Annotated in this window: 94 protein-coding genes (2 of these 94 running past the window's edge); 50 read left to right on the forward strand and 44 right to left on the reverse strand. The window is 47.6% G+C overall.

All coding sequences use genetic code 11. The features are described from left to right. On the reverse strand, positions 1 to 6 hold the 5' portion of the coding sequence (locus KVT36_RS01920) for a TIGR00730 family Rossman fold protein (RefSeq protein WP_217601807.1). 693 nt of this gene lie to the left of the window's left edge; the window shows 6 of its 699 coding nt (coding positions 1–6); it begins with the start codon at positions 4 to 6; its stop codon lies off the left edge, out of view. A 198-nt stretch (positions 7 to 204) separates the two neighbouring features. Between KVT36_RS01920 and KVT36_RS01925 the strand changes: the two genes are divergently transcribed. Together KVT36_RS01925 and KVT36_RS01930 are read left to right on the forward strand one after the other, a co-directional pair. Beyond that, positions 205 to 741 carry a TIGR00730 family Rossman fold protein gene (locus tag KVT36_RS01925; protein WP_217601808.1) on the forward strand — a complete coding sequence of 179 codons (537 nt, stop codon included), beginning with the start codon at positions 205 to 207 and terminating at the stop codon, positions 739 to 741. Between the two features lie 92 nt (positions 742 to 833). Further along, the gene (locus KVT36_RS01930; protein WP_217601809.1) at positions 834 to 2,288 is read left to right on the forward strand and encodes a sodium:solute symporter; all 1,455 of its coding nucleotides are present in this window, start codon (positions 834 to 836) and stop codon (positions 2,286 to 2,288) included. 291 nt (positions 2,289 to 2,579) lie between these two features. Here the strand turns inward: KVT36_RS01930 and KVT36_RS01935 are convergent, their stop codons facing one another. The 12 genes from KVT36_RS01935 to tgt all read right to left on the reverse strand — a co-directional run bounded on the left by KVT36_RS01935 (position 2,580) and on the right by tgt (position 24,253). After that, a complete protein-coding gene (locus tag KVT36_RS01935) occupies positions 2,580 to 4,955 on the reverse strand; it encodes an alpha-L-rhamnosidase C-terminal domain-containing protein (RefSeq protein WP_217601810.1) in 2,376 nt (791 codons plus the stop codon). Between the two features lie 101 nt (positions 4,956 to 5,056). Next, positions 5,057 to 6,184: a TIGR03364 family FAD-dependent oxidoreductase gene (locus KVT36_RS01940; RefSeq protein ID WP_217601811.1), complete on the reverse strand. Its 1,128-nt coding sequence runs from the start codon at positions 6,182 to 6,184 to the stop codon at positions 5,057 to 5,059. Between the two features lie 24 nt (positions 6,185 to 6,208). Further along, a complete protein-coding gene (locus KVT36_RS01945; protein WP_217601812.1) occupies positions 6,209 to 6,892 on the reverse strand; it encodes an HAD hydrolase-like protein in 684 nt (227 codons plus the stop codon). Between the two features lie 220 nt (positions 6,893 to 7,112). Beyond that, positions 7,113 to 7,700, reverse strand: coding sequence for a hypothetical protein (locus tag KVT36_RS01950; protein WP_217601813.1), 588 nt, complete (start codon positions 7,698 to 7,700; stop codon positions 7,113 to 7,115). A gap of 80 nt (positions 7,701 to 7,780) precedes the next feature. Then, a complete protein-coding gene (locus KVT36_RS01955; RefSeq protein WP_254639791.1) occupies positions 7,781 to 9,187 on the reverse strand; it encodes an FAD-binding oxidoreductase in 1,407 nt (468 codons plus the stop codon). Positions 9,188 to 9,305: 118 nt separating this feature from the next. Continuing rightward, entirely contained in the window at positions 9,306 to 10,328 is a 1,023-nt protein-coding gene (locus tag KVT36_RS01960; protein WP_217601814.1) for a PorP/SprF family type IX secretion system membrane protein, read from the reverse strand. A 6-nt stretch (positions 10,329 to 10,334) separates the two neighbouring features. Next, the gene (locus KVT36_RS01965) at positions 10,335 to 13,997 is read right to left on the reverse strand and encodes a PKD domain-containing protein (RefSeq protein WP_217601815.1); all 3,663 of its coding nucleotides are present in this window, start codon (positions 13,995 to 13,997) and stop codon (positions 10,335 to 10,337) included. A 244-nt stretch (positions 13,998 to 14,241) separates the two neighbouring features. Then, positions 14,242 to 17,886, reverse strand: a complete 3,645-nt coding sequence (locus tag KVT36_RS01970; protein ID WP_217601816.1) for a PKD domain-containing protein — start codon at positions 17,884 to 17,886, stop codon at positions 14,242 to 14,244. A 141-nt stretch (positions 17,887 to 18,027) separates the two neighbouring features. Further along, the gene (recG, locus tag KVT36_RS01975) at positions 18,028 to 20,193 is read right to left on the reverse strand and encodes an ATP-dependent DNA helicase RecG (protein ID WP_254639792.1); all 2,166 of its coding nucleotides are present in this window, start codon (positions 20,191 to 20,193) and stop codon (positions 18,028 to 18,030) included. Positions 20,194 to 20,324: 131 nt separating this feature from the next. Beyond that, positions 20,325 to 21,650, reverse strand: coding sequence for a citrate (Si)-synthase, eukaryotic (locus KVT36_RS01980; RefSeq protein ID WP_217601817.1), 1,326 nt, complete (start codon positions 21,648 to 21,650; stop codon positions 20,325 to 20,327). A 221-nt stretch (positions 21,651 to 21,871) separates the two neighbouring features. Then, on the reverse strand, positions 21,872 to 22,951 hold the full coding sequence (locus tag KVT36_RS01985) for an LptF/LptG family permease (protein WP_217601818.1): 1,080 nt from the start codon (positions 22,949 to 22,951) through the stop codon (positions 21,872 to 21,874). Between the two features lie 171 nt (positions 22,952 to 23,122). Further along, complete coding sequence (tgt, locus tag KVT36_RS01990; RefSeq protein WP_217601819.1) at positions 23,123 to 24,253, reverse strand: tRNA guanosine(34) transglycosylase Tgt; 1,131 nt, start codon at positions 24,251 to 24,253, stop codon at positions 23,123 to 23,125. Between the two features lie 404 nt (positions 24,254 to 24,657). Between tgt and KVT36_RS01995 the strand changes: the two genes are divergently transcribed. Continuing rightward, positions 24,658 to 25,797, forward strand: coding sequence for a glycosyltransferase (locus KVT36_RS01995; RefSeq protein WP_217601820.1), 1,140 nt, complete (start codon positions 24,658 to 24,660; stop codon positions 25,795 to 25,797). A 61-nt stretch (positions 25,798 to 25,858) separates the two neighbouring features. Continuing rightward, a complete protein-coding gene (gene rsmG, locus KVT36_RS02000) occupies positions 25,859 to 26,506 on the forward strand; it encodes a 16S rRNA (guanine(527)-N(7))-methyltransferase RsmG (protein WP_217601821.1) in 648 nt (215 codons plus the stop codon). Here rsmG and KVT36_RS02005 read toward each other — a convergent pair. Next, entirely contained in the window at positions 26,472 to 27,389 is a 918-nt protein-coding gene (locus KVT36_RS02005) for a cation diffusion facilitator family transporter (RefSeq protein WP_217601822.1), read from the reverse strand. The genes rsmG and KVT36_RS02005 overlap by 35 nt on opposite strands. A 177-nt stretch (positions 27,390 to 27,566) precedes the next feature. On the opposite strand from KVT36_RS02005, the gene KVT36_RS02010 reads away from it, so the two are divergent. The 5 genes from KVT36_RS02010 to KVT36_RS02030 all read left to right on the forward strand — a co-directional run bounded on the left by KVT36_RS02010 (position 27,567) and on the right by KVT36_RS02030 (position 30,550). Further along, positions 27,567 to 28,154, forward strand: a complete 588-nt coding sequence (locus KVT36_RS02010; RefSeq protein WP_254639793.1) for an RNA polymerase sigma factor — start codon at positions 27,567 to 27,569, stop codon at positions 28,152 to 28,154. A 50-nt stretch (positions 28,155 to 28,204) separates the two neighbouring features. Continuing rightward, positions 28,205 to 28,585 carry a periplasmic heavy metal sensor gene (locus KVT36_RS02015; RefSeq protein WP_217601823.1) on the forward strand — a complete coding sequence of 127 codons (381 nt, stop codon included), beginning with the start codon at positions 28,205 to 28,207 and terminating at the stop codon, positions 28,583 to 28,585. A gap of 81 nt (positions 28,586 to 28,666) precedes the next feature. Then, complete coding sequence (locus KVT36_RS02020) at positions 28,667 to 28,912, forward strand: hypothetical protein (protein ID WP_238386652.1); 246 nt, start codon at positions 28,667 to 28,669, stop codon at positions 28,910 to 28,912. 39 nt (positions 28,913 to 28,951) lie between these two features. Next, positions 28,952 to 29,512 (forward strand): hypothetical protein, encoded by a 561-nt coding sequence (locus KVT36_RS02025; protein WP_217601824.1) that lies wholly within the window; start codon positions 28,952 to 28,954, stop codon positions 29,510 to 29,512. A gap of 36 nt (positions 29,513 to 29,548) precedes the next feature. Then, positions 29,549 to 30,550, forward strand: coding sequence for a patatin-like phospholipase family protein (locus tag KVT36_RS02030; RefSeq protein ID WP_217601825.1), 1,002 nt, complete (start codon positions 29,549 to 29,551; stop codon positions 30,548 to 30,550). 154 nt (positions 30,551 to 30,704) lie between these two features. Here the strand turns inward: KVT36_RS02030 and KVT36_RS02035 are convergent, their stop codons facing one another. The 5 genes from KVT36_RS02035 to KVT36_RS02055 form a co-directional block, all read right to left on the reverse strand. Further along, positions 30,705 to 32,570: a M1 family metallopeptidase gene (locus KVT36_RS02035; RefSeq protein ID WP_217601826.1), complete on the reverse strand. Its 1,866-nt coding sequence runs from the start codon at positions 32,568 to 32,570 to the stop codon at positions 30,705 to 30,707. Positions 32,571 to 32,613: 43 nt separating this feature from the next. Further along, entirely contained in the window at positions 32,614 to 33,279 is a 666-nt protein-coding gene (rsmI, locus tag KVT36_RS02040) for a 16S rRNA (cytidine(1402)-2'-O)-methyltransferase (protein ID WP_217601827.1), read from the reverse strand. Positions 33,280 to 33,370: 91 nt separating this feature from the next. Next, complete coding sequence (gene purS, locus KVT36_RS02045) at positions 33,371 to 33,616, reverse strand: phosphoribosylformylglycinamidine synthase subunit PurS (RefSeq protein ID WP_089917762.1); 246 nt, start codon at positions 33,614 to 33,616, stop codon at positions 33,371 to 33,373. 123 nt (positions 33,617 to 33,739) lie between these two features. Then, positions 33,740 to 34,516 (reverse strand): phosphatidylcholine/phosphatidylserine synthase, encoded by a 777-nt coding sequence (locus tag KVT36_RS02050; protein ID WP_217601828.1) that lies wholly within the window; start codon positions 34,514 to 34,516, stop codon positions 33,740 to 33,742. A 167-nt stretch (positions 34,517 to 34,683) separates the two neighbouring features. Beyond that, entirely contained in the window at positions 34,684 to 35,979 is a 1,296-nt protein-coding gene (locus tag KVT36_RS02055) for an aminopeptidase P N-terminal domain-containing protein (RefSeq protein WP_217601829.1), read from the reverse strand. Positions 35,980 to 36,266: 287 nt separating this feature from the next. On the opposite strand from KVT36_RS02055, the gene pckA reads away from it, so the two are divergent. The 4 genes from pckA to KVT36_RS02075 all read left to right on the forward strand — a co-directional run bounded on the left by pckA (position 36,267) and on the right by KVT36_RS02075 (position 42,072). Further along, positions 36,267 to 37,868, forward strand: coding sequence for a phosphoenolpyruvate carboxykinase (ATP) (gene pckA, locus KVT36_RS02060; RefSeq protein ID WP_217601830.1), 1,602 nt, complete (start codon positions 36,267 to 36,269; stop codon positions 37,866 to 37,868). 642 nt (positions 37,869 to 38,510) lie between these two features. After that, a complete protein-coding gene (gene folD / locus KVT36_RS02065) occupies positions 38,511 to 39,398 on the forward strand; it encodes a bifunctional methylenetetrahydrofolate dehydrogenase/methenyltetrahydrofolate cyclohydrolase FolD (RefSeq protein ID WP_217601831.1) in 888 nt (295 codons plus the stop codon). A gap of 23 nt (positions 39,399 to 39,421) precedes the next feature. Next, on the forward strand, positions 39,422 to 40,066 hold the full coding sequence (locus KVT36_RS02070; protein ID WP_254639794.1) for a 7-carboxy-7-deazaguanine synthase QueE: 645 nt from the start codon (positions 39,422 to 39,424) through the stop codon (positions 40,064 to 40,066). Between the two features lie 125 nt (positions 40,067 to 40,191). Continuing rightward, positions 40,192 to 42,072 (forward strand): OmpA family protein, encoded by a 1,881-nt coding sequence (locus KVT36_RS02075; RefSeq protein ID WP_217601832.1) that lies wholly within the window; start codon positions 40,192 to 40,194, stop codon positions 42,070 to 42,072. Positions 42,073 to 42,220: 148 nt separating this feature from the next. Here the strand turns inward: KVT36_RS02075 and KVT36_RS02080 are convergent, their stop codons facing one another. Further along, positions 42,221 to 43,027 carry a 5'-nucleotidase, lipoprotein e(P4) family gene (locus KVT36_RS02080; protein WP_217601833.1) on the reverse strand — a complete coding sequence of 269 codons (807 nt, stop codon included), beginning with the start codon at positions 43,025 to 43,027 and terminating at the stop codon, positions 42,221 to 42,223. 45 nt (positions 43,028 to 43,072) lie between these two features. On the opposite strand from KVT36_RS02080, the gene dprA reads away from it, so the two are divergent. From dprA to KVT36_RS02125, 9 genes are all read left to right on the forward strand, one after another. Then, entirely contained in the window at positions 43,073 to 44,188 is a 1,116-nt protein-coding gene (dprA, locus tag KVT36_RS02085; RefSeq protein WP_217601834.1) for a DNA-processing protein DprA, read from the forward strand. Positions 44,189 to 44,321: 133 nt separating this feature from the next. Further along, positions 44,322 to 45,794: an IMP dehydrogenase gene (gene guaB / locus KVT36_RS02090; RefSeq protein WP_217601835.1), complete on the forward strand. Its 1,473-nt coding sequence runs from the start codon at positions 44,322 to 44,324 to the stop codon at positions 45,792 to 45,794. Between the two features lie 182 nt (positions 45,795 to 45,976). Next, on the forward strand, positions 45,977 to 47,641 hold the full coding sequence (gene lnt, locus KVT36_RS02095) for an apolipoprotein N-acyltransferase (protein WP_217601836.1): 1,665 nt from the start codon (positions 45,977 to 45,979) through the stop codon (positions 47,639 to 47,641). Beyond that, complete coding sequence (locus KVT36_RS02100; RefSeq protein WP_217601837.1) at positions 47,625 to 48,419, forward strand: alpha/beta fold hydrolase; 795 nt, start codon at positions 47,625 to 47,627, stop codon at positions 48,417 to 48,419. The genes lnt and KVT36_RS02100 overlap by 17 nt, the downstream gene beginning before the upstream one ends. 42 nt (positions 48,420 to 48,461) lie before the next feature. Continuing rightward, entirely contained in the window at positions 48,462 to 51,107 is a 2,646-nt protein-coding gene (locus tag KVT36_RS33100; protein ID WP_217601838.1) for a PKD domain-containing protein, read from the forward strand. A gap of 129 nt (positions 51,108 to 51,236) precedes the next feature. After that, complete coding sequence (locus KVT36_RS02110) at positions 51,237 to 53,156, forward strand: PKD domain-containing protein (RefSeq protein WP_217601839.1); 1,920 nt, start codon at positions 51,237 to 51,239, stop codon at positions 53,154 to 53,156. Between the two features lie 118 nt (positions 53,157 to 53,274). After that, positions 53,275 to 54,030, forward strand: coding sequence for an SDR family NAD(P)-dependent oxidoreductase (locus KVT36_RS02115; RefSeq protein ID WP_217601840.1), 756 nt, complete (start codon positions 53,275 to 53,277; stop codon positions 54,028 to 54,030). Positions 54,031 to 54,165: 135 nt separating this feature from the next. Continuing rightward, positions 54,166 to 54,327, forward strand: coding sequence for a hypothetical protein (locus KVT36_RS02120; protein WP_156093025.1), 162 nt, complete (start codon positions 54,166 to 54,168; stop codon positions 54,325 to 54,327). A 121-nt stretch (positions 54,328 to 54,448) separates the two neighbouring features. Beyond that, positions 54,449 to 55,954, forward strand: coding sequence for a malate:quinone oxidoreductase (locus tag KVT36_RS02125; RefSeq protein ID WP_217601841.1), 1,506 nt, complete (start codon positions 54,449 to 54,451; stop codon positions 55,952 to 55,954). Between the two features lie 141 nt (positions 55,955 to 56,095). Here KVT36_RS02125 and sprA read toward each other — a convergent pair whose 3' ends face one another. Together sprA and ruvA are read right to left on the reverse strand one after the other, a co-directional pair. Beyond that, positions 56,096 to 63,358, reverse strand: a complete 7,263-nt coding sequence (sprA, locus tag KVT36_RS02130) for a cell surface protein SprA (protein ID WP_217601842.1) — start codon at positions 63,356 to 63,358, stop codon at positions 56,096 to 56,098. 36 nt (positions 63,359 to 63,394) lie between these two features. After that, positions 63,395 to 63,982, reverse strand: a complete 588-nt coding sequence (gene ruvA / locus KVT36_RS02135) for a Holliday junction branch migration protein RuvA (RefSeq protein WP_217601843.1) — start codon at positions 63,980 to 63,982, stop codon at positions 63,395 to 63,397. Between the two features lie 147 nt (positions 63,983 to 64,129). On the opposite strand from ruvA, the gene KVT36_RS02140 reads away from it, so the two are divergent. Beyond that, complete coding sequence (locus tag KVT36_RS02140; RefSeq protein WP_217601844.1) at positions 64,130 to 65,128, forward strand: beta-ketoacyl-ACP synthase III; 999 nt, start codon at positions 64,130 to 64,132, stop codon at positions 65,126 to 65,128. A 182-nt stretch (positions 65,129 to 65,310) separates the two neighbouring features. On the opposite strand, the gene KVT36_RS02145 is transcribed toward KVT36_RS02140, so the two are convergent. From KVT36_RS02145 to KVT36_RS02155, 3 genes are all read right to left on the reverse strand, one after another. Further along, positions 65,311 to 67,233, reverse strand: coding sequence for a tetratricopeptide repeat-containing sensor histidine kinase (locus KVT36_RS02145; RefSeq protein WP_217601845.1), 1,923 nt, complete (start codon positions 67,231 to 67,233; stop codon positions 65,311 to 65,313). A gap of 3 nt (positions 67,234 to 67,236) precedes the next feature. Continuing rightward, positions 67,237 to 69,165 (reverse strand): sensor histidine kinase KdpD, encoded by a 1,929-nt coding sequence (locus KVT36_RS02150; RefSeq protein WP_217601846.1) that lies wholly within the window; start codon positions 69,163 to 69,165, stop codon positions 67,237 to 67,239. Positions 69,166 to 69,287: 122 nt separating this feature from the next. After that, positions 69,288 to 69,983: an NUDIX domain-containing protein gene (locus KVT36_RS02155; protein WP_202909327.1), complete on the reverse strand. Its 696-nt coding sequence runs from the start codon at positions 69,981 to 69,983 to the stop codon at positions 69,288 to 69,290. Positions 69,984 to 70,081: 98 nt separating this feature from the next. On the opposite strand from KVT36_RS02155, the gene KVT36_RS02160 reads away from it, so the two are divergent. Next, positions 70,082 to 70,543, forward strand: a complete 462-nt coding sequence (locus tag KVT36_RS02160) for a GNAT family N-acetyltransferase (RefSeq protein ID WP_217601847.1) — start codon at positions 70,082 to 70,084, stop codon at positions 70,541 to 70,543. A 12-nt stretch (positions 70,544 to 70,555) separates the two neighbouring features. Beyond that, the gene (locus tag KVT36_RS02165; protein WP_217601848.1) at positions 70,556 to 71,401 is read left to right on the forward strand and encodes a GNAT family N-acetyltransferase; all 846 of its coding nucleotides are present in this window, start codon (positions 70,556 to 70,558) and stop codon (positions 71,399 to 71,401) included. Positions 71,402 to 71,500: 99 nt separating this feature from the next. On the opposite strand, the gene fabD is transcribed toward KVT36_RS02165, so the two are convergent. From fabD to KVT36_RS02180, 3 genes are all read right to left on the reverse strand, one after another. After that, the gene (gene fabD, locus KVT36_RS02170; RefSeq protein WP_217601849.1) at positions 71,501 to 72,391 is read right to left on the reverse strand and encodes an ACP S-malonyltransferase; all 891 of its coding nucleotides are present in this window, start codon (positions 72,389 to 72,391) and stop codon (positions 71,501 to 71,503) included. 138 nt (positions 72,392 to 72,529) lie between these two features. Next, entirely contained in the window at positions 72,530 to 73,066 is a 537-nt protein-coding gene (gene folE, locus KVT36_RS02175) for a GTP cyclohydrolase I FolE (RefSeq protein WP_254639815.1), read from the reverse strand. 106 nt (positions 73,067 to 73,172) lie between these two features. Then, positions 73,173 to 73,586 (reverse strand): 6-carboxytetrahydropterin synthase, encoded by a 414-nt coding sequence (locus KVT36_RS02180; RefSeq protein ID WP_089917804.1) that lies wholly within the window; start codon positions 73,584 to 73,586, stop codon positions 73,173 to 73,175. A gap of 61 nt (positions 73,587 to 73,647) precedes the next feature. Between KVT36_RS02180 and mqnB the strand changes: the two genes are divergently transcribed. Both mqnB and KVT36_RS02190 read left to right on the forward strand, forming a co-directional pair. Then, positions 73,648 to 74,322 carry a futalosine hydrolase gene (mqnB, locus tag KVT36_RS02185; protein WP_217601850.1) on the forward strand — a complete coding sequence of 225 codons (675 nt, stop codon included), beginning with the start codon at positions 73,648 to 73,650 and terminating at the stop codon, positions 74,320 to 74,322. 11 nt (positions 74,323 to 74,333) lie between these two features. After that, positions 74,334 to 75,125 (forward strand): 1,4-dihydroxy-6-naphthoate synthase, encoded by a 792-nt coding sequence (locus KVT36_RS02190; RefSeq protein ID WP_217601851.1) that lies wholly within the window; start codon positions 74,334 to 74,336, stop codon positions 75,123 to 75,125. On the opposite strand, the gene KVT36_RS02195 is transcribed toward KVT36_RS02190, so the two are convergent. The 8 genes from KVT36_RS02195 to KVT36_RS02230 all read right to left on the reverse strand — a co-directional run bounded on the left by KVT36_RS02195 (position 75,122) and on the right by KVT36_RS02230 (position 81,917). Further along, on the reverse strand, positions 75,122 to 75,961 hold the full coding sequence (locus KVT36_RS02195) for an aminotransferase class IV (protein WP_217601852.1): 840 nt from the start codon (positions 75,959 to 75,961) through the stop codon (positions 75,122 to 75,124). The genes KVT36_RS02190 and KVT36_RS02195 overlap by 4 nt on opposite strands. A gap of 331 nt (positions 75,962 to 76,292) precedes the next feature. Then, positions 76,293 to 76,949, reverse strand: a complete 657-nt coding sequence (locus KVT36_RS02200; RefSeq protein WP_217601853.1) for a 3-oxoacid CoA-transferase subunit B — start codon at positions 76,947 to 76,949, stop codon at positions 76,293 to 76,295. 39 nt (positions 76,950 to 76,988) lie between these two features. Further along, positions 76,989 to 77,681: a CoA transferase subunit A gene (locus tag KVT36_RS02205; protein WP_217601854.1), complete on the reverse strand. Its 693-nt coding sequence runs from the start codon at positions 77,679 to 77,681 to the stop codon at positions 76,989 to 76,991. A gap of 19 nt (positions 77,682 to 77,700) precedes the next feature. After that, positions 77,701 to 78,180 carry a DUF4296 domain-containing protein gene (locus tag KVT36_RS02210; RefSeq protein ID WP_217601855.1) on the reverse strand — a complete coding sequence of 160 codons (480 nt, stop codon included), beginning with the start codon at positions 78,178 to 78,180 and terminating at the stop codon, positions 77,701 to 77,703. Between the two features lie 23 nt (positions 78,181 to 78,203). Continuing rightward, positions 78,204 to 79,118: a DUF4835 family protein gene (locus KVT36_RS02215; protein WP_254639797.1), complete on the reverse strand. Its 915-nt coding sequence runs from the start codon at positions 79,116 to 79,118 to the stop codon at positions 78,204 to 78,206. 37 nt (positions 79,119 to 79,155) lie between these two features. Beyond that, on the reverse strand, positions 79,156 to 80,379 hold the full coding sequence (coaBC, locus tag KVT36_RS02220) for a bifunctional phosphopantothenoylcysteine decarboxylase/phosphopantothenate--cysteine ligase CoaBC (RefSeq protein WP_217601857.1): 1,224 nt from the start codon (positions 80,377 to 80,379) through the stop codon (positions 79,156 to 79,158). 256 nt (positions 80,380 to 80,635) lie between these two features. Further along, positions 80,636 to 80,977, reverse strand: a complete 342-nt coding sequence (locus KVT36_RS02225; protein WP_089917820.1) for a DNA-directed RNA polymerase subunit omega — start codon at positions 80,975 to 80,977, stop codon at positions 80,636 to 80,638. After that, on the reverse strand, positions 80,946 to 81,917 hold the full coding sequence (locus KVT36_RS02230; RefSeq protein WP_217601858.1) for an outer membrane protein assembly factor BamD: 972 nt from the start codon (positions 81,915 to 81,917) through the stop codon (positions 80,946 to 80,948). The genes KVT36_RS02225 and KVT36_RS02230 overlap by 32 nt, the downstream gene beginning before the upstream one ends. Before the next feature lie 151 nt (positions 81,918 to 82,068). On the opposite strand from KVT36_RS02230, the gene KVT36_RS02235 reads away from it, so the two are divergent. The 14 genes from KVT36_RS02235 (at position 82,069) to ftsZ (ending at position 99,210) form a co-directional block, all read left to right on the forward strand. Then, a complete protein-coding gene (locus tag KVT36_RS02235; RefSeq protein WP_217601859.1) occupies positions 82,069 to 82,275 on the forward strand; it encodes a hypothetical protein in 207 nt (68 codons plus the stop codon). A 353-nt stretch (positions 82,276 to 82,628) separates the two neighbouring features. After that, entirely contained in the window at positions 82,629 to 83,093 is a 465-nt protein-coding gene (gene mraZ / locus KVT36_RS02240) for a division/cell wall cluster transcriptional repressor MraZ (protein WP_217601860.1), read from the forward strand. A gap of 93 nt (positions 83,094 to 83,186) precedes the next feature. Beyond that, the gene (gene rsmH / locus KVT36_RS02245; RefSeq protein ID WP_217601861.1) at positions 83,187 to 84,098 is read left to right on the forward strand and encodes a 16S rRNA (cytosine(1402)-N(4))-methyltransferase RsmH; all 912 of its coding nucleotides are present in this window, start codon (positions 83,187 to 83,189) and stop codon (positions 84,096 to 84,098) included. A gap of 98 nt (positions 84,099 to 84,196) precedes the next feature. Next, positions 84,197 to 84,577, forward strand: coding sequence for an FtsL-like putative cell division protein (locus tag KVT36_RS02250; RefSeq protein WP_368669991.1), 381 nt, complete (start codon positions 84,197 to 84,199; stop codon positions 84,575 to 84,577). A gap of 29 nt (positions 84,578 to 84,606) precedes the next feature. After that, positions 84,607 to 86,715: a penicillin-binding protein gene (locus KVT36_RS02255; RefSeq protein ID WP_217601862.1), complete on the forward strand. Its 2,109-nt coding sequence runs from the start codon at positions 84,607 to 84,609 to the stop codon at positions 86,713 to 86,715. A 59-nt stretch (positions 86,716 to 86,774) separates the two neighbouring features. Beyond that, the gene (locus KVT36_RS02260) at positions 86,775 to 88,241 is read left to right on the forward strand and encodes a UDP-N-acetylmuramoyl-L-alanyl-D-glutamate--2,6-diaminopimelate ligase (RefSeq protein WP_217601863.1); all 1,467 of its coding nucleotides are present in this window, start codon (positions 86,775 to 86,777) and stop codon (positions 88,239 to 88,241) included. 23 nt (positions 88,242 to 88,264) lie between these two features. Further along, positions 88,265 to 89,515, forward strand: a complete 1,251-nt coding sequence (mraY, locus tag KVT36_RS02265; RefSeq protein ID WP_217601864.1) for a phospho-N-acetylmuramoyl-pentapeptide-transferase — start codon at positions 88,265 to 88,267, stop codon at positions 89,513 to 89,515. Between the two features lie 3 nt (positions 89,516 to 89,518). Beyond that, entirely contained in the window at positions 89,519 to 90,910 is a 1,392-nt protein-coding gene (murD, locus tag KVT36_RS02270; RefSeq protein WP_254639798.1) for a UDP-N-acetylmuramoyl-L-alanine--D-glutamate ligase, read from the forward strand. A 52-nt stretch (positions 90,911 to 90,962) separates the two neighbouring features. After that, positions 90,963 to 92,165 carry an FtsW/RodA/SpoVE family cell cycle protein gene (locus tag KVT36_RS02275; RefSeq protein ID WP_217601865.1) on the forward strand — a complete coding sequence of 401 codons (1,203 nt, stop codon included), beginning with the start codon at positions 90,963 to 90,965 and terminating at the stop codon, positions 92,163 to 92,165. A gap of 130 nt (positions 92,166 to 92,295) precedes the next feature. Next, positions 92,296 to 93,387, forward strand: a complete 1,092-nt coding sequence (gene murG / locus KVT36_RS02280; protein WP_217601866.1) for an undecaprenyldiphospho-muramoylpentapeptide beta-N-acetylglucosaminyltransferase — start codon at positions 92,296 to 92,298, stop codon at positions 93,385 to 93,387. 27 nt (positions 93,388 to 93,414) lie between these two features. Continuing rightward, the gene (gene murC, locus KVT36_RS02285) at positions 93,415 to 94,782 is read left to right on the forward strand and encodes a UDP-N-acetylmuramate--L-alanine ligase (protein WP_217601867.1); all 1,368 of its coding nucleotides are present in this window, start codon (positions 93,415 to 93,417) and stop codon (positions 94,780 to 94,782) included. Between the two features lie 90 nt (positions 94,783 to 94,872). Next, entirely contained in the window at positions 94,873 to 95,946 is a 1,074-nt protein-coding gene (locus KVT36_RS02290; RefSeq protein WP_217601868.1) for a cell division protein FtsQ/DivIB, read from the forward strand. Beyond that, entirely contained in the window at positions 95,943 to 97,355 is a 1,413-nt protein-coding gene (gene ftsA / locus KVT36_RS02295) for a cell division protein FtsA (protein WP_217601869.1), read from the forward strand. The genes KVT36_RS02290 and ftsA overlap by 4 nt, the downstream gene beginning before the upstream one ends. 118 nt (positions 97,356 to 97,473) lie before the next feature. Then, positions 97,474 to 99,210 carry a cell division protein FtsZ gene (gene ftsZ, locus KVT36_RS02300; protein WP_217601870.1) on the forward strand — a complete coding sequence of 579 codons (1,737 nt, stop codon included), beginning with the start codon at positions 97,474 to 97,476 and terminating at the stop codon, positions 99,208 to 99,210. Between the two features lie 112 nt (positions 99,211 to 99,322). Here ftsZ and KVT36_RS02305 read toward each other — a convergent pair whose 3' ends face one another. The 4 genes from KVT36_RS02305 to KVT36_RS02320 form a co-directional block, all read right to left on the reverse strand. Beyond that, the gene (locus tag KVT36_RS02305) at positions 99,323 to 99,868 is read right to left on the reverse strand and encodes a carboxymuconolactone decarboxylase family protein (protein WP_217601871.1); all 546 of its coding nucleotides are present in this window, start codon (positions 99,866 to 99,868) and stop codon (positions 99,323 to 99,325) included. A 55-nt stretch (positions 99,869 to 99,923) separates the two neighbouring features. Then, positions 99,924 to 100,784, reverse strand: a complete 861-nt coding sequence (locus KVT36_RS02310) for a sigma-70 family RNA polymerase sigma factor (RefSeq protein ID WP_217601872.1) — start codon at positions 100,782 to 100,784, stop codon at positions 99,924 to 99,926. Between the two features lie 70 nt (positions 100,785 to 100,854). Continuing rightward, positions 100,855 to 101,964 carry an acetolactate decarboxylase gene (locus KVT36_RS02315; protein WP_217601873.1) on the reverse strand — a complete coding sequence of 370 codons (1,110 nt, stop codon included), beginning with the start codon at positions 101,962 to 101,964 and terminating at the stop codon, positions 100,855 to 100,857. Between the two features lie 256 nt (positions 101,965 to 102,220). Further along, entirely contained in the window at positions 102,221 to 102,649 is a 429-nt protein-coding gene (locus KVT36_RS02320; protein WP_217601874.1) for a response regulator, read from the reverse strand. A gap of 127 nt (positions 102,650 to 102,776) precedes the next feature. Between KVT36_RS02320 and KVT36_RS02325 the strand changes: the two genes are divergently transcribed. The 8 genes from KVT36_RS02325 to KVT36_RS02360 all read left to right on the forward strand — a co-directional run bounded on the left by KVT36_RS02325 (position 102,777) and on the right by KVT36_RS02360 (position 109,383). Then, positions 102,777 to 104,831, forward strand: a complete 2,055-nt coding sequence (locus tag KVT36_RS02325; RefSeq protein WP_217601875.1) for a PAS domain S-box protein — start codon at positions 102,777 to 102,779, stop codon at positions 104,829 to 104,831. Positions 104,832 to 104,891: 60 nt separating this feature from the next. Continuing rightward, positions 104,892 to 105,242 carry an ATP-binding protein gene (locus KVT36_RS02330; RefSeq protein WP_217601876.1) on the forward strand — a complete coding sequence of 117 codons (351 nt, stop codon included), beginning with the start codon at positions 104,892 to 104,894 and terminating at the stop codon, positions 105,240 to 105,242. Positions 105,243 to 105,653: 411 nt separating this feature from the next. Then, positions 105,654 to 106,328, forward strand: coding sequence for a hypothetical protein (locus KVT36_RS02335; RefSeq protein WP_217601877.1), 675 nt, complete (start codon positions 105,654 to 105,656; stop codon positions 106,326 to 106,328). A 582-nt stretch (positions 106,329 to 106,910) separates the two neighbouring features. Next, positions 106,911 to 107,144 carry a helix-turn-helix domain-containing protein gene (locus KVT36_RS02340; protein WP_089921389.1) on the forward strand — a complete coding sequence of 78 codons (234 nt, stop codon included), beginning with the start codon at positions 106,911 to 106,913 and terminating at the stop codon, positions 107,142 to 107,144. A gap of 14 nt (positions 107,145 to 107,158) precedes the next feature. Further along, positions 107,159 to 107,389 carry a helix-turn-helix transcriptional regulator gene (locus KVT36_RS33105; RefSeq protein WP_217601878.1) on the forward strand — a complete coding sequence of 77 codons (231 nt, stop codon included), beginning with the start codon at positions 107,159 to 107,161 and terminating at the stop codon, positions 107,387 to 107,389. Positions 107,390 to 107,428: 39 nt separating this feature from the next. Beyond that, the gene (locus tag KVT36_RS02350; RefSeq protein WP_217601879.1) at positions 107,429 to 108,247 is read left to right on the forward strand and encodes a DUF6602 domain-containing protein; all 819 of its coding nucleotides are present in this window, start codon (positions 107,429 to 107,431) and stop codon (positions 108,245 to 108,247) included. Between the two features lie 116 nt (positions 108,248 to 108,363). Further along, complete coding sequence (locus KVT36_RS02355) at positions 108,364 to 108,774, forward strand: DUF6157 family protein (RefSeq protein ID WP_217601880.1); 411 nt, start codon at positions 108,364 to 108,366, stop codon at positions 108,772 to 108,774. A gap of 24 nt (positions 108,775 to 108,798) precedes the next feature. Then, entirely contained in the window at positions 108,799 to 109,383 is a 585-nt protein-coding gene (locus tag KVT36_RS02360) for a hypothetical protein (RefSeq protein WP_217601881.1), read from the forward strand. 9 nt (positions 109,384 to 109,392) lie between these two features. Here KVT36_RS02360 and KVT36_RS02365 read toward each other — a convergent pair whose 3' ends face one another. Beyond that, a complete protein-coding gene (locus tag KVT36_RS02365; protein ID WP_217601882.1) occupies positions 109,393 to 110,661 on the reverse strand; it encodes a serine hydrolase in 1,269 nt (422 codons plus the stop codon). A 186-nt stretch (positions 110,662 to 110,847) separates the two neighbouring features. Between KVT36_RS02365 and KVT36_RS02370 the strand changes: the two genes are divergently transcribed. Beyond that, positions 110,848 to 112,026 (forward strand): acyltransferase, encoded by a 1,179-nt coding sequence (locus KVT36_RS02370; protein ID WP_217601883.1) that lies wholly within the window; start codon positions 110,848 to 110,850, stop codon positions 112,024 to 112,026. On the opposite strand, the gene KVT36_RS02375 is transcribed toward KVT36_RS02370, so the two are convergent. The 3 genes from KVT36_RS02375 to KVT36_RS02385 form a co-directional block, all read right to left on the reverse strand. Then, positions 111,988 to 113,115 (reverse strand): NADH:flavin oxidoreductase, encoded by a 1,128-nt coding sequence (locus KVT36_RS02375; RefSeq protein WP_254639799.1) that lies wholly within the window; start codon positions 113,113 to 113,115, stop codon positions 111,988 to 111,990. The two genes, KVT36_RS02370 and KVT36_RS02375, sit on opposite strands and share 39 nt — an antisense overlap. 83 nt (positions 113,116 to 113,198) lie before the next feature. Continuing rightward, a complete protein-coding gene (locus KVT36_RS02380) occupies positions 113,199 to 113,789 on the reverse strand; it encodes a Crp/Fnr family transcriptional regulator (protein WP_217601885.1) in 591 nt (196 codons plus the stop codon). Between the two features lie 12 nt (positions 113,790 to 113,801). Continuing rightward, on the reverse strand, positions 113,802 to 115,343 hold the 3' portion of the coding sequence (locus KVT36_RS02385; RefSeq protein WP_217601886.1) for a T9SS type A sorting domain-containing protein. 1,275 nt of this gene lie beyond the right edge of the window; only the last 1,542 of its 2,817 coding nucleotides appear in the window; the start codon falls outside the window, past its right edge; the stop codon is at positions 113,802 to 113,804.

Raw genomic sequence — 115,343 nt, forward strand, 5'->3', positions numbered from 1 at the left:
GTTCATTGCTAGTGTAATATTGATTTAACAATATAGCAATTTAGGTATTATTTTTAGTCCATGGTCAATAGTTGATGATCCGTTGCCTATTGCGTGGGGTTGGTGGCATGGGAAATCAGATCAGGCTATCGGATGAAGGACCTGTAATTTATGTAAAAGGCCATGGACTATGGACCATCGGCCATGGACTAAAAAAATACACCTATGACTAAGAACATGGCAGTTTTTTGCGGATCCAGCCTGGGCACGCACCCGGCTTATGCACGGGAAGCTTCCCGGCTGGGATACCTGCTGGCATCCCGGGATATTAACCTCGTATATGGCGGCGGAAAGGCCGGACTAATGGGCGTTATAGCGGACAGTGTGCTGGAGAACGGCGGTAAGGTGATTGGCGTAATACCCGAATTCCTGAACACACGGGAGCGTAAACACGAAAACCTTACGCAGCAGATAGAGGTGCAAACCATGCACCAGCGTAAAACTATCATGTATGAAATGAGCGATGCCGCCATTATATTACCGGGCGGTTTTGGTACACTGGATGAGTTCTTCGAGATCATTACCTGGAACCAGCTAACGCTGCATAGCAAAATGGCAGGGCTGCTGAACGTTGAAAATTTTTATGGACACCTGTACCAGCACATGCTGCGCATACGCGATGAAGCCTTTGCCCCTACCGCGCAAATAGAACACCTGCGCATGGCAGATACCGCAGAGAAGCTGATGGAATTAATGGTATAACCGTTAAGATGTGCCACAAAGGTGTGGCTCGTGTAATCGTTTTTTAAGTTATTTTTAGCAGCATATAATTGGGGAACATTTAAACCATCAGCATGTCAGCCACCTTGTTATTCAGCTTAGTGATCGCTTATTTTTTAGTATTGCTGGCAGTTGCCTGGGTTACCAGCCGCAACTCCAACAACGATTCTTTTTCTATTGGGGACCGCAACAGTAACTGGATGTTGGTGGCCTTTGGAATGATCGGTACTTCACTGAGCGGTGTTACGTTTGTGAGTGTGCCCGGTACAGTAGGCGGTAGCGGCTTTGCTTATATGCAGGTGGTGATCGGTTACTTTATCGGTTATTTTATTGTGGCGTTCATACTCCTGCCGTTGTATTACCGGCTGCACCTGACCTCCATCTATCACTACCTGGAACAGCGTTTTGGGCTGGTGGCCTATAAAACAGGGGCCTTATTCTTTATTATTTCCCGTACGCTGGGCGCTACTGCCCGGTTGTACCTGGTAATAAATGTGCTGCAGCTGTTTATACTTGATAACCTGCATGTGCCTTTCTGGGTTACTACATTTGTGATATTGCTGATGATATTGTTGTACACCTTTGAAGGAGGTGTAAAAACCATTGTGTTTACAGATACCCTGCAAACTACCTTTATGCTTTTAGGGCTGGTAGTGTGTATTGTGTACATAACCCGCAGCCTGGGTTTTTCTTTTGGTGAAACCATGTCAGCATTAAACGCCAAAGGGTTTACACGCATCTTTAACCCGGATGTGAACAGCGGCGGCTTCTGGCTAAAACAAATACTGGGCGGGGCTTTCATCACTGTAGGTATGACGGGGCTTGACCAGGAACTGATGCAAAAGAACATCAGTGTAAAAAACCTGGGCGATTCACAGAAGAATATGGTAAGCTTTAGCATTGTGCTGGTGCTGGTGAACTTTTTGTGCCTGCTGCTGGGCGGCCTGCTGTACCTGTTTGCAGAAAGTAAGCAGATCGGTATTAAAGGGGATGACCTTTTCCCTACCGTTGCATTGAGCTATCTGCCGCCGGTGATCTCTTTTGTATTTATTATTGGGTTGATCTCTGCACTGTTTCCCAGTGCTGACGGGGCTTTAACGGCGCTCACCTCCTCTTTTTGTATTGACCTGCTGGGCCTGAAAAAACGGGAAGACCTGGATGAAAAAGGCAAAACAAAAACCCGGCGCAGCGTGCACCTTACCTTTACGGTTGTTTTCTTTTTATGTGTAATGATCTTTAAATGGATCGACAATAAATCCATTATTGATATTATCCTGAAAATTGCCGGTTATACCTATGGCCCTTTGCTGGGGCTGTTTGCATTTGGCATTTTTTCCAAACGGCCTGTAAAACAAGGTTATGCAGTGCTGATCGTTTGCCTGGCAGCGCCGGTGATCTGTTACATCCTCAGTGATAATGCAGCGCGCTGGTTCAATGGCTTCCAGATAGGGATTGAGCTGCTGATACTGAATGCGCTGATCACTATTGCAGGGCTTTGGATGATATCGAAGAAAAGCGAATTGAGTTAAAAAAAAGAGCAGGTAACTTGACAGAAACCTGCTGTACATTTAACACGTTATGAACGTGCAGCTCTTAACATGTAAGCGCTGCATTATCTTTCTTTATCTAAAGCCAGCAATTAGCTAATTATTTATGGGTCAGGGATCGGAAAATCCGGTGTATTATGCGACCACTGCCTGTCTTGCTCCTTCTTGTATAGATATTCAGATTATTATAATGGGATAGCGGCAATGCAATTGACCTGCCTGATGCATAATAACGTGGTTTTAACAAAAATTACCACTAATGTTGCTTAAAACCTAATTTTTTATTAAAAAGTTTTGTTTTCCTTCCTTCAGGGGAACGGTACTGTTATTCCACACAAAACGGCCTGAAAGGCCCGGCGGTAACGTAACCTCCGCTGCTACTCCACTGCTGCCTGTTCGTTTAAGAGTTACCGTTATATTGCCCTGCGGAAGCGGCATAGTACCGCTTACGGTTGTTAGCTCGCCCATGGCGGGTTGTATCTTCACTGCAGCAAATCCTGGCTTATCCGGCATAATGCCGCAAATGGTGGCCAGGAAGTCGTAGTTAGGGCTGGCGCTCCATGCATGACAGTCGGAACGGGTAGGCTCCGGGTTTTCTGCAAAAGTGGTAAGGCCCATGTCCAGCATATCCCGCCAGGGTTTCAGCTGTGCATAATAACGGTTGGCCATGCCTGCTTTTTTAAGGGCCAGGTTCAGATAAAAACGATAATAAAAAGTAGCCTGGCTCAGAGCAGCATCATCCAGCACCCGCTGCAACACGGCTTGCTGCCTGCTTTCAGGGATAGCACCTGCCAGTACGGCTATAATACCTGCATGCTGGCTGAATGTATTTTGCAGAGGCGTATTGGCCATTTCATTGCGGGAAGCATTGAAACAAAGCGCATAGGTACCTTTATTCAGTGTAGCGGCTAACTGGCTGTAGTGCTGCGCTTCAGCCTGTTTGCCGTAAGCAGTGAACAATGCAGCAGCCTGCTGTAAGGTATAGGCATACTGCATAGTAATGATAGCAGAATTACCATCTGTAGCGCCATCCGGCGTGCCACCCGGGAATGCATTGTTCCAGTCTGTAAATCCCCACCATTGCATAGGGCCTAACATGTTCTTTTGCTGATCAATATGTTTTTCATACCAGTCCAGCACCCCGCGTATGGCGGTGAAGTATTGCTGTATAAATGCATCGTCCTTACGGTGCATCCAGTAGTCATATACCATGGATACCCAGTACAGGGAAAAAGGCGGTATCACCTGCAGGCGGTTACTGGGATAACGGCCCTGGGTAAGGCCTTCCGGCACACGGGAGCAATAAAAATCATGAATGGCCTTACGCATTAAACGATCGTCGCCGGTAACGTACAACGATATGAGGGATTGTATGCGGGTATCTCCTTCATACTGCAGCTGCTCGTAGTACGGGCAGTCAAAATAAGTTTCGCCGGCACATAAACGGGCTGTGCGCCAGCCCACATCCCAAATAGCTTTCAGGGAAGTATCGTTACTGCTGAAACTTGCTTTTTGTACAAATGGATAACCGGTGTAGCTGCCCTTAAGATCGTTTATAACAAGCGGCTCATTGCCTGTAGTTATATCCAGCTGCAGATAACGGTAGGTGCGGAACCACAGGGGGCGGAAGCTGCGCAGCTCCCCGCCATCCGGCTCAAAAATATCAAAGTTACCCATGATCTCCCGGCCTTCTACTTCATTACGGTTGCCTTTTTTATAGTTGGAGAACAGGGCTTCGGCATACGTCATTTTTACAGTGCTGCCGGCGCCTTTGCTTACCGTAAGCTCAGGATAGGCAGCGGTGTTAAAAGACTGATCCAGCAGAATGCTTACGGTTTTATTTGCTGGTATGGTAAGCGGTGCGTTGCCGCTAAGGAAATCATCATTTGCTGTAATGCCCTGTGCACGCCTTACTTTTTGCAGGCGTTGCGGCGTTTCCTCCATCAGCGGAATGCTGCGCGGCACCAGGGTCCACAGGTTATCTGAACCATAACCCGCTGGCTCCGGGGTGGTGACAGATACGGCCGCCGGCCAGCTATTATCATCATACTTTAGCTGCTCCCAGTTCCAGGGATAATCTGCTGCCTTTACATGATCACCAGGGCCTACCACCATATAAGTACGCAGTCGCCTGCCATTATCTACAGAGCAGGGTGTATAGGCTTTATTAGTGTACACTTTCCAGGTGGTATTGGTATTCACTTCTTTTTCTGCTTCCGTATCGCCCTGTACCACCAGGCCGGTTTGGTTGGATACCTGCGCTACCGGCGCATATACACCCATATTCCAAACCAGCACAGCCAGTACATTGCGGCCGGCCTGCAGGTAAGGGGCAAGATCTACCGTTTCAAAGTTCCAGTTATACAGGTCACCGCGGGCAGGGCCGCTGCATATAGGCTGACCGTTCACCCACAGGCGGTAACGGTTATCTGCAGAAATATGAATTATGTAACGGGATGGTTTGGTGCTGAGGTTAAGCGTTTTACGGAAGTGATATACCCCGTAATCACGTTGGGCAATTCCGGGTGCGGAGATCCAGGAAGATGAATGCCAGGAGCCTTTGAGCAGCTGCGGGTTTACGGGCAGGTCCTGTGCAAATACCTGCACGGATAATAATGACCATAAGGACAGGAGTACGAATGAACGCATACGTGGATGTGGAATTTGACCAGCAAAATAAATAATGCTGATGAATAAAGTTAAGCGGCAGGATGGGTTTGTTATCCTATGGTGTCCTAGTTGAGGAATAATTATCGACTGCCAATGATTTCCTCTGCCAGGCCCAGGGCCAGCGTCATGCCGGCGCCGCCAAAACCGTTTACGATGGTGACATTCTTTTCCGCTTCCAGCACCAGGTTGGTTTGGCCATTGGTAAGCTTGGGATAAATGCCATGCCAGCGCTCCTGTATGGTAAAGTCAGGGGCTTTAAGGAAGGTGTGCATATAATCCAGGATCAGCTTATTAATGAACTCTTTATCAAAAGGTGCAAAGTCAGGGCCGTATTCGTGGGAATCGCCCAGGGTTAGCTCCCCGCCACCATTCTGGGATACCAGCACATGCACGCCCCATTGCAGGTATTCCGGTGTTTGCTCCTGCACCCGTTGCCGTAAGGCGGTTAAAGTTTTGCAGATATTAAAGGCGCTGTAATGCAGCAGCGTTAAACCAGCGCACAAAGCAGGCCCTAACTGCCAGCTGCCCGGCTGCGGCACAGTACGCATCATCTGCAGCTTGCACTTAATAAGTGCTGTTTGCGCAAAGGCTTGCGGGTACAGGGTTTCAAAATCGGCCCCACTGCATACGAATACACGGTCTACTTTCCACTGCTCATCCAGGGTTTGAATGTATGGCCAGCTAATGCTGTTCACGGCTGTGTTAAAACGCAGGGTAACATTGAACCGCTGCTGCAGGTGTGCTGCTATCATAGCGCTGGCTTCGCGCGGGTTTACCGTCATTTCGGTAGGGCTGTACATGGCGCCTAACAGGCCTTCCATTTTTACTGCCTGGCTGCGGGCAGCTACCTGCGTGGGGGTTAGCAGCTCACAGTCATAACCGTTGGCGGGTGCTGCCTGCACAAACTCTTCCAGCACCGCCAGCTCATCTTTTGCATATACTAAATGCAGGGAGCCGGTTTCGTTACATTCCAGTCCAGTAGCGGCTGACAGCTCTTTCCAGATGCGGCGGCTGGCCATGGCGCGGTGGTAATGCCCGCCCGTTTGCTGGCCAATGGGCCATACTAATCCAAAGTTGCGGATAGAAGCGCTTAACGCACGGCTGTTACGTTCAAACAACACTACTTTATTCCCTTGCTTAGCCAACTGATAAGCAACTGCCAAACCTGCTATGCCTGCGCCTATAACGGCTACATCTGCATGTTTCATAATGATTGAATATGCTGGTGTATGTTAGTTAATTATTTCGAGGATCTCTTCCAGCCCGGCAATAAGGTGGGTGTGCGGGCCTTTTTCCAATGCTTCTTTTGTATAGGCGCCGGTAGTAACGCCTATTACATATGGGCAACCGGCATTGGTACCTTCTTCCAGGTCGGAGATGGTATCGCCTATTTTAGCTACCTGCTGAATGCTTTGTGTGCCCAGCTGTTCCATGGCCCGGTAGATCATATACGGATATGGGCGGCCCTGGGCTACTTCATCGCTGGTAACTACGGTATCTATAATGCCGTTGTTTAGCCAGCCTACCCGTTCTAAAATAATATTGGTGATGGCGCGGTCAAAACCGGTATCCAGGGCAATCTTAATACCGCGTTGCTTCAAGGCCTGGAACACTTTGCCGGCGCCGCTTTTTTCCCGTACGCTGGCATCCTGCCGGTAGTGCGCGCTCATCTCCTGTACAAAAAGCGTGTGCAAGCCATTTACAAAACCGGCGTCCTGGTGGCGGGTGTCCTGCTTTTGCTGTAACAGGTAGCGGATGGCATAGGGTTTGGCGTAACCCATTACCTCATTTACTTCCGGCAGCGATACCGGTACCCCGGCCTGTTGTTGTATTACCTGCTGTAATACACGGCCTACATTGGATTCATCGTGCAGGGTAGTACCTGCTATATCAAATACGGCTAATTGTAAATTCATGAGCGTAATGGTCAAAGGTTACGGGTACAAAGGTATAAAAGCAGGTGATACACAGTTTAGTATTTATAAACAATTAACAATAGATTTAAAAACGAAGTGGAGGAATTTGAATTGAGGATTGGGGATTGAATTAAAATAGGCCGCTACTAAAAGATAAGGCGTGCAAAGCAAACGATCATACGTTCACTTTGCACGCCTCAGCTGTTGTGTATAAATAAATTTACAATCCTATATTAAAGCCCATACGAAACACGGGGCGGTTCTGGTAAGGGGACCATGTTTCCTGTATTACATCATACAACACCATAATGTAAAAAGAGGAACCACCACCTTCTCCTAAGGGCTGGGAATAACCACCACCCAGCAACAGGCTGGGTACTGTATGGCTTTCCTTTACAGTTGACTTAGGATCAACCGTGTTATCTGTTATTTTTACACTTACATAATTCAACTCTGGTTGTGCATGCAAAAAAAGCATTTCAAACGGATAGAACCGGCCCCAGAGGCCACCTCCATATACGTTATAGGAATTCTTAACTGTGCCATTCGTGTACTCCCATTTTTCAGATGCATATTGAAAGTTAATGGTCGCACCGGCAGCAAACATCTCTGAAAACCGATAACCCAAATCCGGGGATACATTGATGTTAGTATAACTGCCAAAGGTAAGCCCCAGCGTACCGCCGATCATCAGGCGGGAAGGGTCAAAACCTTTGCGTTCAGAGCTGGTAGTATCTGTTTTATAATACTGGGCCTGTGCAGCGTGCATACCTGCCAACAGCAGTATGCATAAGAGCAAACGTTTCATCGGTTACTTATTTAATGTTTTTTAAGCTATGGGTGTATTTCCTATTCCTGTACCACGCACGCTTTGCAAGCGCGGTATGTTTAGTCAAATATTTTCCCTCTGTTCAAGATATTGCTGGGATCAAATACCTGTTTGATCTGTTTCATGATCTGCAGGTGCTGATCATCAAAGATCACATCCATGTATGATTTCTGTACCAGGCCAATGCCATGCTCTCCGGAAATGGTACCGCCCAGCTGTTTTACCAGCTCAAATATTTCACGGATACCGGTTTTGAGCGTACCATTCCACTGCTCTTCCGACAGCTCTCCACGGATAATGTTCACATGAAGATTGCCATCGCCCGCATGTCCGTAACACACAGAATGGAAGCCATACTTTTTACCAATATCCTTTACCCCTTTCAGTAATGCGGGCAGCTCTGCACGCGGCACTACAGTATCTTCCTCCTTATACACAGAATTAGCTTTAACGGCTTCGGCTACACGCCTTCTTAATTTCCAGAGCTCTTCTTTCTGCTGATGATCTTCTGCAAAAAGAATATCCCCGCAATCAAATTCCGCTACCACGGCAGCAATGCCTTCCATTTCCTGCATCAGCACTTCTGTATAGTTGCCATCTACCTCTATCAGCAGGTGGGCCTGTATACCTTCTTCTATTTTTACTGTGCTGCTATCTACATAACGCGTTACCCATTCCAGCGCATCGCGCTCCATAAACTCCAGTGCAGAAGGAGTATACCCTGCACGGAAGATGGCGCTTACTGCGGCGCAGGCATTTTCAGCAGAGCGGAAAGGCACCAGCATCAGCAGGTCATATTTTGGAGATGGAATTAAGCGTAATACTATTTTAGTCACAATGCCCAGCGTACCTTCACTGCCTACTACCAGCTGGGTTAAGTTATAACCGGTGGAGTTCTTCAGCACATTGGCGCCCGTCCATATTACAGCGCCGGAAGGCAGCACTACTTCCAGGTTCAGCACATAATCCTTTACCACACCATATTTTACGGCTTTGGGACCGCCGGAATTTTCCGCAATATTGCCCCCTATTAAACAGGAGCCGCGGCTGCTGGGATCAGGCGGGTAGAAAAGCCCTTTTTCCCGGACTGCATTTTGCAGCACTTCTGTAATAACGCCCGGTTCTACTGTTACCTGCAGGTTCCGTTCGTCAATAGCTATGATCTTGTTAAAACGCTCCATAGATAGTACTACCCCACCCCACTGCGGCAAAGCGCCGCCGCTTAAACCGGTGCCCCCGCCACGGGGTGTTACCGGCAGGCTTTCCTGCTGGCACAGCTGCATAATACTGCTTACCTGCTCCGTGGTATTGGGTTTCAATACTACTTCCGGTAAATAGTGCAGGTCTTCTGTTTCGTCATGCGCATAGTGATGCAGCGCTTCCTCGTCTGTTAGCACATTGGCCGCTCCCACAATATCCCGGAAAAGGTCCAGGTGCCGGGCATCGAGCTTGGAGAAGTTCATCATGGGACAAAGATAGAGGAATTACGAATTATGCTGAAGGCAGAATGCTTAATGCCGAACGCTGATTATGTTTTGCTTTATGCATTCAGCGTTAGGCGGCATTCAGTCCATTCGTAATTAATTAAAAGCTGGGACATAATGTAGCTCTGCGGGCGCTGCTGAAGCTGCGGTTGGGATAAAGGCCGGTATAAACAATACCTATTTCGTAGGCGCCACGGCGGCCGTTGGATACAGCCAGGTTAGATGCCGTAACATCATAGCTGAACATCATGCGCACCTTGGAGATCTCATATCCTACCAGGAAAATAAAAGCATCGTTCAGGCGGTAATAAGCGCCGCCAAATACCTGCTTTGTACCATCGCCGGAAAGGTTATAGGCGGCATTGGTACCCATTACCAGCTCGCGGGAGCCGGCCTGCCGGGTATAATAGGCGGCAGGGTTCAGGATCACCTGGTCATTCAGCTTAAAAATACCATTCAGGAAACCGATATAACGGCGGTCTATCTGGTTATTGCCTTCGTAAAAGCTTTCATGCGGCTTGTTCACATGCTGCACGGAAAAACCGCCATTCACGTAAATATTATCGGTAGGAAAGTAAGCGTAGTTCATACCCACCTGCATGTCGAAATAATTCACTTTTGACTGCGTAATGGGTTCTGCAGTGGGCAGCTCAGAATCAAAGAACTTACCGTTCCACTGGTCGCCAAAAGTAAGCTTAGCCAGATCTACCCGCTTGCTGGCAGATCCTACATTAAACCCTAATGACAGCAGGCTGCTTTGCCCTAACAGCTGGTGGTAGGCTACAGAACCATATACCTTGGTAGAGGTAAGGTTACCGCTGCCGGCCTGGTCCCGCAGGATCACGCCGCCCAAACCTACCCAGCCATACTCCAACCGGTCGCGGAACAGCTGGAAATCGGCAAAGGCCGACATAGTCTTATATGGCACCGGGATACTGGCCCACTGGTTACGGTAGTTGATACCTACCCGGTAATTACCATCCGGGATAAAACCGGTATTGGCCGGGTTGGTAGTTAGCGGTGAGTTAAAGAACTGCGAAAAATGCAGGTCCTGTGCGGCTCCCTGCAGGGAAGCGAACAACAATACTAAACCGGCTACATAAAATTTTACTGGCTGCTTCATGGCTCGTCATCTTAACAAAGTAATGTTTCCTGTCTTATTCGTTTTCGTCCCGTCGCTGAATTCTACACTTACGGCGTATGCATATGCATCCATGGGTTGAATGGCGCCTTTGAACCGGCCGTCCCAACCAATGGTGGGATCATTGGATTCAAAGACCAGCTGGCCCCAACGATTGAATATCTTTAAATTGAATTTGGCTATTCCAAAGCCCCGCACCATCAGCACATCGTTCCGGCCATCATTATTGGGTGAGAAGGCATTAGGGACATCAAACAAGGGGATCACAATTGCCGCTACCTGCTTACAAACCGTATCTATACACCCTGCGGCATTGGTAGCCAGCAAACACACATCGTACGTTCCTGTTTTATTATACTGGTGTACGGGATTGGTTTCAGCAGAAACGGTCCCATCTCCAAACTCCCACAAATAGCTTGCCGCACCTATGCTCTGGTTCACGAAAGTCACCGGTGTATTTTCTTCCGGTTTGGTAGGTGTGAAGGAGAAGTCGGCACTGGGCGGACCAAATACCGTGATCGTTATGCTGGTATCGTCCTCCTTATTACAGGTATTGTTATCTACTGCATGCAGCGTAACCGTGTAAGTACCGGGGTTTGGATATGTATGCACGGGGTAAGCCTCTGTAGAGGTGCTGCCGCCGTCTCCAAAGTTCCACTCAAACGTTTCCCCACCCAGGGAGGTATTGTTAAACTCGATGGTAGAAGGTGCGCAGGAGCTGTCCGGCGCTATAAAGCTGGCTTCCACGTTAGCGGCCACACGCAAGGGCACGGTATCCGTATGCGGGGCGTTACAATAGTTAGTATCCACCAGGGTAAGCAGGGCATTATATACACCCGGCGACTGGTAAGCGTGCTGCCAGTTGCCCAGGCCTACGGTTGACTGTGGCGTACCATCCCCAAAATCCAGCGTAAAGGATAAATTGGTGAACGGTTTGCCCGGCGGCGCTACAGATGCATTTTGAAAATCATAGCTCAGGGCTTCGCAAGGCGGCAGCTTGGTTACCACCAGGTTTACGGAAGCACTGTCGGCCCGTATGCGTACCTGGGTGTAAGCGGTATCGCAACCGTTACAGCTGGCAGGGTCACATTTAATAAGGCGTATAGTATAATCGCCAATGGCGTTATAAGTATGGGAAACGGTATCCAGGTTACCACCTACGTCCGGTGAACCATCGCCAAAGTTCCAGGTACGGGTTTGGGCGGGAGAGCTGGTGGTATCTACAAACGTAATATCAGCAGGTACGCAATAGTTTTTCCTGCGGTCCAGGGTTTTAATGCCGGCTTTTACCCCATCCAGGTTAAAGGCGATCTTTAACGCGCCAAAGTTACAGAAGGGTGGTGCGGCTGTTGCATATGCGCCGGGCGTGGTTGGGTAACGCGGTTTTGCGCCATTGTTGGCCGATACGTTACACCAGGCGCACAGGCCCTGGTAAATAACCCCGTTACGGTCAAAACGGCTGGTACCGCCATCCACATGCTCATACAAACCATTGCCGCCAAAAAAGCTGGCAAACAATACACCCGTAGCATCACGCTGCAATACAAAAAAGTAAAAGTCCTGATCGTCTGTGGTGCGTTGCAGGGGATTTTTGGTGATCAGCCCAGTGGTGCCTGAATTAGGATAACGCAGTGATTTATTGATACCGCCACCCCAGCCGGAAACATATACATTCTCACACCGGTCTACCAGGAAGGCTGTGGGTGAAATGCTGGGGTCTGCAGCCTGCTTGCCAAAAGTAGTAGAGTATACAAAGGCCGACAGGTTAGGATCCAGCTTGGATATAAACTGCTTGGAATTATCGTTATAAAAAACCGTGGTGCCGGTGGGTTGCTTCACCGGCCAGCGCCCGTCTGTGGTACCCATTGCATACACATTTCCTTCTGCATCCAGCTGAATACCGTACACCTGGTCTGCCGATGCATTGTCTGCACCCAGGTAAGTGCTTTGCAGCACACTGGCGCCATCGCTGGAAATGTGGGCAATAAACCCATCGCACACGCCACCGCGGTAACCGGGATAAATAACACCACCGGTGGTACGGAAGTTAGTGCTGGCTGTGCCGCCGCCCACATACAAGGTATTACCGTTCAGCGCCAGCACATAACCTGCATCTTCCTTATCGCCGCCAAGATAGCTGGCCCATAACAGGTTGTTACAGTTAGGATCTATTTTCATTACCACTGCATCCTGCGCACCGCCAAAGCTGGTTTGGAAGGCGCCGGCTGTTACCGGAAAATCAGTGGAGCGGGTGCTGCTGGTTACATAAATGTTGGCTGCGCCATCCAGCACTACTTCACTACGGGCATCATCGCCATAGTTGCGTAACAGTACCCAGCTGCCGGCCTGCCGGTTCTCGCGCATATTCACCGCATCATCCGCACTGCCGGCTATACGCAGTGAACCAATGATGCCGGTACCGGCTGCGTTTAATTTCACAATGGCTATATCCCAGCCGCCACGGTTACCTACTTCATTTTTAAAGGGAAAGTTACCGGAGGTTGTTCTGCCGCTGATCACCAGGTTACCGGCTGCATCGGCAAATAAGCTATGCGGCTGCTCATCGCCATTGCCGCCTAAATAGGTGGCATATACCAGGTTGCGGCCATTGGGGGTGAACTTGCTGATACCAATATCAAACTGCCCGCCCTGGAAAGCATTCTGGATAACACCGGTTGTTACCGGGTAACCCTGCGCCCATACAATACCACCGCCGTAAAAATTACCCTGGTCGTCATAAGTAGCGGTAAAGCCCCAGTTATCGGCCCGGGAGCCGGATACGCTGGAAAATACATACGTTGGATCTATGACCAGCGGGTACTGCGGATCATACTTACCGGATATTTTAAAACCAACCTTATTACCATTTACACGGTAGCTAACCTTTACGGTTACACGCTGGTTATTGATGTATTGATATGCGTACGGCATCAGCTCTGTAGAGGTGCCTACAGAGGTAGTAATTTCCAGCTGGTCTTTCTTCAGCTCCAGCTTATCCACACCGTTATATTGTAATTGAATATTGGAAGGATCGGCGCCGGGATGCACGATCAGATCATACTTCAGCAAAGATGCTTCTGAATACACCTGCATATCAATGCCGGCATACAGGTCTTTGTAAAGCACCTGCTGGTAAGACTTTACACCCGACTTCCATTTGGAAGCATCGTTACCCAGGAAGTAGTTGCTATAACCATCCGTGGGTTTATCAGGTGTTACCTGTAAGGTGGATTTGGCATTCAGAAAAGTTACTTCGTAGGCATGCGCTCTTACAATGGGCTTCTCACGTTTAATATCGCCGGGTACATCCTGGTGCGGCGTGGTGCTGGCTGCGGGTGCGGCGGCAGTACCTTTTGCATTATAATCTACATAAGGCGGCGCCGGTGCATCTGCATGCCCGTGCATGTATTCTGTAAGCTTTGAGTAATCGGTTTTGTTGAGGAGAGAAAAAGTGAACCCATTCTTTTTAAGGAAGATGGCGCCCCCGCCCAGATCTGTTTTATACAAGAAATCTCCCTCCCACTGTCCTTTGTTCTCAATAAACTGCAAAGGGGTGAAATTACTGTTCTCCTGTGCTTGCGCCCTGGCCGGCAATGTTGCCATCAGCCAAAACGTAACACTCAAAAAACCGGCAAGGAAAGTAAATTTCAACGGAATAGATTTAGCGTTTTTTCCTGTAACTAATATACGAATAATAACGTGGAAAGGTTGGCTAATGTTACCGGCTTTGGGGCAACATTCATCCTATGTAATAAGTTATTTATACAGAAGATGCGGATAAACAAGTGGTATAATACATAAGCCCGCAAATTTATTTTTGTACCATTCTAAACTAAGACCTGTACAATAATAAAACGTTTAAGGCGTTGCAAAATTGTTGTATGGTCTTCCCCTTTTACCGTAATAAGGTAACGCTACCCTGTTTATTTGCCTTGCTGCCATCACTAAACTCCAGGTACACTGTAAAGGCATAAGCATCCATCGGTTGCAAAGCGCCTTTGAACCGGCCATCCCAGCCAATGGAAGGATCATTGGATTCAAATACCAGCTGCCCCCAGCGGTTAAAGATCTTGAAGCTGAACTTATTGATGCCAAAACCACGTACCAGCAGCACATCGTTCATACCATCCCCGTTGGGAGAGAAGGCATTAGGTACATCAAACAAAGGAACGACAATGGCGGTTACCTGCTGGCAGGCCGTATCCGTACAGCCGGCCTGGTTAGTGGCCGTCATGCATACCTCGTAAGTGCCGGTTTTGTTGTACTGGTGCACCGGGTTGGTTTGTGTTGATATCTCACCATCGCCAAACGCCCATAAATAACTTACGGCGCCAATGGACTGGTTTACAAAGGTAACCGGCGTATTGTCCTCCGGTTTGGTGGGCGTAAAGGAAAACTCCGCGGAAGGCGCGCCAAATACACGTATGGTTACGGTGGTATCGTCTGTTTTATTACAGGTATTGTTATCCACTGCATGCAGGGTTACCTGGTAGTCGCCTGGCGTGGGGTAGGTATGGGTGGGATAAGCTTCTGTGGAAGCAGCCCCGTCTCCAAAATCCCAGCTAAAGGATTCCCCGCCCAGGGTGGTATTGCCAAATTCAATAACTGCCGGTGCGCAGGAGCTGTCCGGCGCCGTAAAGCTGGCCACTACGTTGGCGGCTACCCGCAGGAGTATAGCTTCCGTATGCGGTGCATTACAGTAGTTGGTATCTACCAGGGTAAGGGTGGCATTATAAATACCGTCTGCCTGGTAAGGGTGCTGCCAGGAGCCTGTGCCCACGGACGATGCCGGGGTACCATCTCCAAAGTCCAGTAAAAATGACTGGCTGGTAAAGGGCTTGCCCGGCGGCGGGGTAGAACCATTGGTGAACTCATAGGCCAGTGATTCGCAGGGCGGCTGGCGAAGGGCTGAAAAATCCACCACCGCACTATCGGCCCGGATGCGTATTTCTGTAAAAGCCGTATCGCATCCATTACAGCTGGCGGGATCGCATTTAACCAGGCGTACCGTATAATCGCCAATAGCGGCATAGGTATGCGTAATGGTATCCAGGTTGCCGCCTACATCCGGCGTACCATCGCCAAAGTTCCAGGTACGGGTTTGGGCGGGGCTGCTGGTGGTATCCACAAACGTAATATCAGCAGGTACGCAATAGTTCTTTTTACGGTCCAGGGTTTTAATGCCGGCCTTTACCCCATCCAGGTTAAAGGCAATCTTTAATGCACCAAAATTACAATCCGGCGGCGCTACATTGGAGTAAGCGCCCGGCGTGGTAGGATAGCGCGGTTTGGTTGGACTGGTGGATATATTACACCAGGCGCATAAACCCTGGTAAATAACGCCGTTACGGTCAAAGCGGCTGGTACCGCCATCCACATGCTCATACAAACCATTGCCGCCAAAAAAGCTGGCAAACAGCACGCCTGTAGCATCGCGCTGCAGCACAAAAAAGTAAAAGTCCTGATCGTCGGTAGTGCGCTGCAAAGCATTTTTCACCGGCAGGCCTGAGGTACCGGAATTGGGATATTTCAAGCCTTTATCCAGCCCGCCGCCCCAGCCGGAAATGTACACGTTCTCACATTTATCTACCAGGAAAGCTACCGGCGAAATACTGGGCTCTGAGGCCTGCTTGCCAAAGGTTGTAGAGTATACAAAGGCCGACAGGTTGGGCTGCAGCTTGGATATAAACTGTTTGGAATTATCATTATAAAAAGTAGTAGCGCCACCGGGCTGCTGTATGGGCCAGTTACCTTCTGTAGTACCCATTACATATACATAACCGCCTGCATCCAGCTGAATGCCATATACCTGGTCGGCAGAGGGGTTATCAGATCCTATATAGGTGCTTTGCAGCAGGGTGGTACCATCGGTGGTAATATGGCTGATAAAGCCATCGCACACACCGCCGCGGTAAGCAGGATACTTACTGCCACCTGTTGTGCGGAAGTCAGTGCTGGCGGTGCCGCCAGCCACATACAGTGTATTGCCATTTAATGCCAGCACATAGGCTGCATCTTCTTTAGAACCGCCTATATAGCTGGCCCAGGTTAATGCATTACAGGTGGGATCTATTTTCATTACCACGCCATCCTGGCTGCCGCCCATTGCGTTCTGGAAAGTGCCGGCTGTTACCGGGAAATCCGTAGAACGGGTACAGCTGGCTACGTAAATATTATCTGCTGCATCTACCACCACCTCACTGCGGGCATCATCGCCATAGTTGCGTAACAGCACGGAGGCGCCGCTTTGCCGGTCCTCCCGTATGTTCACCCCATCATCCACACTGCCGGCTATGCACAATGCACCAATAATACCGGTGCCGGCAGCATTTAATTTTACTACGGCAATATCCCAGCCGCCACGTTTGCCTACAACATTGGTGAAAGGAAAATCGGATGATTTGGTTCTGCCGCTGATCACCAGCTCGCCCTTCGTATCTACAAACAGGCTATGCGGCTGCTCAATATTATTGCCACCCAGGTAGGTTGCATACAATAAACGGCGGCCTGTAGGATCAAACTTACTAATAGCAATATCAAACTTCCCACCCTGGAAAGAGCTTTGTGCAGCGCCCGGTGTTACCGGGTAATTACCGGGATCAAAGCTGATGCTGCCACCGTAAAAATTACCTGCTGCATCATAGGTAGCGGTAAAACCCCAGTTATCGGCCCGGGCGCCGGAGAGGGTAGAAAATACATAGCTGGGGTCTATTACCAGCGGATACTTTCCATCATAATCCCCGCTTATTTTAAATCCTACTTTATTACCGCTTAACCGGTAGCTCACTTTTACGGGTATACGTTGTTCATTGATGTATTGATAAGCATATGGCATCAGCTCCCTGGCTACGCCTACGGAGGTAGTGATTTCCAGGTTGCCTTTTTTCAGCTCCAGCTTATCTACCCCGGTGTACTCCAGCTCCACCTTAGCTGCATCTGCACCGGGTTTCACAATAAGATCATATTTTAACTGGGATGCTTCTGAATACACCTGCATATCAATGCCTGCATAGAGCTCCTGATACATCACACTTTGATAAGACTTTACATTGGAGCGCCATTTCGTAGCATCGTTCCCGATAAAATAGTTGCTGTATGCTTCTATAGCCTTATCCGGCACCAGCTGCGGATCTTTATTGGCGTTTAAAAAAGTAACCTCATAGGCATGTGATCTAATTACCGGCGCCTGAGGAGTACTGCCGCCCTGCACGCTGGCAGCTGCTGTGCTTTTATTGGAGGCTGCTTTGGCGTCATAGTCAACAGAAGGAGGTACGGGTGCGGAAGCATGCCCGTGAAAATATTCCCTTACACTTTCCAGCCCTGCCGGATCCATCAGATTAAAGGTAAAACCACTCTTTTTGAGGAAAATGCTGCCACTGCCCAGGTCTGTTCTATACAGGAAATTCCCGGACCACTGCCCTTTGTTCTCTACAAACTGCAGGGGAGTAAAATTACTGGCGGCAGTAGACTGACCTTTAACGACCCCGCTTACCAGCACCATTATGATACCTGTAAAAACGGCAAGGGAATTGAGTTTCAAGTGATAAACATTTAGTTGGTGGGTGAAAGTCCATGGAACATATTCCATGGCTTATAACGGATTACACTGTTTAAAGTTACTTAACGGCTGGCTGGCATACTAAAGCATGATTTAAATTCTAATAACAAACGTAAAACCGGGTCAGGAAATTTTACTCCACTGGGATTTTCCCCGCTGGCTGGCTAAATATTCCTGTAAGGGTTGATTTTCAGGCAGCGACAGGTCCATATCTTCCTGTAAGATCTTTTCCGCACAGGCCCGGGCTGCATCCAGCACCGGCTTATCGTGCAAAATATCGGCCAGCTTAAAATCCAGCACGCCGCTCTGGCGGGTACCTTCCATATCGCCGGGGCCGCGCAGCTCCATATCTTTTTCAGAGATAATGAAACCATTGTTCGTTTGCACCATCACGTTAATACGCTCTTTTGAATCGGCGCCCAGCTTTACCCCGGTCATCAGGATACAGAAAGACTGTTCTGCGCCCCGGCCTACCCTGCCCCGCAGCTGGTCCAGCTGCGACAGGCCAAAACGTTCCGTGCTTTCTATTACCATTACGGAAGCATTGGGCACGTTTACGCCTACTTCAATTACCGTGGTGGCTACCATAATATGGGTTTCGCCTTTTACGAAACGCTGCATATTGGTTTCCCGCATGTCTGCGGGCTGGCGGCCGTGCACCATGCTAATGTAATACTGCGGCTCCGGAAAAAAAGCTTTTACTTCCTCATACCCTTTCATCAGGTTCTCATAATCCATTTTTTCGGATTCCTCTATCAGCGGGTATACGATGTAGGCCTGCCGGCCTTTGCTAACTTCTTCCTTAATAAAATCCATTACCTGCGGGCGCTGGAACTCTGTGCGGTGTACGGTGGTAATGGGTTTGCGGCCGGGCGGCATTTCATCTATCACGGATACATCCAGGTCGCCATAAATGGTCATGGCCAGGGTACGCGGTATAGGCGTTGCCGTCATAACCAGTATATGCGGTGGTATATCATTCTTTTCCCACAGGCGCGCCCGCTGGGCTACGCCAAAACGGTGCTGCTCATCTACTATAGCCATGCCCAGGTTCCGGAACGCTACTTCCTTTTCCAGCAGAGCATGTGTGCCTATCAATATTTGTATGCTGCCGTCTGCTACAGCTGCCAGTATTTGTTTGCGCGCCTTGCCTTTAATACTGCCGGTAAGCAGGGCAGCCTTTAACGGCATATTTTCCAGCAGCTCTGAAATACCTTTAAAATGCTGCTGCGACAGTATTTCCGTAGGAGCCATTAAACAGGCCTGGAAACCATTGTCTATAGCCAGCAGCATGGTTAACAGGGCTACAATGGTTTTGCCGCTGCCTACATCGCCCTGTAACAGGCGGTTCATCTGGCGGCCATTCATAGTATCCTGCCGTATTTCTTTTAACACCCGCTTTTGCGCGCCGGTTAAGGGGAACGGCAAATGGTTGTTATAAAAGTCATTGAAATGATCTCCTACCGCGCCAAAGATATACCCGTGCGATTGCTGGTGCCGCCTGATCCGGATCCGGCAAATGCGGATCTGTGCAATGAACAGCTCTTCAAACTTCAGGCGGCGCCTGGCCTGCTGCGCTTCTTCTTCCGTGGCTGGTAAATGGATCTTGAAAAAAGCCATGGGCCTTGTCATAAGGCGGTACTGCTGCATTACAGGTGCCGGAATATTTTCCGGTATTTCCAGGGGCGATAGCTGCTCCAGCAGGTTAAAGGTGAGCTTTCCGATAGCCTTGGCCGTTAGGCCGCGGGCCTTCAGCTTTTCCGTGGTATAATATACCGGCTCCAGGAACTGTTTGCCGCCGGCAATATTTTCCGTGAGCAGGTCCATTTCAGGATGGGCGATCTGTAGGGTGCCGTTAAAGAAAGATAACTTGCCAAACACCAGGTAAGCGGTTTGCTCCTGCAGGGATTTTTGCATCCACTGCCAGCCCTGGAACCATACCAGCTCTATTTCTCCGGTTTCATCGCGCAGGGTGGCCACCAGCCTTTTGCCCCGCTTTTCCCCGATGACTTCCAGGGAAGTAATGCGCCCGCGGATCTGCACATAATCCATTTGCCCCATGAGCTGCCCTATTTTTTCCACCTTGGTACGGTCCACATACCGGAAGGGGAAATAATTAAGGAGGTCGCCAAAGGTGTGCAGGTTCAGCTCCTTACGCAGCAGCTCTCCGCGTTGCGGCCCTACCCCTTTCAGGTACTCAATTGGATTGGATAATATGGCGATTGGCGGTGGTATAATTAATGCGTTTTTTGTCCATGGTCCATAGTCAATGGTCCGTGGAGGTTGCAAGTTATTTAAATACGAAGATTAAATAAAATAGTCCGCGGAAACTCCACGGACTATTCAGTATTTCAGATCCTTTAAGTATTACTATACGTACGAGTCTATGGACCATCGACTATGGACCATGGACTAATCAACTATTCTGCAATGGCTTCTATCTTACCTTCTGCGAACAGCTTCATCCACTCTGTAGTTACAGATTTGGGGCGTTCGAGAGAAAGACCCAGGGCACGGTCCCAGCACAGGGATGCCAGTACGCCCAGCGCGCGGGATACGCCAAACAGCACGGTGTAGAACTCATATTCTACCAGGCCGTAGTGTACCAGCAGGGCGCCGGAATGTGCATCCACATTAGGCCAGGGGTTCTTTACCTTACCCAGGTCCTGTAAAATGGGGGGCACGGTTTCATACACCATCCATACTATACGCACCAGCTCATCGTCCGGTAAGTGTTTCTTGGCAAATTCCATCTGGGCAGTAAAACGGGGATCTGTTTTACGCAGTACGGCGTGGCCGTAACCTGGTACTACCTTACCATCAGACAAAGTTTTGCGTACGTATTGTTCTATCTGGCTTTTGGTAGGAATACCACCACCCAGCTCTTCACGCATGCTCAGGATCCAGCGGATCACTTCCTGGTTAGCCAGGCCATGCAGCGGACCTGCCAGGCCGTTCATACCGGCTGCAAATGACAGGTAAGCATCGCTAAGGGCAGAACCTACCAGGTGGGTAGTGTGTGCGCTTACGTTACCACCTTCATGGTCAGAGTGGATGGTCATATAAAGGCGCATCAGCTCTTTGAAACCTTCATCGTCATAACCCAGCATGTGGGCAAAGTTGGCAGACCAGTCCAGCATTCCGTTGGGCTGTATATGCTTACCTCCTTTATACTTACGGCGATATACGTATGCTGCTATGCGGGGCAGGCGCGCAATGAGGTTCATGGTATCCTCATACATATGGCTCCAGTAATCTTTTTTACTGATGCCTTCTGCATAGGCTTTGGCAAAATCAGATTCTGTCTGCAGCGCCATAATACCTACGGTGAACATGGTCATGGGATGCGCAGTGATGGGCAGCGCCTCAATTGCATCAAATACATAGTTGGGTACATGCGAACGGCGGGCCCACATGCCGGAGAGATACTGTACATCTGCTTCGGTGGGTAATTCGCCAATCAGCATCAGGTAAAACAAACCTTCCGGTAAAGGCTCTGCACCGCCCGGGGCTTTGGGTAAATTGTCCCGCAGCTCGGGAATTGAATATCCTCTGAAGCGGATACCTTCATTGGCATCCAGTAAAGAGGTTTCTGTTACCAGGCCGGGAATGCCGCGCATACCCTGGTAAGCCTGTGCAATCGTAACATCATCCAATTTTTTATTGCCATGATTTTTTATCAGGTCCTTAACTTCTGCGCTAAGTTCATCGGCCTTTACCTTGAATTTTTCTTTTATATACCCCATTTTGATACTGTAGTTTGATAGTTAAAACACAATCGATCAATTGTCAAAAGTAAGGATTTGTTAACTAAAACGCCAGGCTTTTTTAGCAACTCTCCGTAACCAGTAAGCAATGGTTAACAAGTATAAGCTATTGTATCTCAATCAATAGATTGAAATATATTAAAATGTTAAGTTTTATTAAGGAAATGTGAATTTTTTATTAGAAACCCATTAGAACTCCCTTATTTAGGCGCCCGCATGTATAACCAGATAGCCACCGCTCCAAACACAAAGTTAGGGATCCATACTGCCAGCAAGGGGTTGAGGTTGGCTTTGGTAGAGAATACGGTGGAGAACTGGAGGAAGATAATATAGGTGGCGCTGATCACAATACCCAGGGCCAGGTGCAGGCCGCTGCCCCCTCTTACCTTACGGGAGGCAATGATAGCGCCAATAAGGCTCAGGATAACCACGGCAGCTGCTGCAGCGGTACGGCGGTATTTTTCTACGTAATAAATATTGAGTCCTTCTGCGCCCCGTATCTCTTCACGGGCTATAAAACGGTCCAGCTCCGGGGTGGTCATGGCTTCCTGCAGGTTTTTGGCCTCTTCCATTTCCTTAGGGGTAAGGGTCAGCTTCAGGATAGTATCCTGTTTGCTCCACCAGGTTTCTTTGAGGCCCTTGATCCGGCGCAGGGATACATAGTCCAGGCGCCATTTCTTTTGGGTGGAATCCCAGGAGATACGGTCGGCACGGATCTTCAGCGTCATATTCAACCCTTCTACCCTTTCCAGCACAAAGTTGCTGCCACTGTGATAATTAGGATCATAAGAGCCAAAAGTAACGTACGTGAAACTATCTATACGGGTAGTTTTATCGTACATGGTATGTCCTTCATCACGGGCGTGTATATACGTATTTTCGAATTTAGTGCGTATGCGGTTGGCGTTGGGAACTGTCCACCGGTTGCCCAGCCAAAGCAGGCCGGCAAACAGGAAAGCGCCTATCCAAAAGGGGCGCAGCAGACGGCGAAAGCTTACCCCTGCGCTCAGGATGGCAATGATCTCTGAGCGGTAGGCCATTTTGGAAGTAAAAAAGATAACGGATATAAAAATGAACAAAGGAAATAACAGGGCGGCAATATGCGGGATGAAACCAAAGTAGTAATCTACTACAATGGTTTTCAGGGAAAGGTTGTTGTTCATAAAATCATCCACCTTCTCCGTAATGTCTATCACTACTGAAATCACCAGCAGGATCATCAGGGAATAAATGAATGTTCCTATGAACTTCCGCAGTATATACCAATCGATCTTTGTCATACTGATTTACGATTTTAGATTTACGATCTTAGATCTGATTGAAGCTGATCTTAGCCGTAAATCTTTAGAATAGTAACATTATAATTTTGCAATCTACGATTTAGCAGGTATGATTTTCACCTGGTCATGTTAATGAAATCTAAAATCGTACATCTAAAATCTAAAATTGCATTACAGTCTTGTTTGTAGCTGTGGTACCATAGCGGCTTTCCAGGCGGCATAGGTACCGGCCAAGATCTGCTCCCGGGCGGCTTTTACCAGCTGCAGGTAAAAGCTCAGGTTATGAATGCTGGCCAGCTGCATACCCAGTATTTCCCCGGCGGCAAACAGGTGGCGCAGGTAGGCTTTGGTATAATTGTTACTGGCAAAACAATTGGTTTGCTCATCAATCACCGAAAAATCTGTTGCCCATTTTTTATTCTTGATATTAATAACGCCCTGCCAGGTGAATAACATACCGTTACGGCCATTGCGGGTAGGCATTACACAATCAAACATCTCTATACCCAGCGCAATATTTTCCAGCAGGTTCCAGGGAGTGCCTACCCCCATGAGGTAGCGGGGTTTATGCACCGGCAATATTTCACATACCAGCCCGCACATTTCATACATCTCCGCTTCCGGCTCGCCCACGCTAAGGCCGCCAATGGCGTTACCGGCGCATTCGCGCGCGGCTATTTCCGTGGCGGAAATGGTGCGCAGCTCTTTATAGGTGCTGCCCTGCACAATGGGAAACAGCGTTTGCTCATGCCCGTAAGCCGGCTGTGTTTCTGCCAGGCGTTTAATGCAGCGGTCCAGCCAGCGGTGTGTAAGCTCCATGGATTTACGGGCGTACGCAAACTCTGACGGGTAGGGCGGGCATTCATCAAAGGCCATAATAATATCGGCGCCTATGGTGCGCTGGATATCCATTACACTTTCCGGGGTAAACAGGTGGCGGCTGCCATCTATATGCGACTGGAACACCACCCCTTCCTCCTTTATTTTCCGGTTGGCGGCCAGGGAAAAAACCTGGTAGCCGCCGCTATCCGTAAGTATGGGACGCTGCCAGCCATTAAAGTGGTGCAGCCCGCCGGCGGCGGATAATACTTCCAGGCCGGGGCGCAGGGACAGGTGATAGGTATTTCCCAGGATGATCTGCGCCTGTACATCATTCCGCAGCTGTTCCTGGGTTACTGCTTTTACACTGCCCACAGTGCCTACCGGCATAAAAATGCGCGTTTCAATACTGCCATGGGCCGTAGTAAGCATACCTGCGCGGGCCTGGCTGTTGTTATCGGTGGTAAGAAGGTCAAAATTCATAAAACAGGGCAAAGGTAGAATTAATGTGCAAATGTGCGGATATGCAGATGGTAAATGATGATGTGCTTATGTGCTAATATGCTGATGTGCTGGTTTTTGCTGAAGGGAGGGGGAGGAATAAATGTGCGGATATGCAGATGATGGGGGAATGTGCTGGTTTTGCCGGAGAGGGAGTTATTGGGTTGTGAATGTAGTCCTTGATCAATGCCTGGTTTGCGGGTAAGGTGGTGAGCTATTAGTTGCTAATGTGCGCTTATGCAGGTGGGCAATGCAGAAAAAAAGGTGTGGAAAATGACCATTAAATAGAACAAAAATATGGTAGTTGACTTATCCCGTTTCATATTTTACCTTTTTTATCCCCATCAGGTTACAGATAAACAAAAACATATATATTTGTCCTCAATATGTCGGAACATCTGGGTTTAATTGTCTTTTACATTTTTGCTACCGTGGCTGGTATTCAGGTGCTGTATTACCTGATCTTTTTTTCCCGCGTAGCCTTTTACAAGCGCCATTTTGATCTGGACGAAGCGCCTGACAACCGTTTTTCGGTGATCATTTGCGCCAAGAACGAGGAGCTGAACCTGCAAAAGAACCTGCCCACGGTGCTGCAACAGCGGTACGACATACACCACAACCCGGAATACGAAGTAATTGTGGTGAACGACAATTCCGAAGACGATACCAAATACTACCTGCGTTCCATAGAGCCTGGCTACGCCCACTACCGCCACATAGAGCTGAAACAGGCCGCCAAATTTATTCCCGGTAAAAAATATCCCTTATCCATAGGTTTAAAAGGTGCGCAGTATGAACATGTGCTGCTGACAGATGCAGACTGCCGCCCGGCCAGCGTGAACTGGCTGCACATTATGAGCCAGGGCTTCAGCGATGGTAAAGAAATTGTGCTGGGTTATGGTCCTTATGTAAAAAAACCCGGTTTCCTGAATAAAGTGATCCGTTACGAAACTTTTTTCAGCGCACTGCAATACCTTTCCTTTGCCATGGCCGGTGTGCCTTACATGGGCGTGGGCCGCAACCTGGCGTATAAGAAAGACCTGTTTTTCCGTAATAAAGGTTTTGTGAACCACCAGCACCTGGCTTCCGGCGATGATGACCTGTTTGTGAACACCGCAGCCAACAGTCAGAACGTAGCCGTGGTTATTGATAAACAAGCATTCACCTACTCAGAGCCTAAAGACAACTGGAGCCGCTGGTTCCGGCAAAAAACCAGGCATATGTCTACCGGTAAACATTACCGCTTTGGGCATAAGCTGCTGCTGGGCATGTTTTCCTTAAGCCATTTCTTCTTTTATCCTGCATTCATCGTAAGCCTGTTCTACTGGCCGCTGATGTATTATGTACTGGCCATTTTCGGCGCTAAGCTGCTCATACAATCCATTATCTTTTTCTTTGCCCTGCGCAAGCTGGATGAGGCTGACCTGTTCAAACTCTCCTGGTTCATGGATATCTTTATGTGCCTGTATTACATTATCTTCACACCCTCTTTATTTTTTAAGTCTAAGTCAAAGAACAAATGGTAGTACAAGCTGCCCAGCAAAGTAGCTGATAGCTTGTAAACAGCTACCAGCCGGCAGTTTTATCATGGACATTATCCTGCAATATTTTTCCGACTTCACGCCTTTGCAGCTGCAGCAGCTGACTGCACTGGATGCCGTGTACCGGGAATGGAATGAAAAGATCAACGTAATATCCCGTAAAGACATTGACAGCCTGTATGAAAAACATGTGCTGCATTCCCTGAGCATTGCCGCTGCCGTAGACATACCGGCCGGCACACAGGTGCTGGACCTGGGCACAGGCGGCGGTTTTCCCGGTATTCCGCTGGCAATTTTCTTCCCGGAGGTACAATTTCACCTGGTAGATTCCATTGGTAAAAAAATTAAGGTAGTGGAAGCGGTGGTGGAAGCCCTGGAGCTAAAAAATGTAACCACTGCCCATAGCCGGGCAGAAGAGATAAAGAACCGCAAATTTGATGTGGTAGTATCCCGCGCAGTAGCCCCGCTGGGCGACCTGTGGCGCTGGAGCAAGCCCCTGCTGAAAAAAGCGCAAAGCGGAAAACAGAAAACGGAGAGCGATGAAGAAGCTGCCAGCGGCCTTATATGCCTGAAGGGTGGCGACCTTTCCCAGGAAATATCCGAAAGCGGCTGCGCCCCTACCCTGCTGGATATTTACGACCTATTTCCACTGGAATATTTTATAGAGAAGTATGTGGTGCTGGTGACACGCTAGTTTCCAGCGTAATGTGCTGAATGCCCAGGTGTTCCAGCTCATGACACAGCGTTTTCTTCAGCCCGTCCACCTGCTCCATATTTAATTGTGCGGCCACCACCAGCTGGGCGGTAAGCGCATTTTCCGTGGTGCTCATGGCCCAGATATGAATATGGTAAATGTCTTTTACGCCGGGTATTTTCAGCGCTATCTTTTTTACCTCCTCCAGCTCAATTCCCTGTGGCACCCCATCTAAAGAAAGGCGCAGGCTGCTTTTAAGCAGGCCCCAGGTGCTGTAAACAATTACAATTATGATCACCAGGCTTACCACCGGATCCACCCAATACCAGCTGGTATATATTATAATGATGCCTGCCACTACCGTACCCAGGGAAACCATGGCATCTGCCAGCAGGTGCAGGTAAGCGCCTTTTACATTCAGGTCTTTTTCCTTATCCTTCATAAACAGGAGGGCCGATGCGGCATTCACCACAATGCCAATACCCGCTACAATGGCCATCATACCGCCGGGCACCGGTTCCGGGTGGGTAAAACGGCGCACTGCCTCCCACCCGATGGCGCCTACTGCCACCAGTAAAATAAGCGCATTGAACAGGGATACCAGGATGGTGCTTTTGCGGTAGCCATAGGTATACTGCTGGCTGGACCTCACTTTTGCCAGGCGAAAAGCCACCAGCGAAAGGGCCAGGCTGGCCACATCGCTCAGGTTATGGCCGGCGTCAGATATAAGGGCCAGGGAATCAGTGATAAAACCGGCTGCAAATTCTATGACCACAAAGGCCAGGTTGAGGACAATACCCCAGATAAATGCCCGGTTCAGATGGCCATTAGTTACGGGTAATGCATGCGTATGTGCGTGGGAGTGTGCATGATCGTGCGACATGACGTAAATTTAGGAAAGTTTGCTTTTGAGCTTTGGAATGAAAATGAAACACTTGTGCAAATTCCGGGCGGTTTTGTCCCTCCGGCAGCCGGATGGTCGTCATTACACCTTGAAATAGTAAACTTTTTTTTCAAACAGGTAAAATATCCCGTTAGCTGCTTCGTCATCCTAATTAAGATGAAAGAGTTGCTCCTTACAAAAACATCTATGGCCATAGAACAAAATGAACGTATACAAGAAACCGTTCAGAAGGAGCGTAAGCGTTTGCTGAATTTTATCCGGCAGCGGGTAAATAATGTGGCGGATGCGGAGGATATTTTACAGGATGTTTTTTACCAGTTCACCGAATATTTACGCTTAGGCAGCCAGATTGATTCCATTACCGGCTGGCTGTTTGCAGTAACCCGGAACAAGATCACGGACTGGTTCCGTAAAAAACGGGAAACACCCTTCTCCGACAACACGCTGGAATATGATGGGGAGGAGACCTTGTTCCTTTCTGAAATACTGCCGGATCCCTCGTCCAAAACGGATACGCCTATGCTCCGCAAAATGCTGGCAGAAACCATCATGGAAGCCATAGAAGAATTACCGGCTGAACAACGTACCGTGTTCCTGCAACATGAGGTAGAGGGAAAATCATTTAAGGAAATGGCTGCAGAAACAGGATTATCCATTAACACGCTGCTATCGCGCAAACGTTATGCAGTGCTGTATTTGCGGGAACAGCTGGCAGAGCTGTACCAGGAGTTATCAAACAATTAATCACACACAAACGCATTGATATCATGAGACGTAAACCAGGATTGGGGGTTTTGAAATTTATTTTGCTGGGTGCCTTGTTCATGACCGTAATAGGTTTTGTAACTATGACCCTGTGGAACTGTCTTATACCCGACCTTTTTCATGGACCGGTGATCACCTTCTGGCAATCACTAGGCTTATTATTACTGGGTAAGCTGCTGTTCGGCTGGCATGGCCATGGCGGCCCCGCCCCCTGGAAAGGCCGCTGGCGCGAGAAAATGCGTCAACGCATGGAATCCATGACACCGGAAGAAAGAGAACGCCTGCGGGCCCGTTGCGGACGCTTTAGCGGCGGCGGCAGGTTCTGGGATGAACGCAGGGAGTTCTGGGATGAGCGGAGGGACAGACCGGAAACTACTCCTCCCCCGCCACCGCCCCCGCCTGCGGAATAATTGCTAATGTGCTGACAGGTAATGTGCCGGGGAGAAATAATTATAAATTCAGGATGTTTTCTATCATAAAAACAAAATCCTATGCTACACGCCATTGCTAACTATAAAACAGATACTATGATAGGTATCTTCAAAACCAATATAGCAACACCAGCAGAAAGACAGCACATGATCCGGGTTATTCACGCCCACTTTGATGTAGACACCTGCTACGTGGATATTGAAGACTGCGACAAAGTGTTACGTATTACAGATATGAAGGTAGATGAATACACCATGATGGCTTTTGTACGCCAGCAGGGTTTCCTGTGCGAAATACTGGAATAAGTAGGCCGCAACCCGGAAAAATTTTGTTAACTTCTCTTCATGAAAGTTCCCCAAAAACCATTGTTATGGTTCCATAAATATGCATTCATTGCATGCATATTATCAGCAGGTTTATTATTCTCTTTTACTGCTGCTGCCCAGGAGTTTCCCAAAGGCTGGGTGTTTCCGCTGGAGTTGGGACAAGGTAGCGTAACCACCTTTCACAACTCACCGGACCTGTATTTGGGAAGCTTAACTTTTATGCCGCAGTACACGCTTATTAAAAGCCGGTTACGTATAGGCGCTGCAGCAGCCGGCGCCTATACCAACAAACGCGTGTATGGCCTGGCAGGCCCGCACCTGGCGCTGATGCTGACAGATAAACCCAAAGTATTATCCAGCACTGTACTGAATATACAATTAACGGCGGAACATTTGTGGGGCACCAAAGAGCAGCGCTTAGCCGGTGGCGGCCTCACCGCAGAAGTAGGACAATTAGCCACCTTCTCTTTAAAAGCATTACGGGATTATCATTTAGATACCTGGTGGCTGCAGGCCGCTATTGGCATAAACCTGTTCATGAAAAAACCTCCGGAAAACCCGTTTGATTCCGTTCCCTGATCTTACACTGGTGTAATACCCTTAAAATAATTAGTTATGGCAAAAACAGCTTTAGTAGTCAGTGGCGGCGGTTCCAAGGGAGCGTTTGCCGTAGGCGTGGTCAAGTACCTGGCAGAAAACCGGCCCGACATCCAGTTTGATACCCTATGCGGTACCAGTACCGGATCCCTTATTGTACCCATGGCGGCCCTGGGCGAAATTGGCGTACTGGAAACTATTTACACTACACAAACCACTGCGGATGTAGTGATAACCGGTAATATCCTGAACCGTTTTGCACGCGCCAACTCCCTGTATGACGCAGGACCGCTGGCAAGGCAAATAACTACCAACTATACGGATGAACGTTTTAAACAGCTGGCCGCTTCCAAAAAAGAAGTATTTCTTACCACGGTATGCCTGCAAACCGGGCGTATCACGTACTTCAGCAATACGGGCATGCCTATGCTGAATACCAATTACGATGTAGTGAAATTAAACGACGGGCAGGCTTTCCGGGAAGCGGTACTGGCATCCTCCTGCCAGCCGGTGTTTATGCCACCTATAGAAGTAAGTGCGGTTACGGATAAACCACGGCAGTTTGTAGACGGCGGCTTGCGGGAATATGCACCTATACAGCTGGCTATTGACAACGGCGCTACAGAAGTGTATGCAATACTGCTTACACCTGAAACAGCAGCAACCAGCAACGAACGTTTTACCAGCACCTTCAACATCCTGGAATCAACCATCAGCTGGTTCACAAATGATGTGGCGGTGAATGATGTGCAGGTACCTTTTCTGTATAACCGTGCGTTACAATACATTGATGCCGTAAAGAAAAAGATGCTGGATGCCGGCGTAAAACAAGCGGATATTGACAAATTCTTTGATGTACCGGGCGCTAATCCATTCCTGGGAAAAAAGGAGCTCACCATTCACATCATTCGCCCGGATGCACCGCTGGGCGGGGGATCGGGCGGATTAACATTTGATCCTGCAGAGATGAAAGGCATGATGGCAAAGGGCATGGAAGTAGCGGAAAGACTATTTAGCTAAGATGCCTGTTTAAAAAGAATGTAAAATGGGAATGCAGTGGTCTGTTGCATTCCCCTTTTACATTTATCTCGTTCATAAAGTCTTTTCAATAGTCTCTATGAACCTCCTTCGTCGGTTGGAAATTTTACATTTATGATTTTACATTCTTTGGTGTTTACCGCACCTTTGCTGCATTATTGCTCCGGTCAATATCCGCCATTCTCTCTGAAGGATCAATTTCCAGCAGCTCAATATTTTTCATGGGCATATCCAATGTTACTTCATAGGTAGGATTTGTCCATGCCCACCATTCATGTGTAACGCGGGGCGTAACATCTTCCTGCGGTTTTTCACCAAACATCAGTGACAAAGGAATGTAGTGTAATTGTTTTTTGCCATCGCGGGTGGTCACTTCCAGGTCTATGGGCATAGGCAGATCCCCTACCCGGCGCAGGCGCACTACTGCCTTGCCATTGTACTCATACACACTGTCAATACCATAATCAATATGTTTGGTGGTATTTACAAACAGCATGCGGTACCAGTCCAGCTGCAGGCCACTTACCTTTTCCATTACACGGATAAAATCATTTGCATTCGGATGTTTGAAACGCCAGTCCCAGTAATAACGTAACAGGCCTTTATCGCGGTTCTGCGCACCGATAATATATCCCAGCTGCTCCAGGAACACGGCGCCTTTTGCATAAGCAGTAATGCTGTAAGCAGCATTGGTATTATAAAAATCTGAGTGGGTGCTCATCGGTTCTTCCAGCCCGCTCCTTACCAGGCTAAAGTAACCGTTATAAGAGCTGGTATGCGGGCTTGGCGTTTTTGTGGAATCCAATGTGTGATACACGACGTTATCTTCTGCAAAAGAGGTGAAACCTTCATCCATCCAGGGGTACAGGCTTTCATTAGTGCCCAGCATCATCTGGTACCAGGTATGCATCCATTCATGCATGGCTAAACCATAGAGGCCATTCAGCTTCCCGTTACCTAAAATGAGCGTGCCCATAGGGTATTCCATACCACCATCACCCCCTTGTATAAACGAATATTGTTTGTAGGGATAAGGGCCGTAATGCGCCTTGATCCATGCATAGGCAGCAGGTATCATTTTGGCAAATGCGGGCCAGGTTTCGCGCGTGGTATCATTTTCCAGGTAAAAGAAATGCGCAGTAAAACCATCCACCTGTTGGGTGATGTGCTTATACGCGGTATCAGCGGCCCACATAAAGTCATGCACATTGGGCGCTATAAAATGCCAGGTAAGCGTATTGCCTGCCGGGCGGGTTACCTTTACGCCAGGTGTTTCATAACCATAACCGATCTGGTTGGGGTTCTGCAAATAACCGGTGCCACCCAGCACATATCTTTTATCAATGGTGATCTTCACATCATAATCGCCCCATACACCATAGAACTCGCGGGCTACATAAAAAGTGGGATGCCATCCTTCATAATCGTACTCGCACATTTTAGGATACCATTGCGACATGGAATAATCCACTCCCTCTGCATTATTGCGGCCGCTGCGGCGGATCTGTACCGGTACCTGACCTTCAAAATCCATGTCAAATACGGCTTTGCTGTGCGGCAGAATGGGTTTATCCAGCATTACTTCCAGGATGGTTTCCACCTGTTTGGTTTGCTGGGCGCGGCCATCGCGTTTTAAAGACAATACTTTCTGATAGCCGATCTCGTTTGGTTTTAGGTGCTCAATACGGTCGCGCACACGGGCATCCCAGTCCTGCTTGCCATTGGGGAGAATGGTCTTACCCAGCTCACGGCTGCGTACATCCATCATGCTGTTAGGCTGAAACGCGTTCCAGTACAGATGATAGAACACTTTATACAAGGTGTCCGGAGAGTTGTTGGTATATTCTAATTTCTGTTTGCCGGTAAAACGGTTGGTCTGCACATCCATCTTCACATCCATTGTATACTTTACCCGCTGCTGCCAGCGGCTGGGCTGTGCCTGTAATGTAGCTGTTGCGGATAGTAATAACAACAGGGCTGCTCCTGCGAAAGTTTGCTTCATTCCTATGTAAAATTTAAACTGCTAATTTAGGTGTATTTCGTTTTTATGCGCCCCCAACTATCACTACTATCTCCCCTTTAACCCCTTTTTCTTTGTAATAATCCACTACTTCCTGCAAAGTACCGCGGGTATGCTCTTCAAACATTTTGGTAAGCTCGCGGCATACACAGCAGTAGCGGGTGGCGCCAAAATATTCAATCAGTTCTTCCAGCGTTTTCACCAGCCGCTGGGGGGATTCATAAAAAACAATGGTACGTTCATCCTGCGCCAGTTGTGTAAGCAGGGTATGGCGTCCTTTTTTTGGAGGAAGAAAACCTTCAAACGTGAAGCGGTTCATGGGAATGCCGCTGTTCACCAGCGCGGGTACAAAGGCGGTAGCACCGGGCAGGCACTCTACCGGCACACCGGCGCGGATGCATTCGCGCACCAGTAAAAACCCAGGATCCGATACACCGGGGGTGCCTGCATCTGTAAGCAGGGCCATGGTTTTACCGGCCTGCAATTGCTGCAGCAGGTGCTGTAATACTTTATGTTCGTTATGCTGATGGTAAGGGGTTACCGGCTTTTGAATGTTATAGTGCCGGAGCAGCACACCGGAGGTACGGGTATCTTCTGCCAGTATCAGTTCTACTTCTTCCAGCACTTTAACGGCACGGTAAGTAATATCGGCCAGGTTACCTATGGGAGAAGGAATGAGGTAGAGCTTCATTAATTGCGAATTACGAATTACGAATTACGAATGGGATCAGTGCGAGTTATATAATTCGTAATTGATCATTCGTAATTCGTAATTATAATTATTACTGGATATTTACTTCGTAAGATTCCATTACCTGGTTGGCCAGCAGTTTCTGGCAGGCATTTTCTGCCAGCTTCTGAGCTTCTTCTTTGGAAGCGGCATCTATTTGGAGGGTAATGTGTTTGCCGATCCTTACATCAGCTACCTGGCCAATACCCAGGTTCTTTAAACCGCCCATCACGGCTTTACCCTGGGGGTCCAGCAATTCTTTCAGAGGCATCACATTAATGTGCGCAGTAAAGGTCATTGTGCTAAAAATTTTGAGTGCAAACCTAAATAATTAATAGTTAATAATGAATAATTAATAATCGGGGAGGCTGTTACTGCGTGAAACACAGGCAGTTCGGAGCGCCCTGTTAATTATTCATTCTTAATTATTAATTGCAGTGGCTTTGCCAGGAGGTGCTATGAGGGAAATGATGACATAACAGACAAACAGGAAAGGTACCACGGCGTATTTGAGCACGGGGGTACCGATCAGTAAAAGTACTACCAGGAGCAGCCTGGGCCAGTTCTGCGCCAGCCGGAAATTTTTGAACTTCATGCTGAGCATGGGTATTTCTGCTACCATCAGATAACACAGCAGCACTATGATCACATATAATACCCAGATATTTTGCAGCCAGTGCGCCAGGTTAAAGGGATTATACAGCATAATAAGCGGAAAGGAGGCCACCAGCAAGCCTACCGCGGGGGTGGGCACACCAATGAAAAAATCGGTTTGCCGGGTATCCAGGTTAAACTTGGCCAGCCGGTAAGCGGCAAAACAGGGCACCAGCAAGGCCGGGGCCAGGTTCAGGTACGACACGTCAAACACATCCGGCATTTGCATATAGGCGCTGCGCAACAGGCGGAAGATGATCATGCCGGGCACCACGCCAAAGCTTACCACATCGGCGAGGGAATCCAGCTCCTTACCCATGGGGGATTGTATGCATAACCAGCGGGCTACAAAACCATCAAAAAAGTCCATTATACCAGCCAGCACCACCAGGGCAGAGGCCCAATAGATGGGTTCCGGATTGGTAACTGTGTATTCAGTACCGTTAAACTCCGCTATGTACTGCGGTGCATGTAATATGAATATAATGGCGATGGCGCCACAGAAAAGATTGCCTAGAGTGAGTACGTTTGAAAGTTGCTTCATGGTAAACAGACGACGGACCACAGCCGACAGACCACAGCAGTGGCCAACGATGGTAAAACATTTTTGAATGTAAAACCGGTACTGTGGTGATTTTAGTACATAGATAATAAATTATTTCAAACTATTACGTAATGATTGGATTTTCTTTACCAGTTCATTTAGGTCTTCTATTTCCGCTTCATCAATGCCTCAATTTCATCGGCCGTAATAGGTATATTCTTCATCAGGTCCACATTACCACTGGCAGTAAGCCATATGTTATTCTCTATGCGGATGCCTAACTGTTCTTCTTCTATATAAATACCGGGCTCCACGGTCAGTACAGCGCCTTCCGGTACCGGCTGCAGGAAAGAAGGGGCCAGGTCATGCACATCTACTCCCAGGTGATGGGAAATGCCATGGTATAAGTATTTCCGGTAGGCGGGGCTCTCCGGGTCCTGGTTCTTAATATTATTTTCTGTGAGCAGGCCTAACTGTACAAACTGCTTACCAGCTTCCACTCCTACCATTTCATGGTATTTTGCAATGGTAATACCCGGTTTCAGGATGGATTTGGCGTAGTTATGCAGGTGCAGGCAGGCATCATACACCTGGCGCTGCCGGGGTGTAAATTTGCCGCTTACCGGTACGGTACGGGTAAGGTCTGCATTATAACCGCCATATGCGGCGCCAAAATCCATTAAGATCAGCTCCCCTTCCTTACACTCCTGGTTGTTAGCAATATAATGGAGGGTGCGGGCACGGTCGCCGCTGGCGATGATGGAGCTATATGCCTCGCCGGTAGCGCGGTTGCGCAGGAACTCATGCAGGATCTCCGCATGAATTTCATGTTCCCATACGCCGGGTTGTATGAACTGCAATAAACGGCGGAAGGTTTTCTCCGTGATGTCCATGGCCTGCTGCATCACCTTTATTTCTTCCGGTGTTTTGGAGGCCCGCAGCTCCTTGATGAGCTTAGCGGCCCGCAGGTAATTGTGCAGCGGGTAGCGGCTTCTCATATCTGCGGCGTAGCGGTAATCCCGTACGGGCACCAGGCTGGCTTTGCGGTTATTTTCATTACTGTTCAGGTAAATATTATCGGCTTCATGTATCCATTGCTGCAGCAGGGCATCCAGCGTATCCAGCCAAACAATGGTGGAGATACCGGAAATGGCCGTGGCTTCTTCTTTGCGCAAACGGTGGCCATCCCATTTTTCTTTTAGCTCATTAGGCCGTACCAGCACCAGCACTTCGCGGTATTTGGGATCCGGGTTATTAGGGTACAGGATCACCATGGTATCTTCCTGTTCTATGCCGGTTAGCCAGTACAGGTCGGAGTTTTGTTTGAAAGTATATAAGGCATCGCCATTGGAGGGCAGTTCATCGTTAGAATTAAAGATGGCGATTGACTGCGGTTGCATTTTTGCCATAAAGCGCTGACGGTTCTTTGTAAAAAGCTGTGGGTCCAGTGGCAGGTACTTCATACAATACAATTTAAGGGGTCAAAGCTACGGGAAAATGTTATACGGTCCATGGCCGGTGGTCCGCGGTCCATAGCCCAGTGCGCTTTAGCATGTATTACAGGATATGGCATCGGCCATGGCCCATGGGCTTAAAATTTAATTACTTTGAAATCGAATCCATTTGAAAATATTCAACGCAAACCACGATTACGCTGCACTATTTCTAAATTTACCCTATTAACCACCCGTTAAATTAGATGATATCAAAAATTCCCTAGATTTGCCATATCACCAAAACAATCTTACCTATGCAAGTGAGCAGTGTAAGGAATCCCGTGGCAGAACTGCGGGAGATAGGTATTAATACAGCTAACATACATTACCAGCTTCCTCCTGCCGTGCTGGTTACCCAAACCCTGAGCAGGGAACAGGGTGTACTGGCCAATGACGGCGCCCTGGCAGTACATACCGGCGAATTCACCGGCAGATCCCCCAAAGATAAATTCATTGTAAAAGACGAGCTAACTGCCAACACCGTTAACTGGAACGATTTTAATCAGCCCATTGCCCCAGCTTATTTTGATGCATTATATAATAGGGTCACCCAATACTTTGCCGGTAAAGAGGTATGGGTGCGGGATTGTTATGCCTGCGCCCATGCTGACTACCGGACCAACATCCGCGTAATTACGGAAACGCCCTGGGCAAACCTGTTTGCCTATAACATGTTCCTGCGCCCGCATGAAGAGGCGCTGGATTTTGAAACTGCCGACTGGACTATAATACAGGCGCCCGGCTGCCTGGCAGATCCTGCTACAGACGGCACCCGGCAGGGTAACTTCTCTGTGGTGAACTTTTCTAAAAAGATCATTTTAATTGGCGGCTCTGCCTACACCGGCGAGATCAAGAAAGGCATTTTTAGCATCCTGAACTATGAGCTGCCACTTTATAAAGGCGTATTGAGCATGCACTGCTCTGCCAACCAGGGGAAAAATGGCGATACTGCCATTTTCTTTGGACTGAGCGGTACCGGCAAAACAACCTTAAGCGCCAACCCGGAGCGTAAGCTGATAGGTGATGATGAGCACGGGTGGGATGCAGAAAGTGTATTTAATTTTGAAGGCGGCTGTTATGCCAAGTGTATAGACCTGAGCGAAGAAAAAGAGCCGCAGATCTTCCACGCCATCCGCGAAGGCGCTCTGCTGGAGAACATCCGGTTCTATGCCGGAACCCAACAGGTGAACTTTTCAGATAAAACCATTACAGAAAACACCCGGGTCTCCTACCCGCTGCATTATATTGACAATGCCATGGAGCCATCCATTGGTGGTATCCCTAAAAACATTTTCTTCCTTACCTGCGATGCTTATGGCGTACTGCCGCCTGTTTCCCGCTTAACGCCGGAGCAGGCCATGTACCAGTTCATTTCCGGTTATACTGCCCGCGTGGCTGGTACGGAAACAGGTATCACAGAACCTAAATCCACCTTCAGCGCCTGTTTTGGTGCGCCTTTCCTGCCCCTGCACCCTGCACAGTATGCACAGATACTGGGAGAAAAAATGCGCCGTAACAAAGTGAATGTATGGCTGATCAATACCGGCTGGACCGGCGGGCCTTATGGCACCGGCCAGCGGATCAAGCTAAGCTATACCCGCGCTATGGTTGCTGCTGCTTTAAATGGGGAGCTGGACAAATTAGCTTACATGGAGCACAGCGTATTTGGATTTGCCGTGCCGGAAATTTGCCCGGGCGTACCAACTGATATGCTGGACCCGCGTAATACCTGGGAAGATAAGGCTGCCTATGACCTGAAGGCAAAAGAGCTGGCTAACCAGTTTGTGCAGAATTTCAGCAAATACGCCACTCAAACACCTGCTGAAATATTGGCGGCTGCACCGAAGGTTGGATAGCGGAAAAAATATTTTACATAAAATTTAACTTTTACGAAAATATACCTATATTGAGGTCCCTTGTGCTTTTATAATTTCCACTAAAAAAACAGCAAGTTCCGACATAGCGCGATGAGCGCATCTACGCAAAACAAGTTCTCCCGATCTTATTCATTGTCAGTATGAAAGCTGGAGTACTTGTTTTGCGGAACTTGCGGCGAATTCCCCTCTTCCGCCCGCTCCCATTAATAAATAGCAGCCCTTTTGCTGAAGCTCCGTTTGCAATTGGATTTACCTCTCATTCAATTAATAATCAAATCAGTAGTTAATAGTAGCCTTTGGGCTGAAGACCTCTTTGCAGTTGGATACCCCTCATTCAATTAATAATCAAATCAGTAATTAATAGCAGCCTTTTTGCTGAAGACGCTTCATACTTATAATTAAGTATGAATAATTAATAACCTGCCTTTTGCTGAAGACTGCATCTGCTTAATTAAGGATGAAGTAATTAGCTCACCTGGCTGAAACCATTTGTATTGCCCCGGCTCCTCTTTAATAATTAAGCATGAATTAAGAAACCTTTTCCTGAAGGCCATCCCCAGCGGACTCCCCCTTAATTATTCATTATTCATTCTTAATTATGAATAATGCGTACCTTTGCGCATGCAAATTTTAGACGGTAAACTGGTTTCTGCGGCTATTAAAGCCCAATTGGCCGAAAAAGTGGCCGAAATAAAACTCACCGGCAAAAAAGTACCCCACTTAGCCGCCATCCTGGTTGGCAATGATCCGGCAAGCGAAACGTATGTAGCTTCTAAAGTAAAATCCTGTGCAGAAATAGGATACAACAGCACTTTGCTGCGTTTTGATGCACAGATCTCAGAAAAGCACCTGCTGGATAATATTACCTCGCTGAACGAAAATGCAGATATAGACGGCATACTGGTACAGCTGCCTTTGCCTAAACATATTAATGAAGAGCTGGTGATCAACACCATTGATCCCAGTAAGGATGTGGATGGTTTTCACCCGGTAAATGTGGGTAAAATGGTAAGCGGCCTGCCTACTTTTATTCCTGCTACACCTTACGGCATAATGCTGATGCTGGAACACTATAACATTGCTACCAAAGGCAAACATGCTGTAGTAATAGGCCGCAGCCACATTGTAGGCACGCCTATGAGCATATTGCTGAGCCGCAACAGCTACCCAGGTAACTGTACGGTTACACTCTGCCACTCCAACACCGCCAACCTGACCGAAATTTGCCTGCAGGCTGATATTATCATTGCTGCCATTGGCCGCCCTAACTTTGTAACAGCTAATATGGTAAAAGAAGGCGCTGTAATTGTCGATGTAGGTATTAACCGTATAGCTGACGCCACCAAGAAAAGCGGTTTCCGCCTGATAGGGGATGTGAAGTTTGACGAAGTAGCGCCTAAATGCAGCTACATTACCCCGGTGCCCGGGGGGGTAGGGCCTATGACCATTGCAGCTTTGCTGAAGAACACCTATCACGCATCGCTGGGACAAAAAGTGCATATGAATTAGTAAAAGTGAGAACTTTGCAGGAGATGATAAAGACGATGCCCATAGCAACCATAAATAATAATACACCCACCACTGCCCTACCGGTAATGGAAAGCTTTTATACCATTCAGGGTGAAGGCTACCATCAGGGAAGGGCCGCGTATTTTATACGCCTGGGTGGCTGTGATGTGGGCTGCCATTGGTGCGATGTGAAGGACAGCTGGGATGCTGCCAAACATCCCGTTATTAATATTCCTGATATTGTAAATGAAGCTGCACAGCACCCCGGCCGTATTGCAGTAATCACCGGTGGGGAGCCCTTAATGCATAATCTGGATATACTTTGTAAAACGCTGCATAAACAAGGCTTCCGTACCCATATGGAAACCTCCGGCTCCTCTCCTTTAAGCGGGCAGTGGGACTGGATCACCTTATCCCCCAAAAAGTTTAAAGCGCCCCTGCCGGAAGTATGCAGGCAGGCCCATGAGCTGAAAGTAGTGATCTTTAATAAAACAGATTTTGCCTGGGCAGAGAAATATGCCGCACAGGTTAATAAACACTGTAAGCTATACCTGCAGCCGGAGTGGTCTAAAGCCGCTGAAATAACCCCGCTGATCATTGACTACATCAAAGACAACCCGCAGTGGGAGCTTTCCCTGCAAATACATAAATACATTAATGTACCCTAAGCCGGTGTGCAGATGAATGCATATCTAATGTGCTGATTTATATTATAACGCCCGTTGTATAGCGTTAGGAAATAATATGTATATATTCGCGTTAATCCATTAGCATATTAGCACATCAGCATATTATGAAATTACTATTCACCGGCTGTATCCTCTTCTTTTGCCTGCACCTGCAGGCACAGGTTGTTACTTATGAAACGGCTAAGAAAAAGGCCCAGGCCAGTTTTGACAATGCCATTAACGCTATCCGCAACTACCAGGATGAAGAAGCCATCCGCTTTTTACAGGAAGCCCTGCGTATAGAACCCAATTTTGCCGATGTATACGGGCAAATGGGGATCAGTTATGTGCAGCTGAAAAAATATACAGAGGCCATCACCAGTTTTGAGAAGCTGAAACAGCTGGATAGTACTGCCCTACGCCCTGCCATGCTGGCCTATTCCCGCGCACTGGCCGGTAACGGGCGCTTTGCAGATGCGTTGCAGATCATTGATCAATACCTGGCCGGTAGTAAGAATAAAAATCCAAATGCGGTGAAGCTGAAAGCCAACTATGAGTTTGCCATTCAATCGGCTAATAAACAAGTGCCTTTTGAGCCGCATAACCTGGGTGATCAAATTAACAGCAAAGACCCTGAGTATTTTCCCAGCCTTACCATTGATGATAAAACGCTGATCTTTACGCGCAGGGTAAATGGAAAAAATGAAGATTTCTTTATTTCACAACGCGACAGCACCCAGTGGAAACCTGCTACCAATATGGGCGAGCCGGTGAACAGCGCGTTTAATGAAGGGGCACAGCAAATATCCCAGGATGGGCAAATGCTGGTATTTACCGGTTGTGAATTTCCTGATGGCAAAGGCAGCTGCGACCTGTATTATTCGCTTAAAACCAAAGATGGCTGGCAATCCCCTCAAAACCTGGGCTTGCCGGTTAATACCCGCGACTGGGAATCGCAACCCTCTTTATCTGCAGATAAACAAACCCTGTACTTTGTGCGGGAAACACCCAATGCCGGTGCAGATATTTTCATGACCAAACACCTGCCCAACGGGCGCTGGAGCGCACCGGAAAGGCTAGGCCCCAATATTAATACACCCGGGCGGGAAACCACTCCTTTTATACATGCGGATAACCAAACGTTATTCTTTTCATCCAACGGGCATCCCGGTTATGGCGGTATGGATATTTTTTACTGCCGCCGCCAGGCAGATGGCAGCTGGGGCCCCGCCACCAACCTGGGTTACCCCATTAACACTATTGATGAAGATGCCAGCCTGGTAGTAGCCGCAGATGGTAAAACCGCTTACTTTGCCTCTGACCGCACGGATAGCCGTGGTGCGCTGGATATTTATAGCTTTGAGCTGTACCCCGAAGCCCGCCCCCTGCCTACATTGTACGTAAAGGGTTATGTATATGATTCAACCACACATCAGCGTCTTACCGCCGACCTAGAGCTTACGGATCTTGCAACCGGTTTTACTACTGCATTGGTAAAAAGTAATGACAGCGGTGAATACCTGGTGCCGCTGCCGGTAGGTAAAGCATATGCCTTTAACGTAAACAAAAAGGGCTATTTATTTTACTCTGATAACTTTACGCTGCCGGCACAGTCCAGCACACCGCCGGAGAAGAATATACCCTTACAACCCATTACAGCCAATGCTACCATTGTACTGCATAATATTTTCTTTGAAAGCAAACAGTTCACGCTGCAACCTGCTTCTGAAATTGAGCTGGATAGATTAGTGAAGCTGATGCAGGATAATCCCGGCCTGGTAACAGAGATCAGCGGGCATACGGATAATGTAGGGGCAGATAAAGATAACCTGCTGTTATCTACCAACCGTGCAAAAGCAGTGGTTACTTACCTTACGCAAAAAGGTATTGCCCCGGAACGCTTACGGGCTAAGGGTTACGGAGAAACGCAGCCGGTGGCGGATAATAGTACGGAAGATGGCAGAGCGAAGAACAGGAGAACGGAGTTTAAAGTTATTTCACTTTAGAATTACGAATTATCAATTACGAATTGAATGCAGCGGATGATTAGTGGAAGGAATCGGAGTAATGTGATTTCACTATAGAATTACGATCATAAAAAAAGTCCTGCGTCTTAGATGCAGGACTTTTTTTATTGCAGTACTTAATTCGTAATTAATAGTCTCTGAGCTGTTTTTTCAATATGGAGTCTTGTTGCGATTGCGGGAGCTGATATTGAAAGTTAATGAGTGTGCCTAGCCAATCGCCATACATAGGGTTGGGTAATACAATGAAACGGCTGCCAAATGATGCAGCTGCACTTTCTGTATTCAATTCCCTTTGCGCATAAGATTGTTTTTCAAACAAGGCGGCAAAATCGCCGAGATTATCTCCCAGTAACATTATGATATTGTGCGTTTGCGCCACCTGCAAACGGCGTGTTTCTTTGGAGGATGATGATGCTCTTAATAAGAGGTGCTGATCATTTGCATCAGGAAAATTCCAGCGCTGCAGGTTTTGCAAAGTGGCTGCACGCTCATTTTCTGCGCGGTTGGTGATGTAAAATATTTGTACGCCTTTAGCGGCTGCATATTTGAGAAATGACAGAGCGCCCGGTACCGTATCACAAGCCGCTTTAGCCGTCCACTCCTGCCAGGTTTTATCACTATAAGCCTGCCCCTGTAAAGCGGTATGCACGGTGTAGGGGCTGTTATCCAAAACGGTTTCATCAATATCTGTTACAATGGCAAAAGGCTTATCCGTGCTTTGCTGTACATACTCATTCAAACGCAGGGTGGCCGTATTGTAAGCCTGGAAACATAATGCTTTATATTCAGATGAACGTTGTTGCCATAAAGCAGCCCATGCTGCACCATATGGTAATAGCGCCGTACGCGGGCTTGGCGCCATTGCAGGCTGCGGCGTTTTACAGGCTAGTGTAAGTACGATTATGAATGTGATAAAAATTGTTTTTTTGTGCATTGGGCCGGGGGAAAATGTGTAAATTAGGGTAAAGATAGTGATCCAATGTTTGAACCTTCAGAATTATTCCACCAGATAGCCCTCACACAAATTCCCCAGATAGGCGACGTGCTCGCAAAAAAATTAATTGATCATTTTGGTAGCGCCAGCGCCATTTTTAAAGCCGGCAAACAGGCACTGGAAAGAATACCTGAAATAGGCAGCATACGGGCTGCTGCTATTAAAGCGTTTGCAGGTTTTGCACGCGTAGAGGAAGAGATACGTTTTATTGAAAAGTATAAGATCCAGCCTGTTTTTTATACTGATGAGGCTTACCCGAAAAGGTTGCAGGATTGTTATGATGCGCCATTGCTGTTGTATTTTAAAGGGGATGCCAACCTCAATGCATCGCGCATTATTAACATTATTGGTACCCGCACACCCAGCGAATATGGTAAAGCCATGTGCGAAGCCATTGTAGCGGCATTGGCGCCGCACCAAATTACTGTTGTAAGCGGTATGGCTTACGGTATAGATGTTATTGCACATAAAACAGCCCTGCAGCATAATATGCCTACCATTGGCGTGCTGGCGCATGGCCTGGATCGTATTTATCCCTATGCGCATAAAAATATTGCAGCCGCCATGCTGGAAAACGGTGGTCTTTTAACAGACTTCATGAGCCAAACCAAGCCTGATAAACAAAACTTTCCCATGCGCAACCGTATTGTAGCCGGTATTTGCGATGCTACCCTGGTAATAGAAACCGGCCTGCGGGGCGGCTCCTTAATTACCGCACAAATAGCCAGCAGCTATAACCGTGATGTGCTTACCATACCCGGCAGAATTAACGACCCCCACTCTGCCGGCTGCCACCAGCTTATTAAAACACATACCGCGCATCTGATCACCGATGCTGCTGATATACTGGATATTATGGGATGGGAGCAGCAAACGCCTAAAACCATACCTGCCGTGCAGCAACGCGCTATGTTTGTATCCCTTAGCCACGAAGAAGAACGCGTGGTAGCCGTTTTCCAGGATAAAACAGAACAGCATTATGATGATATTTGCCGGGCCAGCCAAATACCTGGCAGCCAGCTGAATAATGTGCTCATGAAGCTGGAAATGCACTGCATGGTTAAAAGCATGCCCGGGCAGGTGTACCAGTTTGTAGGATAAGCTCCTTTTCATCCAGATTAATTCTTTGTTATATAGACACGCTCTATGCCGTTATAGAAAACGCGTTTTTCTAATTCGGTAAATACTCGTACATTTGCGTGCAATTATTTCCAAACCAACAAATAATTGCAACATGCCTGCGGGAAAAGCCAAACCCAAATTTGTAGATGACGGCCTTACATTTGACGATGTACTCCTTGTGCCTGCCTATTCTGAAGTTTTACCGAAAGAAGTAAATATCTCCACCCAACTTACCCGGGAATTAAAGCTGAACATTCCAATGGTGTCTGCCGCCATGGATACGGTTACAGAAGCTAACCTGGCTATTGCTTTGGCAAGAGAAGGCGGTATAGGCATCCTGCACAAGAATATGAGCATTGAAAAACAGGCTGAACTGGTGCGCCGTGTGAAACGTAGTGAGAACGGGCTGATACTGGACCCGATCACCCTGGAGGCCAGCGCTACCATTGGACAGGCATTACAGCTCATGAAAGAGAACAGCATTGGCGGTATTCCCATTGTTGATAATAATAAGATCTTAGTAGGCATACTTACCAACCGTGATCTGCGCTTTGAAAAAGACATGAAACGCCTGGTAAGTGAAGTGATGACCAAAGACGGGCTGATAACCGCCCCTGAAGGCACAGACTTCAAGAAAGCAGAAAAGATCCTGCAACAAAATAAAATTGAAAAGCTGCCGGTTGTCAGCAAAAATAAAAAGCTGGTAGGCCTGGTCACTTACCGCGATATACTGCAACTCACCAGCCATCCCAACGCGATTAAAGATGCATATGGCCGCCTGCTGGTAGGCGCTGCCCTGGGCATTACGCCGGATATCCTGGAAAGGGCACAGGCGCTGATCCAGGTAGGTGTGGATGTAGTTTGCCTGGACAGTTCCCATGGCCACTCCATAGCTGTATTAAACAGCCTGAAGAAGCTGAAAAAAGCTTTTCCAAAACTACAGGTAATTGCCGGTAACGTAGCTACCGGCGATGGCGCCAAAGCCCTGGCAGATGCAGGTGCTGATGCCGTGAAAGTAGGCGTAGGCCCCGGTTCTATCTGTACCACCCGTGTAGTAACCGGCGCTGGTTTTCCACAGCTATCTGCTATCATGAATGCTGCAGAAGCGCTCAAAAAAACCGGTGTACCTGTGATTGCTGATGGCGGTATCCGTTATACCGGCGATATGGTGAAAGCCCTGGCAGCAGGTGCATCCTGCATTATGGCTGGTTCCATTTTTGCAGGTGTGGAAGAAAGCCCCGGAGAAACTATTATTTACGAAGGCCGTAAGTTTAAATCTTACCGCGGTATGGGATCTGTAGAGGCTATGCTGGAAGGCAGTAAAGACCGCTATTTCCAGGATGAGGATGATATTAAGAAACTGGTGCCGGAAGGCATTGTAGGCCGGGTACCATATAAAGGTACTTTGGCAGAAGTGATCATGCAGTTTGTTGGCGGCTTACGCGCAGGTATGGGCCTTACCGGTTCCAGAGACGTAAAAACTTTACAGGCTGCACAGTTTATAAAGATCACCGCTGCTACCGTAAAAGAAAACCACCCGCATGATGTGGTGATCACTAAAGAAGCGCCGAACTACAGCAGATAGTTAACGCAGCATTGGCAACAGTTGGTAAAATAAGTATACGTGTAATGTTCATACTATAAATTCAAAGAGCCGGGCGCTAACCCGGCTCTTTTGTTTAAATATACCGGCTGTAGTTTTTGTTTGTCGGTAGCCGAACGCTCTCCATCGATTTTTCATGTCCTGTTAACATCAATACCTTATTTTTGAAAACTATTGCACAATATATGGCTAACCGTAGTTTCAATAGATGGCTTCCCTGGTTACTGGGCCTTACAAGCGGCCTGCTGCTGTGGGCGGCCTGGCCCAGCTCTCCCTTAACCCTGCTTATATTCCTGGCTTTCATACCATTATTACATTTAACTACGCTGGTACAAAACCGCGGTACTTATTTTGGCTGCGTATACCTGGCCATGGTAATATGGAATGTAGGTACTACCTGGTGGGTAGGTAATACAACCGTGCCTATGAGTGGTGTGGCGGCCAATGTGATCAACGCATTGATAATGACGGTGCCCTGGGTGGGTTTTAAGAACATCCGCAAACGGTTTGGCGCTACCATGAGCTACCTGGCGCTTATCGTATATTGGTTAACGTTTGAATACATACACCTGAACTGGGAGTTCAGCTGGCCCTGGCTAACCGTAGGTAATATATTTGCCATGCATCCCGGCTGGATCCAGTGGTATGAATACACCGGCACCAGCGGCGGCACCTTGTGGGTACTGATCGTTAATATTACTATATACACGTGCTGGCAAAAACGCAAGCAATACAGCTTACCTGTGGCTACCTTTCTCTGGAAAGAAGGCTGGAAACCTGCAGCCGCCTTTATTATACCGTTTATATTAAGCATCATAACCGGTGTTAGCTATTGGACGCACAAACCATTTAAAGGCGGGCCCAGGCCGCTTTCTGTGGTGGTAGTGCAGCCTAACATTGACCCGTATGATAAGTTTGCTGACGGTGCGGAATCACAACAGCTTGAAAAATTTATGCGCCTTACCCGGCAAATGGCCGACAGCAATACTGCATATATTGTATGGCCTGAAACTGCTTTATTTCCGCGGGGCGCCTGGGAGCATGAACTGAATGCACAACCTGCCGTGCAGGCTGTGCGCAGTATGTTAAAGCAATATCCCAACGCAAAACTGATCACCGGCGCCACAACGCTTAAACATTACGAAAATAAAGACGAAGCACCCCACTCCGCCCGGCCTATGGATGGCGGCATGTACTTCGATGCCTTTAATACAGCATTACAGATAGATACATCTAATCTTATACAGATATATCACAAATCCAGGCTGGTACCGGGTGTGGAGCTGATCCCCTACTCCCGCTACCTGAAGTTTCTGGACAACTTTGCACTGGATATGGGCGGCATTACCGGCAGCTATGGCCGCAGTCCCGGAGTTGCAGTACTGGAAAATAACACTCAACACATTAAAGCATTTCCCACTATATGTTATGAATCTATTTACGGTGAGTTTGTGGCAGAACATGTACGCCTGGGCGCCAGCCTGTTATTTATTATAACAAATGACGGTTGGTGGGGAAACACGGAAGGGCACCGCCAGCATTTGCAATATGCACGCCTGCGCGCTATTGAAACAAGACGCTGGATTGCGCGCAGCGCCAACACCGGCATTTCCTGCTTTATTACGCCAGCCGGGGATCTGGAGCTACCGCAGCCCTACTGGCAGGAAGCAGTTATTAAAGCCAATGTAACACCGGACCCCACTTTTACGTTCTATGTAAGGTATGGTGATCTCATCTCAAAAGGAGCGCTGATATTTTGTATCTTGTTATTGATATACTCCATCGTTCTACGGTTCACTAACAGGAAAGCATATGTGGAAAGAACTTAACCATGCAAAATTCAGCGGAGCTTACCAGGTAACAGGCAAAGGCACACCGGTAATGCTGCTCCACGGATTCCCCGAAAACAGTGAAGTATGGGCGCAGCAGCAAAGCAACCTGCAGGCAAATTACTGCGTAATAACACCGGACCTGCCGGGCAGCGGCCGCTCTCCGCTTACCCAACCACTGAGCATGGAGAGCATGGCGGATTTCGTACATGCTATAGTGTTAGCAGAAGGCATTGACAAGTTAACAGTTATAGGACATTCCATGGGTGGTTATGTGGCGCTGGCATTTGCAGAAAAATATCCGCAGCACCTGCAGGGTTTGGGATTATTCCACTCCACTGCAGCCGCAGATACGGAAGAGAAAAAAGAAGCCCGCCGCAAATCCATTAAGCTCATGGAACAATATGGCAGCGAAGCCTTTGTACGGCAGGCAGTGCCCGGCATGTTCAGTCCACATACAAAAAGTACGCAGCCTGCCCTGGTAGAAGCGTTGATACAAATGGGCATGTTATGCAAAGTGGAAGCGCTGATAGCTTACTATGAAGCCATGATACAACGGCCGGACCGTAAAACAGTATTGCAGCAAATACAAGTGCCCGTGCTGTTCATTATGGGAAAAGATGATACTGCCGTGCCTATGGATAGTGTGCTGCCCCAGGTAACCTTACCGCCTAAGAGCAGCATCCATATTTTTGAGCATACCGGGCATATGGGTATGTGGGAAGTGGCGCAGGAAAGCACGCTGGTACTGCAACAGTTTATTGAGTTTTGTAAATAACAACCGTAACATTCAACCGAACAAATACATTCAACCCGCTAAGTGAAACGCCTTACCTTATTAATGATATGTTTTGCCTGTGTGTTTACCGCACAGGCTTCCCATATTATTGGCGGGGAAATGTATTATAAATATCTGGGGAAAACTGCCGATGGTACAGGTAGCAATTACCTGGTTACGTTAAAACTGTTCCGCATATGCGGCAACCCGGGCGGCAATGTAGCCGCTATGCCGCCCAGCGTATATTTTACCATCTATAGTAAAGATAACGGCGCGCAATCCGGCATCTACCAGTTTGACCGCAAAGGCGCTATACAAACCGTAAGCTCTGCGCTGATAGATCCCTGTATTGTGAACCCGCCCAGTGTATGTTTTGAGATCGGTACTTTTGAAGGCACTATTACCGTACCGGATAATGACCAGGGATATACCGTTGCTTTCCAGAGCTGCTGCCGTGATAACTTTATAGAGAATGTTGTAGACACCCACGTACCTAATGATAACAGCCGCCCAGGTAACGGCGCCACGTATATTGCCGAACTGCCGGGCAAGAACAATGGCATCATTGGCAGCTCAAGCCCTGTATTTGCTAAAGACCAGGCAGTGGTAATATGTGCAGGCAAAAAATTCACGTATGATTTTTCTGCCATTGATCCGGATGGCGACCGTTTGGAATACAGCTTTTGCGATGCATACGGCGGCGGGCAAACCACCAGCACCGGTATACCACCGCCCGCAGTAGGCCCTCCTTACAACACCGTACCTTATAAAAATCCTTATGATGGGGAAACTCCGTTGGGAGACGCTGCTACCATTAACCCGCAAACCGGTGTTATATCCGGCATAGCGCCACCTGCTGGTAAATATGTAATTACCGTGTGTGTAAAGGAATACCGCGGTAACCAGCTGTTAGGCGTGCACCGCAAGGATTTTCACGTAACCGTTACCACCTGTACCCGTTTGGTAACAGCCGCCATGCCCGATAAATATGCGGATTGCAATGGCTTAACTATCAACTTCCTGAATAACAGCACACCCGGTAAAACCTACTTCTGGGATTTTGGAGATGGGGATACGCTCACTACCACCAGCACAGATACTTTAAAACATACTTACAAAAAGGAAGGTACCTACAATGTAAAACTGATCGTGGACCGTGCCAGCAGCTGCGGCGACAGTGCCTTTGCAACCGTGCATGTATATCCCTTATTTAATCCGGATTTTTCCGTAAGCGGTTTATGTACCACCAAACCCACGCAGTTCCGCAACACCTCCACTACCAGCAGCAGAACGGATAATATTGATTATTACCGCTGGGATTTTGGTGATACCAATGCTACTAATGATACGGCGCTGTTAGCCAACAATCCCACCTATCAATACCCGGCTGCCGGTAAGTATAATGTAGAGCTGTTAGTGCGTACCAAAAATGGTTGTGAACGTACCTATTACGACACTGTTACTATTTACGACAAACCACCTTTAACTACCACCAGCGATACACCGCTTTGCCATAATGATGCATTGCAGCTGCATGCATCCAGCCTGCAGCCCGGCACTTATGCCTGGACACCCAGCCACTATTTTATTACCGGCGCCAATACAGCAACGCCTATTGTGAATCCTAAAGTAGATACGGCTTATACCGTAACCTTTACAGATAATACCGGCTGTGTGAACAGTCAGCGTGTAGCCATAGACGTGAAAGATACCTTGCTGGTACGCACATCGCCCGACAGCACGGTGTGTACCGGGGATACATTGCAGCTCAAAGCAATAACAGACGGCGCTTATCAGTTCACCTGGTTAAACCTGGCCAACAACAGTGTAGTAGGCAATGCGCTAACTACTTCCGTTGTACCGCCGCCACCGGCAGCATCTTATGCTATACAGGTTACGCTGGGCAGCTGCTCATCCCGTGATACCATCAACTTTAAAATAGTAGATCCGCCCCATGCTTATGCCGGCGAAGATACCACTATCTGTTATGGCGATGCGGTAACGCTGAAGGCCACCGGCGGCTCTTCCTACACATGGACGCCTACTGCCGTACTTACCACTCCTACGCTTGCAGTTACCCTTGCCAAGCCATTAACCACTACTGATTTTATTGTAACGGTAACGGATATACTGGGTTGTCCCAAACCGGTGAATGATACGGTGCAGATAGGCGTAACGCCGCCTGTACCTGCCTTTGCGGGCAACGATACCATTCTTATTAAGGATCAGCCTTTCCGCCTGCACGCCACCGGCGGCAGCCGCTATTTATGGACACCCGGGGAAGGCCTGAACAATCCGAATATAGACACACCACTTACAAACATTAACCGAGATATTACCTATTACGTAACCGTATATACGGTTGATGGCTGCTTTGCTACAGATGACATTCACCTGCGTTTTATTGTTGGCCCGGACATTTACATTCCCAACGCCTTTTCCCCCAACGGCGACGGGCAAAATGATATCTTCCGTCCATTGCCGGTAGGTATTGTGCATATGGATTTCTTCCGCATATTTGACCGTTGGGGTAAAGCCATGTACTCCAACACAGAATACCTGAAAGGTTGGGATGGTACAGTCAACGGCAGGCGGGCGGCAGTGGGTACCTATGTTTGGGTAGTACAGGGCCAGGATATTCACGGCAATACCCTGCTGCGCAAAGGTACTGTTACGCTTATACGTTAGAAAAAAACGTAAGGGGTAAAATCCCCGCTATCGCTTTCCACTATTGCATTTCCGCCTTTTTCTTTTCGTCGATTTCTTTTCCTGGATTGCTATTTTTTTAGTACATTCAGAGAGCCTGTGCTATACTTCATGAGCAAATTCCTCCTACTCGTTTTTGGCTGCTGCCTGATCCACGTTGTAGCAGTTGCTTACCATATAATTGGCGGGGAGATCTATTATCAAACCGTAGCCTATAATAGCATTACAGGCCAATACCGCTACCTTATTACCTTAAAGCTTTACCGCGATGCAGATTTCACCTGTGGCGACCGGCAGGGATGCCTGGACCGTTTTGAGAACCCTGTTGCAGTAAATGTGTACACTGCATCCGGACAGCGGGCAATAGCACCGGTATTGTTATACATACAGGAAACAAAACAGCTGTTTGATACGCTTAAGAATCCCTGTCTTACTCCGCAAACACAACACCTGGAAGCTGCCTTTTACCGCGATACCATTGAACTGCCGCCCATTTATGGCGGTTATTATGTGGCTTACCAGCGCTGCTGCCGGGGCGAGAAGCTGGCCAACATTTACAATTCCGAACAGGAAGGCAGCACCTACTACACCACCATTCCCGGCACAGAAAGCCGCCCTAATAATAACAGCGCATATTTTAGTAAAGATGTAGCGATCGTGATCTGCGCCGACTTTGCTTTCCGGTATGATTATGCAGCCACCGACCCTGATGGCGACAGCTTAACTTACAGCCTTTGCAGCGCTTTAACCGGCGGCGCGGCCAGGAATGAAAGCAATGCTATTAACCCGCCACCGTATGATGACATCGTGAATTATATACCGCCCTATTCCGGCGCAGACCCTATGGGCGGCGCCCCCCTTATAGCCATTAATAACAAGGGGCTGCTTACCGGCACACCCAACCGGGTAGGAAAGTTTGTAGTATCTGTATGTGTCACTGAATATGACCGTATTACAAAAAAGTACATTGGCACCCATCATAAAGATATTTTGCTCACAGTGTTTAGTTGTAAATCCGCCGTGCGGGCCAACCTGCAGGATATACTGAATAACTGCACCGATACTGCCGACCTGCGCGTAGCCATACCCAACTTCAGCAACGCCGGTTTTACCTCCAGCTATTACTGGAACTTTGGGGATGGTACAGACACTATTACCTACGATAAAAAAGTATTTTACCACGCTTACCCCGATACCGGCAGCTATCCCATTAAGCTGGTGGTTAACCGCGGGCTGCCCTGTGTAGATAGCAGCATAGGCACCATTAACAACTACCCGGGGTTACGTGCAGGCTTCACCGTAACAGGCATTTGCGCGGGGGATCCTATTATTTTCAGGGATACCTCTTCCTACACCTATGGTAATATCCTGACCCGCAGCTGGGACCTGGGCATGCCCAATGCCATAGTCAGCGGGCGGCAGGTGAATATGCAGTATCCGGAGGGCGGGGTATATACCATTACCCTTTCGCTGGATACGGATAAAGGCTGTACGAAAACCTCCACCTTAAACCTGACCGTGTATGAAGTAAAACCTTATGCCGGCAACGATACCATACTGGCGCGGGGGCAGCTATTACCCCTGCATGCCAGCGGCGGCGAATTTTACCAGTGGACGCCTCCCTATGGCCTGAATAATGCCGGCCTTGCGGACCCAATACTGGATTATGATAAGGATATACAATTCCTGCTTAAGGTATCTAACCAGCAGGGCTGCGTGGGGTACGACACACTGAACGTAAAATATTACCTGGGGCCCGACATTTACATACCCAATGCCTTTACCCCCAATGGCGACGGGCAAAACGACCGGTTCCGGTTTATACCGGTGGGTATTGTACAATATGATTTCTTCCGCATTTACGACCGCTGGGGCCAGCTGGTGTACTCCTCCATTGACTTCCGTACCGGCTGGGATGGCACTGTGCATGGGCAATCCGCTGCTATGGGCACCTATGTATGGATATTACAGGGCAAGGACCTGGGCGGGCAAACCGTTTCTAAAAGCGGTACCATTACCCTGATAAGATGAATTTATTTACGATTTTAGATTTACGATTTTAGATTTGTGAAAGGAAACTATTTAGATAATGGGTGGCAATATCCGCCTCCATCCAATCTAAAATCGTAAATCTAAAATCTGAAATAGCATGTCTATCATACTCATTACCGGTGCTACCGCCGGATTTGGAAAGGCTTGTGCTGAAAAATTTGCCCAACATAAACATGATCTTATTATTACCGGCCGCCGGCAGGAAAGGCTGAATGAGTTAAAAACATCCCTGGAACAGCAATACGGCGTTAAAGTGCTGCCCCTCACTTTTGATGTGCGGGAGGAGCAAACCGTGGCCAGCACCCTGGAAGCCATACCGGAGGCCTGGAAAAAGGTGGAAGTGCTTATTAACAATGCCGGGCTGGCAGCAGGCCTCAGTACTGTTGATGAAGGCAGCACAGACGACTGGAACGCTATGCTGGATACCAATGTAAAAGGGCTGTTGTATGTATCCCGCACGGTAATACCCTGGTTAAAGGCGCAGGGCAGGGGCCATATTATTAACCTGGGTTCTATTGCAGGCAGCCAGGTATATGCCAAGGGTAATGTGTACTGTGCCAGCAAGGCTGCGGTAGATGCTATTTCACAAGGTATGCGTATAGACCTGCTGCCCTTTGGTATAAAGGTTACAAATGTTTGCCCCGGCGCAGCGGAAACAGAATTTTCCGTAGTACGTTTCAAGGGCGATGAGGATAAAGCCAAAGATGTATACAAGGGTTTAAAACCCTTAAGCGCTGAGGATGTGGCAGATGTGATCTTTTACTGCACTACCCTGCCCCCGCATGTATGCATAAATCACCTGGAAATAACACCGCTGCAACAGGCAAGCGCTTACTATTATCAGAGAAATTAACATGAACATGTTATTTTACAGGTTATATATTTTGAATATATTTGAAACGATTCATATATTTGAAACAATTTAATTTTTCCGTTACAGTGTTTCGAGACTAACTAACTATCCTATAATCCTATAATCGAAATCCCTATGCTAACATTTGTAACTATTCTATTATTACGCCTGTACTATCCCAGGTGGAAACAGGAGTGGCGCTTTTACGCCGACAGATCCAGGCAGAACAAATATGGCCGCTGGGCCATGGGTAAGGCCTGGGGCGGTGAAGCTGATTACTCCCTGAGCTACAGTTGAGGTATGAGAAGTAGAGAAAAGAATTTGTTAACAGTCCCGCGCTTATGGCCGGGACTGTTTTGTTTTAGGCATATTCCTATTAATTTTGCGCCGGAAAAACGTAAATAATACCTTTTAATATATGTCTTCAAAAGCTGCGCCTGATGTTGTGTTAATTGGAGCCGGAATTATGAGCGCCACACTGGGTGTATTATTGAAAAAATTACAACCCGAACTGACCATTGAAATCTTTGAAAGACTGGATGTTATTGCCGGTGAAAGTTCAGATGCATGGAATAATGCAGGCACCGGGCACTCCGCCTTTTGTGAGCTGAACTACACCCCTGAAAAGCCGGATGGCACGGTTGAAAGCTCCAAAGCCGCTAAAATTGCAGAGTCTTTTGAAGTTTCCAAAGCATTCTGGGCTTACCTGGTGCAGGAAGGTTATATTAAATCCCCGGAAAGTTTTATACGTAGCGTACCGCACATCAGCTTTGTATGGGGCGGCCCCAATGTAACCTACTTACAGCAGCGCCAAAAAGCGCTGGAAGGCAATGCATTATTCAAAGGCATGCAATACTCAGAGGATCATGCTACCCTTGCCAAATGGATGCCACTGGTAATGGAAGGCCGCGATCCTGAACAAAAGGTAGCTGCTACCCGCATGGAAGCTGGTACGGATGTAAACTTTGGCGCACTTACCCGGCAGCTGTGCACCTACCTGTATAACCAGAAGGGTGTAAAGATCTATACCGCACACGAAGTACGTGATATTGAACAGGAAGAGGATGGACGTTGGTCCATTACCGTAAAGAATGCCACTACCGGTAAAAAACGCACGCTTAAAACCAAATTTGTATTTATAGGTGCTGGCGGCGGCTCACTGCCTTTGCTGGAGAAATCCGGCATACCGGAAGGCAAGGGTTTTGGCGGTTTCCCGGTAAGCGGCCAATGGCTGATCTGCAACAATCCCGAAGTTATTGAGCAGCATGGGGCCAAGGTGTATGGTAAGGCGGCAGTAGGCGCACCACCCATGTCAGTACCTCACCTGGATACCCGGGTGATTGATGGTAAAAAGGCATTGCTGTTTGGCCCTTACGCCGGTTTCTCCACCAAGTTCCTGAAACATGGCTCTTTCATGGACCTGCCGTTATCTATTAAATATTATAATATCCGCCCTATGCTGGCAGCGGGCTTTGATAATATTCCCTTAACCAAATACCTGATAGAGCAGGTGCGCCAGTCGCCGGAAGACCGTATGGAAGCTTTACGCGCTTTTGTACCACAGGCCAAAATGGAAGACTGGGACCTGGAAACTGCCGGGCAACGGGTACAGATCATTAAAAAAGATCCTGAGCACGGCGGCGTACTGGAATTTGGCACTGAAGTGGTGAGCGCTGCAGATGGTACCATCGCGGCCCTGCTGGGTGCATCGCCCGGCGCATCTACCGCTGTATCCATTATGCTGGATCTGCTGAACCGCTGCTTTAAAACGCAGATGAACACCCCGGAGTGGAAGGCCAAGCTGAAAGAAATGATCCCATCTTACGGGCAAAAACTGGCAGATACGCCCGGCCTGTGCGATGAAATGCGCAGCTGGACAGGCCAGGTGCTGAAGCTAAATGTGGAGGAGGAAGTGGCGAAGTAAAGAATGTAAAATGTAAAATTTTAAATCATAAATGTAAAAGTGGAATGCCGCGATTGGGTCCTAGTCAGACTTCGCGGCATTCCACTTTTACATTTGAAATTTTACATTTATGATTTTACATTCTTTTTATTGTGCCACACCTTATTGCGCTAACATAAATCTTAATGTAAGACCGCCCCTGGTATTGGTGATGGGATAAGCAGTGGATATTACCGGTATGGTTTGCCTTCGGTCATAGAAGAAACGCAGGTTCAAACGGTTATTCACCACATAATCAATAGACGGGGCTATGCCTATCACCTTCTGACCACTGGTGGGTATCACCAGGTCCGCATCCAGGCGGTTATTCACTGTCCGGTCATCGCGGTAGCTGAGGTCCAGGCGGAAATTCATATCATTTTCTAATTTCTTGCCGCCATTTTTTCCTACACGGAATGGTAAGGGGAAACCGCGCATGCGGTAACCGCCGCCTATTATTATTTCGGTAGAGCGCAGCTCTGTTAACTGGTAGTCTATCAGGCTTAAGCTCAGGGAGCGGCTCTTCCTGAATTCCAGGCGGGCATTCAGGCTGTTGGTAAAGGTCATATCAAAACCTATCAACGGCGCAAACTGCTCTGTCATGGTCAGGTTGGGCACCAGGAAGTACGGAATGTAGTTACCGGATACCGTATCTATAAAACCGGGATACCCTGCCAGGCGCGGATCCTCATAGAACAGCGCCGTGTTATAGGAGTTCATGCTCAGCGTACCGGTATAGGCATGCGTAAGCACAAAGTTTGTAAAGATGTTACGGAATGGTTCCAGCTTGGTTAACCCGTTATAGGTAATACGCCAGTTAGGTTTGGGTATAAAGTTGCTGAACGGGTTGCTGCGTACATTGCTATTGCTTTGCTTCAGCAGGCCTATCTTTTCCGGGTCTTTACCGGTGTAAGCTGCCAGGAAAGCGGGTATCAATACATCCTGTGCATAACGGCTGTAACCATAATAATAAGTCGGGTCTTTTGAGTTTTGCGTAGGTGCGCCCTGGTTATAAGGGTTTTGCGTAGCCAGGCGTTTGGATATAGCCAAACGGTAGTTCTCAAAGTTCCGGAAGGTGGTAGACATGCCGCTTTGCGCATCAATTTTACCAAACAGCGTTTGTATGGCTATATAAGTGATCTCAAACCCACCTGCATCATAGGGGCTCAGGTGTTCAAAACCCAGCACATTACCCAATGTGTCTGTAGCATTTTTGAACAGCTCCGTATGTGTTTTTGTGAATGATTTAGTGATGTTCAGGTCAATACGCAGATCGGGTATGGGTTCCAGCTGCGCCTGCGCATCCAGCCGCTGGGTGAACTGTTGCTGGAACTGCACGTTGAACAGCGTATCCGGCGTGATCAATCCCTTCTTGGCAAAATTATCCAGCCAGGCTTTATTAGGCTGGGCGCCAAATACAAAACCTAAGCCCGGCGCCATAGAGGCCCAGTTCATACCCAGTAGCTTGGTACTGTCTATATAACCGGGTAAGCGGGTACCGGAATTTTCAGAATAGTTAATGGCAATCCGCTTTACAGCCAGCAAGGGTTTCAGCGCTGCTTTCACCAGGGCCGGCAGCTCATTATCGTCTTGTTTTTGCTGCGGTTGCTGTTGTTTGTTCTGCTGGTTGCCCTGCATGTTCTGGTTCGCATTCCGGTTATTGTTATTACCGGATGATCCGCCGGTTACCCTGCGCAGGAACTTGGATTTATTATACAGCTCAGAGAACTTAAATTCTGCGGTCACCGTTCTGTTCTGCGTATTCTCAATGGCATTACCCAGCTCCAATGCCAGGCGGCTGGCGCCGGTCCAGCGGTATTCCGTACTATAACCTAATGCAATATTAGTCCAGCTTAACAGCGGAATTTTGCTGGTAGGCAGCGTATACGTAACGTTGGCGGAATGGAAGTAGTTGGTGGTACGGCCAAACTTAAACAGGTTATGGCGCACACTATCCCGCTTAGCCTTGGTATCAATACGGCCGTCCGGTTCATCAATACGGGTATTGGTTACCGCATTAAAATCAATGGTAAGGCTGCGGGTCAGGTCCCACTTTAAACCATAATAACGGTCAAAGGTGAAATACTTGTTATAGGTTTCAGGCAGCTTATACAAACCATCACTGCCCACGTTACGGATGCGCGTGGCGCCAAACTGCCGGGTAATATCCGCCCGGAAGCTGATGATGGAAGGCACGTAGTTTATGTTAAAGTCGCGGATCAGATCCAGCCAATGCGTTTTTGATTTACCCAACAGCTTTTTCAGCGGCGTAATAAACTTACTTTGGCCGGCATAGTTATAACCCAGGCCCCCACGGTGTTTGGTAAGAATATCATTTTCAATAAGCGGGTTATGGCTATTGGTTTGAGAGAAGGAGTAACTAATGTCAAAGTTCTCAATATCCCATATTTTCAGCTTGGGCTTACCCTGGTTTAGCTTACGTACGTTGGTAAAGTTCAGGCTCTTAATAGAAGTATAATCCTGTGCATCCCGTTTAATGGAATCCCGCTCAGCGGAGGTACGCGCCAAACGCAGCTTATCTTTCAGTTTAATATCCATGTCATACGGATCATATTCCGGATTGCTGGCAGCTTGTGAGTAACCGGCATATACCGGTATGGAAATGCCTGCTTTTTTAGGCAGCAGCTTACCCAGGTCCAGGTTGGCCGCTACATCATATTGCAGGTAGTTATCGCGGAAACGTTCATTCACCCGCTGATCTATAGCGCCAAAACCAGCAGTGTGCATGTTACCGGATACGCTTACAGTACCCAGGTCGGCCAGCTGTACATCCATACGGGCCATAGCTGCATAACCGCCTTTTTCATCAAAGTCTGTAAGGCGCATTTCATTGAACCATACTTCGGTACATTTGGATAACCCATCGTTCTTGGGATTATACACGCCTATCATTACACTTCTTACATCGCCCAGGCTGGGGTTACCTACTACGCTAAGGAAGTTGGTACCATCTGATTCCGTGTAAGGAAGGATGGGGGAACACGTATCGCACATGTTGCGCCGCTGTTTCAGGTTGGGTAGCTTTGCCAGCTCCAGGTCCAGGTTATTTGCTTCCGGCCATATGGCGTTGGCGTCTGTTGAGTTGCTCCAGGGAGTTACTTTCAGCGGTATCTGGTATTCATAATAGTTATTGGTAAAGTCACTGCCCAGGCGTACAATAGCGCGCAGCTCACCATCCTTCAGGGAAGTGGGATTATTCACCGCCTCTGAGTGTATGTACATCTGCAGCCTTTTATACTGGCGCATATCAAGCCCCAGGTTCTTGTAAATACCGCGGTTATCGCCGTCCTTCAGGTCGCATACCTGCATGGAAAGGGCCTGCTCATTCAGCTGCAATGTAGTATTGTTGGTGCTGATGGTGTTTTGCCTGGTTACGCCCGGCGGTATTACATACGGAATGGGGTTGCGTTTTGAGTTCTCCTCAATGTTCACCGCCGTGGTATTGAACTTGGTGCTTTCGTCAATGGGTACCGGATCACCGGGTTGTAATTTATACATATAACGGCGCCACTGGTTGCGTACCAGGTCCAGCTTGCCAAAACGCACCACTACAGAATCCTGGAAGCCGGTCAGGAACATCCGCATAAAACGTATGGACTTAAAATCCGGGATATTGCCAATGCGGCGGTTGTACTGGTTTACCGGCACTTTAAACTGGTACCATGTTTCCGTGGTTTTGTTACCATCCGGCAGGGTTACCTCTGCGGCGATCTTGTCCACTACATAATTATCGCCCACCTGCATGTTAGGCTTCAGGTTCACCATGTACTGGAAGTATTCTTCCGTTTCGTTCATGGTATTATCCCGGTTCAGATCCTCAGATTCCGGTATGTTGGTGGCTGCGGATGAATACTGGGAGTTATTATTGGATACCGGCGAGTTGCCTTCCGGGTTGCTGTATCTCTTATAACGCTGTAATATGCCCAGGCGTTCCTTATCATAATCATCACCGCGGTAGTGATGGTAGTCATCGTTCGCAGGATCGTTAAACGCCTGCTTGTAAATTTCGGAACTCTGCCCAAAGCTGGCTTGCAGCTTGTTCAGGTAATCACGGTAAAAGAAACGTTCATCGGCAACACCGCCGTTAGAGCGTAAGCCATCATAACCCACATCCTGGTAAGAGCGGATGTTGGGATCGTTATCAAATGCCTGTGTAAGCTGCTGCTGGTATTTAGGTACGCGGCCCCAGTGGGAGGAATCCATCTGGTTAGCATTCTGATTCGGGTCTGGTAAGCCGTTCTCAAACATTTTACGGGAATCTTTCAGCACATCTTCCGATACGTTACCCAGGTTAAAGTACAGCTGACCGCCTGTGCTGTTGGGTGTTTTAATGAACGGATCCTGGATCCAGAACTCTATGAACTCCACGTTGGCCGTTTCAAAATCGCTGTTGTCAATGGAGCGCATCATACCGGCCCATTTGCGCTGCGGTGTTTTCAGGTGGCCGCTGGCATCAATGTCTGATGGCAGGTAGGAAAAGTTATAGGGGCCTCTTTCCGTTGGGTAGTAGGCCAGGTCAAGGGTACTTAGCTGGCTTTGCCCAAAATCGGTAGAAAGGTTAGGGAATACTTCTTTCTGGTAAACCAAACGTACACGCGGGTCAGACTGCTCCTGTGTGGTAATGTTTGCCGGCAGGCCCGGTGATTTGGCAATCTGTAAGGTAGGTTCTATTATATACCAGGCCAGCCTCGCACGGTTCTTACCATAGGTCAGTGAATCGTTCAGGTCTGCTTCGGGGAACAACAGGTTGCCATTGGCATCTGTAGCTCCGCTGGGAGTAGAGGCCAGGGCCCAGCTGGTGGCCGGGAACTTCAGGTCGTACCCGCTCTGGGAGCCTTCAAAATCATCAATAAATACCTGGCCGCTGCTGCTGCCCGCTGCATTCACCAGCTTACTGTGGCCGGGGAACAGGCGCGCTACCTCGCCGGTGAACAGGATGTTGGAGGGTGTGGTAGTGCTGTAGTTGGGCAGCTTATCCAGGAAGCGCGTAAGCCCTTTCCATTCGGAATTATAGTTTACATCCAATCCCAGCACGGTATTGTTAATAGGGTCTTCCCCGTAGTTCACTTTCTGATAATAAGGCCGCTCACTCATGCGCACCATGGTACCGCCCAGGCTCAGCTTATCATTCACCACATAATCCAGGCGGGTACCCAGGTAGTTACGTACCTGCTGGCCAAACAGGGCATTGTTCTCAAACTGCACATTAATAGGCACGCCGGATGCCAGCACACCGCCGTTAATAATTTTAATACGGCCCAGGTTATAGTCTATGATATAATCCACATTCTCCCGCAGCATTTGCCCGCCGGCATTAACCGTTACGGAGCCGGGCGGAATGTTGTAACCGCCCAGGGATATTTCCGACGAGTTGGCGGATTTATAAGAGCCTTTCAGCACAAAGCGGTTCAGCTGCGGAAACTGCTGCGCCACTACTTTTATGGAGTCATATAATACCTTATAGAGATATTGCTTTTCCAGGGTCACATTGCCCCCAAAGGCTTTTTGAAGCCCGCCTGCAAACGGTTCCAGCTGCGGGAACATTACATGCCCGGTTTGCGAGTTAATCGTGTACCCTTCCACGTAGTCAAAAACCCCGTCGGGCTGGGGATCGTTCTGGTTATTTAAGCGGTCCAGGTTCAGGATAGTGATAATGGGCGCCCCGGCGTAGGATCCCTGGGCATCCGGTATATAACGTTTATCACTGGGTGCGCGGTCCTGCGTACCGGGATCTTTATAATATACGTCCAGCTTAAAGTCCTGCCGGTTGATCTGGATGGCGCCTGTGGAGTAGATGTTCTTCATCATCAGGTCCCAGATTGGCAGGGTGGGCCGGGCGGAAGTAGCTTTCAATAATTTCAGGAACAGGATCTGCTGGTTGGCGCTGTTGGTTTGGTCCGGCGGTACATCCTGTGAGAATTCCCCTACCTGGAACACGCGGCCGTTATAAGTATACTGGTAAGCTACGGCCAGCACCTCATCCGGCTGCAGCTGCTGGTTTAACGATATGTAACCCAGCTGCCGGTTCACCGTATAGTCGGTTGAGTCCAGCTTGCGGGCAAAGGTTTTTTCAAACTCCTGCACCGGTTTTAAACCCAGGCTTAGCAGGCGGCTTACCACGGTTCCGGTAAAACGGCTGGCCGGGTCATTAGCCAGCTGGCTAAACAGGTTGTTAACCCCGTTGCCCGGCAGCTTGGAGCTGGTAAGCACCGTCAGCCCGGTGTTATAGGGTTTGTATTCACCTAAGTCCATTAAACCTACTACATCCCTGGTATTGGTGGTAGCCCCGGTTTTATTGGTTACCCATACTTCTATACGGTTAATGTAAGAAAGGGAGCGGATCACCGGCAGGTTAGACATGGCATAGTTGAACGTATCCCGGAAGAACTGCGCCAGCAGGAAGTGGCGGTTATCCTCATACTCATCTGCCCGTATGTTAAAGTCCTGCACCTGGGTGCCGCCTTTCAGCATCAGGTTCTGTTTCTGCGATTTCTGGTTAGAGAGTACGCTGGTTACCGTAAGGCGGCCAAACTGCAGCTGGGTTTTAAGACCAAACAGCGACTGCACCCCGGAAATAAGCTGGCTGCGTAAGGGGAAGCTTACGTTACCGGCTTCTATCTTTTTTATGATCTCATCATCGTAACCGGTGTATTCCAGCTTTATCTGGTTCTCAAAGTCAAAGGTGCTCTGGGTATTATAGTTGGTAATGAGCTTCAGCTTATCCCCTATTTTACCGGTTACGTTCATGTTAATGTTCATGTCAAAATCAAAACCTCCGTTCTTACGCGCCTGTTCTACCAGCACGGGGTTCTTGATGTTCTGGCCCTGGTAGCCGAACGTGAGGTCCAGGCTTCCCTGGGGGCGTATATCCACCTTGCTGCCGCCGAATACACGGTCAAACAGGCTGTTGCCGCTATTCAGCTGCGGGCCGGAGCCCAGCTGGTTCAGGCTGCCCAGGGTAGCTGCCCGCTTTTGCCAGTAGCTTTGTTCACTCTGGGAGGATTGCAGCTTGTAAAACTCATCAAAGCTCATGTAGGTGGGGTTACGGTAGTACTGGTCGCCTATTTTTTCCGTAACGGTATATTGTTTGGTAACGGGATCGTATTCTACGTCTCTTTTAATGCTGGCGGGGTCTTTTAGATCAATAGCATTCCTGACGGGATCGGTAATGGCATTTCCGTACCTGTCTTTTATAGGATATTTCAGGGTGTCACTTTTATGGGTAGTATCCTTTGCGGTTGTATCTGTTTTCCAGTTTGGTTGCTTAAAATAATTTCCCGAACGTTCCCTTGCGGCAGTGTCAAGAATAAAAAAAGATACGACGCCTATCACTGCAAAAGCACTTAAATATGTCTTTTTTGCCAAGCGAAATAGGTTTTTATAGAGGTCAGGGTAATAAAATTATAGACTTTTCAGGGATTTCTTTATAAGCCCTTCCAAGTCGTGCAATAGTGGTTCTGTTTTCAGTACCCTTTGAATAGCCTGTTCTGCCACGTTACGGGCTATCCCCAGGGTTACCAATGCATTTAACGCATCTTCCTGCAATGTATTGTTTGTGCTAACAGATAAATGTGGTCCTGTTTCCTTCTGCCTTTTTATCTTGTCTTTTAACTCCAGAATGATCCGTTTTGCCGTTTTGGCGCCTATGCCTTTAATGCTTTCCAGCATTTTTTCGTTTTCCATTGCAATAGCGCGCTGAATGTCTTCCGGTTGCAGGGAGGATAACATCATACGGGCCGTGGACGCCCCTATGCCGGATACGCCCAGCAACAGCAGGAACATGCTGCGTTCCGCATCGTCAAAGAAGCCATATAGGGTATGGGCATCCTCTTTTATATGCAAAAAGGTGAGCAGCTTGCAGTTTTCCATCCCCTGGATCCGGGAGTAGGTATTTAAACTGATCTGTACCTCGTATCCCACTCCCTGCACTTCTACATACACCATTGCAGGGGACTTGTGGGTTAATTTTCCGGTAAGGTAAGCGATCATACAGGATTTATAAAGGCGCAAACTTACGGAAAAACTCGTAAGTGATTGTGCTTTACTTGAACTTCCGGTTCGTTATGACAACATAAGACTTTTGATTTTCTTTTAATATCGTATTTTTGCCCCCTAGTAAAACAATTGTTCCTACATATGAGTAAAATTACGGCCGCTATTACAGCGGTGGGTGGTTATGTTCCTGACTACGTACTTACCAATAAAGAACTGGAAAAGCTGGTAGATACCACGGATGAATGGATCACCACCCGCACAGGGATAAAGGAAAGAAGGATACTGAAAGGGGAAGGCAAGGGTACCTCTGAGCTATGTGTACCGGTAGCCCTGGAAATATGCCGCAAAAGAGGTATCAGCCCTGAGGAAATAGACCTGCTGATTGTAGCTACCGTAACACCGGACATGGTTTTTCCGGCTACAGCTAACGTGGTGACGGATAAGATAGGGGCTAAAAATGCCTGGGGATTTGATATTAATGCAGCCTGCTCTGGCTTTTTATATGCACTGGATACCGGCGCCCGCTTTATTGAAAGCGGCCGTTATAAAAAGGTGATGGTGATAGGAGCGGATAAGATGAGCGCCATTATGGACTACTCTGACCGTACTACCTGCATTATTTTCGGGGATGGCGGCGCCGGTGTATTGCTGGAGCCTGATACAGAAGGTTACGGCCTGGTAGACAGCATTCTGAAAAGCGATGGCCACGGCCGTGAATACCTGCACATGAAGGCAGGCGGCTCCAACAAACCCGCCAGCATAGAAACCGTTACCAACCGGGAACATTACGTATACCAGGAAGGTAAAATGGTGTTCAAATACGCGGTAGCCAATATGGCGGAAGCTGCGCACGATATTATGAAACGCAACCAGCTGACAGCTGAAAGCGTTTCCTGGCTGGTACCCCACCAGGCCAATAAGCGTATTATAGACGCTACGGCCCAGCGTATGGGACTGCCGGAAGCAAAGGTGATGATGAACATTGAGCGCTACGGCAATACCACCGGCGGTACTATTCCCCTCTGTTTATGGGATTACGAAAAACAGCTGAAAAAAGGCGATAACCTGGTGCTGGCAGCCTTTGGCGGCGGATTTACCTGGGGCGCGAGCTATATTAAATGGGCGTATGACCCGAAGTAACGCGTAGCGTTACTTGGCAATTACGAATTATCAATTACGAATTACGAATTGGGTAGTACGCAAGTAAGTGCTTAGCGGTACAACGTTCGTAATTCGTATTGAAATTTGTAATTAAAAATTGCTGTTATCTTTCTGTTATCTCCCGAACAACACTCCTCACCATACCACACAATTCGTAATTCTCAATGAAACGAGGGTAGTTCGTACACAAACGCAAACCCCTCCTTTTCCGGTGCAGCGCTGATATGGCCGCCCATTTTATCCATAAAATCTTTACAGATCACCAGGGCCAGCTCCGCGTCATGCCGGCGGAATCCCTTGTAATAGCTGGTGCCCCTGTATTCAAACAAATGCGGCAGCATAGCCGCTGTAATGTTGATCTGCAATACCTTTACCCATACTTTTACGGCGCCGGCTTCCTCGGTGGTTAACACCTGTACCTGCCCGCCCGGCGTGGAAAAGCTAATGGCGCTGTTTAACAGGCTGCGGTGCACAAACTGTAACATTTCCCGCTCTGCCGCTACCTGTATATCATCCGGCACCTGTATGCTGATGCTCACCTTTTTTTCCTGCGCGGCATGTTGTATGCTTGGCAGGGCTTCCGTCATCATGGAATAAATATTACAGGGTGCAGGAGCATATATAAATCCTGAAAGCTGTGATTTGATCCACCGCAGGATGTTATCAAAAACAGCCAGGGTTTCTGCAGCGGAATCCGTGATCTGGCTGGTGAGCTGCTCCATGGCAGGCTTGTCCAGCGAGTGGGCCTGCAGCATGGCTGCCATGCGGATGATGTTGTTTAACGGGTCACGGAAATCATGTGCTATTACTGAGATCAGCTTATTCTTAAAATCATCATTAGAGCGTAACAAACGGTTCTTTTCCGCAATAGACCTGTTCATATTATCCACGCGCAGCTCATATTTGCGGGAGTTGCGGTAATACCGGTAATACACAATGGTAATGCCGGTTAACAATACCAGCAGGGCTGCCAGGAACCAGATGAGGATGCGGCGCGTGGCCCGTTCCAGGTTACTTCCTTCAATGGCCTGTTGCTGCACCTGGTTACGCAGCTGCAGGGATTGCATCTCCTGCTCCTTCATAAAATATTCCAGGTAATTGATCTCTTCCCGCTGCCGTTGCAGGGTTAGCTGGTGCAGCGCCAGCTGGCGGATACCATTGCCATAATAAGCAATGTTACCGGCATCATTCACCTTTTCATAGTGCCGGTACAGATAAGGCAGCATTTTCATCATCAGCTCATAATACCCGGCCTGCTGCGAGAGCTTAAATATTTTTGCGGCATACAGCACACTATCTGCCGGGTAACCCATCGGAATAAAATCGTCCAGCACCCGGAAATACGCTGCTATGCCCAGGTGAAGGAATCCCTTTTGTATAGCCGTATCTGCCACCTTATTGATCAATACTTCCCCCTCCCTGCCATGCCCCTGTTTTAACAGGGTAACCGCTTCGAACATTCTTGCATATAGCCATTCCCGTGAGTAAGGGTAACGTGCGGTAATATTGCGCAGCTGATCATATGCCCATTTAACAGCATGTTGTTTGGTGCTGTCTTTTGAGTATTTAATGATATAGTTGCTCAGCACCAGGCTATACATAGAGTCGTTGGAAAGGCGGCTGCCCCAGGCCATGGCCTGCTGCTCATAGTACAGCTCCAATGATTTGTTGCCAGCTGCTTCATAGTCAATACTCAGGTTGTTCATCATGTGGCAAACGTTGGCTGAGTCGCCACTGGCAAGGTATAAGGCCATCGCTGCCTTTTCATAAGCAATGGCCTGCTGTATGCTGAACTGCTGCCCGTATACAATACCCAGGTTTTTCAGCGCACCTGCTTCTCCCCTTTTGTAATGCAGGCGTACCGCTATTTCCCGGGCTTTGGTAGCCAGCAGAAAACAGCTGTCTATATTACTCAGGTGATAGTACATGCCCAATTGATTCAGCATATCCACATACACCATACTATCCTTTGCAAAAGGTAAGCTGCTGCGCAGGCCTGCTATTTCCGCAGACTGTGCCCTGGCCCGGAAGGCCCCCGGCAACAAGCTGCCGCAAAACAATATGTACAGGATAATACGCTGCATTGTTTAACTGGTGGTTGAAGGATCTGTACATTCAACCTGTGGTAAGGTATAAGATAAAGCTGCACCCCGGCCGCTGGTATTGGCTGCCTGCACGCTGCCTTTCATCATGTTCATAAAATCCCGGCAAATGATCAGCGCCAGCCCGGCGCCCTGCTGTGGCCCTTTACGCGGCCGGTCTGCATGGTACTCAAACAGGTGCGGTAATAAATGGGGCGGTATGCCCGCGCCTTCATCGGTTACCGTTACGGTCACCTGCCCTTCATCAACAGCAGCTGTTACATAAATACTGCCATGGCGGGGCGAGAACTTAAGCGCGTTATGAATAAAATTGCGGTGTACAAACTGCAGCATTTCACACTCTGCCAGCACGCATACATTGCCGGGGATACGCACATTCACCTGCACCTGTTTTTCGGAGATCACATCTGTAAGGCTTTGCAGCGCAATGTTCACCAACTCCTGCACACGGCAGGGTTCCGGCGCATATACAAAACCGGATAGCTGGGAATTGATCCAGCGCAGTATACTGTCAAAAGTGTGCAGTGTGTTTTGGGAGCTGCGCTCTACACCGGTTAAAAGGGAAGCCGCTTCTTCCGGGCCTAAGGAATGCGCCTGCAAAAAGTTCATGATCTCCAGTATGTTCACCAGCGGCATGCGGAAGTCATGTGCAATAAGGGATATCAGCTTGTTCTTAAAATCATCATGCGTTTGCAGCAGTGTGTTCTTTTCACTGATCTCGCGGTACTTTTCTGTAAGCCGTATACCATTCTGCCGCGATCTTTTATATGCATAATAAAAGAAGGTAAGCAGCAGCATTACCAGCACTAATGACAAGGCCATACCGCCTGCCAGGTACTGGCGTTTGCGGTTTTCCAGGCGTTTTTTATCCAGCTTTGCCTGCTGTAAACGGTGCTGTAGCTGCAAGGCATTCAGGCGGCCGTTCTGCTGGTAATAAGCCATATAATCCAGCTCGCCCTGCGTTCTTGCTGCTTGTTCTTTTTCCAGTATGCTTAGCATTAAATGACTGTACCGGGCTGCAGTGGCGGGCTGCCCATGCTGGGTGTAGTAGGTATACAGCGCTGTGGTCATGGGTAATATAAGCTCCCAGTAACCGCCTGCTACACCGTATTGCACCATGCTTACTTTATGCTGTAAAGAATCCGGCTGTTTAAAGTACCCTTTATAGCCGGCCAGCTGCGCGCTGGCATACATGGCCAGGTAAGTATACCCATTGGCAGCTGCCTGCTGCATTATTTGCAGCAGCTGTTTTTCAGCGCCGGCAACATCGCCCTTTTTCATGCGTTCATTGGCTTCGTACAACCCGCATTTTAACTGCGTGCGTTCATCATGGTACTGGTTTGCCAGGCTGCGGACCTTTGTCAAGGCCCATTGTGCGGAATCTGCATGCAGGCTGTCATCTGCATGCACAAAGTAATAGCTCACCAGTATGGTGGCATACAGGGAATCATTATGCACGCTGCGGCTTTTATGCATGGCCTGGTGCATGTACTGCACGGCAGATGCCTGCTGCCCTATGTACTTGTAATAAATAGCCATATTGGCAAGCGCCTGGCATACAGCCGCGCTATCGCCCAGCTTTTCATAGGCGCGTAAGGCATGCAGGTAGGAACGGTATGATAAAAAGCTGTTGGAACGGAGGGCGTAATAATTGCCCTGGTTCATCCAAACCCCAGCCTGTCCTCTTAAATAGTTCTGCCGGTCTGCTATGCTGCGTGCCGCATTGGTGTAAAGTAAACAGGTATCCAGGTTTTGGGGCAGGTATAACACAGACAGGCGGTTCAGGATATCCACGTATTGTGTGCTATCCTTTATCCGGGGTAATTGTGCTTTTAGCCGGCTGATCTCCTGGCTCTGGCCCTTTAATACAACTGCTTCACATATCAGCCACACACAAATAACACCCCACCTCATAATATTTTTATTACGCTGAAGATGGTCCACTACATTACGGCTTAACGCATACTAAATAATATCCATGTAAAAAGAAGTATTATATGTGAAGATAAAGGAAAGAACGCAACAACTCACCGTCACTAGATCTCAAATACAAATCCCCGGCGGGTTAGCTGCTCATATTTTTGTTTATCGAACCGGTACAGGTGCGCTCCTTTTTTTGAGGTGGTTTTATCTTTTTCGTCCAGCTTTTCCAGTATGCTCATAGCCAGTATCTTTTTACGGAAGTTGCGGCGGTCCAGCTCATGCTGGTATATCTCTTCGTACAGGCTGCGCAGCTGCGACAGTGTAAATTTCTCCGGTAGCAGTTCAAAACCAATAGGGTGAAAGTGTGCGTTGTCTTTCAGTTTTTTCAGGGCATCTGCTATCATGCGGCCGTGGTCAAAGATAAGCGGGGGTATCTGGTGCAGCTCCAGCCAGTGTGCGCCATGTTCCGTAGCCAGTATATGATCATGCTCCTTAATGCGTATGAGGGCGTAATAGGCAATAGAGATCACGCGGGCACCGCTATCCCTTTCCACTTCGCCATAACAGCCCAGTTGATCCATGAAAATGTTTTCCAGGCCAGTGGTTTGTTTAAGCACGCGGGCTGCAGCAGCATCCGTGCTTTCGCCTTCCTGCACAAAACCGCCTACCAGCGACCATTCACCCTGTTTGGGATCTACCTTGCGCTGGATCACCAGCAATTTAAGCCTGCTGTCTTCAAAGCCGAATATAATGCCGTCTACTGCTACCAGGTGCCGGGGTTCACCGGCATAAAAAGAGGATACCATCATAACGCTACCGGGTTATTACCAATTTACGATTTTAGATTTTAGATTTACGAATTATTAACAGGGAGTAGATCTGCGTTATCAACTAATCACTTAAAGTAATGAGTATCACAATCAGGATTGCACGAAAAGAAGATTGTCCCCGGCTGCTGGAGCTGATCCGGGAACTGGCGGAGTATGAAAAGGCGCCCCAGGAGGTAACTGTTAGCCTGGAGCATTTTGAGAATGCCGGTTTTGGCCCGGCGCCAGTATGGAAGGCCTTTGTAGCGGTAACGGTAGCCGATGGGCAGGAGTTTATTGCCGGTTTTGCATTGTATTACATCCGTTACTCTACCTGGAAAGGCTGCCGCATGTACCTGGAAGATATTGTAGTATCTGAACGCTACCGTGGCAAAGGTATTGGTAAGCTGCTGTTTGATCAGCTGATCACAGAAGCAAAGGAAAAACAGTTCAATGGCCTTACCTGGCAGGTGCTGGAATGGAATGAGCCGGCTATTAATTTTTATAAAAAGTACAATGCGAAGTTTGACCCGGAATGGTGGAACGGGAGTATTGATCTGTAACAAGCAACAACCATGATCCGTTTCTCCCATCTCCAAAACATTACGCTGCCGGAGCTTTGCAGTGTTTTCAACCTTGCTTTCAGCGATTATATAGTACCGTTCCAGTTAACCGTGCCGTTGCTGGAACAAAAACTGCTGGGTGAGAATGTACGGCTCTCCCACTGCATTGGCGCTTTTGACGGCCCGGCGCTGGCAGGTTTTATATTACATGGAGCAGATACCTGGCCTAACTCCGCATTGCTTTATAACGGGGGTACCGGCGTAATACCGGCTTACCGCGGACAACACCTGGTGCAGCGCATGTATGCGCATTACCGGCAACAGTATAAACAGGAAGGTGTGCAGCGTATATTGCTGGAGGTTATCAGCACCAATACCCCCGCCATCAAAGCATATGAGAACAGTGGTTTTATAAAAACCCGTTTTTTTCATTGTTATAAAGGGCAGCCTTTTATAAAACAGGCGCGCAAAAATATTACCATCCGCACCACTGCCAATCCTGACTGGGCGCTGCTGAACACCTTTACAGACCAGGTGCCCGGCTGGGCCAACAGCACTGCCAGCATTCAGCGGGAAGGCCAGCATACCCTTACCTGGCTGGCCTATGAGCAAAATGAAATTGCAGGATTCATCAGTGTATATGCCAGCAACAAACGTATCCGCCAGCTGGGTGTACACCCGCAACACCGGCGTAAAGGTATTGGCAGCGCATTGCTACAGCATATTATACGGGTGCTGCAGGGGCCTTTTTCCATTATCAATATTACAGATGATAACAAGGGGTTACAGCAGTTCCTGCTTCAGGCGGGGTTTGAGGTGGCTGTGAAGCAATGGGAAATGGAGATGATGTACAAATGAAAGATGTGCAGATGTGCAGATGAGAGGAATACACCAGCGCATTAACACATCAAGGCATTCATCATTTGCACATCTGCACATTCGCATATTAGCACATTATTAACTCACCCCATTCACCACCGCTTCTTTATGGATCTTCAGGATCAAACCCTGTAATACTTTACCCGGGCCTACTTCGGTAAATTCTGAACCGCCATCAGCTACCATTGCCTGTACGGATTGTGTCCATCTTACGGCGCCGGTCAGCTGGTCGATCAGGTTTTGTTTGATCTGTGCCGGGTCGCTGATAGCCTTAGCTACCACATTCTGGTACACCGGGCAGGAGGGCGTGTTAAAAGCAGTACGCTCAATAGCCGCCTGCAGCTCTTCTTTGGCGGGGGCCATTAACGGGGAGTGGAAAGCGCCGCCCACCGGTAATACCAGCGCTCTTTTGGCGCCGGCCGCCTTCATTCTTTCACAGGCAATATTAACCGCATTCACCGTACCGGAGATCACCAGCTGCCCCGGGCAGTTATAGTTGGCAGGCACTACTACCTCACCGGTTTCTTTGGTAACTGCAGCGCAGATCTCCTCTACTTTCGCATCATCCAGCGACAGCACGGCTGCCATGGTAGAAGGCTGTTTTGCACAGGCCTTTTGCATAGCTGTAGCGCGTATGAACACCAGGCGCAGCGCGTCTTCAAAAGACAGGGTACCATTGGCTACCAGGGCAGAGAATTCGCCCAGGGAGTGGCCCGCCACCATTTCCGGTTTTGCATTTTCAATACCCATAAAAGCTACTACAGCATGCAGGAAAACAGCCGGCTGGGTAACATTGGTTTGTTTCAGGTCTTCATCTGTACCGGTGAACATGGTATCGGAAATGCGGAATCCCAGTATGTCATTAGCCTGCTCAAATAATGCTTTTGCTTTGGGGCTGGCATCATACAGTTGTTTTCCCATTCCGGGGAATTGTGATCCCTGACCGGGAAATACGTAAGCGTGCTTCATTACTCGTTGTAGTTTAGATTGAAATAGCTCTGCAAAGAAAACAAAAAAATCAGTTACTTAAACATTAGCCAATAATATAATAAAAGAACCTTCCAGGAATGTGATCCCGGAAGGTTACGTATGATACTTACTACCCTGTTATTTTCCAATGAGGCGCATAAATTCAGAGCGCGTACGGCCATCCTCAAACTGGCCGGAGAAGCCTGATGTGGTGGTAACGGAGTTCTGTTTCTGCACGCCGCGCATCATCATACACAGGTGCTGCGCTTCAATTACCACGGCTACACCCAGCGGTTCCAGTGTTTCCTGGATAGCATCCAGCACCTGGTGTGTTAACCGCTCCTGTACCTGCAGGCGGCGGGCAAACACGTCAACCACACGCGCTATTTTGCTTAACCCGGTGATGTAACCATTAGGTATATACGCTACATGGGCTTTGCCAAAAAAAGGCAGCATATGGTGCTCACATAAAGAGTACAGCTCTATATCCTTTACAATCACCATTTCGCTGTAAGCCTCTGTGAATTTAGCGCCGCGCAGAATGGCCTTGGCATCCAGCTGGTAGCCCTGTGTAAGGTACTGCATGGCTTTAGCCAGGCGTTCAGGCGTTTTCTGTAAGCCTTCCCGGTCCGCATCTTCACCTATCAGCTGCAAACATTCCCTGTAATTATCCATTAAACCGGAGGTCACATGCTCATCAAATGTTTCAGTCTTTTTGTATGCCATTTTGTTGTGCGATTTCTGATTTCTAAAGCCGGCGTCCTGTCTTTTGTTCAAATGCTCACTGACCGCCGTAATACTCTACATAAATGCGGGGCGTTTCATATAACTTAATGCAATGCAGCTGTGCTGCAGGAGGTAAGTTCTTAGCCAGCTCGTCCCAGATGGCAATGGCCAGGTTTTCGGCAGAGGTGAATTTACCTGCCATAAAATCCACGTCCATATTCAGGTTGCGGTGATCCACCTTTTCCACGATCACATCTTTGATCACATCCCCCAAAGTTTTGGCATTAAATACAAACCCGGTTTCCGGATCAGGTGTGCCTTTTATAGTTACATGTAACTCATAGTTATGACCATGCCAGTTATCATTGGCACATTTACCAAACACTTCCTGGTTCTTTTCCTTGCTCCATGCGGGATTGGATAATTTATGCGCAGCATTGAAATTCTCCACACGCGTTAAATAGATCATTATTGAAATAAAATTTTCGCAAAAATACCATTAATCCGCGAGCCAGCCGTAAGTTTACAGGATGAATCTACTGGTAGTAGCCGCTACAGCACTGGAAATCAAACCGTTCAGTGAATATTTATCCCAGGCCAGCCTGCCGCAAACTTGTCAGGTAGAGGTGCTGATCGGGGGTATAGGCCTCACGCATACTGCGTGGCACCTGGGCAAATACCTGGCCAGCAAACGGCCGGATGTAGCCATACAGGCGGGTATAGCCGGCAGCTTTAACCATAGCTGGCCTTTAGGACAGGTGGTTATGATAAGTAAAGAACAGTTTGGCGACCTGGGCGTGGATGACGCCGGTACCTTTAAAGATCTTTTTGAAATTGGGCTCTGGAACAGCGGGCAAACACCTTTTGCAGGCACCAGCCTCGTAAACACCTTTGCCGGCCTGCCCTTTACCCCGGACCTGCCGGTAGGCAGCAGCGTAAGCATTAACACCGTAACCGGCAGCCTGCCCTCCATTGAGCGCCTGCAGCAAAAATATACGCCCGATATAGAAAGTATGGAAGGCGCCGCTTTTCATTTTGCCTGCTTACAGGAAAAAATACCCTTCCTGCAGCTGCGCTGTATCTCCAATTATGTGGAGGTACGGGATAAGAGCAAATGGAACATTCCGCTGGCGGTTAAAAACCTGAACCAGGCGCTGGTGGAGGTAGTGGAGTCCATGCCCCATGGACCATCAACTAAAAACTAAAAAAACATACAATGGACTTATCGTTAGGCTTTTCACCATGCCCAAATGACACTTTTATTTTTGATGCCATGGTGAACAACAAGATCGACACGGACGGATTAAGATTCAACACAGACCTGCAGGATGTGGAAACCCTGAACAAATGGGCGTTACAGGGCAAGCTGGCTGTTACCAAGCTCAGTTTTGCAGTGTACCGGAAAGTAAAGGATCAATACAACCTGCTGAACAGCGGCAGCGCCCTGGGCAGAGGTTGCGGCCCTTTACTAATCTCTAAAAAACCTATTGCCCCGGAAGATGTGAAGGATTGCCGCATTGCCATTCCGGGTGATAATACTACCGCCAACCTGCTGTTCTCCATTGCTTTTCCGGAAGCTAAACAAAAGCAGGTAATGGTGTTCTCTGAAATTGAAAGCGCTGTGCTGGATGGCCGTGCAGATGTAGGCGTTATTATTCACGAAAACCGTTTTACCTACCAGCAAAAAGGCCTGGTAAAGATCATTGACCTGGGCGAGTACTGGGAAAGCACCACTGGCAGCCCTATTCCACTGGGAGGCATTTTTATCCGCAAAGATGTGCCGCAGGAAATACAGCAGCAGGTAGATGCACTGATCCACAAAAGCCTCCAATATTCTTATCAGCACTACCCGCAATTATCTGAATACGTAACGCAGCACGCGCAGGAAATGGACGAGAACGTAATGCGCCAGCATATTGATCTGTATGTAAATGATTTTAGCCTGGACCTGGGTCAGGAAGGCCATGCAGCGGTAGACCTGCTAATGCGGAAAGCTGGGGAATCTTAGATCACTCCTTCAAACAGTACTTCGTGTAAAATTGTAGCGGCAGCATTACCGTAACGGTTATTACGGAAACGCCCTACCCAGCGAATGCCATAAAGGGCATTGGTGAGGAAAATTTCATCGGCCTTTTCCAGGTCGGTGATGGAAAGGGGATATTCTTCCAGTTTAAACGGCAGTTCTGTTCTTAATAAATGTCTACGCATTACCCCGCATACGCCGCCCTCTGATAAGGGAGGGGTCATGATCTGCCCATCACGCACCACAAATAAATTGGCAATGGTAGTATCTGCTATCCGGTTGTGATGGTTAAGCAAAATGGCCTCATCCAGCTGATTCTGGCGGGCATACATGCTGGCCATTACATAGGCCAGGCAGTTATTGGATTTAATGCTGGACAGCTTATCACAGCTCTTACGGGCATCCGGGAACACATCTATCGTAAGCCCATCCTCATTCAGCTCAAAAATGCGCCGGTTCAGCTCTGTAGATTGTATAATAAAATTGGGCGTATTATCTACCGGGTCATAGAAACCGCCATTGGAACGGAATACGGTTAACCTTACCCTTGCCAGGCGAGATAAGCCATTGCGGGCGCATAACTCTGTTATAAGGCCGGTAAAATAGTCTTTGGTAAAGTTCAGGGGAACATCAAAGTGCAGGCGGTTCATGCTGGTGGACAGCCGCTCAAAATGCAGGTCCGACAGCAGCACCTGTCCCTGGTACACTTTCATGGTTTCAAAACAGCCGTCTCCATAGCGGAAAGAACGGTTATCTGCCGTAAAAATAGGTTCTGATCCAGGAAGAAATCTTCCATTGTAACAAATGAGTCCAACTTGCACTTCGAACGCTTTTTGGTGACAGGTTTTTTATAGGTTAGTTAAGTTACGAAAATTTAAGGGATACTTCTCCGGTGAATTAATAATTAACAATTAAGAATTAATAATTCCCGCGGCAGTTGCAGCGATTAATGATATATGCAAATAATAGATGTATGGTCATCCAGGTTGCAGAGCCACCCGGTTCGCAGGTATCACACGGTTTCAAAGGGCCATGGCTGGCTGCGGCGTGTTATAAGCTTAAAAGAAATGGGCCAGGCTTAGCAGCCTGACCCGTTTCTATATCTTAAAAATATCAGATCAATTTTTACATCAAACTCATCGTTTACATTTTCTACAATCTCATTTCAGGTATTTCTCCCTCAATGATCAACCGGCCGGCGGTTTTAGCTTTGATCTCCTCCACACTAATGCCGGGCGCACGTTCCAGCAGCTTAAAACCCTGCGGGGTAATGGCTAATACGGCCAGGTCGCTTACTATTTTTTTTACGCAGCGCACACCTGTGAGCGGCAGGCTGCATTGCGGCAGCAGCTTGCTTTCCCCCTTGGGATTGGTATGCATCATGGCCACAATAATATTTTGTGCTGCTGCACCAGGTTCCAAAGCGCCGCCCAGGCCTTTTCCCTTTTTGCCGGGAATTTTCCAGTGGGCAATATCCCCGTTGTCAGACACTTCCATAGCACCCAATACCGTGAGGTTCACCTTACCGGCGCGGATCATACCAAAGCTTTCGGCGGAATCAAAAAAACAGCCGCCAGGTAATACAGTTACAGTTTCCTTACCGGCATTGATCAGGTCGGGGTCTATATCCTCTTCGGCAGGATAAGGGCCCATACCCAGCATCCCGTTCTCAGACTGTAACATAATGGAAATGCCCGCCGGCACATAGTTGGATACCAGCGTAGGGATCCCAATTCCCAGGTTCACATACATGCCATCCTGCAGTTCCTGCGCTATTCTTTTTGCAATACCATATTTATCTAAAGCCATGATTCAATTTTAGATTTACGATTTTAGATTTCGGATCCCTTACATCTTCACCGTTTTCCGCTCTATCCTCTTCTCATAATCCTTACCCTGGAAAATGCGGTGCACATAAATGCCCGGTACATGTACCTGGTCGGGGTCCAGCTCTCCGGGCTGCACCAGGTGCTCTACTTCCACAATGGTAATATTGCCTGCTTTGGCCATAGAAGTGCTGAAATTGCGCGTGGCCTTGCGAAACACCAGGTTGCCCATGGTATCGCCTTTCCAGGCCTTTATTATCGCAAAATCTGCATGCAGGGCCAGCTCCATCAGGTATTGCTTGCCATTGAACTCACGCACCTCTTTACCTTCCGCTATCTCTGTACCATAACCTGCCGGCGTAAAAAAGGCGGGAATGCCCATACCGGCCATTTGTATACGGGTAGCCAGCGTGCCCTGCGGAATCAGGTCTACTTCCAGCTCTCCGCTAAGCAGCTGTCTTTCAAATTCTGCATTCTCGCCTACATAAGACGATAACATCTTTTTGATCTGCCGGGTTTGCAGCAGCAGGCCCAGGCCAAAATCATCCACTCCCGCGTTATTGGAAATACAGGTAAGCTGTTTAACGCCCTTGCGTACCAGGGCTGCAATGGAATTTTCCGGAATACCGCTTAGCCCAAATCCTCCCAGCATTAATACCGCGCCATCGGGTATATCATGCAGGGCTTCATCAGCATTAGCCACTACTTTGTTCATGTTTTGGTGTTTTACAGGGTTAGTGTTTCCTTTTCAGGAAAGGAAAGATGGTATCTTGTTTTTTTGAAATTACAGTATTCTTGGGATATGGAAAAAAGCTGCCGGGATTGTCGGCATACTGCTGCATCCTGTCTTCGCCTTCCAGGATCTTACGATCCTGTGCAATGGAGGCCTGCATCATATCATACACTTCTTTCAGGCGGTTGGCATGCGATTCATAGTAACGGTAGCTGAACATAAAATCCTTAACGGATATATGATGCAGGTCCAGGATCTGCCGGTAATATTCCTTTACTTTTAATTGCCGCATAGAATCCGGCAGGGGTACGCCTCTCATGGGAGAAATATCGTAGCTGTAGGCATCCGCCATGTTCATATCCAGCAGTATATCGCGCATTTTTTCTTTAGACAGTATGTTGGAAGGCACTTTATCTGCATTACCGCAGGCTACAGCGCCCAGCAGCAGTACAGCTATTACTATCTTTCGTATAATGGTCATCGTTTGGTTCGTAATCACTTGCTTTACTTCATTTGCTGATACTTGTTCGCATTCGTTATATCCATCTGCGCCAGCATTTGCGCAGCGCGGCTTTTGTCCTGCGGTGGCGCTTTGGAAAATATTTTCAGCAGCTCATCCGACTTGGCAGTGAAGAACGTTTGCAGCAGCATAGAATTAGGAATATCCTGCTGAATGGCGTACAGCATGTTCAGGCTGTTCATAACAGCTGCGCGGCCCTTGTTCATATCATCATACATTACATCCAGGCCCTGGCGATGATACTGGTACATTACATCATGAAAGCGGCTGAACTTTGCATTCAGCAAATTATCCTGCAGCCAGTAACGGTTACGGTTACCCTCAAATGCTTTCCAGCCGGCAATATCCTTGCCATCCGGCGCATTGCTTACTATGTTCAGCGCTTTTTTGAAAAAGTCATCACCACCGCGGGGCGAGAAAGAATCGTAATCCAGCCCCAGTATAATGTACACGTAATATGCCAAGGTAGCGGTCAGGTTAGATACCATGGGATCATTGGCCACTACCCGGTTATCACTGAATTCCAGCGGCTGAAATTCTACATAACGGAAAGCTACATTATTATCCTGCGTGTTCAGCAGGCTGGTTACATAACCGGAGTTAAATACCGGGCGGGTAGCCTGTATGGTAAGCGCAGCCTTATAAGCATTGGAGCCCAGGTCCTGCTGCACATTCAGCATAAAGTTGCACTCAATGCGTTCGCCTACAGTATAGGAGTCATTGGTCCAGCGGCGGTTATTTAAAAATTCCTTGATGGCGTTCTGCAGGGTGGTGAACACCTTTTTATCTACCCCGGTTACCTGGCCGGCCACTACGGTTACATTGGCGCGGATCTCCTGTGCACTGGCGGAGCTAAAAGCTAAAAGCCAAAAGCTAAAAGCTAAGAAAATATATCTCATAGGGCGGGGCCTTGGAGTGTGGTCCGTGGGCCGTGGACTATTTGTTTTCATGATGCAATTCAATTATAGCCGAAACAATATCCTTTGCTACTTCCTGCTTGGATTTCAGCGGCAGGGCAGTTTCCTTACCGTCGCGGTCAAACAGGGTCACTTTATTGGTATCGTGGTTAAACCCGGCGCCTTCATCTTTCAGAGAGTTCAGTACTACCAGGTCCAGGTTTTTGTCCTGTAATTTTTTCAGCGCGTATTCCTTTTCGTTGTTCGTTTCCAGGGAAAAGCCCACCAGCAGCTGGTCCTGGCCTTTGTTATTACCCAGGGTACGCAGTATGTCGTGTGTTTTTTCCAGCTCCAGCGTCATACCTTCATCCCCCTTTTTGATCTTTTTATCCACCACGGTTTTGGGGCGGTAATCTGCTACAGCAGCGGCCATTACCACAATATCCGACATGGGATAGTTGGCAATACAGCTATTGAACATTTCAGCCGCAGTAGTGATGTGAATGGTTTCCACGCTGGGATCTGCAGGGGCATAACGCGTAGGCCCCAGCACTAGCTTTACGGTAGCGCCGGCAGCTGCTAATGCATCTGCAATGGCAATACCCATTTTACCGCTGGAGTGGTTGCTGATAAAACGTACCGGGTCAATAGGCTCCACGGTAGGGCCGGCCGTTACCAATGCCAGCTTGCCTTTTAAAGGCTGCTGTAAAGGAATATTGGTTTGCGGGGTGTTGAAATATTGGCGCAGGAAAGCAATAATATTTTCCGGCTCTGCCATCCGGCCTTCGCCAAAAAGACCGCTGGCCAGCTCACCGCTTTCCACGGGCAGCTGCCGGTGGCCGTAAGACAATAATTTTTCTATGTTATGGCGGGTGGCGGGATGGTGCCACATATCCTCATCCATAGCCGGGGCAAACAATACCGGGCAGGTGGCAGACAGGTACACTGCCTGCAGCAGGTTATCGCACAGGCCCTGCGCCATTTTAGCAATGGTGTTGGCAGATGCGGGCGCTATCAGCATCACATCGGCCCAGCGGCCCAGGATTACGTGGTTATTCCAGCTTTGATCGTTTTTAAGGGCTACCAGCACTTCATTTTTGGATAAAGTGGAGAGCGTTAAAGGAGTAATAAAATCACAGGCAGCAGCGGTCATCACTACTTTTACCTGGGCGCCTTCTTTTACCAGCAAACGTATAAGGGTAGCTGCTTTGTAGGCAGCAATACTACCGGATACACCCAAGAGGATCTTTTTTCCTTGTAACATGGTCTTTCAGAGTTTGCAGGCAACAGCTTGCTGTGGATCTTTTTTATGCATGGCCAGCTCAACTGCCGGCTGGCTTTGGTGGCAAGCTACAAAACAAAAGCGGCAGAAAAAAATTGTCCTGCCGCCTCTTAATATAGTTGGCAGTTTGCAGTAAACAGCCTGCAGCTTACACTGCATACTACTTACTACCCACTGCCAACATATGAAATAATTTAAAGTGAACAGTTTGCATCGCTGCTAACTGCCAGTTTATAAATCAACTGTACAGATCATCATCGTTCCGGCGGAAGTAGATCTTATCGTCCAGGAATTCTGAAGTAGCCTGGATAGCCGGGTTAGCCATTCTTTCATAGAAGCGGGATATTTCTATCTGCTCCTTGTTCTCATGCACTTCCTCCAGGTTATCGGTATGGCTGGCAAATTCTTCCAGCTTGGAGTGCAGTTCTTCCTTTACAGATATGTTGATCTGGTTGGCACGCTTAGCAATAACGGCAATAGACTCGTATAAATTGCCTGTTTTGCCTTTTATCTCCGTCGTGTTCTTGGTTTCTACCCAGGGATTTAAACTACTGGTTAGATTTCTCTTTATTTTGCTCATTCTCCAAGGGTTTATTGGTGTTAGAAGAATTGTTATAGTTATTAATACTATTAGAAGTATTCGTGTTAATGATGTTGTTCATGTCAGCCTTTGCTGCTTTGGCCCTGCGGGCACGCTCCTTTTCTATCTTTTCGGTTTCACTGTCCAGGGTTTTGATATTGCCCTGTGCCATGGCGTAGTATTTTTCCGCTTCCGGTTTCATTTTGCTGCTGGGGAAGTGGTCGGCAAAATCCATGTATTCCGTTACCACATCTTCATAGCGCTCTTTCTGTTTTTCCAGGATGCTATTCCGGGCGTACTGGAAATAAGCCTTGATAGCCATATACTTATAACCATCGCTCTTATCAGAATCCGGGTAGTTACGCTGCAGGTTCTTAAAAGCAATAGCGGCAGACTTATAATACCCTAAGTTATAATATAATTCGGCGCTGTTGTACTCTTTTTGTTCCAGCTTACGGCGGCACAGCTCTATTACCAGGTTAGCCTCTGCTACTTTATCCGATGTTGGATAGTTATTAATGTAGGTCTGCATAGCAGATATGGCCTTTATGGTATTGGTCTGGTCCAGGTTTACCTTGGGCGATTGTTTATAATAACAATAGGCCTGCATATAATCTACTTCCGTAGCATGCGGGCTGTTAGGGAACGCGTCCAGGTAGTTCTTGAAGTGAAAGGCCGCCTGCACATAATCCCTTACATAATATGAGCAGTAAGCATATTTGTAATAGATAGGCTCAAATTTATCAGTGCCTTTGTATACCGGGAACAGCTCTTCATACAGCATCTGTGCCTGGGTATACTTTTTCTTCTTGTACAACTTATCCGCATAGGTCAGCTTCTTACCGAAGTCCTTGCTTTTCTCTATCCGGCGCAGTTCCATGTTACAGGCGGAAGCCGCTACCATTGCAAACAGTGTGATGTATAAAAAGATTTTCCTCATAAAAAAGAAGGGCAAAGGTACAAATTAAATGTAAATGTAGGGCTGGACAATATTTGCCGCTGTTAAAATTTTGCCAAAAGGCATAAATCACCGACCGGGCCGGTACTGCTGAAATTGGCTGACTTTTTTTAAAAAGTTGCGGGGGTAAGGGGTGCAGGCGGCTATTGGCTGCTATAAAACAGGATTATGCATACCAGCTGTAAGCCTTTTCCAGGATTATGGCTGGCTATCCGGAAAGCTTCAAACCATTTCACAATCAGCATCTTACTACCAGGTGAATTTGGGCTTACTAATGGGCAAAGCTTACCCCACTACCGGCAAGTTCTTATCCGGCACAGCTATTCCCATGGCTTACTGATGGGCAAACCTTAGCCTGCTGCCGGCAGGTTCCTACCCGGCACAACTTATTATTATGGCTTATTGATAGATGAATTGAGACTTACCACTTGCTTACCCTCACCAAGAGCTACCAGCAGGGCACAAAAAAAGAGGCAACGCCCCTTATTAACAATAATATCACATATAATCACACGTTATTCACATATGCACCAGCACTATCCACACTCCTAGGGGCATAAATCCCCGGTAAGCCCAATAGAAAGGACAGTTCTCCCCTGTGGAAAAAATTTAGAATGCATTTTTTCGTTAAAAAGTGGGAAAAAGTGTTATTTTGTGTTAGAAAATGGATTTCAAGGATTTTCGCCCCCCAATATGACAGGTTTTCTCGGTGAATATGAGGCTACGCTGGACGCAAAAGGGCGCTTTCTACTACCTGCCGGTTTCAAAAAGCAGTTAGCAGAAGGGGCCGGCGAGCAGTTTGTGCTAAACCGGGGGTTTGAAAAGTGTTTGACCTTGTATCCCATGAATGAGTGGCAGCCCATATTTGAACGCATCAGTAAGCTGAACGATTTTGACCCGAAAGTTAGGGAATTTCGCCGCTACTTTTTGAACGGCGCCACCATTCTGGACCTGGACAGCGCAGGCAGGTTATTGATTCCCAAGAATTTAATGACATATGCCAGCCTGGAGAAAGACATTATACTGGCAGCAGCCACTAATAAAATCGAGATCTGGGATATAAGTAAGTACCAGGAGTTCTTTGAAAATTTCTCACCAGGAGCCTTCAGTGATCTGGCGCAACAGGTGATGACCGGAGACAGTAACGCTCAAAGCTAAATGCAAAAGGCTTAACGCTATAGTAAACCCGGACCTGGGTACCGTAGCGCGTTCAGGCGCCACGCCTTCAGCGGTTGGCATAATTAATAAGTCATGGAAGCATCTCAATATCATTTACCAGTATTGCTGCAGGAAGTTATAGACAACCTGCAGATACGCCCGGACGGCACTTATGTGGATGCCACCTTTGGTGGTGGCGGGCATTCCAGGGCCATCCTTTCGCAGTTAGGCCCCAATGGCCGGCTGCTGGTATTTGACCAGGATGAAGATGCTTACCGCAACCGTATTGAAGACGAGCGCGTAACCTTTGTACAACACAACTTCCGCCATCTACAGCGGTTCCTGAAACTGTACAAGGCTACTGAGGCAGACGGTATACTGGCAGACCTGGGCGTGTCCAGCTACCAGTTTGATACCGCTGAAAGAGGTTTCAGCACCCGCTTTGAAGGCAATATGGATATGCGCATGGATACCCGCTCGCCCCTTACTGCATCACAGGTGCTCCAAACCTATTCAGAAAAGGCGCTGCACCTGCTGTTCCAGGAGTATGGAGAGGTTACCAACGCCCGTACTTTGGCCAAAACCATTGTAACGCAGCGTAAAACACATCCCCTGCGCACCATCAGCGAATTCAAGTCCCTGATACAGCCCATTGTAAAAGGCAATCCGCAAAAGTACCTGGCACAAGTATTCCAGGCATTGCGTATAGTCGTGAACGATGAGCTGGGCGCACTGAAAGAGCTGCTGCAGCAATCAGCGCAGGTATTAAAGCCGGGGGGCCGGCTGGCCGTTATCACCTTCCACTCGCTGGAAGACAGGCTGGTGAAAAATTTCATGAAAACTGGACAGTTCGAGATCCAGGACTCGTCTTACGATTTCACTACTGCCCCTCCCCCTAAGACCTTCCAACTGATTACCAAGAAACCCATCACCGCAGGCGACGCAGAATTGAAGCAGAACACAAGAGCAAGAAGCGCTAAACTGAGGGTGGCGGAGAAGATTTAATAATGTGTAAATGTGCAGATATGCATATGTGCAAATGAATAACAGCATAACACCGCATTTGCACATTTGCATATTTGCACACCTAAAAATTTATTACCGTGTTGCAGGAAGAGTTATTGGAAGAAGAAATTGAACAGGAAGAAGATAGTCCGGAAGTACCGGAGGCGCCGGAACAGAAAAAGGAATGGCGCCTGCGCATCAACTACCGGGCCCTTACGCAAAATATGCCCTTCATCCTGTTCCTGAGCTGCCTGGCGCTGGTATACATAGCCAACAGCCACTTTGCGGAAAAAAAGATCCGCAACATTAACAAGCTGGGAAGGGAAATAAAAGAGCTGCGCTGGGAATACCTGAATGTGAAAAGTGAGCTGATGTTCCGCAGTAAAATGAGTGAGGTGAGCAAAGCCGTAGAACCGCTGGGATTGAAAACGCTCAACAATCCACCGCAGAAAATTGAAATTAAAAAGAAAGAGAAGTAGGAAATACCGCTTACTTCATTTCATCATATATGGAAATAAAGAAAGACATACTATGGCGCGTTTACCTCTGCTTTATCGGCATGGTGCTGTTTGGCGTGGTAATACTGGCTAAGGTGTTCATGCTGCAGAATGTAGAAGGCAACTACTGGCGCAGCATGGCCGATAGCCTGCACACAAGTTATGTCTCGCTGGATGCGGAAAGAGGGACCATTTATTCAGAGGAAGGGAGAATGCTCTCTACCTCTATCCCCTATTTTGATCTGCGGATAGATTTTGCGGCCGATGGCCTGCGCGATAAGAACGGACAGGTGTTTAAAGAGAACGTGGATTCTTTGTCCGGCTACCTCTCCCGCCTGTTTGGCGACCGCACCACAGCGGAGTACAAACAGCTGCTGCGGGAAGGGTATAAAAGCAAAGACCGTTACTTTCTGCTGAAACGTAACGTACCCTTTAACCAGTTCCAGGAGCTGCGCACCTTTCCCATGTTCCGGCTGGGCCCCAATAAAGGCGGGCTGATAGCAGAAACCCGCAACAAACGCATTAATCCCTTTAAGCTGCTGGCCAACAGAACCATTGGCTTGTCAAGGGAAAATGCCCAGAACGTAGGCCTGGAAAGAACTTACGATGCTTACCTGAAAGGGATGACCGGTAAAAGACTGATGCGCCGCATTGCCGGCGGCACCTTTGTTCCGGTAGAAGGATATGATATTGAGCCGGAAGATGGCCATGATGTGAACACCACGCTGGATGTGAACATGCAGGACATTGTAGAAAACGCCCTCATGAATATGATGGTGGAGAACGAAGCAGAACACGGCAGCTGCATATTAATGGAAGTAAAGACCGGCAAAATAAAAGCCATTGCCAACTTAGGCAGGCAGCCGGATGGCAGTTACTTTGAGGACATGAATTATGCCCTGCAGGTAGGCGAGCCGGGATCTACTTTCAAACTGGCCACCGTGATCTCTGTGCTGGAAGACAAGTACACCACCATGAACGGTATGGTAGACCTGAACTACGGACGCTGGCAGGTAGGCCGCAGAACAGTATATGATTCTGAGCCACACCACCGTACAAACGTAACCGTTAAACAGGCTTTTGAGCTGAGCTCTAATGTTGGTATGGCCAAGCTGGCCTATCAGTATTACAGCAAACAGCCCAACAACTTTGTAGCACATTTAAAAAAGCTGCGCCTGGATAAACATACCGGTATTGACCTGGAAGGCGAAGGATGGCCGGTGATAAAAACCACCGCATCCAAAACCTGGAGCGCTACCTCCCTGCCCTGGATGGCATTTGGGTACGAGGTGTTAATAAGCCCGCTGCAAACCTGCATGTTATATAATGCAGTAGCCAACAACGGTAAAATGATGAAACCGTACCTCGTAAATAACATTATGGAATACGGGAAGGTGGAGAAACAGTTTGAGCCAACGGTAGTAATGGATAGCATTTGCTCCCGCAGCACGCTGAAGCAGGTGAAGAAAATGCTGGAAGGCGTAGTGCTGGAAGGCACCGCAAAAAAATTATGGACACCGTATTACTCCTTTGCCGGCAAAACCGGTACCGCACTGGTAGCCAATGGCAAAAGAGGATATGCAGATAAGATTTACCAATCCTCATTTGCCGGTTATTTCCCGGCAAATGATCCGCAGTATACCTGTGTGGTAGTGATCAAGAATAAAGCGCATGCCGCAAGGTTCTACGGCGCATCCGTAGCAGGCCCGGTGTTCCGCGAAGTGGCAGATAAATTATATGCCATTGCCGTGGAAAAACAAAAACCGTTAAAAACTACCATGCGCCTGGATTCTATGCTGGCGCTGAAGAACGGGAAAGGTACTGAGCTGAAAGAGATCTTAACTACCCTGCACCTGCCCTGGCAGGGCCCGGCGGTAACCAGCACCAACTGGGTAAGCGCATCAGTGAATGAGCAGCAGGTAGCGCTGGAACCGGTAAAACAGCTGAAAGGCGCAGTGCCGGATGTAAAGGGAATGGGATTAAAAGATGCACTGTATTTGCTGGAAAATGCAGGACTGCGTGTAGAGATCAGGGGCTCGGGTAAAGTGATCACACAATCCATACCCGGCGGCAGTAAGATAGGCAGGGATCAAACGATCGTAATTGAACTGAACACTTAAAAAAATTACAGACCTGGCCGGTTTTAGAACCGGCCAGGTCTTAGAAGTATAAACGCAGCATGCAGTTATTAAGAGACATATTATACAGTGTAAGCATCCAGGCGGTGCACGGGAATAATAATATTTCCGTGAACGAGCTGCGCATAGATTCCAGGGCTGTACAACCCGGCGATGCATTCATTGCCATAAAAGGGGTACATACGGATGGCCATACTTTTATTGCAAAAGCCATTGAGCTGGGCGCAGCTGCCGTGATCTGTGAAGTGCTGCCTGAAACGCTGCTGGAGCAGGTATGTTATATACAGGTAGCAGACAGTACGCATGCCTGCGGTGTAATGGCCGATAACTTTTATCAGCACCCCTCCCGTAACCTGCAGCTGGTAGGTGTTACAGGTACCAATGGTAAAACCACCATTGCCACCCTGCTGTTTAAGCTGTTTACAAAGATGGGTTATCATTGCGGATTGCTATCTACCGTACAAAACCAGATAGGCGATACCGTTATACCCGCTACACATACCACACCGGATGCCATCAGCCTTAACGCGCTGCTGGCGCAAATGGTGGCAGATGGCTGCCAGTATGCGTTTATGGAAGTAAGCTCCCATGCCATACACCAGCAAAGGATAGCCGGTTTAAAGTTTGCCGGTGGTATTTTCAGCAACATCACACACGATCACCTGGATTATCATAAAACCTTTGATGAATACATCCGCGTGAAAAAGGCATTCTTTGACGGCCTGCCCAATACCGCGTTTGCGCTCACCAACCTGGATGATAAGCGCGGCAATGTAATGCTGCAAAATACCAAAGCCCGCAAAGCCACGTACAGCCTGCGCACCATGGCCGACTTTAAAGGCAAGATCCTGGAGAATAACCTTACAGGACTGATCATGCAGGTAGGCGAGCAGGAAGTACACTTCCGCCTTATCGGGGAATTTAATGCCTATAACCTGCTGGCCGTATATGGCGCCGGCGTATTGCTGAACCAGGATAAACATACGGTGCTGCAGGCCCTGAGCAACCTGCAGGGTGCAGAAGGCCGCTTTGATTATATTTTATCAGACAGCCAGCGTATTATCGGGATCGTGGATTATGCCCATACCCCGGATGCTTTGCTGAATGTACTGGCCACTATCAAGAACCTGCGCAAAGGGAATGAGCAGGTGATCACCGTGGTAGGCTGCGGAGGTGACCGTGATACCGCCAAACGCCCTATAATGGCGCAGGTAGCGGCAGAGCATAGTGATAAGGTGATACTGACCTCCGACAACCCGCGCTCTGAAGATCCGGCAGCTATTATACAAGCTATGGAAGCAGGCGTGCCGGTGCACCAGAAGAAAAAAGTATTGTCCATAACCGACCGGAAGGAAGCGATCAAAACCGCTATCAGCCTGGCTAACCCGGAAGATATTGTTTTGGTGGCGGGCAAAGGACATGAAAAATACCAGGACATCAAGGGCGTAAAACACCCGTTTGACGATAAAGCCGTGCTGCTGGAAATGATGCGGATGATGGAAAAATAGAATGTACGAGGACTAACTAACTTATGCTATATTATTTATTCAACTACCTGAAAACTGAGTTCAACATCAGTGGTAGCGGCATTTTCCAGTTTATCACCTTCCGGGTGACCATGGCATTGCTGCTTTCCCTGGTTATTTCCCTGCTGCTGGGGAAACGCATTGTGCGCTTCCTGCAACGCAAACAGATCGGTGAAACGATCCGGGAGCTGGGACTGCAGGGCGAGAACACCAAGAAGGGCACTCCTACAATGGGCGGGCTGATCATCCTGTCTGCCATTGTGATCCCTACCCTGCTGTTTGCCCGGGTAATGAATGTGTACATCCTGCTGATCATCCTGTGCACTATCTGGCTGGGGTTGATCGGTTTTATAGATGATTACATTAAGGTATTTAAAAAGAATAAAGAAGGCTTAGCCGGTAAGTTCAAAGTGCTGGGGCAAATAGGCCTGGGCCTGATAGTAGGTACTACCTTATACTTTAATGATAATGTAGTGATCTCCCGTGAAGTGCTGAATGCAAAGCCTATACCCTCATATGAACGGGTGATCAGTAAAACGGAAAGGACCACCAAGGAAGGAAAACGTTTTGTGGATGTAAAAACCCCCATCACTACTATTCCCTTTGTAAAAACGCATGAGTTCAACTACTCCCGGTTAATCTCCTGGATACCGGGTGCAGAGAAATACACCTTCATCCTGTACATCCTGATCGTGATCTTCATTATCACGGCCGTATCCAACGGTGCTAATATAACAGACGGGCTGGATGGGCTGGCCACGGGCGTTTCTGCGGTCATAGGTATTTGTTTGGGGGTGTTTGCCTACGTATCCGGTAACATACAGTTTGCGGAGTACCTGAATATTATGTACATCCCTAACCTGGGCGAGCTGGCCATTTTCATAGCCGCCTTTGTAGGCGCCTGTGTAGGCTTTCTCTGGTATAATGCTTACCCCGCGCAGGTATTCATGGGCGATACGGGCAGCCTGGCATTGGGCGGCATTATTGCATCCCTGGCCATTATCGTGCGGAAAGAGCTGCTGATCCCTATTTTCTGCGGTGTGTTCCTGGTAGAGAACCTGAGCGTAATGATACAGGTAAGTTATTTTAAGTACACTAAAAAGAAGTATGGCGAAGGACGGCGCATTTTTAAAATGTCGCCCCTGCACCACCATTACCAGAAAATAGGATACCATGAAAGTAAAATAGCCGTACGCTTCTGGATAGTAGCCATTATGTGCGCGGTAGTAGCCATTGCAACTTTGAAAATGAGATAATAATTGAATAAGAACATACAATATCATCCAACAGCAGCAGACAGCACCGGCAGTACCAAACGCCTGGTGATACTGGGCGCCGGTGAAAGTGGTATTGGCGCAGCTTTGCTGGGCAAACAGCAGGGCTACGAAGTATTTGTATCTGATGGAGGAGTGATCAAAGACATCTACAAACAGGAAATGGCCGTGAACCACATCCCGTTTGAAGAAGGCCAACACTCCTGGGATGTGATACTGGGTGCAGACGAGATCGTGAAAAGCCCGGGTATACCGGAAAAGTCGGAGCTGATGAAAAAGGTGCGTGAAAAGCAGGTACCGGTAATTTCAGAAATAGAGCTGGCTTACCGCTTCAGCAAAGATGCAAAGATCATAGCCATTACCGGCAGGAACGGCAAAAGCACTACCACTGCGCTTACCTACCACATATTTAAAACGGCCGGCTACAACGCCGCCATGGTAGGCAACATTGGTATCAGCTATGCCAGGCAGGTAGCCACTGCACCGGTAGAATATTACATTATTGAGATCAGCAGCTTTCAGCTGGACGATATTACCACATTCAGGCCCCATGTAGCCATTTTACTGAACATAACACCTGACCACCTGGACCGTTATGATTATAAGATGGAAAACTACGTAGCCTCCAAGTTCAGGATAGCCATGAACCAGACAAAAGATGATTATTTCATTTACTGCATGGATGACCCGGAGATCAGGAATTATATGAACGAAAAAACTATTTACTCAACAACAATACCTTTTACTATCATGGAACCATTGAAGAAAGAAGGCGGATCTATAACAAACGATCAGGTGAATATAAAACTGAATGACGATCCGGTGATCGTGTCCATCTATGATCTTGCCCTTAAAGGCAAACATAACTTATACAACTCAATGGCAGCAGGTATTGCAGGCAAAACCATGGACATACGGAAAGAGAAGATCCGCGAAAGCCTTACCTCTTTCAAGAGCCTGGAGCACCGTATGGAATATGTAGCCACCGTGCGCGGGATAGACTTTATTAATGACAGCAAAGCCACCAACGTAAACTCATTGTGGTTTGCGCTGGAAAGCATGGAGCAGCCGGTAGTGCTGATCATGGGCGGGGTAGATAAGGGCAATGACTACAGCGCCATTAAAGACCTGGTACAGGAAAAGGTAAAAGGGATTGTTTGCATGGGAGTAGATAACAAGCCGATACAGGACGCACTAAGCAGCGCTACCCCTGCCATGGTAAATACCAGCAGCATGAAAGATGCAGTGCAGGAAGCCTTTAAGCTGGCTGCCAAAGGAGATGTGGTATTGCTTTCCCCGGCCTGCGCCAGCTTTGACCTGTTCAAGAATTACGAGGACAGAGGCAAGCAGTTTAAAGAAGCAGTAAGAGAATTGTAGGACAAACGGCCCTCAATTCGTAATTCGTAATTGACAATTCGTAATTGAGACTATGGGTGATTTTCTTTATAGGACAAAAGGTGACAAGGTGATATGGGCGATCGTGGTCTTCCTGTCGCTGGTGAGCTTGTTGGCAGTATATAGCGCCACAGGCTCACTGGCGTATAGGGAAAGAGGCGGTCATACGGAGTATTACCTGTTAAAGCAGCTAACCGTACTGGTAATGGGCTTGCTGATCATCTACTTTGCGCACCGGGTGAATTATACTATTTATTCCCGCGTAGCGCAGATAGGGTTCATCATTTCCATACCCTTGCTCATTTACACCCTGGCCTTTGGATCGCATATTAATGACGCCAGCCGCTGGATACGGCTGCCTATTATTAATCTTACGTTCCAGACATCAGATGTGGCCAAGCTGGCCATTTTCATGTATGTAAGCCGGCAGCTGTCCAAACGGCAGCATGTGATCACCGATCTGAAAAAAGGATTTTTGCCCATCATTATACCGGTAGGCATTATCTGTGTGCTCATTATGCCGGCCAACATGAGTACAGCCTTATTGCTGGGCGCCAGCTGTATGCTGTTATGTTTCATTGGCCGCATACCTGTAAAATACCTGGCCGCCATGGTAGCCATGGGTGCGGGATTAGTGCTGCTGATGTTTGTGGTAGCAAAGGTTTCCGGTATGGAAGGGCGTACCCAAACCTGGTTAAACAGGATCGAGCATTTTACCAATAAGGAAAATTCAGAAACACCTTACCAGGTGCAGCAGGCCAACATTGCCATTGCAGGCGGCGGCTTTTTAGGTAAAGGACCCGGTAACAGTACGCAGCGTAATTTTTTACCGCATGCGTATTCCGATTTTATATATGCAACAATTATCGAGGAGTATGGTATCTTTGGCGCCTTTTTAATATTGATGGCTTATATGCTGTTGCTGTTACGCTGCATCCGCATATACCGGAAATGCCCCTACGCATTTGGGGCCTTCCTGGCATTAGGACTTAGTGTAACGCTGGTGATACAGGCGCTCACCAATATGGCGGTGAATGTAGGCGTATTCCCGGTTACAGGGGTTACGCTGCCCATGGTAAGTATGGGTGGTTCATCCGTAATATTTACCAGCCTGGCCATTGGCATCATATTAAGTGTGGCCCGCAACGTAGAAGAAATGGAAGGTAAAAAGGCAGAGCAGGAAAGGTTAGCGAGAGTGCTTGCAGAGCAAGAGGAGGAAGAATACGAGGAGGCTTAATGAATAATTAAGAATTAATAATTAACAGGTGGTGCGGGGTGGAAAAAGTGCGGTTAATTAATTCTTAATAGATCACTGGCAAGGAACAAAACATAATCATATTAATCATTAATTATTCATTATTAATTAAATGGCGCGTAAGGTAATAATAGCAGGTGGTGGTACCGGAGGACATATCTTCCCGGCAATTGCTATTGCCAATGCGTTGAAGAAGATAGAGCCCGGCATAGAGATCCTGTTTGTGGGCGCTAAGGGCAAAATGGAAATGGAGAAGGTGCCGCAGGCAGGTTACCAGATAGAAGGTTTGGACATTGCAGCATTTAACCGCAGCAATATGCTCAAAAACCTGGCGCTGCCTTTCAAGATCATAAAAAGCTTAAACCAGGCCAGTAGTATATTAAAACGCTTTCAGCCCAATGTAGCGGTAGGTGTAGGCGGTTACGCCAGTTTTCCCATGTTGCGGAAAGCACAGCGCAAAGGCATTCCAACCCTGATACAGGAGCAAAATTCCTTTGCCGGCAAAACCAATAAGATCCTGGGCCGTAAAGCCAGCCGTATTTGTGTGGCCTATGACGGCATGGAAAAATTTTTCCCGGCAGCTAAGCTGATCCTCACCGGCAACCCGGTAAGAAGCAGCATCACACAATCGGCTGTAACCCGGCAGGAAGCGTTGAAACAGTTTGGCCTGCAAGAAGGTAAAAGAACGGTGTTTGCTTTTGGCGGCAGCTTAGGCGCCAAATCCATCAGCGAAGCATTGAAAGCCCTGCAGCCGGAGTTTGTGGAAAAAGATGTGCAGCTGATCTGGCAAACGGGTAAGCTGTATTACGAAACCGCAAAAGCAGCTGCAGTGCCCTACGCATCGCACATAAAGGTGTTTGAGTTCATTAACCTGATGGACTTTGCGTACAAGGCAGCAGATGTGGTGATCTCCCGCGCAGGCGCTATGACCATTGCGGAAGAATGTGTAGCTAAAAAGCCGGTGATCTTTGTGCCGTATCCATATGCAGCAGAAGACCACCAAACGTTTAATGCGCAGGCGCTGGTAAGCAAACAGGCCGGGCTGCTGATCAAAGACAGTGAGGTAGGCAAAGAGCTGGGTACTACCCTCTTTAGCCTATTGCAGAACAAAGCCCTTACGGAGCAGCTGGAACAAAATATTGCAAAGCTGGGCAACAGCAATGCAGATATGATCATAGCACAGGAAGTGTTAAAACTTATTTGAGGATATACGATTTACGAAATCAGCAAGATGGATCTGAACAACATACAAAGGGTGTATTTCATTGGCATAGGCGGCATAGGCATGAGCGCCATTGCACGGTTCTTTAATGAGAACGGCGTGCAGGTGGGCGGTTATGACCGTACGGAAACCGCTCTTACCAAACAGCTGGCAGAAGAAGGTATGCAGATCCATTATACAGATGATGTAAACCTGTTGGATAAGCAGGCCACCCTGGTAGTGTATACACCTGCTATTCCTGTTATACATTCAGAGCTGCAATGGTATCGTGAAAATAACTTTGAAGTGGTAAAACGCAGTGATGTGCTGCAGGAAATTACCCGGGAGCTGTTTGCCATTACGGTAGCCGGCACCCATGGTAAAACCACCATCTCTACCATGATAGCGCATATACTGCGCCATAGCGGGTATGGCTGTAATGCATTCCTGGGCGGCATTAGCGTGAATTATAACCGCAACTTCTGGAGCAGTGATAAAAGAGTGGCCGTAATTGAGGCAGATGAATACGACCGCTCTTTCCTGAAGCTAAGCCCTGACATTGCCGTGCTTACTGCCATGGACCCGGATCACCTGGACATTTACGGCACGGAAGCAGATATGCAGGAAGCCTTTATTCAGTACACAAAGAATATAAAGCCCAACGGTACGTTAATAGCGCGGGAAGGCCTGCAACGCGCAGCAGACCTGCAAGCAGATAATAAGCTGTGGTACCGCCTGAACAGCAATACCGCCAATGCGTATGCTAAGAACATCCGCAACCAGAACGGCGGTTACCAGTACGATGTAGTGCAGCAGGACTGGACCATTGAAAATGTAACGCTCCCCATTGGTGGCCTGCATAATGTGGAGAACAGCGTAGCCGCCATTACCGTAGCGCAGCTGCTGGGCATTGACGAAGCAGCCATAAAAGCCGCAGTAGCGGACTTTAAAGGCATACGCCGCCGCTTTGAGTATGTGATCAATAACGATTACCAGGTGTTCATAGATGACTATGCGCATCACCCGGAAGAGCTGCGTGCATTGATAAGCAGCGCACGCGACCTGTTCCCGGATAAAAAGTGCGTAGTGGTATTTCAGCCGCACCTGTATACCCGCACCCGCGACCTGGCCGATGGTTTTGCAGAAAGCCTGGCCCTGGCAGATGAGGTGATCTTATTACCCATTTACCCGGCGCGGGAGCTGCCCATAGAAGGCGTAAGCAGTGAAATGATCGCCGGTAAAATAAGTGGAAAGCCGGTGCAGATACTACAGCAGGCGGAAGTGCTGGAATGGCTTAAAGCCAATACAGCACCCCTGTTCATTACTGCAGGCGCAGGTGATATAGACCTGATGAAAGAGCCGGCTAAAAAAATATTGGAAGGTGAAAAGAGTGAGTAATAGTGCAGAGTGAGAAGCGAACTGTGAAAACAGGCAAGCGTTTTCACATTTCACCTTTCACATTTAATAACAAATTAAAAACTAACAAGAGTGCAACCTAAAACACGCAAGGCATTAAAACGTATGGGTACCGCCCTTTTATGGATGGCAGTACTTGTTGGCTTTGTGGTATTGGTAAGCGCCGCGGTAAAAGTGAAAGATACCACCCAGTGCAAAGGCATCGTGGTAAAGCTTTCCGGTGACGATGAGAATTTCTTTATAGAAGAAAAGGATATCAAGGCGCTGATCGTAAAAAATAAAGACCTGAACCCGGTAGGCAAGCCTGTAAGCAGCATTAATATAGCCATTTTGGAAAAAGTGGTAGCGCAGGATCCCTGGGTAAAAGAGGCAAACCTGTTCATTGACAACAACCGTGTGCTGAACATTAAGGTAGTACAGCGCGAGCCGGTAGCCCGTGTGTTCACCACCACCGGCAACAGCTTTTACCTGGATGCGCAGCGCGACCGCATACCGGTATCCGAACGTTATACCGCAAGGGTGCCTGTATTCACCGGCTTCCCTACGGATGCGCTGCAGCTGCAAACAGCCGACAGCGCGCTTACCGCGGGGATCGTAGACTTCAGCACCTACGTGCTGAACGATCCCTTTTGGATGGCGCAGGTAGAGCAGGTGAATATTAACGGCGAACGCAAATTTGAGATCACCCCCAAGCTGGGCGATCATATTATTGACTTTGGAGAAGGAACAGATGTAGAGAAAAAATTTACCAAGTTATTAGCCTTTTATAAAGAAGGCCTCAGCCGGGTAGGCTGGAACAATTATACCCGTATTAACGTGGCGTTTGAAAATGAAGTAGTATGTACCCGTAAAGATGGTACGCCGCCGCCCAAACCCACCCCGCCGCATATTGATAGTGTGGACGTGGATATGGCCGGCACAGGCGACGTTACTGTTATCACAGCAGCAGCGCCTGCAAAAGAAACAACCAGGCATACTGAACACACGGAAAAGCCGGCCGCAAAACCGGCTCCGAAAAAGGAAGTAAGGCCTTCATCCAATAACAAAACACCAAAACCACCGGCTAAAACGCAGCGGACACCCAAAGCGGTATATAAGCCGGCGGACAAACCAATTAACGCAACAAAAAAACATAAAACGCCATGAATCAGGAAGCTCCCATCATTGTAGGCCTTGATATAGGAACTACGAAGATTGCTGCCATTGCAGGAAGGAAGAATGAATACGGGAAACTGGAAATCCTGGGATTCGGTAAAGCTCCATCTTTTGGTGTGCAGCACGGAATGGTGCTGAACATCGATCAAACTATCAAAGCCATACGGCAGGCACTGGAAAACTGCTACGCTTCAAATCCCAACCTGGAGATCAATGAAGTGTATGTAGGTATTGCCGGCCATCATATAAAAAGTTTGCAAACCCGCGGGGATATTGTACGTAGCGATACGGACGCAGAAATTTCCCAGAAAGACATTGATCAGCTGATCAACGACCAGTATAAAACGGTGATACCCGCCAGTGACCAGATCATTGACGTGATACCGCAGCAATATATTGTGGATAGCCTGCAGAACATCACCTACCCCATTGGGATGTCGGGTGTGAAGGTGGGCGCTAATTTCCACATTATTACGGGCGATAAGAATGCGATCCGTAACATAAACCGCAGCGTGGAAAAATCCGGCCTGCGCATACATGACCTGGTGCTGCAGCCCCTGGCTTCCGCTGCCGCCGTTATGTGCGACCTGGATTTTGAAGCCGGTGTAGCTATTGTAGATATAGGCGGTGGTACTACGGACCTGGCCGTGTTTTACGAAGGTATTCTTAAACATACAGCGGTAATTCCTTATGGCGGGGAAAACATTACCAATGATATTAAGAATGGCCTGGGCGTACTGAAAACACAGGCAGAGCAAATGAAAGTGCAGTTCGGCTATGCGCTGGCAGATGAAGCCAAGAACAATGCCTACATCACTATTCCCGGCCTGCGCGGACAGAACCCCAAGGAAATATCTGTAAAGAACCTGGCGCACATTATTCAGGCGCGTATGAGCGAGATCCTGGATTTTGTAGTATACCATCTGAAACAGATAGGCATGGATAATAAAATGCTGAATGGCGGTATTATCCTTACCGGCGGGGGCTCCCAGCTGAAACACCTGATACAGCTAACCGAATATACTACGGGTGTGAATGCACGTATCGGTTACCCGAACGAGCACCTGGCCAGCGGGCATATTGACGAGCTGACCAAACCCATGTATGCTACCTGCGTAGGCTTAATACTGAAAGGTTATAACGATTATGAGAATGACCGCAGGGCGCTGGAGGAAAATTATGTAAAGATCAATACCAGCTTTATAGCCAAGGAAAAAGCTTCCAATAAGGCAGCCACTGGCGATGATGACTGGATGCAGGAAGAAGAACCGGCAGAAGATACAGCAGCCATACAGGCAAGGAAAGCAAACGAAAGGAATGCATCTTTGAAAAGCTTCCTGGACAGGATGAAGACAAAGATCATAGATATGTTCACAGAAGAAGAGGACGCAAAACTATAAGAATTAATAATTAAGAATTAATAATTGGATGTAATTGAAAGACTGGCCTTAATATTGTTAATTCTTCATTATTCATTATTAATTACTTAGGCAACTAACCCATAAAAGAGATAGAGTCATGATACATTTTGATCTTCCAAAGGAGAAATCCTCCATCATCAAGGTAATAGGCATTGGTGGTGGTGGAAGCAATGCGGTGAACCACATGTTCAACCAACGCATTGAGGGGGTGAATTTTATTATCTGCAATACCGATGCGCAGGCAATCGCGAATAGCCCCGTTCCAAATAAAGTGCAGTTAGGACCGCACTTAACACAAGGACTGGGCGCTGGCGCCAATCCTAAGATCGGTGAGCAGGCAACGGAGGAATCCTTTGAAGAGCTCAAAAAGATACTGGAGGTAAATACCAAGATGGCCTTTATTACGGCAGGCATGGGCGGCGGCACCGGTACCGGTGGAGCGCCTATTATTGCGCGTATCTGTAAGGAACTGGGTATTTTAACCGTAGGTATTGTAACCACTCCCTTCTCCTATGAAGGGAAGAAACGTATGATGCAGGCAGATGAGGGTGTAAACCGCCTGAAAGATTACGTGGATACGCTGCTGATCATTTCCAATGATAAGCTGCGCCAGAAATACGGCGATCTTAAATTCAAGGCTGCTTTTGAAAAAGCAGATAATGTACTGGCCACGGCTGCCAAATGTATCACAGATGTGATCAACAGCACCGGCCAGATAAACGTGGACTTTGCGGACGTATGCACCGTAATGCGTAACGGCGGCGTAGCCATACTGGGCGCTGCTACCGCAGAAGGTGAAAGCCGCGCGCAAAGGGCCATTGAAGAAGCCTTAACTTCTCCGTTGCTGAATGATAACGACATCAGCGGCGCTAAATGGATCCTGATCAACATTTCATCCGCCGAAGGCGAATTCGAGCACACGCTGGATGAAATGGATACCATACAGGCTTATGTACAAAGCATGGCCGGTGAGGATTGTGATGTGATCTTAGGTGTGGGCTACGATCAAACCCTGGAACGAAAATTAGGTGTAACCATTATTGCCACCGGTTTTGAGCAGAAGCCTATACAGCGCCTGCCCATGAACCCGGAAGCTGAAATTAAAGCAGCGGAGCCTAAAATTGTAATGCAGCTGGGACAGGATGGTGATGAAAAGAAAATGACCAATCCCAAAGGCCAGGGCGACCTGTTTGTGGAACCCACAGACCATATGGCGCCCCGGCTGGTAGAACCGGTAGTAACACACCCGCAGCAGGCAGCCAATTATACACCGCCGCCCGCTCCGGAAAAACAGAATTTTGTATTAAACATTGAGCCTGACCCGGATTATGTACCGCCGGTAATACCCGCACAGCCGGCGCCACCGGCCAGCAACAATACCGGTGCAGGAATTAACGTTATACGTCAGCAAACACCGCCGCCGGCCACCTTCATTCATATAGAACCGCTGAGCAATACGCCGCCCCCGGCCAATGACCAGCCGGAAATGAAAATGGTGTTTAAGGAAGAGGAAGAGCCGGCAACACCGCCGCCTGCACCAACACCTACACCTGCTCCTCCCACATCTGCTGTAGATGAGCAGTTTGAAGAGCAGAAACGGAAGCAGGCAGAAAGGATAGCCAAGCTGCGGAGCATTAGCTTCAATGTGAAAACGATGGATAGTAATACGGAGATTGAAAACGTGCCCGCTTACCTGCGCCGCAATGTAGATCTGGACAATGGCGCCGGATCCGCAGAACGTTTTTACTCCAATTATACCGTGAGTGAGAATGGCCAGAACCAGGCAGAGATCAATACTATCAATACCTTTTTAGATGGGAAAAAGCCCGATTAATGAGGAGCGATCCCTCATGGGTTAGTTCTCTGCATTTTTTCGTTTGATTGTTTTTTAGTTGTGTTAAAGAAAGTCCTCCGGTTCTCCGGAGGACTTTTCATTTTAATGCCCTTTATTGCAGGCTGCACAACCCATCAGACCCAATGCCCAACGCCAGGTTCATCGTGTTATAATAGCCCTCTGAAGCGCACAGGAAGGTAATGTAGATGATCTGCTCGTCCGTGAAGTGCTGCTGCAGGGTTTTAAACACTTCATCCGGTACCTGTTTGTGCAGTGTTACTTCTTTTACATATTGCAGGCAGGCTCGCTCAGCCGGTGTAAATAAAGGATCAGTATCAAAGGCGTGTAATGCGCCCAGCTTTTGCATACCCTGGCCCTGCTTCATGGCATAGGCCTGTGCAATATCCATGCAAAAGGAGCACTGGTTAATATCAGATACCAGCATATGGCAAAGGATCTTTAGCTCTTCAGGTAGCGTTGCCTCCTGCTGGATCTTATAGAACAGGGAAGCAATCTTCATCATCCGCGGTACGCGGGCATAAATAACTTTGGCAGGCGTAATTACCTTGCCCAACACCTTTTTAAAATACTGGTAGCTCAGCTTCAGGTACAGCCCCTGCGGTTTTTCAATGGGCGCTAGTCTTAATGAATGTTCCATGGCAAAACGTGTTTTTTACCTTTAAGACAAACGCCTGCCTGTTTTGTGACAACTTTTAGAGGGAATACCGGATATTTTTCAACTTATCAGGATTGCGGATAAAATAAAAGCTATCAATACCTTCCTGGCCTGCTTCAAAACAAATGCATAATACAGGCTGGCGGGTGGCAGCATCAAATACGCCAATGGCCTGCTGACCATTCACCCACAGCTGCTGGAATAAGGGCTGCACCACAGGCCGGTGTTTGAAAATACCCAGTATAAAGCGGGCCACGGTATCCGGTCCAAACAGCGGGTGTACAGCAGCAGATGCTTTGCCGCCGCCATCGGAGTAAAAGGCAATATCTTCCCGCAGCAGGGATACCAGTTTGGTTTGATCCATGTTCAGGCAGGCCTCCATAAAGGCTTTCATCAGCTGCTGATGCTGGGCGGTATCTGTATTAAAACGTTTTTTATCCTGCTGCAGTTTTTCTTTTGCGCGGTGAAGGTGTTGCCGGCAGCTGGCTTCCGGGATGTCCAGGATGGTTTCCAGCTCTTTATAGGCTACATCAAAACTTTCCCTTAACAGGAACACGGCCCTTTCCAGCGGGTTTAGCTTTTCCAGTAAAAAAAGAAAACCAATGGAAAGATGGTCGCCTTCTGCTGCAGGCGGCTCCGGTGTGGCGGTGGCCGGTTCAGGCAGCCAGGGACCGGAGTAGAGCTCCCGTTGCTGCTGTAATATTTTAATGCGGTTAATACTATGGTTGGTAACGGCCCGCAGCAAATAATGCCGGGGTTGTTGTATGTGCTGCACATCCATTTCCAGCCAGCGGGCATAAATATCCTGCACAATATCTTCCGCCTCCTGCCGCTCCCCTAACATGCGGTAGGCAACAGATAACAACAAGGGGCGGTATTCAAACACATCCGCATGCATACCTTAGTATACTTTAATAATTTGGCCTATGGTGCCGCCGGCGCCTATCATCAATATTTTCATACGCGTATTATTGTTTTAATGCTTCCTGCTGATGTACACTTTCTGCATGTACATCCTCATACAGCTCTTTAATAAATTCCTCTGAAAGGCCCAGCTGTTTGCCTTCGGCAATGGCCCTTTGCAATACATCGTTAAACCGGTTGCTTTGCACCACGCCAATTTTATGTACCATTTTATAAGTACCTATAGCACGGGCAGCTTCCATTCTTTCTCCCAGCAACTGCACGATCTGTTTATCCAGCTGATCAATTTTATCGCGGTAAACGGTCATGGTATCTATCTTGCCGCCTTGTGTTTGCGCCCCCGCTTTGCCGCCGCGTTCTACGCTTTTAATATCTTCCTCCCTGTTCTTTTTAAAATCAAAATGTTCGTAATCGCTGGTGGCAGGCACCTGTACGTTGTAGCTATCCAGCACATCTATTTCAATTTGTATATGGTCTGTCAGCAGGTCTATCATATGCCCGCCTTCATTTTTTTGTGCAGAGAGAAAATGGAAATGATAACCGGAAATGTTGGTGTTATCCATAAACACGGGCAGGCGGTATCCTACCAGGTCGCCCTGTGCGCTGTTATAAGTAAAAAAGTGTTGCAGGCTTAACATATCTGCCAGCGGTGTATGCTGGTGCTCTTTTACGGGCGGAAAGGCGCGGGTTTTTAACATGCTGAAGGTACCGCTGATGTGAATAGCGTACATGCCATTCACGTTCGTAAGCACACTATCCAGTAAATGAAAAAGCGCCGCTTTATCCATTGCTTTATTAGGTGTGATCTTTATTGAAGGATGAAAATAATTGACCATAGCAAAAGAAGCCAGCTGTTTATCATTCACCTCAAAAGTTTTACCGGTGTGCTGTGTTTGATAGATCCTGCCGTTTAAGATGATCAGCTCTCCATCCAGCAAGGCCGGCGCACCCAGGCCAAAATCACCATGTTGCTTAAGTGCGCCATATGGGTAAATGCCATCGTACAAACCACCAATCAATGCCCCGCCAATACCGGCAGTATATAAATGATGTAAGGTATCATTCCCCTTATGTGTGCGGCTTAGGCCGGCGGGGCGTGCAGAGAGTATTATTAAGGCCAGTACAGGGAATATTAAGATATGGATAAGGCGCATGGTAAATGAAGTTTAGATCTTACAATGGCATCAAAATTACAGCACCGGGCTGTATGGTGCAAATGAAATTATACAGGCAACCTTATTACAGCCCGGCACGTATTCATTTCAGCTTTGCAAGATAAACTTGACCTATGCCAACTTTTACTGGTGAAAGATATGGCCTTGTTCATGCGCCTTACTAAGGAAGTAGGGCAACTAGTAACACGTTGTGATGTATATAGCCTGGTGATAATTATTGCCAGGCTATACTTTTTTAATGATGGTTGCGTAACAGGTGTAGTGAAGGAGAGAATACAGATAACAGGCAGCTGAGTAAATGTACCAGCTCTTTAAAATCGTCTGGTTTTACTACAAACAAATTAGCGCCGTTATCATAAGTCAGCGCTATATCAAACTGTAAGTTGGAAGTAGACATGATCACCACCGGAATGCGTTTGAACTGATCCTGGCTTTTTAATTCCTTAAGGGTACTTCTGCCATCTTTAACAGGCATATTAAGATCAAGAATAATGAGGTCTGGTTTTTCAATAGCGCCGGACAAGTAAGAAAAAACCTGCTCTCCATTCTCCACTTCTTTGATGGTATATTTAATGCCGGTATGGTTAATGCCTTCAATAAATAATTCCCGGTCAATCGCGTCGTCATCCGCCAACAGAATGTTCAGGGGTACGTGCTTATTCACAATTGGCATCACAGTTTTTAATAAATTTTATTGCAGGGAAAATAGTCCGGACACAAGTATTATTAATCTGAATTGATTTTGGTAAATTTATTGATTACTTGCCAATTAACAACAATAATTTACCGCTATGGCCATCGAAGATACCACCCACGATGCGGGCGAGATGCAAACCTATCCTATACTGGAACTGCTGTTGGAATCTGCGAAAGCAATTAACTCCGAGGTGGAGCTGGAGAAGCTGGTGCAGCGTATTACTGATATTGGCACCTCCCTTAGCGGCGCGCAGTTTGGCGCATTTTTTTATAATGAAGAAAATCCAGGTGGCGAGAAGTATTTATTGTACACTATTTCCGGGGTGCCGAAAGAAGCCTTCTCTAAATTCCCTATGCCCCGGAATACCAAAATATTTGGTCCAACCTTTTCTGGTAAAGGCGTAGTGCGGTATGACGATGTTACGCAGCAACCGCATTATGGACAGAATGCCCCTTACCATGGTATGCCCCGCGGGCACCTGCCGGTAAGGAGCTACCTGGCTGCGCCTGTGGTAGCGCCTATTACGAATGAGGTAATTGGCGGTTTGTTCTTTGGTCATTCCAGCCCGGGAGTATTTACTGAAATCAGTGAGCAGCTGATAGAAGGTATTGCCGCACAGGCAGCTATTGCCATGGGCAATGCGCGCCTGTTTGAAGAAAAGAAAAAAACAGAAAGAAGCTTACTGGAACAAAAGGAACAGTATTCCAGTATTTTTAACGCTACCTCCGACGCCATTCTTATTTATGATGAAAAAGGCATTATAGCAGAAGCCAATCCTGCTGCAGGAAAAATGTACGGTTATGCAAATACAGAAATAGTAGGCCTGCACGGCAGCGCGCTGATGCAGCAATTCCCGGAAGAGTTTGAAGGCATCCGCGAAATTGTGAAAACCGGTAAATCTTATTCCGGCACCGGCATACATGTAAAAAAAGATGGCACGGTGATCCACACGGATATGGTGCTCACGAATTTCATCTTTAAAGAAAAACAGCATTACCTGGCTGTAATACGCGACGTAACCGGCGATAAACGTAGCGCTGAAGCACTGCAAAGAAGCGAAGCGCTTACGCATGTTATTACCAAAACATCGCCGGTAGCACTATGGATAACGAATAGTAAAGGAGAGAACACTTTTGTAAATCAAACCTGGGTAGACTGGACCGGCAAGCCGCAGGAAATGCACCTGGGTGATAAATGGCTGTCTGATGTTGATGCTGATGATAAAGAAAGCATGCATGCCCGTTTTATGGAAGACTTTCAGCTGCGCAAAAATTTTGAGTTTGAATTCCGTCTGAAACGGCGGGATGGAACCGTAAGATGGTGTGTATCCAACGCCAGCCCCTATTACAGCCCGGCTGGTGTGTTTGAAGGTTATACCGGATCCTGCATGGATATTACGGAAAGAAAAACAACCCTGCAGCATTTACAAAGCCGCAATGTGCTTATTAACACCATTACTAATAACACGATGCAGGCGCTGTTTATGTTGGATGAACACCGCATATGCACTTTCATGAACCCTGCTGCAGAAAAAATGACCGGATTTAAGATCCATGAGCTGCAGGAAAAACCATTACACTACTACGTGCACCATACCCACCCGGATGGCCGGCACTTTCCAATAGAAGAATGCCCTATTGATAAGGCAACCAGCACCCGCCACCAAACCGGCGGAGAAGAAGTATTGATACACCGGGATGGCTATTTTTATCCCGTAGCATTTGTATCCAGCCCTATTGTGGAGAATGGTGTATTAAAAGGCACGGTGCTGGAAGTGCGCGACATTACCGAAGAAAAAAGGATCCAGCAAGCTCTCCACGACCAGGAAGAAGCTGTCAAACATACCTTGGAACAAAAAGTTAAAGAACGTACTGCTGACCTGGAAAAGCTGAATTATGAGCTGATGCAGTTTACCAGCGTAGCCTCCCATGACTTGAAAGAACCTTTGCGCAAGATCTCCCTGTTCAGTAAAATGTTGAAGGATAAAGCCGGCAATATGCTGGAGCCTGCAGCAAATAAATACATTGATACTATCATTAACTCCTCTAGCCGCATGTCGTCGCTGATAGATGACCTGCTGGCCTTTTCCCGCCTTTCGCAGGATAACCTGCAATTTGAACCTGTAGACCTGAACGCCTTGTTGCAATAGATCTGGCAGGATCTTGAAATATCCGTAAAGGAAAAAGATGCAGTGCTGCATTACTCCGGTTTGTCTGAAGTTACAGGCGTGCCTTTGTTATTAGGGCAGCTGTTCCAAAACCTGATCAGCAACTCGCTGAAATTTGCGCATAGTGAGCGTACACCTGTTATTACCATCAATACGGTGAAAGAGGGCAATGTGAGCCGGATCATTTATTCCGATAATGGTATTGGTTTTAAGAATGAGTATGCGGAAAAGATCTTTGAAGTGTTTCAACGGTTGCATACTAAAGACCAATATGAAGGCACCGGGATAGGACTGGCGATTGTGAAGAAGATTATATCGTTGCATAAGGGGGAGATCAGGGCGTATGGGGAGGAAGGGAAAGGGTGCAGGTTTGAGATGGAGCTGGGGGAATGATTTATTTACACATCTGTCACGTTGCACAATACATCTGTCATATTACAACTCCCATCTGTTTACTGACAACTTCCGTTTGTCATCTTACAATGCATACCTGTCATGTTCCAACATCCAACTGCTCGCTAACAATGCCACCCCGTCATTTTACAACGCTCCTTTAATAACTGACAACCTGCACTAAAGGCTTTACAACACTGGCTAAACCAGTGAAAAAATATTTTAAACCGCTTGTTGGTTTTATTTTTTTCATTAAGTTGCGCATCTCAAAATAATCTCCTCATTTTCATAACCTGCCACTCCAAAGAGTAAAACCATATCATTAAAAATATTTTATCACTTATAACCATTGGGTAAAATCACAGGACATTGTTAAATCCAATAATTATCAACCTTAAAAATTGAAGTTCTATGAACCGAAGGCAACTAAACATGCTGGCCATGTATCAATCCGTATTATCTCACCTGGATCAGTTTCCCGCTACATGGAATCAGCTCGCCCCCGTCACCCCTATTGTAGACAACCTGCGCAAAACGGTAACAGATCTGCTGACCCAATCACAGCTGCAGGAGCAAAACCACACCGCCGGACATACCAAGAACAAGGATGCGCATTTTTATAAAATGCTGGAACATGCATACCAGTTAAGCCTTAAAATAAGGGCATACGCCAAGCTAACACAGAATAATGTGCTGCTGCATGATGTAAACCACTCTTACTCCGCTATGGAAGCAGGTGCAGAGCAGCTGGTATTGCAGCGTTGTGAAAGGATTGCACAACATGCCCGCGCTAAGCTGAGCGAGCTGACCGCTTACCAGGTAACAGAGGCAGACGTAACCATACTGGAACAATTACTCAAAGAGGCGCAGCCGCTTACATCCGCACGTAACGTAATTGCCGGCGCCCGTAAAACCGCCACCAGCAGCATCCCGGAATTAATTGCCTTTGCACGGCAGCAGCTGGATGTACTGGACGACCTGGTAGAAGGGCTGATAACAGACCAGACCTTTACCAGTACTTACTTTAATTTAAGGCAGGTATATGACCGGGTAGGGCGGAGCGCACAAACTAAAACGCAAGGATAGTGGACAATTCATAGTTGGGTTACAGTCTTCTGCAGATGATTCTGCAGGAGGCTGTGTTTTTCTGTTAATCCTTTTGGGCCTGCTATTGCTTTGCAAGATTGGGACTTATAAATATTCTGGCTAACATTAATGGATGCTAAGCCGTTTATGCCAATGCAGGCTTTTTTATTTGCGGAGCTTCTGCTAATGCTTTCGTTAATACACTGCGCACTATTCGGTTGATCTTTTGCTGTTCTTCTTTTTTTAAATGGCCAGGGTTGTGAAGGTGAAAGTAAAAAATGGAGGCAGGCCAGTGGCATTTCTCACAACCTCTGCACAGAATACATCGCCTAACAGGGAGAGTATTTCGTGCAGGGTTTGGAGAGAATGGGAGGATGTGGAATTGGATTGCATGGTGGTGGGTGCTTGGTGGGTAATGGATAAAATTTAGAAATAATATTAAAACTCAGTATCTAAATCTTCTTATTAGGTTGTAAATCCTAACCAATATAAAGATACAACAAATATTTCAATGTGGGCTAATTAACCCACATTTTATTTATAAATTTCTTTGAATTTCAATTCGATAATATTTGTACCGCTATGCTTAAAGAAGGTGATAAGAAATTACTGGTTAAATTAGGGGCACGGTTAAATGAACTGAGGACTGAAAAGGAGCTTAGCCTTCGGCAATTATCTTATATCTCTAACCTTGATTATAGTACTATCGGAAAAATTGAGAAGGGGCAGGTGAATATTACGTTTACTACGTTGGTTGAGCTGGCGAAGGCTTTGGAGGTGGAGTTGGTGGAGATTTTGAATTTTAGGATTGATTAGTGAACTTCTTTCTAATGGATAATACAAAAGAACATAGCTCCCTGGAAGATTTTGGCAAACATTTACAACAGCTGAGAACAGATCGGAGCTTAAGTTTACGGGAGTTAGCCACTATTGCCGATGTAGAGTATGCGTTAATACATAGGGTGGAGAAAGGAAACGTTAATCCGAAGTTAACGACCATACTGACTTTGGCGAAGGCGCTGGATGTACATCCGAAAGAGTTGTTTAAGTATATTACCTAGTCAATTAAAATAATTTCTATATCAACGCGACAAACAATTATGTCAAGACAAAATATAAAGGATTTTCAAAAATCTATAACAAAAGAATTGAGTTTAATTAAGGATAGGGTTGAGTTTTTAATCGGAGAAGCCAATTGGGGAGATGTTGGGAGATATAAAGAGGCAATTTTAAGAAAAACTATTTCTCAATTTTTACCTTCAAATCTTAAAATCGGAACGGGCTTTGTCATCGGCAATTCAGACCGCCAATTCGGACGTAACGGACAAATATCCAGTCAGCTTGACATAATAATTTACGAAGACAAATCCCCTGTGGTTTTTAGAGAGGGGGATTTTGTAATAATTACCGAGAGTGCTGTGAGAGCCGTAGTTGAAGTAAAAACAAAAGTTATCAATTATAGCGATCCGGAAAACAATGGGCAAGATAATGCACTTAACAAGATAATTGGAAAGATCAACCGCCTAAGAGATTTTGAGACATTTAATCCGATAGGAGGACACAGAAAAAAATTTGTGGGAGTCTTCTCTTACGAGTATGAACAGGATTTTTCAGTTGAAAGAGTTGATGAAGCATTAAAAATTTCTAATGGTCTTGTAAATCATATTTCACTTGGACCCAATAAATTTATTAGATATTGGGAAAATACCGACGGACTGGCGGAGCAACCCCCCTATAGGGGACGGTGTTATATTCGGTATGATCTAATTGATTTATCCTTTTCTTATTTCATTTCAAACTTACTTCATATTGTTTCTGATGAAGACCCAGTCGAAAGATATTGGTTCTCATTTCCAATTGAAGGAACAAAAGAAATGCACAGAGCAGAACCAAGACCAATAATTGAACTAAGCAATTGAATGATTTTTTCTATGTAATGGAATAAATTTGAGTATACACATTTGTCTTTAGCAAGACAAAGCTATTAACCATCATCAAGCTTTTATTATTTTCACACTCCATCAAACCCACACCCATGCACACCACCAACTACATCAACACCTTCATAGAAATCGCCGACGACTCCCCCACCGCCACCGCCGAAATCCCTCCCTTAAAAGGTGATAACAAAACCGCCGCCAACATCCAGTTTGAAATGATCATCGATCATCCCTACAAATACACTTCTGACGATGTACTCTTCAACGTCTACGCTGTAAAAAACAACATCCGAAAAAGTGATCTCAAAGAGGAAAGAGAAAAATTCTTCTCCAAAGGCCAGGCCTGTATGCGTGCATCTGCACTCACCAAACGTTACGGTTGGGGTGTACATGCCAATGAAGAAGGCAAGATAGCCCTCTATGGCGTAGATTCAGATGAATATAAAAAGTTCATAAAAGACAAAAAGCTGCAGCATGTAAAAGCCATGCGTTCAAAGAAAGCGTAATAAACAACTCATCCCTTACCTTAAATGAAAAAAAGAGACCGTAGTATCCTCGTAATAATAGTTGGCGTAATAGCCATGTACCAATTTATAAAACAAACAGATCATTGGACAATACTGGATGTGTTTATTGACATCATTCTAGGCATAGTAGTACTCGCCGTGTTCACATGGGCTATTTATAAAGATCTGAAAGAAAATAAGCAGAACACCTTTAAGAGCATCCGCACGCCCGGCATTTTTATAATTAGCTTTATTATTACAGGAACAATATTATCTCTCAGGGATAGCAGCTCTGTTATACTGACAGCAGACAGCAAAGACGATCTCAGCGGCGCATCTATCGACTTTAGGAAAGATGGTACCTATAAATTGAGTAGTTATTCCATCTTTGGCGCTGACTTCTTCCGTGGACACTACACCATAAATGACAGTATCATTACCCTTGATAGATCTGAGATAGACGGTGTTATCAAAAGCAATAGGCTGGCTATCAGAACCGGCGATTCTGAACACGATGAAAAAAAAGAGATCTATCAATTAGATGTCGAAAGCAATGTTCTGACAAATGCTTCCGTATTTTTCATAAATAACAAACAGGCATCCAGGTAAGTTAAAATACTACTCCACCTTCACCGCCCTCCCCATCCTACCATCATTATTTATCACCATCTCCAACACATGTCCTTTCTCATCCACTTCAAAATCCACCCTGAAATCATCTTCTCCCTTCAAATAAAAATGTTGCTCATCCAGCGCCAGCAATACAGACCGCGGACCTCTTTCCGGGTAAGCAGCCAGCTCCCTGTTCTCCAGCTTTACCGTTATCTTCAAATTCTTCTCCTTCAGATTATAAGCACCCTCATACCGCTTCAAAACAGCTTCACTCAGCTTCACCGGTGTTCGCTTTACCGGTAGCGTATAAGGCTGATGATATAACACAGCCAGTATCTTACGTGTAATAGGATCCCGTGCAAGCGTTTCCGTATTGCTTAGTAAAATAATACACACGTCATCCGCCACAATCCTGGCAAAGTTGCTGCGGAAGCCCCAGATGCCGCCGCTGTGCGATACCATCTTTTGCCCATACACAGAATCTATGATCCAGCCGTAACCATAATTATTTTTAAACGGCGTGTAAGCGCGTTCCAGTAATCCATTCCTGATAAAGGTGTGATGCTGCAATGCTTCATGCCATTTGTACATATCGGTAACCGTAGAATAAACAGCACCGGCAGCGAAACATACCGATGAATCAATTATGCGCGCAGCAGTGGAATCTGGTGCGTAGCCAATAGCCTTCTCCGCTTTTTGTAAATGCGTAAAATCAAAACCGCTATGGTCCATCTGCAAAGGCGTAAAAATATATTTCCGTATAGCCTGTTCATAAGTAAGCCCGGTAACCTTTGGTACAATGTATCCCAGCAAAGAGTAAGCGGAGTTACTGTAGCTCCAACCGGTACCGGGTGAAAAGTCAAACGGTTTGTCTTTAAACAACGACAGCATGGTTGCTTCGCTGGCAGGTTTATCGCCCGCTGAATCCAGGAAATTACCACCGGTATAATCCGGGATGCCGGAGGTATGGGTCAATAAATTCTCAATGGTAATGCTATCAGCTTTGGGAAAAACCGGGTAAAACTTACTGAGCTTGTCTTGTAATGAAAGCAGCTTCTGCTCCACCAGTTTTAAGATCAGGGACGATGTAAATGTTTTGGTAACAGATGCTATCTGGAAAACAGTATTCGTATCGTTCAGCTGATGGGAGGCCAGGTTGCTATAACCATATCCCTTCTCCAATAGGATACGGTTGTCATGTGCCACCAGTACTGTGCCGTTAAAATTATACGCACGCAATAAAGTATCCAGCTGCTGCTGAATATTTTGGGCCAAACAAACAGACGAACATACACAGACAAATAAAACCAGGAAAAGCGGCCGGAGCATACAGATATTTTCATCAAGATTACTATCTCTGCACACGCACTTTTTTGAAATGTGATGAAACCATTTAAATATGGTGTAAACCGGCAGGAATTAATTCCGCACAAAAGCCGTATCTTATCAAAAATCGTCAGCATGCCCAATCCGCCATTCCGCACGCTGTGGATAGATTACCTGCGCTCTTTTATTACCGCGCTGGTAGTTGCACATCATGCATCCCTTGCCTATACTACATTTGCCAGCTTTAATAAAGTAGCGTACATCCTTTCCACTAATCCTATTGTAGATACCCATCGCTGGATAGGACTGGATATCTTTGAAAACTTTAACGATGTGTTTTTTATGTCGTTAATGTTTTTTATCAGCGGGTTATTTGTATTAACCAGTCTTAATAAAAAAGGTGTAGGGGCTTTTATACGGGACCGGTTTTACCGTTTGTTCATCCCCTTTGCCATAGGCGTTACCCTGCTAATGTTAATTGCCTATTACCCCGCTTATTATGTAGCGCATGGGCAGCACGATCTTAAAGCCTACGTAGTAGATTATTTTACTACCGAAGGTTGGCCCGTAGGGCCGCCCTGGTTTATATGGCAGCTGTTTTTCTTCAATGTAGTAATAGCGCTGCTCTTCCCTTTTCTTAAGAATGGCTTGTATAAATTAAGCAACAAACTGGCTTCCTTAAAAAATAAAGCAGGCATATTATTCCTCACCTGGTTATTAATAACCTGGATCTTGTACGTACCACTAACATTGTTATTTGGCCCATACAGCTGGACGGGCTTCGGTCCTTTTGATTTCCAGAAAAGCCGTGTGCTGCTGTATGGCGGTTATTTTGTATTCGGCGCCCTTGTTGGAAATGCGGGATTGGATAACGGCATTTTTGCAGGCAATACTTCCCTCGTTAAAAAATGGCCCTTGTGGATGGTACTATGCCTGTTAACGTATGTGATGCTAACCATTATACCGCCGCATTTGCGTAGTATGGTAGCCGCGCATACTTTACCGGAACTCCCTGCATGGCTTATTTATTTCACCGTGTATGTTGCATCCTGCACCTTAAGCTGCATAACATTTCTTACCACTTTTAAAGCATGTATCCATCGCTCCCGCAGCTGGTGGAATTCACTTTCCGCCAACGCATATGGCATTTACCTGGTGCATTATATTCTTATAGTATGGTGCCAGTACTTTTTATTAAGCAGCCAGCTACCGGCATTCATCAAGTTTGTGATCACTTTCGGGGTAGCGCTTTCAGGCAGCTGGCTGCTGGTGTCTTTACTGCGTAAGCAATCGCTGATCAAAAAGTACTTGTAGCACCTGCCGGGTATGCATAATGCTGGCGCTGGGTTTTATCATGCCTGCATGAAAGGTTATGGTATTTTCTCCGCGCTGTATACGCAATGGCCAGTCGGGGTTTGATAAGGCTGCCTTGCCTAAAGCCAGCAGATCGGCATGCCCTTCTTCCAGCACTTTATTGGCCCGCGCAGGTTCGTGTAATCCGCCATTGGCAATTACCGGTACCTGCACTATCTGTTTGGCCAGGCTGGTAAATGAGCTGCCATCAGCATACATACAATCCCGCTCCCAGTTACCGCTTTCCGCAGCAATGTGCACGTAATCCGGTTTTACTTTTGCAACCTCCTGCAGGAGCGCGCTTGCTGTAACTGCACCTTCCGGCCAGCGGTAGCGTAAGTTATTCACCTTCCCTTCCGATAAACGTAACCCGATAATAAACCCTGCCGGTACCACGGCTTTTATTTCAGCTATAATTTCCCTTATTAAACGAAAACGGTTCGTGATGCTGCCGCCATAATCATCCTGCCGCAGGTTGGTATAATCAGTAATAAACTGGTCCAGCAAATAACCATTGGCTGCATGTATTTCCACGCCGTTAAAACCAGCTGCCAATGCCTGTTGTGCGGCTAGTATAAAACCTTGTTTTACGGTAACAAGATCTTCCAGCGTCATGGCATGGGGGAAATTAAAAGGCCCATCCCCACCGCCATACTCCGGCATACGCAGGCCTAAGGGTTGTACTGCAGATGGCGCCCAGGTATGGGAAAGATGTTGGGATAAAGCACCCGCATGCATCAGCTGCGCGATGATTAATGCGCCCTGCTGTTTTACTTTATGGGTGATGGCCTGCCAGCCTTGTACCTGCTGTGGTGTTACTATGCCCGATTGTAAAGGATATCCCTGGCTGGCAATGGTATCGGTATAAATGCCTTCAGTAATGATCATTCCAAAACCGCCTGTTGCAAATGCTTCGTAATAATCCTCCATCACTGGTGTTGGTACACCCGCTGCCGTAGCGCTTACGCGCGACATAGGCGCTACTACCAGGCGGTTACGTAATACATGCTGCTGTAAAGCATAAGGGTCAAATATTTTGTGTGTATGCATCATCTATGATTTATGCATACAAAGTTGAGGTACAGGAGGGTCAACAGCCGTTAAAGTAATTTAATAAATGGCGTTAAACTATTTTAATGCCGGTGCCCCAGCTTAGCCCGTATCTGGCTTAAAAATACCGGTGTAATGCCCAGGTAAGAGGCAATATATTTTTGGGGCACACGCTGCAGCAGGTCAGGGTATTGGTTAAGGAGCTCCAGATAACGCTGCTCCCCATTCATGCTAATGTTATGCAGTATGCGGCGGTTCTGCGCCAGGTAAGCATGCTGGTGCAATATGCGAAAAAATCGTTCCATGGCAGGCGCCGCGCTGTATAAATGTTCCAGCGAGGGTTTGTCTATTTGCAGCACCGTTACCGGCGTTAATGCCTCAATGTGTACCAATGCCGGTGTTTGATGTAAAAAACTTTCCAGGTCCGTGATCCACCAGTCTTCCTTGGCAAAGTGTAAGGTGTGTTCATCTCCCTTATCATCTACATAAAAAGAACGTAAACAACCTTCCAGCACAAAACTATCATACTTACACACATCGCCTGCCTGTAATAAATACTGCCTGCGCAGTAGCTGTTTTTCCTGAAACAAAGAGAGGAGCAACTGCTGCTCCTCTCCTGTTAGTAAAACAAATTTCTGAATATGCTGAATAATCGGATGTTGATGCAGCTCCATACTGCAATATTACTAATACCCCAGTAACTTCTCTGTGCCCAGCATCTTTTTATTCTTCTCGTCATAAATATTCAGCAAATAAATATTGCCGCTGGTCGCCGGCACCTGCAGCTGCACCTGTGTATTGTTTACAATTCGTTGCTGTTTCAGCAGCCTGCCCTGCGCATTATACAGGGATATAATATATGTACCTGTGGGCTGAAACCCTTTCAGGGTCAGCTGTCCGCGGAAGGGGTTCGGGTAAATATGGATCATCCGTCCCGGTGCATTTACATCAACAATAGCCGTAATGTTGGTTTTATTGATCCTAATGCTATCCGTAGCTGTAGATGTAGTAGTACAGTTATCGCTGCTGCGCATACGTACATACACCCAGTTATCGCCCAGCTTAAATTCCGATGGCTGCACGGTGGCATTATCATTGGTGCTTTCCATCTGGATCTGATCCGTGAAATTGCGGTCCCATGCAAAGGTGTATAACGGCAGCTTACCGCCACCGCCTGCATTTGCAGCAGTGATCACTACCGGTATGGTATCTGTTGTAATGGGATTCACATTTACCGTAACACTAACATCCGGTGTAACCGGTGCAGTAATGGTAAACTCGCGGGTCAGCTGTTTTTGTGTGGTATCATGCTCAAAAGTAACCGTGATGGTATGCGTGCCCGCAGCAAGGGTATCTGGTAAAATGGTGAATGTGCTGTCTGCAGCTACCGGCAAATTAGCGGTACCATCCAGCAGCACGCTTACTGCAATACCGGAAGTGGTTGCCGGCAGGTTCAGGATTTTCACAGCCTGCGCCCCAGCTGCACCGCAGTAGGTGCTGGCTAAGCCGCTAATAACGGGTTGCGGCACCGGTACGGTTATTACGCTATCTGTTACATTAATAAATACACTCGCTGTATCTGCCGTATATTCCAGGCCATTACCTGCTACCCAGCGGAGGGTATCCGGGCCGGTGTAGGCACTGTCCGGTGTGTACACCAGCTTACTGATATCGGCTTTTGAAATCGTGTAATAGATATTTACAATCTGGTTATTCAATTTAAGCAAACCATGTTTGGGAAGACCAGGAAATTTAATATCTACCAGCTCGCCCGGACCAGAGAAATTAGATGCAAAATCTTCAGGTTTAAAGGTCAGGGTACTATCCGGTTTGGTTTGCTTTTCAAAGCTGCTGATATGATTAACCGGGAGGCTATCCACACTTGCTTTAAAGACGGTATTCCCGATCAGTATATACCATTGGCCATTATCATAAAAAGAGCGGCTCAATATGGAAGGACTATTACCCGGATTCAGAATAAACGGTATCCGGGTGATCAATGTTCTCATCCCGGCCCTGTTCAAATAAAAACGGCCGCTGTCTGCCAGGGATACCATCAGGTTACCTTCTGTATTCAGACGGTCCAGCTTTGGCCTGCTGTTGGCATCTGAAGGGGTATAGTTAAAGGTGCTTAGCTGCCTTATAGCGCCGCTGGTATCCCGCAGGTTCACCTGGCCAGTCCTGATAAAAGCAGCATAATTGCTGTTCATCTGATAATCCCAGCCGGA

The sequence above is a fragment of the Chitinophaga sp. GbtcB8 genome, assembly GCF_019091455.1.
Taxonomy (GTDB): domain Bacteria; phylum Bacteroidota; class Bacteroidia; order Chitinophagales; family Chitinophagaceae; genus Chitinophaga.

Excerpts from the sequence above, each read along its gene's own strand:
- purS (WP_089917762.1), bottom strand. The coding sequence starts at position 33,616 with ATGACCTTTACTGCGCACATTAATGTGATGCCTCTGAAAGAATTGCTG.
- guaB (WP_217601835.1), top strand. The coding sequence starts at position 44,322 with ATGCCTGCGGGAAAAGCCAAACCCAAATTTGTAGATGACGGCCTTACA.
- KVT36_RS02005 (WP_217601822.1), bottom strand. The coding sequence starts at position 27,389 with ATGTCGCACGATCATGCACACTCCCACGCACATACGCATGCATTACCC.
- KVT36_RS02070 (WP_254639794.1), top strand. The coding sequence starts at position 39,422 with ATGATAAAGACGATGCCCATAGCAACCATAAATAATAATACACCCACC.
- KVT36_RS02360 (WP_217601881.1), top strand. The coding sequence starts at position 108,799 with ATGAAAAAAAGAGACCGTAGTATCCTCGTAATAATAGTTGGCGTAATA.
- KVT36_RS02190 (WP_217601851.1), top strand. The coding sequence starts at position 74,334 with ATGGACTTATCGTTAGGCTTTTCACCATGCCCAAATGACACTTTTATT.
- KVT36_RS02335 (WP_217601877.1), top strand. The coding sequence starts at position 105,654 with ATGAACCGAAGGCAACTAAACATGCTGGCCATGTATCAATCCGTATTA.
- ftsA (WP_217601869.1), top strand. The coding sequence starts at position 95,943 with ATGAATCAGGAAGCTCCCATCATTGTAGGCCTTGATATAGGAACTACG.
- KVT36_RS01960 (WP_217601814.1), bottom strand. The coding sequence starts at position 10,328 with ATGAAGCAGCCAGTAAAATTTTATGTAGCCGGTTTAGTATTGTTGTTC.
- KVT36_RS02160 (WP_217601847.1), top strand. The coding sequence starts at position 70,082 with ATGAGTATCACAATCAGGATTGCACGAAAAGAAGATTGTCCCCGGCTG.
- KVT36_RS02075 (WP_217601832.1), top strand. The coding sequence starts at position 40,192 with ATGAAATTACTATTCACCGGCTGTATCCTCTTCTTTTGCCTGCACCTG.
- KVT36_RS02325 (WP_217601875.1), top strand. The coding sequence starts at position 102,777 with ATGGCCATCGAAGATACCACCCACGATGCGGGCGAGATGCAAACCTAT.
- rsmH (WP_217601861.1), top strand. The coding sequence starts at position 83,187 with ATGGAAGCATCTCAATATCATTTACCAGTATTGCTGCAGGAAGTTATA.
- KVT36_RS02375 (WP_254639799.1), bottom strand. The coding sequence starts at position 113,115 with ATGCATACACACAAAATATTTGACCCTTATGCTTTACAGCAGCATGTA.
- folE (WP_254639815.1), bottom strand. The coding sequence starts at position 73,066 with ATGGATAATTACAGGGAATGTTTGCAGCTGATAGGTGAAGATGCGGAC.
- tgt (WP_217601819.1), bottom strand. The coding sequence starts at position 24,253 with ATGAATTTTGACCTTCTTACCACCGATAACAACAGCCAGGCCCGCGCA.
- KVT36_RS01945 (WP_217601812.1), bottom strand. The coding sequence starts at position 6,892 with ATGAATTTACAATTAGCCGTATTTGATATAGCAGGTACTACCCTGCAC.
- KVT36_RS33105 (WP_217601878.1), top strand. The coding sequence starts at position 107,159 with ATGGATAATACAAAAGAACATAGCTCCCTGGAAGATTTTGGCAAACAT.
- coaBC (WP_217601857.1), bottom strand. The coding sequence starts at position 80,379 with ATGTTACAAGGAAAAAAGATCCTCTTGGGTGTATCCGGTAGTATTGCT.
- folD (WP_217601831.1), top strand. The coding sequence starts at position 38,511 with ATGCAAATTTTAGACGGTAAACTGGTTTCTGCGGCTATTAAAGCCCAA.
- KVT36_RS02210 (WP_217601855.1), bottom strand. The coding sequence starts at position 78,180 with ATGACCATTATACGAAAGATAGTAATAGCTGTACTGCTGCTGGGCGCT.
- KVT36_RS02030 (WP_217601825.1), top strand. The coding sequence starts at position 29,549 with ATGGCAAAAACAGCTTTAGTAGTCAGTGGCGGCGGTTCCAAGGGAGCG.
- KVT36_RS02035 (WP_217601826.1), bottom strand. The coding sequence starts at position 32,570 with ATGAAGCAAACTTTCGCAGGAGCAGCCCTGTTGTTATTACTATCCGCA.
- KVT36_RS02025 (WP_217601824.1), top strand. The coding sequence starts at position 28,952 with ATGAAAGTTCCCCAAAAACCATTGTTATGGTTCCATAAATATGCATTC.
- KVT36_RS01995 (WP_217601820.1), top strand. The coding sequence starts at position 24,658 with ATGTCGGAACATCTGGGTTTAATTGTCTTTTACATTTTTGCTACCGTG.
- KVT36_RS02155 (WP_202909327.1), bottom strand. The coding sequence starts at position 69,983 with ATGATGGTATCCTCTTTTTATGCCGGTGAACCCCGGCACCTGGTAGCA.
- KVT36_RS02055 (WP_217601829.1), bottom strand. The coding sequence starts at position 35,979 with ATGAAGTACCTGCCACTGGACCCACAGCTTTTTACAAAGAACCGTCAG.
- fabD (WP_217601849.1), bottom strand. The coding sequence starts at position 72,391 with ATGAAGCACGCTTACGTATTTCCCGGTCAGGGATCACAATTCCCCGGA.
- KVT36_RS02115 (WP_217601840.1), top strand. The coding sequence starts at position 53,275 with ATGTCTATCATACTCATTACCGGTGCTACCGCCGGATTTGGAAAGGCT.
- KVT36_RS02305 (WP_217601871.1), bottom strand. The coding sequence starts at position 99,868 with ATGGAACATTCATTAAGACTAGCGCCCATTGAAAAACCGCAGGGGCTG.
- mraZ (WP_217601860.1), top strand. The coding sequence starts at position 82,629 with ATGACAGGTTTTCTCGGTGAATATGAGGCTACGCTGGACGCAAAAGGG.
- KVT36_RS02050 (WP_217601828.1), bottom strand. The coding sequence starts at position 34,516 with ATGAAGCAACTTTCAAACGTACTCACTCTAGGCAATCTTTTCTGTGGC.
- KVT36_RS02145 (WP_217601845.1), bottom strand. The coding sequence starts at position 67,233 with ATGCAGCGTATTATCCTGTACATATTGTTTTGCGGCAGCTTGTTGCCG.
- KVT36_RS02125 (WP_217601841.1), top strand. The coding sequence starts at position 54,449 with ATGTCTTCAAAAGCTGCGCCTGATGTTGTGTTAATTGGAGCCGGAATT.
- KVT36_RS02010 (WP_254639793.1), top strand. The coding sequence starts at position 27,567 with ATGAAAGAGTTGCTCCTTACAAAAACATCTATGGCCATAGAACAAAAT.
- KVT36_RS02205 (WP_217601854.1), bottom strand. The coding sequence starts at position 77,681 with ATGAACAAAGTAGTGGCTAATGCTGATGAAGCCCTGCATGATATACCC.
- KVT36_RS01940 (WP_217601811.1), bottom strand. The coding sequence starts at position 6,184 with ATGAAACATGCAGATGTAGCCGTTATAGGCGCAGGCATAGCAGGTTTG.
- KVT36_RS02310 (WP_217601872.1), bottom strand. The coding sequence starts at position 100,784 with ATGCATGCGGATGTGTTTGAATACCGCCCCTTGTTGTTATCTGTTGCC.
- KVT36_RS02355 (WP_217601880.1), top strand. The coding sequence starts at position 108,364 with ATGCACACCACCAACTACATCAACACCTTCATAGAAATCGCCGACGAC.
- KVT36_RS01925 (WP_217601808.1), top strand. The coding sequence starts at position 205 with ATGACTAAGAACATGGCAGTTTTTTGCGGATCCAGCCTGGGCACGCAC.
- KVT36_RS02020 (WP_238386652.1), top strand. The coding sequence starts at position 28,667 with ATGCTACACGCCATTGCTAACTATAAAACAGATACTATGATAGGTATC.
- mqnB (WP_217601850.1), top strand. The coding sequence starts at position 73,648 with ATGAATCTACTGGTAGTAGCCGCTACAGCACTGGAAATCAAACCGTTC.
- KVT36_RS01930 (WP_217601809.1), top strand. The coding sequence starts at position 834 with ATGTCAGCCACCTTGTTATTCAGCTTAGTGATCGCTTATTTTTTAGTA.
- KVT36_RS02180 (WP_089917804.1), bottom strand. The coding sequence starts at position 73,586 with ATGATCTATTTAACGCGTGTGGAGAATTTCAATGCTGCGCATAAATTA.
- mraY (WP_217601864.1), top strand. The coding sequence starts at position 88,265 with ATGCTATATTATTTATTCAACTACCTGAAAACTGAGTTCAACATCAGT.
- KVT36_RS02080 (WP_217601833.1), bottom strand. The coding sequence starts at position 43,027 with ATGCACAAAAAAACAATTTTTATCACATTCATAATCGTACTTACACTA.
- rsmG (WP_217601821.1), top strand. The coding sequence starts at position 25,859 with ATGGACATTATCCTGCAATATTTTTCCGACTTCACGCCTTTGCAGCTG.
- KVT36_RS02225 (WP_089917820.1), bottom strand. The coding sequence starts at position 80,977 with ATGAGCAAAATAAAGAGAAATCTAACCAGTAGTTTAAATCCCTGGGTA.
- KVT36_RS02200 (WP_217601853.1), bottom strand. The coding sequence starts at position 76,949 with ATGGCTTTAGATAAATATGGTATTGCAAAAAGAATAGCGCAGGAACTG.
- KVT36_RS02215 (WP_254639797.1), bottom strand. The coding sequence starts at position 79,118 with ATGAGATATATTTTCTTAGCTTTTAGCTTTTGGCTTTTAGCTTTTAGC.
- KVT36_RS01955 (WP_254639791.1), bottom strand. The coding sequence starts at position 9,187 with ATGATGAACTTCTCCAAGCTCGATGCCCGGCACCTGGACCTTTTCCGG.
- rsmI (WP_217601827.1), bottom strand. The coding sequence starts at position 33,279 with ATGAAGCTCTACCTCATTCCTTCTCCCATAGGTAACCTGGCCGATATT.
- KVT36_RS01985 (WP_217601818.1), bottom strand. The coding sequence starts at position 22,951 with ATGACAAAGATCGATTGGTATATACTGCGGAAGTTCATAGGAACATTC.
- murG (WP_217601866.1), top strand. The coding sequence starts at position 92,296 with ATGGCGCGTAAGGTAATAATAGCAGGTGGTGGTACCGGAGGACATATC.
- KVT36_RS02140 (WP_217601844.1), top strand. The coding sequence starts at position 64,130 with ATGAGTAAAATTACGGCCGCTATTACAGCGGTGGGTGGTTATGTTCCT.
- dprA (WP_217601834.1), top strand. The coding sequence starts at position 43,073 with ATGTTTGAACCTTCAGAATTATTCCACCAGATAGCCCTCACACAAATT.
- KVT36_RS01935 (WP_217601810.1), bottom strand. The coding sequence starts at position 4,955 with ATGCGTTCATTCGTACTCCTGTCCTTATGGTCATTATTATCCGTGCAG.
- KVT36_RS02230 (WP_217601858.1), bottom strand. The coding sequence starts at position 81,917 with ATGAGGAAAATCTTTTTATACATCACACTGTTTGCAATGGTAGCGGCT.
- KVT36_RS02260 (WP_217601863.1), top strand. The coding sequence starts at position 86,775 with ATGCAGTTATTAAGAGACATATTATACAGTGTAAGCATCCAGGCGGTG.
- KVT36_RS02315 (WP_217601873.1), bottom strand. The coding sequence starts at position 101,964 with ATGCGCCTTATCCATATCTTAATATTCCCTGTACTGGCCTTAATAATA.
- KVT36_RS02150 (WP_217601846.1), bottom strand. The coding sequence starts at position 69,165 with ATGAGGTGGGGTGTTATTTGTGTGTGGCTGATATGTGAAGCAGTTGTA.
- KVT36_RS02275 (WP_217601865.1), top strand. The coding sequence starts at position 90,963 with ATGGGTGATTTTCTTTATAGGACAAAAGGTGACAAGGTGATATGGGCG.
- KVT36_RS01980 (WP_217601817.1), bottom strand. The coding sequence starts at position 21,650 with ATGGGGTATATAAAAGAAAAATTCAAGGTAAAGGCCGATGAACTTAGC.
- murC (WP_217601867.1), top strand. The coding sequence starts at position 93,415 with ATGGATCTGAACAACATACAAAGGGTGTATTTCATTGGCATAGGCGGC.
- KVT36_RS02340 (WP_089921389.1), top strand. The coding sequence starts at position 106,911 with ATGCTTAAAGAAGGTGATAAGAAATTACTGGTTAAATTAGGGGCACGG.
- KVT36_RS02350 (WP_217601879.1), top strand. The coding sequence starts at position 107,429 with ATGTCAAGACAAAATATAAAGGATTTTCAAAAATCTATAACAAAAGAA.
- KVT36_RS01950 (WP_217601813.1), bottom strand. The coding sequence starts at position 7,700 with ATGAAACGTTTGCTCTTATGCATACTGCTGTTGGCAGGTATGCACGCT.
- KVT36_RS02380 (WP_217601885.1), bottom strand. The coding sequence starts at position 113,789 with ATGGAGCTGCATCAACATCCGATTATTCAGCATATTCAGAAATTTGTT.
- KVT36_RS02100 (WP_217601837.1), top strand. The coding sequence starts at position 47,625 with ATGTGGAAAGAACTTAACCATGCAAAATTCAGCGGAGCTTACCAGGTA.
- KVT36_RS02165 (WP_217601848.1), top strand. The coding sequence starts at position 70,556 with ATGATCCGTTTCTCCCATCTCCAAAACATTACGCTGCCGGAGCTTTGC.
- KVT36_RS02120 (WP_156093025.1), top strand. The coding sequence starts at position 54,166 with ATGCTAACATTTGTAACTATTCTATTATTACGCCTGTACTATCCCAGG.
- KVT36_RS02370 (WP_217601883.1), top strand. The coding sequence starts at position 110,848 with ATGCCCAATCCGCCATTCCGCACGCTGTGGATAGATTACCTGCGCTCT.
- pckA (WP_217601830.1), top strand. The coding sequence starts at position 36,267 with ATGCAAGTGAGCAGTGTAAGGAATCCCGTGGCAGAACTGCGGGAGATA.
- ruvA (WP_217601843.1), bottom strand. The coding sequence starts at position 63,982 with ATGATCGCTTACCTTACCGGAAAATTAACCCACAAGTCCCCTGCAATG.
- KVT36_RS02255 (WP_217601862.1), top strand. The coding sequence starts at position 84,607 with ATGGAAATAAAGAAAGACATACTATGGCGCGTTTACCTCTGCTTTATC.
- ftsZ (WP_217601870.1), top strand. The coding sequence starts at position 97,474 with ATGATACATTTTGATCTTCCAAAGGAGAAATCCTCCATCATCAAGGTA.
- KVT36_RS02110 (WP_217601839.1), top strand. The coding sequence starts at position 51,237 with ATGAGCAAATTCCTCCTACTCGTTTTTGGCTGCTGCCTGATCCACGTT.